General features: G+C 44.9%; 97 protein-coding genes and 2 pseudogenes (2 of these 99 running past the window's edge). 41 read left to right on the top strand and 58 right to left on the bottom strand.

Going from position 1 to position 115,343, the window contains the following annotated elements; all coding sequences use genetic code 11:
- The 4 genes from ITG12_RS22805 to ITG12_RS22790 all read right to left on the bottom strand — a co-directional run.
- Positions 1-2,926 carry the 5' portion of an efflux RND transporter permease subunit gene (locus tag ITG12_RS22805; protein WP_248874130.1) on the bottom strand. Its footprint begins 176 nt before the window's first position, so 2,926 of the gene's 3,102 nt are visible here — the first part of the coding sequence; it begins with the start codon at positions 2,924-2,926; its stop codon lies off the left edge, out of view.
- The gene (locus tag ITG12_RS22800; protein ID WP_038876625.1) at positions 2,923-4,251 is read right to left on the bottom strand and encodes an acriflavin resistance protein; all 1,329 of its coding nucleotides are present in this window, start codon (positions 4,249-4,251) and stop codon (positions 2,923-2,925) included. Before ITG12_RS22800 ends, ITG12_RS22805 begins: the two co-directional genes overlap by 4 nt.
- Positions 4,238-4,894 (bottom strand): TetR/AcrR family transcriptional regulator, encoded by a 657-nt coding sequence (locus ITG12_RS22795; protein ID WP_038876627.1) that lies wholly within the window; start codon positions 4,892-4,894, stop codon positions 4,238-4,240. The genes ITG12_RS22800 and ITG12_RS22795 overlap by 14 nt, the downstream gene beginning before the upstream one ends.
- 180 nt (positions 4,895-5,074) lie before the next feature.
- On the bottom strand, positions 5,075-5,734 hold the full coding sequence (locus tag ITG12_RS22790; RefSeq protein WP_038876630.1) for an HAD family hydrolase: 660 nt from the start codon (positions 5,732-5,734) through the stop codon (positions 5,075-5,077).
- 343 nt (positions 5,735-6,077) lie between these two features.
- Between ITG12_RS22790 and ITG12_RS22785 the strand changes: the two genes are divergently transcribed.
- A complete protein-coding gene (locus ITG12_RS22785) occupies positions 6,078-7,679 on the top strand; it encodes a long-chain fatty acid--CoA ligase (protein ID WP_248874127.1) in 1,602 nt (533 codons plus the stop codon).
- A gap of 102 nt (positions 7,680-7,781) precedes the next feature.
- On the opposite strand, the gene ITG12_RS22780 is transcribed toward ITG12_RS22785, so the two are convergent.
- Positions 7,782-9,365, bottom strand: a complete 1,584-nt coding sequence (locus tag ITG12_RS22780) for a BCCT family transporter (RefSeq protein WP_248874125.1) — start codon at positions 9,363-9,365, stop codon at positions 7,782-7,784.
- Between the two features lie 292 nt (positions 9,366-9,657).
- Here ITG12_RS22780 and ITG12_RS22775 point away from each other — a divergent pair, with 292 nt between their 5' ends.
- Positions 9,658-12,066 carry a glycoside hydrolase family 2 protein gene (locus ITG12_RS22775; protein ID WP_248874123.1) on the top strand — a complete coding sequence of 803 codons (2,409 nt, stop codon included), beginning with the start codon at positions 9,658-9,660 and terminating at the stop codon, positions 12,064-12,066.
- Positions 12,067-12,144: 78 nt separating this feature from the next.
- Here the strand turns inward: ITG12_RS22775 and ITG12_RS22770 are convergent, their stop codons facing one another.
- From ITG12_RS22770 to ITG12_RS22720, 11 genes are all read right to left on the bottom strand, one after another.
- Positions 12,145-12,798, bottom strand: coding sequence for a LuxR C-terminal-related transcriptional regulator (locus tag ITG12_RS22770; protein ID WP_038865010.1), 654 nt, complete (start codon positions 12,796-12,798; stop codon positions 12,145-12,147).
- On the bottom strand, positions 12,798-13,613 hold the full coding sequence (locus ITG12_RS22765) for a helix-turn-helix transcriptional regulator (RefSeq protein ID WP_038865011.1): 816 nt from the start codon (positions 13,611-13,613) through the stop codon (positions 12,798-12,800). The genes ITG12_RS22770 and ITG12_RS22765 overlap by 1 nt, the downstream gene beginning before the upstream one ends.
- A 65-nt stretch (positions 13,614-13,678) precedes the next feature.
- Positions 13,679-14,695, bottom strand: coding sequence for a GGDEF domain-containing protein (locus tag ITG12_RS22760; protein ID WP_038876635.1), 1,017 nt, complete (start codon positions 14,693-14,695; stop codon positions 13,679-13,681).
- A gap of 373 nt (positions 14,696-15,068) precedes the next feature.
- Positions 15,069-15,323, bottom strand: a complete 255-nt coding sequence (locus ITG12_RS22755; RefSeq protein ID WP_038865015.1) for a hypothetical protein — start codon at positions 15,321-15,323, stop codon at positions 15,069-15,071.
- A gap of 148 nt (positions 15,324-15,471) precedes the next feature.
- Complete coding sequence (gene gltS, locus ITG12_RS22750; protein WP_038876636.1) at positions 15,472-16,698, bottom strand: sodium/glutamate symporter; 1,227 nt, start codon at positions 16,696-16,698, stop codon at positions 15,472-15,474.
- Positions 16,699-16,915: 217 nt separating this feature from the next.
- Positions 16,916-17,455 (bottom strand): disulfide bond formation protein B, encoded by a 540-nt coding sequence (locus ITG12_RS22745; protein WP_038876637.1) that lies wholly within the window; start codon positions 17,453-17,455, stop codon positions 16,916-16,918.
- A 12-nt stretch (positions 17,456-17,467) separates the two neighbouring features.
- Positions 17,468-17,623 carry a DUF5993 family protein gene (locus tag ITG12_RS22740; RefSeq protein WP_005429588.1) on the bottom strand — a complete coding sequence of 52 codons (156 nt, stop codon included), beginning with the start codon at positions 17,621-17,623 and terminating at the stop codon, positions 17,468-17,470.
- Positions 17,624-17,782: 159 nt separating this feature from the next.
- On the bottom strand, positions 17,783-19,267 hold the full coding sequence (locus ITG12_RS22735; RefSeq protein ID WP_038876638.1) for an efflux transporter outer membrane subunit: 1,485 nt from the start codon (positions 19,265-19,267) through the stop codon (positions 17,783-17,785).
- 2 nt (positions 19,268-19,269) lie between these two features.
- The gene (locus tag ITG12_RS22730; protein ID WP_038876640.1) at positions 19,270-22,326 is read right to left on the bottom strand and encodes an efflux RND transporter permease subunit; all 3,057 of its coding nucleotides are present in this window, start codon (positions 22,324-22,326) and stop codon (positions 19,270-19,272) included.
- 9 nt (positions 22,327-22,335) lie between these two features.
- Positions 22,336-23,418 carry an efflux RND transporter periplasmic adaptor subunit gene (locus ITG12_RS22725; RefSeq protein WP_038876641.1) on the bottom strand — a complete coding sequence of 361 codons (1,083 nt, stop codon included), beginning with the start codon at positions 23,416-23,418 and terminating at the stop codon, positions 22,336-22,338.
- 103 nt (positions 23,419-23,521) lie between these two features.
- Entirely contained in the window at positions 23,522-24,403 is an 882-nt protein-coding gene (locus tag ITG12_RS22720; protein ID WP_020196069.1) for a LysR family transcriptional regulator, read from the bottom strand.
- 129 nt (positions 24,404-24,532) lie between these two features.
- Between ITG12_RS22720 and ITG12_RS22715 the strand changes: the two genes are divergently transcribed.
- Both ITG12_RS22715 and ITG12_RS22710 read left to right on the top strand, forming a co-directional pair.
- The gene (locus tag ITG12_RS22715; protein WP_038876642.1) at positions 24,533-24,892 is read left to right on the top strand and encodes a DUF6559 family protein; all 360 of its coding nucleotides are present in this window, start codon (positions 24,533-24,535) and stop codon (positions 24,890-24,892) included.
- Between the two features lie 28 nt (positions 24,893-24,920).
- Entirely contained in the window at positions 24,921-25,835 is a 915-nt protein-coding gene (locus ITG12_RS22710; protein WP_038876643.1) for a LysR family transcriptional regulator, read from the top strand.
- Between the two features lie 62 nt (positions 25,836-25,897).
- Here the strand turns inward: ITG12_RS22710 and ITG12_RS22705 are convergent, their stop codons facing one another.
- Together ITG12_RS22705 and ITG12_RS22700 are read right to left on the bottom strand one after the other, a co-directional pair.
- Entirely contained in the window at positions 25,898-26,902 is a 1,005-nt protein-coding gene (locus ITG12_RS22705; RefSeq protein WP_050568823.1) for a DUF1214 domain-containing protein, read from the bottom strand.
- Positions 26,903-27,027: 125 nt separating this feature from the next.
- Positions 27,028-27,984, bottom strand: coding sequence for an AraC family transcriptional regulator (locus tag ITG12_RS22700; protein ID WP_248874121.1), 957 nt, complete (start codon positions 27,982-27,984; stop codon positions 27,028-27,030).
- Positions 27,985-28,185: 201 nt separating this feature from the next.
- Between ITG12_RS22700 and ITG12_RS22695 the strand changes: the two genes are divergently transcribed.
- Positions 28,186-29,661, top strand: a complete 1,476-nt coding sequence (locus ITG12_RS22695; protein ID WP_248874119.1) for a DUF1214 domain-containing protein — start codon at positions 28,186-28,188, stop codon at positions 29,659-29,661.
- 69 nt (positions 29,662-29,730) lie between these two features.
- On the opposite strand, the gene ITG12_RS22690 is transcribed toward ITG12_RS22695, so the two are convergent.
- The 5 genes from ITG12_RS22690 to ppsA all read right to left on the bottom strand — a co-directional run bounded on the left by ITG12_RS22690 (position 29,731) and on the right by ppsA (position 35,797).
- Positions 29,731-30,027, bottom strand: coding sequence for a Dabb family protein (locus tag ITG12_RS22690; protein ID WP_248874117.1), 297 nt, complete (start codon positions 30,025-30,027; stop codon positions 29,731-29,733).
- A gap of 160 nt (positions 30,028-30,187) precedes the next feature.
- The gene (tyrS, locus tag ITG12_RS22685) at positions 30,188-31,444 is read right to left on the bottom strand and encodes a tyrosine--tRNA ligase (protein WP_248874115.1); all 1,257 of its coding nucleotides are present in this window, start codon (positions 31,442-31,444) and stop codon (positions 30,188-30,190) included.
- A gap of 81 nt (positions 31,445-31,525) precedes the next feature.
- Positions 31,526-32,347 (bottom strand): LuxR family transcriptional regulator, encoded by an 822-nt coding sequence (locus ITG12_RS22680; protein WP_248874113.1) that lies wholly within the window; start codon positions 32,345-32,347, stop codon positions 31,526-31,528.
- A 117-nt stretch (positions 32,348-32,464) separates the two neighbouring features.
- Entirely contained in the window at positions 32,465-33,244 is a 780-nt protein-coding gene (locus tag ITG12_RS22675; RefSeq protein WP_038876651.1) for a lipoprotein, read from the bottom strand.
- A 183-nt stretch (positions 33,245-33,427) separates the two neighbouring features.
- Positions 33,428-35,797: a phosphoenolpyruvate synthase gene (gene ppsA / locus ITG12_RS22670; RefSeq protein WP_038876652.1), complete on the bottom strand. Its 2,370-nt coding sequence runs from the start codon at positions 35,795-35,797 to the stop codon at positions 33,428-33,430.
- A gap of 180 nt (positions 35,798-35,977) precedes the next feature.
- On the opposite strand from ppsA, the gene ITG12_RS22665 reads away from it, so the two are divergent.
- Entirely contained in the window at positions 35,978-36,811 is an 834-nt protein-coding gene (locus ITG12_RS22665) for a pyruvate, water dikinase regulatory protein (RefSeq protein WP_038865048.1), read from the top strand.
- Between the two features lie 141 nt (positions 36,812-36,952).
- Here ITG12_RS22665 and ITG12_RS22660 read toward each other — a convergent pair whose 3' ends face one another.
- Positions 36,953-38,170 carry an MFS transporter gene (locus ITG12_RS22660; RefSeq protein WP_038876653.1) on the bottom strand — a complete coding sequence of 406 codons (1,218 nt, stop codon included), beginning with the start codon at positions 38,168-38,170 and terminating at the stop codon, positions 36,953-36,955.
- Between the two features lie 93 nt (positions 38,171-38,263).
- Here ITG12_RS22660 and ITG12_RS22655 point away from each other — a divergent pair, with 93 nt between their 5' ends.
- Complete coding sequence (locus ITG12_RS22655; RefSeq protein WP_038876654.1) at positions 38,264-39,043, top strand: helix-turn-helix transcriptional regulator; 780 nt, start codon at positions 38,264-38,266, stop codon at positions 39,041-39,043.
- A 116-nt stretch (positions 39,044-39,159) separates the two neighbouring features.
- Here ITG12_RS22655 and ansB read toward each other — a convergent pair whose 3' ends face one another.
- Positions 39,160-40,224 (bottom strand): L-asparaginase 2, encoded by a 1,065-nt coding sequence (gene ansB, locus ITG12_RS22650; RefSeq protein WP_038876655.1) that lies wholly within the window; start codon positions 40,222-40,224, stop codon positions 39,160-39,162.
- Positions 40,225-40,550: 326 nt separating this feature from the next.
- Entirely contained in the window at positions 40,551-42,038 is a 1,488-nt protein-coding gene (locus ITG12_RS22645; protein ID WP_038876657.1) for an EAL domain-containing protein, read from the bottom strand.
- Positions 42,039-42,501: 463 nt separating this feature from the next.
- On the opposite strand from ITG12_RS22645, the gene ITG12_RS22640 reads away from it, so the two are divergent.
- Complete coding sequence (locus ITG12_RS22640) at positions 42,502-42,717, top strand: hypothetical protein (RefSeq protein WP_080774341.1); 216 nt, start codon at positions 42,502-42,504, stop codon at positions 42,715-42,717.
- A 162-nt stretch (positions 42,718-42,879) separates the two neighbouring features.
- Here ITG12_RS22640 and ITG12_RS22635 read toward each other — a convergent pair whose 3' ends face one another.
- A complete protein-coding gene (locus ITG12_RS22635) occupies positions 42,880-44,136 on the bottom strand; it encodes an adenylosuccinate synthase (RefSeq protein WP_005439252.1) in 1,257 nt (418 codons plus the stop codon).
- Between the two features lie 107 nt (positions 44,137-44,243).
- Between ITG12_RS22635 and ITG12_RS22630 the strand changes: the two genes are divergently transcribed.
- From ITG12_RS22630 to ITG12_RS22620, 3 genes are all read left to right on the top strand, one after another.
- Entirely contained in the window at positions 44,244-45,113 is an 870-nt protein-coding gene (locus tag ITG12_RS22630; protein ID WP_248874111.1) for a LysR family transcriptional regulator, read from the top strand.
- Between the two features lie 4 nt (positions 45,114-45,117).
- Positions 45,118-45,510, top strand: a complete 393-nt coding sequence (locus ITG12_RS22625; RefSeq protein WP_038876661.1) for a ribosome recycling factor family protein — start codon at positions 45,118-45,120, stop codon at positions 45,508-45,510.
- Between the two features lie 84 nt (positions 45,511-45,594).
- Positions 45,595-46,044: a YHS domain-containing (seleno)protein gene (locus tag ITG12_RS22620; protein WP_038876663.1), complete on the top strand. Its 450-nt coding sequence runs from the start codon at positions 45,595-45,597 to the stop codon at positions 46,042-46,044.
- A 70-nt stretch (positions 46,045-46,114) separates the two neighbouring features.
- Here ITG12_RS22620 and ITG12_RS22615 read toward each other — a convergent pair whose 3' ends face one another.
- Positions 46,115-46,636, bottom strand: a complete 522-nt coding sequence (locus tag ITG12_RS22615; protein WP_038876665.1) for a DUF2058 domain-containing protein — start codon at positions 46,634-46,636, stop codon at positions 46,115-46,117.
- Between the two features lie 427 nt (positions 46,637-47,063).
- Here ITG12_RS22615 and ITG12_RS22610 point away from each other — a divergent pair, with 427 nt between their 5' ends.
- The 5 genes from ITG12_RS22610 to ITG12_RS22590 are packed head-to-tail and all read left to right on the top strand — an operon-like array spanning position 47,064 to position 56,472.
- Positions 47,064-47,663: a DUF1449 family protein gene (locus ITG12_RS22610; RefSeq protein ID WP_038876667.1), complete on the top strand. Its 600-nt coding sequence runs from the start codon at positions 47,064-47,066 to the stop codon at positions 47,661-47,663.
- A gap of 21 nt (positions 47,664-47,684) precedes the next feature.
- Entirely contained in the window at positions 47,685-49,772 is a 2,088-nt protein-coding gene (locus tag ITG12_RS22605) for a peptidase (RefSeq protein WP_038865062.1), read from the top strand.
- Between the two features lie 58 nt (positions 49,773-49,830).
- Positions 49,831-54,693, top strand: a complete 4,863-nt coding sequence (locus tag ITG12_RS22600) for a DNA repair ATPase (protein WP_248874109.1) — start codon at positions 49,831-49,833, stop codon at positions 54,691-54,693.
- Complete coding sequence (locus tag ITG12_RS22595; RefSeq protein ID WP_038865065.1) at positions 54,694-55,398, top strand: phospholipase D-like domain-containing protein; 705 nt, start codon at positions 54,694-54,696, stop codon at positions 55,396-55,398.
- Positions 55,399-55,413: 15 nt separating this feature from the next.
- Positions 55,414-56,472 carry a toxic anion resistance protein gene (locus tag ITG12_RS22590; protein ID WP_042604443.1) on the top strand — a complete coding sequence of 353 codons (1,059 nt, stop codon included), beginning with the start codon at positions 55,414-55,416 and terminating at the stop codon, positions 56,470-56,472.
- 141 nt (positions 56,473-56,613) lie between these two features.
- On the opposite strand, the gene ITG12_RS22585 is transcribed toward ITG12_RS22590, so the two are convergent.
- From ITG12_RS22585 to ITG12_RS22565, 5 genes are all read right to left on the bottom strand, one after another.
- Positions 56,614-56,811, bottom strand: coding sequence for a hypothetical protein (locus ITG12_RS22585; RefSeq protein WP_038876674.1), 198 nt, complete (start codon positions 56,809-56,811; stop codon positions 56,614-56,616).
- A gap of 163 nt (positions 56,812-56,974) precedes the next feature.
- Positions 56,975-58,066 carry an alkene reductase gene (locus tag ITG12_RS22580; RefSeq protein WP_248874107.1) on the bottom strand — a complete coding sequence of 364 codons (1,092 nt, stop codon included), beginning with the start codon at positions 58,064-58,066 and terminating at the stop codon, positions 56,975-56,977.
- A 10-nt stretch (positions 58,067-58,076) separates the two neighbouring features.
- A complete protein-coding gene (locus ITG12_RS22575) occupies positions 58,077-58,706 on the bottom strand; it encodes a GrxB family glutaredoxin (protein ID WP_248874105.1) in 630 nt (209 codons plus the stop codon).
- An 82-nt stretch (positions 58,707-58,788) separates the two neighbouring features.
- Complete coding sequence (locus ITG12_RS22570) at positions 58,789-59,976, bottom strand: MFS transporter (protein WP_248874103.1); 1,188 nt, start codon at positions 59,974-59,976, stop codon at positions 58,789-58,791.
- 100 nt (positions 59,977-60,076) lie between these two features.
- Positions 60,077-60,745, bottom strand: a complete 669-nt coding sequence (locus tag ITG12_RS22565; RefSeq protein ID WP_248874101.1) for an SDR family oxidoreductase — start codon at positions 60,743-60,745, stop codon at positions 60,077-60,079.
- Positions 60,746-60,866: 121 nt separating this feature from the next.
- Here ITG12_RS22565 and ITG12_RS22560 point away from each other — a divergent pair, with 121 nt between their 5' ends.
- A complete protein-coding gene (locus tag ITG12_RS22560) occupies positions 60,867-61,790 on the top strand; it encodes a LysR family transcriptional regulator (protein ID WP_248874099.1) in 924 nt (307 codons plus the stop codon).
- A 7-nt stretch (positions 61,791-61,797) separates the two neighbouring features.
- On the opposite strand, the gene ITG12_RS22555 is transcribed toward ITG12_RS22560, so the two are convergent.
- From ITG12_RS22555 to ITG12_RS22545, 3 genes are read right to left on the bottom strand one after another with little or no spacing between them, the layout of a single operon-like run.
- A complete protein-coding gene (locus ITG12_RS22555; protein ID WP_248874097.1) occupies positions 61,798-62,340 on the bottom strand; it encodes a nucleotidyltransferase family protein in 543 nt (180 codons plus the stop codon).
- 5 nt (positions 62,341-62,345) lie between these two features.
- Positions 62,346-62,720, bottom strand: coding sequence for an MmcQ/YjbR family DNA-binding protein (locus ITG12_RS22550; RefSeq protein ID WP_038876689.1), 375 nt, complete (start codon positions 62,718-62,720; stop codon positions 62,346-62,348).
- Positions 62,721-62,739: 19 nt separating this feature from the next.
- Entirely contained in the window at positions 62,740-63,651 is a 912-nt protein-coding gene (locus tag ITG12_RS22545) for a LysR family transcriptional regulator (protein WP_248874095.1), read from the bottom strand.
- 222 nt (positions 63,652-63,873) lie between these two features.
- Here ITG12_RS22545 and ITG12_RS22540 point away from each other — a divergent pair, with 222 nt between their 5' ends.
- Positions 63,874-66,747 carry an amylo-alpha-1,6-glucosidase gene (locus ITG12_RS22540; RefSeq protein ID WP_248874093.1) on the top strand — a complete coding sequence of 958 codons (2,874 nt, stop codon included), beginning with the start codon at positions 63,874-63,876 and terminating at the stop codon, positions 66,745-66,747.
- Positions 66,748-66,848: 101 nt separating this feature from the next.
- Here the strand turns inward: ITG12_RS22540 and ITG12_RS22535 are convergent, their stop codons facing one another.
- Positions 66,849-67,742: a LysR family transcriptional regulator gene (locus ITG12_RS22535; protein ID WP_038876694.1), complete on the bottom strand. Its 894-nt coding sequence runs from the start codon at positions 67,740-67,742 to the stop codon at positions 66,849-66,851.
- 160 nt (positions 67,743-67,902) lie between these two features.
- Between ITG12_RS22535 and ITG12_RS22530 the strand changes: the two genes are divergently transcribed.
- The 4 genes from ITG12_RS22530 (at position 67,903) to ITG12_RS22515 (ending at position 74,584) form a co-directional block, all read left to right on the top strand.
- Positions 67,903-68,772, top strand: a complete 870-nt coding sequence (locus ITG12_RS22530; RefSeq protein WP_248875076.1) for a Vmh family MBL fold metallo-hydrolase — start codon at positions 67,903-67,905, stop codon at positions 68,770-68,772.
- Positions 68,773-69,176: 404 nt separating this feature from the next.
- Positions 69,177-71,435 (top strand): type VI secretion system tip protein VgrG, encoded by a 2,259-nt coding sequence (gene tssI, locus ITG12_RS22525; RefSeq protein WP_248874091.1) that lies wholly within the window; start codon positions 69,177-69,179, stop codon positions 71,433-71,435.
- Entirely contained in the window at positions 71,417-72,010 is a 594-nt protein-coding gene (locus ITG12_RS22520; protein WP_052478998.1) for a DUF4123 domain-containing protein, read from the top strand. The genes tssI and ITG12_RS22520 overlap by 19 nt, the downstream gene beginning before the upstream one ends.
- Before the next feature lie 12 nt (positions 72,011-72,022).
- On the top strand, positions 72,023-74,584 hold the full coding sequence (locus ITG12_RS22515) for a LysM domain-containing protein (RefSeq protein ID WP_248874089.1): 2,562 nt from the start codon (positions 72,023-72,025) through the stop codon (positions 74,582-74,584).
- Positions 74,585-74,607: 23 nt separating this feature from the next.
- Here the strand turns inward: ITG12_RS22515 and ITG12_RS22510 are convergent, their stop codons facing one another.
- From ITG12_RS22510 to ITG12_RS22480, 7 genes and pseudogenes are all read right to left on the bottom strand, one after another.
- Positions 74,608-75,690 carry an SUMF1/EgtB/PvdO family nonheme iron enzyme gene (locus ITG12_RS22510; RefSeq protein WP_248874087.1) on the bottom strand — a complete coding sequence of 361 codons (1,083 nt, stop codon included), beginning with the start codon at positions 75,688-75,690 and terminating at the stop codon, positions 74,608-74,610.
- A gap of 187 nt (positions 75,691-75,877) precedes the next feature.
- Entirely contained in the window at positions 75,878-77,452 is a 1,575-nt protein-coding gene (locus tag ITG12_RS22505; RefSeq protein WP_248874085.1) for a DEAD/DEAH box helicase, read from the bottom strand.
- Positions 77,453-77,716: 264 nt separating this feature from the next.
- Complete coding sequence (locus ITG12_RS22500; RefSeq protein WP_248874083.1) at positions 77,717-80,146, bottom strand: carboxypeptidase-like regulatory domain-containing protein; 2,430 nt, start codon at positions 80,144-80,146, stop codon at positions 77,717-77,719.
- 43 nt (positions 80,147-80,189) lie between these two features.
- Positions 80,190-80,882, bottom strand: coding sequence for a DUF916 domain-containing protein (locus ITG12_RS22495; RefSeq protein WP_248874081.1), 693 nt, complete (start codon positions 80,880-80,882; stop codon positions 80,190-80,192).
- Positions 80,879-81,313, bottom strand: a complete 435-nt coding sequence (locus tag ITG12_RS22490) for a DUF4402 domain-containing protein (RefSeq protein ID WP_248874079.1) — start codon at positions 81,311-81,313, stop codon at positions 80,879-80,881. The genes ITG12_RS22495 and ITG12_RS22490 overlap by 4 nt, the downstream gene beginning before the upstream one ends.
- A gap of 66 nt (positions 81,314-81,379) precedes the next feature.
- A complete protein-coding gene (locus tag ITG12_RS22485; protein WP_248874077.1) occupies positions 81,380-81,814 on the bottom strand; it encodes a DUF4402 domain-containing protein in 435 nt (144 codons plus the stop codon).
- A gap of 804 nt (positions 81,815-82,618) precedes the next feature.
- Positions 82,619-83,330: pseudogene (locus ITG12_RS22480) on the bottom strand (lipoate--protein ligase).
- A gap of 242 nt (positions 83,331-83,572) precedes the next feature.
- Here ITG12_RS22480 and ITG12_RS22475 point away from each other — a divergent pair.
- Both ITG12_RS22475 and ITG12_RS22470 read left to right on the top strand, forming a co-directional pair.
- Positions 83,573-84,028, top strand: a complete 456-nt coding sequence (locus ITG12_RS22475; RefSeq protein WP_038865089.1) for a hypothetical protein — start codon at positions 83,573-83,575, stop codon at positions 84,026-84,028.
- A 79-nt stretch (positions 84,029-84,107) separates the two neighbouring features.
- Positions 84,108-84,434, top strand: coding sequence for a DUF4156 domain-containing protein (locus ITG12_RS22470; RefSeq protein ID WP_038865090.1), 327 nt, complete (start codon positions 84,108-84,110; stop codon positions 84,432-84,434).
- A gap of 110 nt (positions 84,435-84,544) precedes the next feature.
- Here the strand turns inward: ITG12_RS22470 and ITG12_RS22465 are convergent, their stop codons facing one another.
- From ITG12_RS22465 to ITG12_RS22455, 3 genes are all read right to left on the bottom strand, one after another.
- Positions 84,545-85,573 carry a hypothetical protein gene (locus ITG12_RS22465; protein ID WP_038865092.1) on the bottom strand — a complete coding sequence of 343 codons (1,029 nt, stop codon included), beginning with the start codon at positions 85,571-85,573 and terminating at the stop codon, positions 84,545-84,547.
- 33 nt (positions 85,574-85,606) lie between these two features.
- The gene (locus ITG12_RS22460; protein ID WP_039974807.1) at positions 85,607-85,825 is read right to left on the bottom strand and encodes a hypothetical protein; all 219 of its coding nucleotides are present in this window, start codon (positions 85,823-85,825) and stop codon (positions 85,607-85,609) included.
- Positions 85,826-86,006: 181 nt separating this feature from the next.
- Positions 86,007-87,155 carry a PLP-dependent aminotransferase family protein gene (locus tag ITG12_RS22455; RefSeq protein ID WP_102387888.1) on the bottom strand — a complete coding sequence of 383 codons (1,149 nt, stop codon included), beginning with the start codon at positions 87,153-87,155 and terminating at the stop codon, positions 86,007-86,009.
- 124 nt (positions 87,156-87,279) lie between these two features.
- On the opposite strand from ITG12_RS22455, the gene ITG12_RS22450 reads away from it, so the two are divergent.
- Entirely contained in the window at positions 87,280-88,149 is an 870-nt protein-coding gene (locus tag ITG12_RS22450; protein WP_038882412.1) for a helix-turn-helix domain-containing protein, read from the top strand.
- Between the two features lie 105 nt (positions 88,150-88,254).
- Positions 88,255-89,169 carry a LysR family transcriptional regulator gene (locus ITG12_RS22445; protein WP_042602152.1) on the top strand — a complete coding sequence of 305 codons (915 nt, stop codon included), beginning with the start codon at positions 88,255-88,257 and terminating at the stop codon, positions 89,167-89,169.
- A 63-nt stretch (positions 89,170-89,232) separates the two neighbouring features.
- Here the strand turns inward: ITG12_RS22445 and ITG12_RS22440 are convergent, their stop codons facing one another.
- Together ITG12_RS22440 and ITG12_RS22435 are read right to left on the bottom strand one after the other, a co-directional pair.
- A complete protein-coding gene (locus ITG12_RS22440; protein ID WP_038882409.1) occupies positions 89,233-90,105 on the bottom strand; it encodes a radical SAM protein in 873 nt (290 codons plus the stop codon).
- Between the two features lie 311 nt (positions 90,106-90,416).
- On the bottom strand, positions 90,417-91,220 hold the full coding sequence (locus ITG12_RS22435; RefSeq protein WP_248874075.1) for an SDR family NAD(P)-dependent oxidoreductase: 804 nt from the start codon (positions 91,218-91,220) through the stop codon (positions 90,417-90,419).
- A gap of 231 nt (positions 91,221-91,451) precedes the next feature.
- Between ITG12_RS22435 and ITG12_RS22430 the strand changes: the two genes are divergently transcribed.
- Positions 91,452-91,691 carry a YdcH family protein gene (locus tag ITG12_RS22430; RefSeq protein WP_038865100.1) on the top strand — a complete coding sequence of 80 codons (240 nt, stop codon included), beginning with the start codon at positions 91,452-91,454 and terminating at the stop codon, positions 91,689-91,691.
- Positions 91,692-91,767: 76 nt separating this feature from the next.
- Here the strand turns inward: ITG12_RS22430 and ITG12_RS22425 are convergent, their stop codons facing one another.
- Positions 91,768-92,421: a cupin domain-containing protein gene (locus ITG12_RS22425; protein ID WP_248874073.1), complete on the bottom strand. Its 654-nt coding sequence runs from the start codon at positions 92,419-92,421 to the stop codon at positions 91,768-91,770.
- A gap of 578 nt (positions 92,422-92,999) precedes the next feature.
- On the opposite strand from ITG12_RS22425, the gene ITG12_RS22420 reads away from it, so the two are divergent.
- From ITG12_RS22420 to ITG12_RS22410, 3 genes are read left to right on the top strand one after another with little or no spacing between them, the layout of a single operon-like run.
- The gene (locus ITG12_RS22420; RefSeq protein ID WP_248874071.1) at positions 93,000-94,142 is read left to right on the top strand and encodes a hypothetical protein; all 1,143 of its coding nucleotides are present in this window, start codon (positions 93,000-93,002) and stop codon (positions 94,140-94,142) included.
- Positions 94,132-95,058, top strand: a complete 927-nt coding sequence (locus ITG12_RS22415; RefSeq protein WP_248874069.1) for a zinc ABC transporter substrate-binding protein — start codon at positions 94,132-94,134, stop codon at positions 95,056-95,058. Before ITG12_RS22420 ends, ITG12_RS22415 begins: the two co-directional genes overlap by 11 nt.
- A gap of 3 nt (positions 95,059-95,061) precedes the next feature.
- Positions 95,062-95,856: a metal ABC transporter permease gene (locus tag ITG12_RS22410; RefSeq protein WP_248874067.1), complete on the top strand. Its 795-nt coding sequence runs from the start codon at positions 95,062-95,064 to the stop codon at positions 95,854-95,856.
- A 120-nt stretch (positions 95,857-95,976) separates the two neighbouring features.
- Here ITG12_RS22410 and ITG12_RS22405 read toward each other — a convergent pair whose 3' ends face one another.
- Positions 95,977-97,323 (bottom strand): DUF1501 domain-containing protein, encoded by a 1,347-nt coding sequence (locus ITG12_RS22405; protein WP_248874064.1) that lies wholly within the window; start codon positions 97,321-97,323, stop codon positions 95,977-95,979.
- A gap of 5 nt (positions 97,324-97,328) precedes the next feature.
- On the bottom strand, positions 97,329-98,813 hold the full coding sequence (locus ITG12_RS22400) for a DUF1800 family protein (protein WP_248874062.1): 1,485 nt from the start codon (positions 98,811-98,813) through the stop codon (positions 97,329-97,331).
- 438 nt (positions 98,814-99,251) lie between these two features.
- Here ITG12_RS22400 and ITG12_RS22395 point away from each other — a divergent pair, with 438 nt between their 5' ends.
- The 4 genes from ITG12_RS22395 (at position 99,252) to ITG12_RS22380 (ending at position 105,014) form a co-directional block, all read left to right on the top strand.
- The gene (locus ITG12_RS22395; protein WP_045399130.1) at positions 99,252-99,971 is read left to right on the top strand and encodes a beta-ketoacyl-ACP reductase; all 720 of its coding nucleotides are present in this window, start codon (positions 99,252-99,254) and stop codon (positions 99,969-99,971) included.
- A 317-nt stretch (positions 99,972-100,288) separates the two neighbouring features.
- Positions 100,289-101,941 carry an ATP-binding protein gene (locus tag ITG12_RS22390; RefSeq protein ID WP_248874060.1) on the top strand — a complete coding sequence of 551 codons (1,653 nt, stop codon included), beginning with the start codon at positions 100,289-100,291 and terminating at the stop codon, positions 101,939-101,941.
- Positions 101,938-103,773 (top strand): ATP-binding protein, encoded by a 1,836-nt coding sequence (locus tag ITG12_RS22385; RefSeq protein ID WP_248874058.1) that lies wholly within the window; start codon positions 101,938-101,940, stop codon positions 103,771-103,773. Before ITG12_RS22390 ends, ITG12_RS22385 begins: the two co-directional genes overlap by 4 nt.
- Before the next feature lie 296 nt (positions 103,774-104,069).
- Positions 104,070-105,014 carry an SEL1-like repeat protein gene (locus ITG12_RS22380; RefSeq protein ID WP_248874056.1) on the top strand — a complete coding sequence of 315 codons (945 nt, stop codon included), beginning with the start codon at positions 104,070-104,072 and terminating at the stop codon, positions 105,012-105,014.
- 281 nt (positions 105,015-105,295) lie between these two features.
- On the opposite strand, the gene ITG12_RS22375 is transcribed toward ITG12_RS22380, so the two are convergent.
- From ITG12_RS22375 to ITG12_RS22365, 3 genes and pseudogenes are all read right to left on the bottom strand, one after another.
- A complete protein-coding gene (locus tag ITG12_RS22375; RefSeq protein WP_248874054.1) occupies positions 105,296-106,501 on the bottom strand; it encodes a DUF3103 domain-containing protein in 1,206 nt (401 codons plus the stop codon).
- 256 nt (positions 106,502-106,757) lie between these two features.
- Positions 106,758-106,940 (bottom strand): annotated as a pseudogene (locus ITG12_RS22370) (haloacid dehalogenase); the annotation flags it as partial.
- An 87-nt stretch (positions 106,941-107,027) separates the two neighbouring features.
- Positions 107,028-107,426, bottom strand: a complete 399-nt coding sequence (locus ITG12_RS22365; RefSeq protein ID WP_081635057.1) for an HAD-IA family hydrolase — start codon at positions 107,424-107,426, stop codon at positions 107,028-107,030.
- Positions 107,427-107,912: 486 nt separating this feature from the next.
- Between ITG12_RS22365 and ITG12_RS22360 the strand changes: the two genes are divergently transcribed.
- From ITG12_RS22360 to ITG12_RS22350, 3 genes are all read left to right on the top strand, one after another.
- Positions 107,913-108,125, top strand: a complete 213-nt coding sequence (locus ITG12_RS22360; RefSeq protein WP_038865127.1) for a cold-shock protein — start codon at positions 107,913-107,915, stop codon at positions 108,123-108,125.
- A 119-nt stretch (positions 108,126-108,244) separates the two neighbouring features.
- A complete protein-coding gene (locus ITG12_RS22355) occupies positions 108,245-108,445 on the top strand; it encodes a hypothetical protein (protein ID WP_248874052.1) in 201 nt (66 codons plus the stop codon).
- A 251-nt stretch (positions 108,446-108,696) separates the two neighbouring features.
- Positions 108,697-108,861, top strand: a complete 165-nt coding sequence (locus ITG12_RS22350) for a hypothetical protein (protein ID WP_164492023.1) — start codon at positions 108,697-108,699, stop codon at positions 108,859-108,861.
- Between the two features lie 225 nt (positions 108,862-109,086).
- Here the strand turns inward: ITG12_RS22350 and ITG12_RS22345 are convergent, their stop codons facing one another.
- On the bottom strand, positions 109,087-109,296 hold the full coding sequence (locus ITG12_RS22345; RefSeq protein WP_248874050.1) for a hypothetical protein: 210 nt from the start codon (positions 109,294-109,296) through the stop codon (positions 109,087-109,089).
- Positions 109,297-109,800: 504 nt separating this feature from the next.
- Between ITG12_RS22345 and ITG12_RS22340 the strand changes: the two genes are divergently transcribed.
- Positions 109,801-110,058: a hypothetical protein gene (locus ITG12_RS22340; protein WP_038865133.1), complete on the top strand. Its 258-nt coding sequence runs from the start codon at positions 109,801-109,803 to the stop codon at positions 110,056-110,058.
- Between the two features lie 427 nt (positions 110,059-110,485).
- On the opposite strand, the gene ITG12_RS22335 is transcribed toward ITG12_RS22340, so the two are convergent.
- Positions 110,486-111,019, bottom strand: coding sequence for a dihydrofolate reductase family protein (locus ITG12_RS22335; RefSeq protein ID WP_237303879.1), 534 nt, complete (start codon positions 111,017-111,019; stop codon positions 110,486-110,488).
- Between the two features lie 99 nt (positions 111,020-111,118).
- On the opposite strand from ITG12_RS22335, the gene ITG12_RS22330 reads away from it, so the two are divergent.
- Together ITG12_RS22330 and yghU are read left to right on the top strand one after the other, a co-directional pair.
- Positions 111,119-111,685 carry a TetR/AcrR family transcriptional regulator gene (locus ITG12_RS22330; RefSeq protein ID WP_237303878.1) on the top strand — a complete coding sequence of 189 codons (567 nt, stop codon included), beginning with the start codon at positions 111,119-111,121 and terminating at the stop codon, positions 111,683-111,685.
- A gap of 216 nt (positions 111,686-111,901) precedes the next feature.
- The gene (yghU, locus tag ITG12_RS22325; RefSeq protein WP_063344760.1) at positions 111,902-112,762 is read left to right on the top strand and encodes a glutathione-dependent disulfide-bond oxidoreductase; all 861 of its coding nucleotides are present in this window, start codon (positions 111,902-111,904) and stop codon (positions 112,760-112,762) included.
- A 321-nt stretch (positions 112,763-113,083) separates the two neighbouring features.
- On the opposite strand, the gene ITG12_RS22320 is transcribed toward yghU, so the two are convergent.
- Positions 113,084-114,691 (bottom strand): BCCT family transporter, encoded by a 1,608-nt coding sequence (locus tag ITG12_RS22320; protein WP_038865139.1) that lies wholly within the window; start codon positions 114,689-114,691, stop codon positions 113,084-113,086.
- 501 nt (positions 114,692-115,192) lie between these two features.
- Between ITG12_RS22320 and ITG12_RS22315 the strand changes: the two genes are divergently transcribed.
- Positions 115,193-115,343 carry the 5' end (the start) of a D-alanyl-D-alanine carboxypeptidase family protein gene (locus ITG12_RS22315; protein WP_042602584.1) on the top strand. 1,019 nt of this gene lie beyond the right edge of the window, so 151 of the gene's 1,170 nt are visible here — the first part of the coding sequence; it begins with the start codon at positions 115,193-115,195; the stop codon falls past the right edge of the window.

Here is a 115,343-nt window from a genome sequence, read left to right as displayed (position 1 = left end):
CTGCAGTGGTCATTGATGTCAGGAATACTGCTCTAAAGCGTTCCCGACTGGCTTTGACTACCGAGTCGTGCACATTATCTCCTTCATCGACATGATGGCGTATGTACTGAACTAACAGAATCGAGTCATTCACCACAATCCCCGCTAGTGAGACAAAGCCCATCATACTCGGCATACTTAATGAGTGACCGAGTAGGATGTGTCCCCATACCACGCCAATAAAGGCGAGTGGAATCGCAAGCATGACCACGAATGGTTCCAAATAACTGCGGAACTGGTAACTCAAAATCGCAAACACGCCAAACAAACCAAGCAAGAAGCCTTTACCCATTGATGCGCCAGTTTCAGCGGTATCTTTGGCTTCGCCTTCAAAATCAAAGCGAAGACCAGGATACTTTTGCATAAGCTTTGGCGCTTCATCCTGTTGGAACTGACGAATAATGGCGGTTGAGTTGGCTTTCGTATTGTCGATATCGCCGAATACGCTCACAGTGCGCAAGCCATCGATGCGCTGGATTCTTACGTAATTACGTTGGAAATCCAAAGTAGCAATGGTCGCGAGCGGAATTTGACTGCCATCGGACAAGATAATTGGGAAGTTTGCCAATTGCTGTAAGTCACCGGCTTGTGCTTTATCGAGACGAACTTCGATGGAAATGTTTTCTACTCCAACTTGGATTTCGTCTGCAGTTTGGCCAAAGAATGCTGCACGCAATTGATTGGCGATGAGTTGGCCGTTAATCCCGTAAGCTTCTGCGCCCGGACGCAGTTTGACCAAGACTTCTTCTTTACCCATACGCATGTCGTCCAATACGCCATGGACACCGTCAAACTCATTCAGGTATTGCTGAATATCGATAGAGGCTGCTTTGAGCGCATCCAGATCATCATGCTTCGCTCGAATTTCAATCGCTCGTCCACCCGGCCCCATGGTCGGTTGTTTAAATACCAGTGAGATAGGATCGGCAAGTTCACCAATGTCTTCGCGCCATGCATCGATAAATTCATCGATGAGTGTGTTACGACTCTCTGCGCCCAGCAAATCCAGACGCACCGTGGCAATATGAGGGCCAGATTCATTCGCATCGGCATTGGCGTTGAATTGACTGGTGATGTGCAGAACCAATGGATTGCCGTCTTCCACTTCCTCTGTCCATTCTTTATCTAGCTTTTGAGCGGAAGCAACGATCTTATCGACGACAGCTTCAGTTTGAGACAGAGAAGAACCCGGAGGAAGAATAATGCGCGCTTCTGCAATGTCGCCATCCAACTCAGGGAAGGGTTGGAACTTGAGCAAACCACCGACTAACGTGGCTGCGGAGATAAGCAGCAAGGCGACCACGCCACCCATAAAGGCATAGCGATACTCGACCACTTTATCGACTGCGTTGACCAAGGTGGTGTTGCGGAAGTTTTCAAAAGAAGCGAGCAGCTTTTGTTTGAACTTCGGTGTTTTTCGCTCTTGCTTTTGTTTATGCAGTGAATGAGAAAGGTGGTTAGGTAGGATCAAGAAGGCTTCCACCAAACTTAAACTCAGTACGAGGATCAGAACTTGAGGAACCGCTTTAAGTACCGCACCCATTTCACCTTGCAGGAATAACAAGCTACCGAAAATACACACCGTGGTTAGGAAGGAAGAAATCACCCCCGGCAGTACCTTTTTCACCCCTTTAATTACGGCATCATCGATCTCTTCTCCTCGGTCGAGGTGAGCGGCAATCGATTCGGCAATAACGATGGCATCATCCATCATGATACCGATGGCCATGAGTAACCCAACCAAAGACATTATGTTGATGGACAGACTAAGTTGCGCCATCAAAAATAACCCACCTAAGAAGGCAACGGGTAAACCAGCTGCGACCCAAAAGGAATAGCGAAAACTAAAGAACAACCACATGGTGGCAAAGACCAGAATGATACCCTGCCAACCGTTTTTGACCATCATGGTCAGGCGATCCCAAAGTACGGATGAAAGGTCATTGGTCATTTGTAGCATCACACCGTCTGGCGCGATGGCTTGTTGTTCTTCGACAAATTGAGCAACACGTTCCTTGATACGTAGCGCATCGTCTTCTTTGTTTTTACTGACTTTTAGTAGCGCTGACGGGTGACCATCGAAGAGGACTTTCTGTTCGTCCAATTCAAATCGGTCGGTAATCGTCGCAATATCTCTTAGACGGATGATTGATCCATTTGGGCCAGAGCCCACGACGATAGTCTCAAGCTCTTCTGGCGTCACGCGTCTTTCGTCAAAGCGGATCAGAAAGTTCTTATCTGGCGTTTCGACATTACCACTTGGCAACTTGACGTTTTGACGACCAATCTGCTCAGCAATATCACCAACACTCAAGCCAAGTTGTCGAATAGCTTGAGTATCTAACTCTACTCGGTATTGGTGGTCAGAGAAGCCTGCAACTTCAACCAAAGACACATCGTAATCGAGCTTCAATGTGCGCTTAAGTTGTTCTGCATAAGCTTTTAGCTCTGGCCATGTGGTGTCTGCGGTGATCGCAACATCCACAACTGGCTCATTCCAATCCAACTCTTGGACTACGGGAGACTCAATTTCTTGTGGGAAGTCATTAATCGAGTTGATTTGAGTTTGAACGTCGACCAACATGCGGCCGATGTCGGCTTCTTCATTCAGTTTTAAGATAAGACGCGCAGAGCCTTCAATCGCTTCACATTGCGTTTCTTCAATGTTAGCAAGGCCATCAACAGCATCTTCCATGCGGACACAGATACTCTCTTCGACTTCTTGCGGGGAAGCGCCAGGGTAAACCACACCGGCGAGGATGTAGGGCGGATCAAACTCAGGAAAGGTTTCCCGCTTAATCGTGGAAAGCGAAGAAATCCCCAATATCAACAGCGTTAGCATCAACAAGTTGGCTGCTGTTGGGTGCTTGGCGAAGAATCGGATCATGAATCAGACTCCTTAATAGCCGCTTCGGACTGTTCAGGGGACTCTTTCAATAGCATACCGTTAATCGCAGGCAGCAAATCGTTGATGATCAGCTTCTGGCCTTGCTCTAGTTCACCATCGATCACCACTTGGTTATTTCGGCGATATAACACTTCAACTGTCACCACTTGCAGACGATTGTCATCACCCATTAGGTAAATCTTATCGCCATGAAGCGCACGCTCTGGAATAACCCAACTCGGGTTCTCTTGTCCCTCAATCAAGGCACGCACAAACATGCCGTTCACCAGTGGCGGAGCAGAGGTTGGGTTTAATGCACGGTAGTCTTGTTCAATTTCCAGAATCACACCGGCCGTCGCTTGGCTTGGATCAACCGTTTCGCTGATTCGTGCAACTTTCGCAGGCCAGCTTGCAGAGAGGTTACCGCTGCTGAGTTCAATGTTGGCATGAATCGCATTCATATCAGGTTGTGGAATACCAGATTCATCACGAACAAACTCACCGATGCTCGTCGCCAAAGTTTGCATGTCATGAATGGACAGTTGAGCTTCCACTTCCATGACATCAATACCATGCCCTGTCACCATGGTCTGTTGTAGATTAACCACTTGGTTTTGCTCAATCTCGACTTCTGCAATGCGCAAGTTGTAAGGAAGGGTGATAATGGTTTTATCAAGCGAACGTTTTGCTTCATCCACCTTTGATGCATTGACCTTAACTAGGGCTTCTGCGACACGCTTTTCATCCGGCATCAAACCGATTTGGTTTTCTATGTCCAAAACTAACTTACGTTGAGAGAGCGCGCTTTGCTCTTGCTGATCTACATCTGATTGAGACGTTAGGCCTTTCTTACGCAGGTTTTGTTTACGGTCTAACTCTTTGTTGGCGATAACCAGACGGTTGGCTTCTATCTTGAGTGTGCTTTTGAGGTTCGCTTCTTCTTGGTTCAGCTTAGCCAGAGAGGTTTGGGCAGATTTGAGATCGGCTTGAGCTTGAACCAGTTTCAATTCGTAATCGAGTGGGTCGATGCGCAAGATTTCCGTTCCTGCTTGCAGCACTTGTCCTTTTTCCAGTTGCGGATGACGGTAAACAACTTTACCGGTCACTTCGGCTATCGCTTTCCATTCAACTTTCGGAGCGATTTTACCAAAGCCAATTGCGACAGGTGCTATCGCCTTAAGCTCTAGTGGAATTGTCTCGACCAGCCTTGCTCTATCACCTGCGGGTTTAACGGGTAAGTCTGGTTTAAGGCTAATCGCAAGAAAGAGGATAATGACGCCGACAGCAAGAGCAGGAAAGAACAGAAGCTTTTTATTGATTTTCATATTGGTCGCCCGAGTCTAGAAATCCATGTTTCATCAGTTGTATGTTGTGTTCGAATAATCGGTTCAAGAAGGCTTCAGAAAGCTCAATGCCATGAATCGCAAGTAAGGCCGGTGGTGCCATAAATGGGAACACCATGAGACTAATATAAGAAACGCGGCACAGTTGTGGGTCGGCGTCTTTTCGCAGAACGCCACTATCGATGAGCTTATCGAACATAATGCCTTGCATCGGCTTGCTGATGTCAGCAAAGACTTTTTCTAGTAACTTACGTTGAGTCTCTGAGGGGGGCATATGCATGACTTGAGCAATCAAGCGGGGGAATTGCGGTACTTTGATCATCTCACGATAGTAGGTACGCATTAAGTCGAGGAAGTTCTTTTCATTACTGTCAGACAATAAGGCCTGCATTTGCTTTTGCATCGGTGACAGCGTTTCACGCAGCATGGTCTCAAATAACCCTTCTTTGTTGCCAAAGTAGTAGCGAATCATCGCCACATTCACCCCTGCCTTTTGTGCCACCAAACGGGTAGACACTTTGTCGTAGGCCATGATGGTGAAGAGTTCGCGTGCATGGAAAATTAGCTTTTCACGTGCGTCGACTTTATCTGTGGGTCTTCCCGCCTTTCGATGAACTTGCGTCACAATCGTCTCTCAGAATATTAAACATATGATTAATTATAAGGTGCTGATTTCTTATACGACATGTGAAAAATTAATCAGTATTTAATCAAGTGATTAATTTGTGAAGGAGAGACACAAAAAAAGAGCAGTTAGACCTGCTCTTGGATATTTGGTGAAGAGGGTAAGTGATGTTGAGCTGTTTTACCCCCAACTCAACACAGTCCAATTCGGTCTATCGGCTTGTTCTTTTAGGCGAGGGCATGGATTGACCAGATAGGCGTAACCGGCGTATTCACACAGTGGGAAGTCGTTGATCGAATCTGTATAGAAATGAATGTCTGAATAGGTCTCAGGTTGAGTCTCTAGCCACTGTTTTAAGCGTGTAACTTTGCCTTCGCGATAACTCGGGATACCTTCTATTTCAGCGGTGTAGCCGTTGTCTTGTTCGACTAAATCAATCCCGAGCGCGTTAGGGATACCGATACGTCGACCAACCGCTTCAACCAAAAAAGTGACACTGGCAGAGATGATGACCATATCAATCTCATCACGAGACAGTTGTTCAATCAGTGTTTTGGCTTGCGGGAATTGTTTAGCCAGAATATGGTTTTCAACGCACTCTTCCACCAAGGCGTTGACCTGTTGAATCGGCATGTTTTCTAGCGGCTTCATGGAGAACGTTAGGTAATCTTCCATGTCCATTTTGCCTTCTGCGTACAAGCCCATTAGACGCTTATCTTCCTCAATAAAGTTAGGCGCAATGGCGATACCTTTCTCGACCATAAATTCATTCCAAATCATTGCGCAGTCAGCGTTGATTAAGGTTTCATCCAGATCAAAAACATACAAAGGCTTGGACATAGTTGGCTTCTCACAGTTTGGATTGAGGTCGATGTAACGTGTCGGTCAGTATAGAGCGAGGTTTACGAGTGTGGGACGTATGCTAACGACAAACTGTGACGGTTTCGTTGCACTTTTTCTGACCACGACAAAACTTAATGACTAAGTCGTGGGATGAAGCATTTCTGACTTGGTGATAGAAGGCTACAATACAGAGGTACTTTAGAAACCGCGTACTTTAGATATATGGCGTCTTTCGAACCTGATCTCAATATTGTGTACTGAATACAGTCTTGTCTTTGAGTGATAATAGCGCCACTCGCGCAAAGCGAACGTTAAGAAAAATACAAAAAGAATCCCCGATATGAACCAGTATGTAAATGATCCATCCAATTATCAGTTGTTAATTAAAAACTTGCTGTTTTCCCCAGTTGCTTTCAACCCCGAGCAAGAAATCGTCTACGCGAACCACCGTCGTCACAGCTATAAAACGTTTCATGACCGTGTGAGACAGTTTGCAAACGCACTAACCAAAATGGGCGTGAAGAAAGGTGATACGGTAGCGGTAATGGATTATGACTCACACCGTTATCTTGAATGCTACTTTGCCATCCCGATGATTGGTGCAAAGCTACACATGATCAACGTACGCTTGTCTCCAGAGCAGATCCTTTACACCATCGACCATGCAGAAGATGACATTATCTTGATCAACGAAGAATTTCTGCCAATTCTGGATCAGATCAAAGGTCGTATTGATACTGTTACGCGTTACGTGGTTTTGCGCGATAACGATGAATGTGAATACGAGCGCCTTCTGGAGCAAGAAAGTACGGAATACAACTTTCCTGATTTCGATGAGAATACCGTTGCGACCACTTTCTACACGACAGGTACGACGGGCTTCCCTAAAGGTGTGTTCTTTACTCACCGCCAACTGGTTCTGCACACCATGGGCATATTGAGCACCATCGGCACCAATGCGTCACAAGGTCGACTGCATCAAGGTGATATCTACATGCCGATTACGCCAATGTTCCACGTCCACGCATGGGGGCTTCCGTACATGGCGACCATGCTTGGCGTGAAACAAGTCTACCCGGGCAAATATGTACCAGATGTTCTTCTTAACTTGATTGAACAGGAGAAGGTGACGTTCTCGCACTGTGTGCCAACCATCCTGCATCTGTTGTTGAGCTCACCAAAATCCAAGTCGATGGATTTCTCTGGTTGGAAAGTCGTGATTGGTGGTGCCGCGCTACCGAAAGCATTGTGTAAATCAGCCCTTGAGCGCGATATTGATGTGTTTGCGGGTTACGGCATGAGCGAAACAGGACCAATTCTGTCTATTGTTCAACTGACTCCTGAGCAACTCGAACTCGATATCGATCAGCAAGCGGAGTACCGCTCTAAAACGGGTAAGAAAGTCGCGCTGGTAGACGCTTACATTGTTGATGATGAAATGAACAAGCTCCCCCACGACGGCGAAAGTGCGGGTGAGATTGTGGTTCGCGCTCCTTGGTTGACTCCGAGCTATTACAAAGACAACAAGAACTCTAAAGCCTTGTGGCGTGGTGGTTACCTGCACACTGGCGATGTCGCGCATATCGATCATGAAGGCTTTATCAAGATCACCGACCGCGTAAAAGACATGATTAAGATTTCTGGTGAGTGGGTCAGTTCTTTGGAGCTGGAAGACATTCTACACCAGCATCAGGCCGTGTCGGAAGTCGCCGTGATTGGCATGCCTCATAACAAATGGGGCGAGGTGCCGTTGGCATTAGTGACGCTAAAAGATGATGCAGAAGTAACGGAGAAAGAGTTGTTAAGTTTTGCCAAAGACTTCATCAGCAAAGGCATTCTAGCCAGAGAAGCGTTACTACTGAAAGTGAAGCTGGTTGACGATATTGCGAAAACCAGCGTCGGTAAAGTGGATAAGAAAGAGCTGCGTAAACTTCATCTGTAAAGTAGCGAAGCTGTTTGCATCCAACCCATAATATTCGGCCCCGATACATAGCTTGTATCAGGGCCGATTTTTATCTAGTGACGCGAAAGTCTTGGTTGTGTATTAAATCAAACCTTGTTCTTTCGCCATGTGGTTAGCGATGCTCGGCGCTTTCCAGATGCTTGGAAGCAGTATGAAAGACACAGGAACAGCTGTAATCACGATGAAAGACTGCAATGCCGAGATACCGCCAGAGCCCATCGAGATAAGCGCGATCGCCACCACACCCATCATTAAGCCCCAGAATGAGCGGATCACTGCGTTTGGTTCTGTAGAGCCAGTCATTACCACACTGATGGTGTATGTCATTGAGTCACCGGTTGTCACGATGAACGTCGTGGTCAGGATCAAGAACAATACTGAAATCACCATCGGAAATGGTAGCTCAGAAGTAATCGCAAGCAGAACGGCAGGCAAGTTAAAGCCCTCAAATGCCGATGAAATCAAACCTGGGTTTTCTAGCTCGAACGCTAAGCCACTGCCACCAACGATGCTGAACCAGAAACACGTGATCAATGGTGCAGCAATGCTGATAGAAAGGATTAATTGGCGAATTGTACGGCCGCGTGAGATTCGCGCGATGAAAATTGCCATCATCGGACCGTAACCAATGAACCAGCCCCAGAAGAAGACTGTCCACCAACTTAGCCATTCGGTGTCACCACGGTAAAGCGCCATTGGAAAGAAGTTATCTACCATGCGGCCAATGCCTTGCACGTAACCATCGACAATAAAGCTGGTTGGGCCGAAGAACAGGATGTAACCAATTAGAGCCACAGACAATACGATGTTGTAACGGCTCACAAGCTGGATGCCTTTACTTACACCGCTTAGGGCAGACAAGGTGTACATCAAAATCGCAGCGACGATCACTAAGCTTTGAGTAACAAAGGTATCAGGTAAGCCAAATAGCGAGTTCAGGGCGTAACTGATCTGCAAACCTAAGAAGCCAATTGGACCAATAGTACCTGCGGCTACGGCGATAATGCTGCATGCGTCTGCGACGTCGCCAATCCAACCGTTGATCGCTTTGTCACCAAATACTGGGTAAAGCAGGGTACGAGGTTTGAGTGGTAAGCCCTTATCGTAGTGAAGGTGCATCAAAACGACTGAAGAAAGACAACCTAGGATAGCCCAAGCAAGGAAACCCCAGTGCATGAAAGACTGAGAAAGTGCATTGATTGCAGATGCTTTTGGCGACGCTTCGCCATACAGAGGTGGTGCAGAAACAAAGTGGGCGATAGGCTCTGCAGCAGCCCAGAATACACCGCCACCAGCGAGTAGGGTACAAAGTACGATCGACAGCCACTTGAAGGTGTCGATATCAGGTCTCGCTAAACCGCCTAAACGTACGTAACCCGTACGACCTAGTGCAATAGCCAAACCAATAAGGAAATTCAGAAGGAGTAATACTTGCCAGAAGGCACCGAAGTATTGAGTCGCAAACCCAAAGCCTGCGTTGACCATCGCGGTCAGAGATTCTGTATTTGTTAAAGCGAGCAGAACAAAGACAGTAAGGAAGATACCACTTAACCAAAATACAGGGTTAGTGAGTTCAAGGCGCTTGATAAGGGAAGGAGGATGAATCGCAGAATAGTCTGCCTCCTGAATAGGAGCATGAGAGGCGGCATTCGTCATATTTGACATAATTACTTCGCTTTTTAGGGCTCGGAAGCCGTGCATTTCCCTCACACAAATAGGTCGAAAAGTGTGAGGATGATCAAAAAGCCGCTGATACTAGCACGTTGAGCACCTCAATATAACCGTAGATTCGGAATAATTGTCTACGTAAGCGGCAAATTACTGATTTCTAGGTAGAGATTTTTTGCGTGAAGTGCGCCGCATTTCGTATGTAAATGACATTTCCTTTATTCTTGTAAGGACACCGCAGGATTACATTGAGCGAACCTGTTCTAATAAAAATTAAAGGTCTTACCCTATGGCTCATTTTGAACTCAATGGACAGTGGCAACTTACCTCGCCACAGCGTCCAGACATCAATATTCCGATGACTTTGCCTGGCGATAATGTCTCTGCACTTTTGCAAGCAGAGCTTATTCCTAACCCATATGTGGCAGATAATGAATCCAAGGTTCGTTGGATTGAGGAATGCGATTGGCATATTGAACGCGAGTTTGCTGTCGATGGTTCTGTGCTCTCTGCCAAACAAGTGTGGATGACGCTAACCCGTGTAGACACCTTAGCGACCTTTTATATCAATGGTGAGCAAGCACTAACTAGCAGCAATATGTTTGCCCAGCAACGTATTGATATCAAACCTTACTTAAAGCAAGGCACTAACGCGATTCGAGTTGAGTTTGTCCGTGTGGATTTAGAAGGGCTAGAACGTGCAAAGAAACTGCCATTCCCTATTCCTTCGGCGATGGGGAACAACCAGATCCCGCACATGAACTTGATTCGTAAAACCCAATGTCATTCAGGTTGGGACTGGGGCATTTGCTTGATGGTCTCTGGTATTTATGACCCGATTCTAATTGATGTCGTCGAGGATGTGTGGCTAAAAGGATTCGCGACAGAGCAACAATGGAAAGCTGACGGCAGTGTGCAGATCGATGTCTTAGTCGAAGTTGAAGCGGATACCCAACATCATGAAATTGTTGTTGAATTTGATGGTGAGTGCCAATCGATTCAAACCGAAGGAAGTGGTCACTATCACTGTCAGTTCCATATTTCCAATCCAATACGCTGGTGGCCTGCGGGTTATGGCAAAGCGCATCTTTATCCGATAACGGTCGCTTGTGGTGAGCAATCACTGTCACGCATGATTGGTTTGCGAGAGCTGAGTCTAAACAACCAAGCTGATGAGCATGGCTCGGCGATGGAGTTTGTCGTTAACGGCGTGCCAATCAACGCGAAGGGTGCAAACTGGATTCCTGTGGATGCCATGCCAGGGCGTGAGTGTGAAAGCCGCTATCGTGCACTATTGCAAAGCGCGGTCGATGCCAATATGAACATGATTCGTGTCTGGGGTGGAGGCCAATATGAGAGCGAAACTTTCTACAACCTGTGTGATGAATTAGGCCTGTTGGTTTGGCAGGACATGATGTTCGCTTGCTCGCTGTATCCATCCGATGACGATTTCTTGAAAGATGTGGAACAAGAGTTGCGATTCCAAATCCCACGTTTGAAAGAGCACCCTTCGATTGCACTTTGGTGTGGCGATAATGAAGTGATTGGTGCGATTGGCTGGTATGACGAATCCAAGCACAACAAAGTCAAATACACGGTGAATTATGATCGTTTGAATCGAATGGTAGAGCAGGTGATTGGTCAGCAAGATGATTCACGCCGTTTTTGGCCAAGCTCTCCTTGCAACGGCGAGCTGGATTTTGGCGATGCGTGGCACGATGACAGTAAAGGCGACATGCACTTCTGGGACGTTTGGCACTCAGGCAAATCGTTTAATGCTTATCTAAACATTAATCCGCGTTTTTGTTCCGAGTTTGGCTTCCAATCTTGGCCGTCTTTTGCAGAGGCAAAGAAGTTTGTGCCAGAGCAAGACTGGAACGTCACCTCACCAACGTTTGAGCAGCACCAAAAGAACCCTCGTGGTAACAGTATCATCATAGAGATGTTTACTCGTTACTTCCGCTTCCCATCAGGCTTCGAGGAGATGTTGTACTTAAGCCAAGTTCAGCAAGCGATGGCAATCAAAACTGCTTGTGACCATTGGCGCGCCATCTCTCCAATATGTCGTGGTATGTTGTATTGGCAGCTTAATGACAACTGGCCAGTGAGTTCTTGGTCTAGTTTGGAGTACAGTGGCCGTTGGAAGCAATTGCATTACCATGCGAAACGCTTCTTTGCGCCCCAGTATTTGGTGTTCTCAGAGCACACCGGTAAGCTGAGCCTCCATTTGCTAAACGATGCCAAAGAACCCGTTGATGTGAGTGCGCAATTACATTGGGTGAACTGGCAAGGTGAAGTGAAGCAAACTTGGTCGCTAGAGCACACCGTTTCCAGTGACAGCAACATGGTTGTCTGGCAGTTGGATGGGCAGTTTGATTCGTCTGAATTGAAGTCAGGCTTCTTCTACGTAGAGGGACAAGCAGGCGAAGAGCGAATCACGAACACATGGTTTAGCACTCATGAACTGAAAACCCTGCCGATGCAGAAGGCGAACATCAAAGTGACGATAGAAGCCAACCAAATCACTCTGGTGGCAGATAAGCCAGCATTCTTTGTGCATCTAGAAGCGGACACGGATGGTCGATTCTCCGAATCCAGTTTGACGTTACTTGCTGAACAACCTGTAACCGTGACGTTTTTTGGTAAGGATGTGGCGGCGATGGCAGAGTCACTTCGTGTTTACCATTTAATGCAATAAGAAAGCTTAAGCGAGTCGAAGCACAATACATTCAGCAAAAGGGAGCTTACGGGCTCCCTTTATTGTTTCTTGGGTTCGCTAAAACAAATGACGCTTAGCCCAAGTTATGGCCTGCATTCTATTTTTGACTTCCAGTTTTCGAAAAATGCTATATAGATGAGATTTCACCGTGTGCTCGCTCACAAACAAAGAGTCTGCGATATCCAGGTTCGAGCCTCCTTGACATAGTGCGGTCAATACCTGCATTTCTCGCCGCGTGAGCTCAATATCGAGCTTACTGTCTAACTCAGTAACGGTGTGATTTAAGTTCATCAAGTAGCCAATCAATCGATTAAGAATATCTCGAGATAACCAGTTCTCCCCATTTAAGATTCCTTTAAGACCTTTGATTACTTTGTCGAAATCGTCTTCAAAATAAAATAAACCTTTTAGGTTAGACCAGCTGAGTAAACTCTCTACACCTAAGTTTGGTTCGGCATTGACTAATATCGTAGCGTCGACGTGGTGAAGTTCACTCAATGTGACTTTAACATCACAGAGGTCGGGTAGAGAGCTGTCAACGATCGCGACATAGTGTTCGTCATAGTGAACGGGTAGTTCCACATCCGCCCCTTTGGCTAATAAAACGGGTTGCCCTAAGCGCTGCTCGATTGCAGTTTGTAATCCTCTGCCTTGAATATTGTTGAAGGTGAACAATAAAATAGTGTTGTTGGTTGGATTGTCGTACATCATTAGTTTGCCTCCTGTCGAGACTGCATAAATTCATTTCCTACTTGGTGAAAGCGGTAGAGCACCAGATCGAGTAATCCGTCAAAGCAATGTTTCACCATGGGGTTTTCAAATATCCTGGCAGCAGGCGCTTTAAAAAAGGTGACTCGCCGATGGTGGTAGAAATCCCGTATAAAAATGTCGAACAAAAGTTGTTTAATCACGGGCTCATGAACAGGAAAGTGGATGATCGCGTTGCCCATTACTTGAATAATGTCAGAGACCAAAAACTTCAAAATTGAGCGGCCTAAATGCCATAGGCTAAGAATCCTGAATTCAGATCTCAGCTCCTGATAAATCATGTGTCCGACTAACATACCTTTACAGTAATAAAGCCGAGCTTTACTTGGGGATTGGTCGAATTGGTTAAGTGTATCTTCCACGCCTCCTGGCGTTATCAGTTGCTTATGTACAGCGTTGATTTGCTCGAATTCAGACACACTGATTTGGTTGAGGGAGCAACTTTTTACATCGGTAACTTGGTATTCGTACACAATGTCTTTAAAGCTCAAATAAATACTTTTACTTTGAGAAGCTTTGACTCTTTTATACTCGCTGGAGGTGTATTGATATTGTTCTCCGATGAAGTGTGAAAAGGCCAGTCGCTTTAATAGACTCGGTGTAACTTTACCGCTTTCCCACTGGCTTAATGTTGGTTGATTTAAGCTTTCGAAAGCGCTGTAACTCCTTGCTAACTCATCGGCTAACTGGCCTTGAGTCAAACCCCTTTCCTTTCGAATTGCAGCAACAGCATGCGAAAATTCTAACTTGCTAACCATATATCTACGTCCTGAACTCATTATATTTTTTGATTGCTTGAAGCAGCCCGAGATGGGCCAAATTTCTATGTTCTAGATTTTTTAGTGAGGTACATCATTTGGTCAGCATGCTGGATAAGCGCGTCACTGTTACTCCCTTCATGAGGGAAGCGCGCCATTCCGATACTCAAACCGATGTGAACGTTTTGAAAATGGATGAAAATAGGTGCACTACATGCGTGTTGTAGTAAAGACTGAAATTGTTCTAAATCCTTTGTACTTTCTAGGTTGGGAAGACAAAGGATGAATTCATCACCACCAATTCGTGTAGCAAATTGATCGTTACCCAGCAGTTGTAAGATCCGTTGGGCGGTGACTTTCAAAACCTTGTCGCCGGCATCATGGCCGAACTTATCATTCACGGCTTTAAAGCTATCTAAGTCGATGTACAACAGAGTAAACGGTTGAGCGCGTTGTATCTGATGTTCAATTAACTGATGGCCTTTAAAGCGGGAATAACACCCTGTCAGCTCGTCTATCTCGAGCAGTCTTTCTAGTTTTTCGACCTGTTCGTACTGCATTTGCCAAGCGTTTTGCCAATAACGCTCTATAGAAAGCAATCCTTTGTAAATAAAAAGGTTGAACAGGTACAGAAACGTACTCCGAATGGAGAACTCACTTAAACCCTGTAGTTTAAACGGGTCACTACCTGCAACTATCAAATCTATGTTAAAGCAAGCAGCCATTGATAGTGCGTATGCAATTAGCGACCAAAATACGCCAAATTCAATTAAGGCTAAAAGGAGATTGACCGTCACTAACGACGAAAAGAGAAAATGCCCGCCTAAAAAATAATATAGGTAAAAAGTGAGTGTGAATGCGAGGATAAGAGCAATAACCACCGCTTTGTTTTTTTGTTCGAGAACGAAAAAGCGCCCAGCCCAAAGATAAGTTAGGCAGGCGACAGCGGCGAACAGGTAAGGAAGGTATACAACAAATTCTACCCCTCTAATTGCACAAGCGAATAGGGTAATCAGAATGCCCAAACTCGTAGAGCGCATGTAATAGCGCGTAAAAATTTTGGTGAACTGTGTTCTGTCCATAGTTATGTCTCAAAGGAACAGCAAATAATGGGCAGACTAGGAGAGGATTCTGTATGGATTGAGTGTGGATGGATGACTTGTAAAGACGAAACGACTTACCCCGCATGAGTCTGTAAATGCCAGGCGCATGTGCTTTTTTGGGCGTTTTTCTCGTCTGCAAGCGACACTGCATTTCATAAAGTTGCTCGATACCTACTGCCGTTTTTATAAACTATTCTATGAGGCAGGGTTGCATAAAACTATACGGTTTTCGGGAAAATGCCCCGATCTCAATATGTCCGCATAAAAAGTGGGTAAACGGCAAATTTAGTGAGGTAAAACTAGTACTTACATCCTACTAGTGAATTTAAATTCAGTCTAAAGTATGAGGTGTCTACTTGAGTTTTTGATGGATACGGTAACCCATCGCGTAACCAAGATAAAATAGCGCAGCGAGTGTGAAAAAAGCGGATATATAGGCAACAAGATGATTCAGCCCCAATCCGAAGGATAGAGTGAATGCGATACCATTTACGGCTTCTACTGGGATCTTGTACCACGCGGAATGCACAGTTGATCCAAATAGAATTAATGTACCAATTAAAAAAAGTGTGCCGACTGTTAAGCCAACCCATCTGCTGCTGTTCATGCGTCTTCTCAAGGGTTACGACGTTCGTAACAAAATATTACAAGACAAGCATTATACAACTGAGTGAGGGGCAAGGTGGTAGCAATATTTGCACGATTAAATCAAGAGGCCACCGAAGTGACCCCTTTTTAACCGGTTAGCATCTTAATTAGCCAATCCACCGGATGAAGTAAGGGATGATCAGCGCGTTCGCCAAATCGATAAAGAAAGCACACACCAAAGGCACAATAATAAAGGCTTGGTGAGAGTTACCGTATTTTTGTGCAACGGCCGACATGTTCGCCATTGCGGTTGGGGTAGAACCCAAAGAAATCCCCCCAAAACCAGAGCAAACAACCGCAGCGTCGTAGTTCTTTCCCATTAGAGGAAAAACGACGAATATGGCGATGCAAATAGCCACAAAGAACTGCGCGCCAAGAATGATAAAAATAGGTCCTGCTAAATCGACCAAAGCCCATAGCTGCATGCTCATCAGTGACATGGCTAAAAACGCGCCCAACGCCATATCCGCAATCAACGCAACCGCTGGTTTTCTTGCTGGCCAACGAGTACCTGTAAGGCGAGGGTAAGAGGCGGGAATAAGGTTAGAAATCAAGATACCGGCAAACAAACAGGTCACAAACAACGGCAATTCCAGTCCTAAGCTGCTTACGCCTTCGTTTAAAATCGCGCCCAAGATGATACAAACATGGATCGCTAACATCGCATCTAAGAAGTCATAAGCATTGATAGACGGTTGCGGTTCATCCTGCGCCGTACCCACGTCCATTTCTTCCACTTTAGCTGGCTTTAGGTTGTGTTTGTTGATCAGGTATTTTGCAATCGGCCCGCCCATCAAGCTTGCTAAGATCAAGCCAAACGTTGCACTTGCGATGCCGATTTCCATTGCGGTATCAAGATCGAATATTTCAGCGATGCGAGGTGACCACGCAATCGCGGTTCCATGTCCGCCGATCAGAGATACCGTGCCGCTCAACAAGCCAACCGCCTCTGGCTGATCTAACATGGTCGCGATTCCAATGCCGGTTAGGTTTTGAATCAACATATAACCGATGGTGACCGAAAGCAGGATCAATAATGGCTTACCGCCTTTGAACAGATCTTGCAGACTGGCGTTGATGCCGATAGTGGTAAAGAAATACACCAACAACAAGTCTCGGGTAGCAAGATCAAATTGGACATCGATTTGAGTGACGTAATGGATAACGGCGAACAACACTGATACTAAGATGCCGCCGGAAACGGGTTCAGGAATACTGAATTCCTTTAAGAAACTGCTGGCTTGGGTTAGGCGCCTGCCTAAAAACAACACGATGATCCCGAGGGTCACCGCGAGAAAAGATTCGACCTGTAATACACCGTCGACAAAGTTCATAACCACTCCTGCTTTGGTAAAACATGATGAGAGAATTAATCGGTACGTTTATCTCTAAACATACTGACATGTTTGTATGACATCCAATTGCATACCAACGAATTTGAACCAAGTCGGATTGTGTTAAGAATCGTATTTTCGTAACCGATAGAAAAGAGGAGTAATACAAGGTCACATGTACCTATGCATGACTCCTCTTGCTTCGATTAAGAACTCGTTAGTGAAATAGCCAGTAGCTTTCTGGATTGTCTGGACATTGATAAGGACCACATTCGGCAAAAGTCCCAATAACATTGAGTGCCACAACAGAAATCGCCAGCAAACATGTGATGCGACCTAGGTTGCTCATTTCGTATGGTTCTGGAGACTCCTCTTTACTGGTGAGCATCAGAATAACGGCGACCGCGAAAATGGTGGCAACAAACAACACAAACGCCCAAGTGTAATAGTGCATCCCGAAGATAGGGCTACCGTATCCAGGCGTACCGGGAATCACGTGTAAAGAGACTTGTCTCAGTGACGTAGCGACGCCATAGAGTGCGCCGATAAGGACCACACCATAATGTCGCGACTGCGGCCCATACACCACGTTCAACAAGAAACCGAACATGATCATGATGAAGCCAATGCGCTGCAATAAACACAAAGGGCAAGGCAACTCGTTCAGTACAAATTGCAGAACAAAGCCAATCAGTAGAACGGCTGTCATGCCCAGTAAACCAAGGGTATTGAGCAAAGCCAGATAGTTTCGATTCATGTGCAATCCCCCTTACAACAAGATGGATAGAGGGTCGGTGGCGTGATGATTGAACCAATACAATCCAATGATCACCGAGGAAGCAAAGAAGGCATAGCCCACCGCTTTCTTACCTAAAAATGCACTGAGCATCGCAATTAATAACAGCAAAAAGATTAATGTCATCATGAGGGAGTTCCTTCCTTACTCTCTGATTTCAATCCTTTTAACTATAGGAAACGCGAGCCAATGCGCGACTTTATACCCAATAAAAAAGAGGAGGGGTTAGATTCGAGGTCCCCGTTGAAGCTAACCCACTCCCCAAAATCGTTACTTAACTCATTCGGTTTAACTTTGTGGAGATTGCTCTAATGCCCAATCGCCACCCAGTGATTTGTAGAGTGCGACAGTGACCTGAGCCGTTTGCAATTTGGCTGCGATTTGTCGGTCTTGCATCATGCGTTGTTGGCGCTGAGCATCCAGTACCGACAAGTGGTCAATCAACCCAGCACGGTAGAGAGATTTGGCTTTCCCCACGGCTTTATCTGTCGCAACTAGAGCATCATCAATGCGGCGCTGATTCTCTTGGCTTCTGCCATAGGCAAATAAGGTGGAATCCACTTCAGCAAAAGCCGAATCTACGGCGTGTTGGTAAGTCAGTGTTGCTGCGTCAAAACGAGCTTGGTTGATGTCTTCTAAAGCATCGCCACGACCACCATCAAAGACATTCCAACTGATGCCTGCCGCGCCAACCCAGCCGAAAGAATCACTGCTAAACAGGTCATCAAAGCTAGAAGCAGACACGCCCGGAGCGCCGGTTAAGAAGAACTTCGGATATTGATTGGCGATACTTGCCGCAAGTTCTTCATTGATGGCTGCAATTTCTCGCTCCGCTAAGCGGATATCAGGGCGTCGCTGCAGTAAGTCAGAAGGTAATCCGATTGGCACGACATTTTGCATTGCAGGTACACCTTGAGTCTCTGCAAGTCGCACTTCGACTTTTGATAAAGGCTCACCAAGTAGTACCGCGATACGATGTTTGTGTACTTGCTGCGCGATTTCCAATTGAGGAATGATTGACTCCATCGCTGCAAGCGTCGCTTTGGCCTGCGCTAAGTCGAGATCCGAGCCATAACCGCTGCGAACCACTTTCTTGACCAAGTCCATGGTTTTTCTTTGGTCTTCAAGGTTTGATTTAGCTAAGTCGAGACGCTCGCTTGCCCCTTGATACTGCAAGTAGTTATGAATTAAATCTGCAGTAAGCAAAGTCGTCAGCCCGCTTTGATAGATTTCTGCTTGCTCAACACGTATTTGCGCCGCATTGGATTGACGATCAATGCGACCGAACAAATCCAATTCCCAAGCGATACTTGCGCCGGCAAATACACCATCATGCTGGTTGTCCAACAAGGTTGTATTGCCAATTTGTGGTGGCAGGCCTGCGGCGGAATCACCAATCGGATTCAGCGCAGGGCCAAGCAGTGAATCGTTCTTACTCAGCTGATAATTGACGTATCCGGCACCAACATTGATGGTTGGCACCTTGAATGACTCGACAACGGTCTTATAGCTCTCTGCCATTTTGATGCGTTCTGCCGCGACCTTAAGCGGGATGTTTTGACTTTGCATATCAAGCACCAAATCGTTCAACGTAGGGTCGTTAAACTCTGTCCACCAAAACGCTTCTCTCTCATCATTGTTGCTGACGCCATTCTGGTCGGCATACAAATAAGTCTCTGCCATGCTGGTGGTTGGCGTTTGATAGTCTGGCCCAACGGCACAACCGGATAAACTTATTGCCAATACCAGTGGCGCGATAACGAACTTTCTCATGATTACGCCTCCTTCAATTCAGCGTCAGTTTGCGTGGTTGGTGATGTTTCTCTGTATGCCAAGCGATACAGTGCCGGCATGATGAACAGTGACAACACGGTCGCTGCTGCCAGACCGCCGATGATGGTGGCTGCCATTTGGTCAAACAAGAGATCCGAAAGCAGCGGGATCATGCCGAGTGCGGTTGTCAGTGCACCCATCGAAATCGCCATGGTGCGGTTAACGGTGGCTTCTTTGATGGCATCCGATAATGGACGGCCGTTCGCACGTTCAAGTTCAATTTGGTCCATCAACACAATGCCGTTTTTAATGATCATGCCTGTCAGGGTAATGGCACCAATCAACGCCATAAAGCCGAATGGTTTATCAAAACCAAGCAGAGCAAAGGTGGCACCGGTAGCCGCCAAAGGCAGTGTGGCTAGAATGATGATCGGTTGCTTAAAGCCGTTAAACATTGCGACCAGAATGATCACCATGATCAGCATGGCTTTTGGTAGCTGTTTAAAGATGTCAGTAACGGCTTTGTGTTCATCGTAGTATTCGCCGCCCCATTCCAAGCTGTAGCCGGCTGGCAGAGGAATCGCTTCGATTTGATCTTTCACCGCGTTGCGTACTCTTGCTGGTGTGGTTGAACGCTCAACACCTGCTTGTGCTGTGATGGTTTTGACGCGATTGCGACGCCAGATCATGCTCTCTTCTGGAACTAGCTCAAAGCCATCAACCACTTGGCCGAGAGGTACACTGTGCATGCCAAGTAGCGAACGCACGGGCAATGTTTCTAGTGACGCCATATTTTGCGAAGTGCCACGCAGCTGAATTGGAATCAACTCATCATTAAGGTTCATCTGACCTAATGGCATGCCATCAGAAGCGCGTTTTAAAGCAAAGGCGATGTCTGCTCGGTTGATGCCAGCTTGGCGCATCTTGTCTTGATTGATGATGGGTTTGAGCACCTTGCTTTCTTGGCGCCAGTCATCACGAACGTATTTGGCATCAGGGTGAGTAGCAAAGATGGCTTTCGCTTGATCCGCCAGTTGGTGCAACACCGCTTCATCAGGGCCAGAGAAGCGCGCTTCTACTGCGTACTTGTCTGAGGTCGCCAGTTTTAATGCTCTAAAGCGAGGTTCCGCGTCTGGGAATGTGTTCTGCAACCACTTGTCACCACGTTCAACAAGTTGGCTGATGCTTTCGTAATCCTTGGTGTTTATCAATATCTGCCCGTATGCAGGATCAAGTGGTTCTGGTTCTACGGTCACCGAGAAGCGCGGTGCACTTGCGCCCATGTAGCTAGAGATGCTTTCTACTTCTGACTGCTTGAGTAGCCACTGCTCGACTTTGCGCATGTCTGCTGAGGTTTGCTCGATCTTGGCGCCATTCGGTAGCCAGTAATCAAGAAACACGATAGGGCGATCCGATTGCGGGATAAAGTTCACCGCCACGTAAGGCACAGTCACGGCAGTCACTAAAAGCAGGGGAATCAATGCTGTCAGTGCTTTCATTGGGTTATCAACCGTCCAAAACACCAACTGCTTGTAGCGGCTTGGCTTTGCGTCTTCATCGATAGATGTTGGTTTGATGAACATCCAACACATCAGCACGGTAAAGGTCATCGCGACCAACCAAGACAGAAGAAGCGAAGACGCTAAGATGTAGAACACTGAACCCGCAAACTCGGCTGAGTCGGTTTTGGAGAACAGAACCGGACTTGCACCCATGATGGCAATGACGGTCGCGCCAAGCAGAGGGACGGCGGTTTCCTTAACTGAATCAATAGCAGCACGTGTGCGTTCGATGCCTTTGCCCAGTTTTACGATCATCATGTCAGTGATCACGATGGCGTTGTCTACCAACATACCTAAAGCAAGGATGAAGGTACCTAACGAGACTCGATGCAAATCAATGCCCGCGATATTCATGTAGATCAGCGTGAGCAGGATGGTCAGCAATAAGCTCGAACCAACAATTGTCGCGCTCTTAAAGCCCATGAAGACTAACAGCACCACAAACACAATGCCGACACTTTCAAGCAGGTTACCGACGAAGTCATCAATCGCTTTTTGTACTTCTTCAGGTTGGTAAGCCACAGTAGAAATATCAACGCCAAGCGGCAGTGTTTGTTGGTAGTTTTTGATGATGTCACGAATCGTGTCGCCGAGTGAGACCACATTAATGCCTTCAACAGGGCTGACCGCTAGCGTCACCGCAGGCTCACCATTAAATCGGCTTTCTGTTAGTGCTGGTGTTTGGTAGCCCATGGATACATCGGCGATGTCACCTAAGCGAATCAAGCCTGTACCTAGCTCACTCACGCCACCTTTGATGACCAAGTTACGAATATCATCTAGTGATTGAAATTCACTGGTTTGAGTGATGCGAATGCGCTCGGTGCCAGCATCGAACTTGCCTGCTTCAAAGGTCATGTTCTGTGTGCTGAGTTGGTTCCATACCTGCGCGACAGACAAGCCATATTGAGCCAGACGTTCGTCAGGCATATCAATGTAGACCACTCGTGGTTGCACGCCGTGTAGCTCAATCTTCTTAATGCCTTTTACGGCTTTGATTTGGCGTTGTAATTCTTCTGCATAGCGGCGTAACTCTTCTGGTGCGGCGTCTTGGCTATGGATAGAGAAAAGCATGCCATACACTTCAGAGAACTCATCCTGAACAATGCTGATTTGCGCTGTAGATGGCAGTTGCAGTTTTACGTCGTTTACTTTGCGGCGCAGTAAATCCCATTGCTGCGGAAGCGCTTTGGAATTTAGGCTCTCTTTCAAGTCGACAAATACCATTGACATGCCCGGACGAGACAATGAGCGCAGGCGATTCAACTCGGCCATTTCTTGCAGCTTGGTCTCAATGGTATCGGTGACTTGTTGTTCCACTTCTTCCGCCGAGGCGCCCGGATACAAGGTGACAACGACGGCGGTTTTAACCGTGAAGCTTGGATCTTCCAACTTGCCTAAATCAAAGTAAGAATACAGCCCTGCCACCACACTTAATGCGATAAAGAACAACACGAAAGTGCGCTGTCTTATCGCGAATTCAGCTAAATTGATCATGATTCGAACCTATAGCGTTTTGATGGTTAAATTCGGCGTGTTGTCGCCAGCTTGAAGATAATGAGTGCCGCTGATGACCACATAGTCGCCTTGACTGAAAGCGCCAGAGACACAAGCTTGATGCGAGTCGATGGATTGCAATGTCACTGGCTCGGTATGCACAATAGCGTCACGAACGACATTTACGTGTAGCGTTTTCTTTTCACCTAAAATCGCAGAATAGGGGAAGCAATGACTGGATTGATCGGGCTGAAATGAGGTTGTGACCGTAACGGCTTTGCCATTGAACAGCTCGTTAGAAATTGAATCGATAGCTAGAGTGACAGGGTAAGTTTGTTTGATGAGATGCTTTTTAGGCGCGATTTCAGCGACGTTCGCACGGTATGTTTGCTCTGAACCATACCAAGACATTGCCGCTGTTTGTCCAAGGTTAAACTGACGAATCATGTTCTCAGGCACATCGATATCCACTTCCCACTGACCGTCTTGTTGAAGAGTGGCGACGCTTACGCCCGGCAATGTCTGCTCGAATGCGTCGATTCGTACTTCGCCAATGCTGCCAGAAAATGGCGCACGCAGTGTAGTGTATGCCAAGGCATCTTCCGCGCGTTGGATATTCTTCTCGACCACTTTAACCGCAGACAAACTACGCTCATAACCGCTGATGGCTCTATCCAAATTCACACTGGCAATCGCGTCATCATCGGTGGCTTGTTTCACGCGTTTTAGCTCAGCCTTTGCCAGTTTATGCGCAGACTTCGCTTCCAGCATACGCGCTTGCAACTCTTCCAATGAGACTTGGTAATCGTGTGGATCAAGCGTAGCAATGATCTGTCCTTTCTCGACATGATCGCCCTTCTTCACCAAAACGCGGTCAACGGTACCAGGAACGCGAAAAGAAAGGGATGCGGTCTCTTTTGCTTGAACAATGCCACTAAACGATTTGTTCAATGCCGCGTTTTCACCCGTGACTTCAACAACTTGAATTGGGCGAGGGGACTCTGGTTCGGTGAACGTGGTTTGGCTTTGATTACAGCCAAACAGTGCCAATGTCGCGGCACCTAATGCAGTAGTTTTGAATAGACGATTCATACGATGGCTCCATAATTTTGGTGCCATCATACAATTGTACAATGTTCAGATAATCACTCGGCAATGAGACTCACTGTCTCAAAAAACGAGACAATGTATTCAACTAAACGAGTTTTGGGACTTCTTTAATGAGGTGGTCAATAAGTAAGCGGCTCGCCTGACTCAATGTCTTAGGCTGAGGGTAAAGCAACCATCCCGATTCTTCAGTGACAGAATATTGTGACAATAGCTGCACCAAACTGCCGGATTCCAACTCACGCTTCACCAGTAGTTTGGGCATAAAGGTGATGCCACGATCTAAAATCGTCGCGTTCTTAATAAAGCCAATGTTGTTGGAAATAAGCTTCGGGTGCAGTTGTACACTTTGCTCTTGGAAGTGCCAGACATTGTCTACCTCGCCATTTGGCCAACGAAAACAGACACACTGGTGTTCCTTCAGTTGTTCTAGGTTCTCTGGCATGCCGTGTGTTTCAAGGTAATTGGGAGAAGCGACTAAACAACGGTCGAGTGTCAAAAGCTTACGTGCAACGATGTCGGAATCAAACAATGCACCACCATGGAAAGCGATGTCCAAGCCCTGTTGGAACATGTCACTAAAGCCATTGTTGATGTTGCGAATATCCAACTCAACGTGTGGGTATTTATCGTGGAAGTTAAACAGAATTGGGCGAACCAGTTCATCGGTTTCCGGCAATAACCCAAGTTTGATGCGGCCGCGAACTTCATTGGTATCGTTGCTGACTTGTTCGTTCGCCGAATCGAGCATCGTCAGCGCTTTTTGCAGGTTCTCGTAGTAGGCTTCGCCATTATTGGTGAGCGATAAACTGCGTGTGGTGCGATGGAAAAGTTGAGCGCCTAAGGATTGCTCTAATTCGCCAATTCGTCGACTCACATTCGCGCGCGGCAGATCCAATGCGTTTGCTGCGGCGGTAAAGCTTCCTAGCTCGACCACTTTAATGAAGAGTTTAAGATCGTCGATTTTCACACTGGCGCTCCATGCTTATTGAACACTGTACTAAACCGTGACACTCTAAAGCATCATAACGTTATGCACAAAATATAACGTGACTTTTGATAACCGATACTTTTTTGAAAAGAGAAATAGGGAATTAGTGTGCTGAGAGTTATTCAACGTCGTCGGATCAAGAAGGTCATTAAGTTGCTTTCTGCCAGATTGATTAAGGGCTATGGAAGTCGCGAGTATTTCTCTATCGGACAAGTGCAAAGCAGCACAAGCGAGTTGAGCAAGCGCCAACAACAGATCGCTTTGGCCTTATATGCTGATCCTCAAGAACTGAGCGCAGAAGTTAGAGCTGAGCTTACTTCCTTGCGTGCCGATGTCTCGAATGACTTTTTCGATGGTGGTGATTACACCGCACAAGATGTACTGAATCTACTTGGTTCGGGTGGTTGGAAAGGCGGTCGTATGGACGATGACATGTCGCACCGATTCGGAATGAATAGCCGATACTAAACAGGGTTGTATTAGGGAACGAATCACGATGAAGCAACTGGATCTCAACTTACTTCGCATCTTTCTGGTGTTACTCGAAACTAAGAACACGCGCATTGCAGGTGACCAATTAGCGTTGAGCCAACCCGCAGTCAGCAAAGCGTTGGGAAGGCTGCGTGATTACTTTGATGATGAGTTGTTTACTCGTGTTCACTCTGGCTTAAAGCCAACGCCTCGTGCACTTGAGCTGGGTGACAAGCTGCCGATGATCATGGAGAGTTTGGATGAGGTGATTCTAGACTCGCCAACGTTTGAGCCTGCCGATTACCAAGGTAACATTACCATTGCGATTAATGGTTTTATCTCCAACTGGCTCGGTGCACGTTTGTGTATCGCGGTGATTGAAGAGGCACCAAACGCACAAGTAAACATAGTGAATTGGGGCTCTCAAACACTCAAAAAGTTGCTCGATGGTGAGATTCAAGCGGCCATCAACTATTCGCCGATCGACACCAATAAGCAATTTACCCACCAAGTGATTGGTGAAGATGATTTTGTTGGGTTAGTGAAAATCAACCACCCTTTGGCAGGAAAGACCTTGTCTCAAGCTGAAATCAATCAAGCAGAATACGCCAGTTTGGTGGTGCCGAGTTGGAATGATACTCAGCCCTTTATTGCTAAGCACCTTTCAAGTGAAGTGTTGAAAGTAAAAGCACGAAGTTCCTATTTGCATACCTTGCTCGATGTGGTTAAGCAGAGTGAGATCATCTTGCCTTGCTCTCGGCAGCTTGCTCATTATTTGAACGGTGAGTTTGAGTATGCCTCTTTTCCTAATCACACCCCAGATGAGCTAAAAAATATTGTGCTGGTGGAATCGCACAATAAGCGCATGCATCCCATGCATCAGTGGCTCAAACGAAAAATCATCACCACTTCTCAAGTTATCATCCAAGAAAAACGATAAGCCTCTCCATTGAGAGGCTTGTTCTCATAGGACTGGTCTGAAGGGGTTCAGCCTGTTCTGCGTTACTTTGCCGTCACGTTCGGGAAGTTGTGCATTTCTTCAATCGCTTTGGCTTTGTCACTTGGACGGTAAGCACGCAACGCAAAGTTCCAGCCCGCATCGTTCACTTCAATTACGTTATTCGCGGCACCACAGGTCTCGCCTTTCGGTGCGAAGTGAATGGTGTAAGAGCCATCTTTGTTTGGTACAGCGGAGGTTGAGTCTGCGCTGTTGTTATCTGTCATCAACCAGCCTTTGCCTGAGTATGCCGTGATAGACCAGTAACCGCCTTTTTCGTAGCTCAGTGACGGTTTATCGAAGGTGATGTCAGCACACTCAACTTTGCCAGTACCTGCTCGTGAAGAGTACACCGCGTATTCTGCTGGTAAGCCAGCCCAACCTACAGCGGTACCAATCATAAATTGCTTGTTATCTGGTGTTGCAGTAATGCCAGTAGTGAAGGCTTCTTCTGTCTTAATCGTGTTGACTTGCTTCTCCCATTTCGCACGTACCGCGTCGCGAGAGGCGCTGTCCCAATCTTGCGCTGGCTTAAATGGTTTTGCGGATTTTGCATCAATCACGGCGGCATCTTGTAAGCGATGTGCCTCTTCCATGCCTGCCGTCGTAGCGGTACGCATTAAGATGTAAATGTAATCCGAGCCTGCAATTTTCGAATCAATGTAGATCTCGTCACCACCATAAATCGCCATGTGGTTGTCGTGATTGTTGTTGAAGAAATGCATGATTTGGTAAGCATCACCTTTCGCTAAACGGAAAGTGGCCCCTTTCGACACATCGACCACGGCTGTGGAGTAGAGCAAGTCGGTGTTTGAGCGAATGATCATCTGATTATCAACGGTGACGCTGTCTCGGTTTTGGTCAAACACATTGATTGGTTGGCGCTCTAGTTGTTGAGTGAAGTACAGATCAGTTTCTGCGCGGGCGAAGTTTTCGTCGGTCACTTTAACGGCTGCCATGGTCTGCATAGAGGTGATGGCAATAAGAGTCGCTAAGATGGTCTTTTTCATGTCGCTTACCTTGAGGTCGTCATTAAGAGATGACCTCACTTTATCGATATGCCAGTGATGACAGAAATGAATTGATGTAATTCAGATAATAACTAAATCGAATTGCAAGTTCGGATTGCCAGCCGTCACACGCGATGCTGTTTTCGATATTGTAAAGGCGTGATGCCATTGGTGCGTTTGAATTGGCGGATAAAAGAATCGGCAGAAGCGTAGCAAAGCATGTCAGCAATGGTGCGGATTGGACATTCGCTGTTGGTGAGTAGCTTCTTACTCTCTGTGTCGCGGACTGAATTCACGATATCTCGGTAGGTGAGGTTATTTTTGTTCAACAAGTTCTGCAATGTCCTGGGGTGGATGCCGAGCATTTTGCTGACCAAGGTTTTGCTGATATCACCGAGAGGAAGCAATAACAGAATCGAGTTGGTGGTGATTTCCAACAGCGTGTTGTGATGTTGAAGACCATGAGAGACTTTGCGTCGCATTTGATTGGTGATGGTCATCTCCAAATCGGGCTTTTCTGCGAGTAGGGCTTTGGGGAACTCAAAGCCATCGAACTGACTACCCAATATCACTTGGCATCCAAAGAAACGTTCAAGACGTTCTATCTGTATTTGCTGCTGTGCTCCTGATTCACCTTGGTAGCGCGCTTTAAAATGGACTTGATGCAACTTCAACCGTTCGCCCAATACCATCTTGAACGTTGTAATAATGCCTCCGATGGAGAGCAAAGCGTGTTGGCTTGTATCGACATTGGGTTCGAATAAGAACTGGGTAAAGTGGCGAGCAATGTCTTCACGAATATCAAGTTGATGGCGAGAAGCACGTTGCTGATAGCTGTATAGACCAAACAAAACCGGATAGATGTTTGCGAGAGATTCCTGACTGGCAATCAGCAACATAGCGATGTCCAAAGACTGGTAGTCAATCAAGGTACTGAGCTCTAGGGCGAACAGCGGGTCTTGGGTCTCTTTGGCGGCCAAGTTCAGCAGTTCTGCAAATTGCTGATGGCTAAGCTCTTGGTTTTCATCGTGTAAGGTTGAGATTTGAATATTGAGCTTTGAGGTTAAGGTTTGAGGCTCCACACCATATCTTCTGCACAATCTAGGAAAAGCAGAGAGGTATAACGCGCTCAATCGATATTCGTTTTTCACTCAAATATTCTCAAAATGTCAATTTTAGATCTCGGCTTGTTTTTATACTGCGCCACATTGAGTTGGTCAAGAAATGACTGATGTCAACTTCATCCTCCCGATACCGCCTGAAACGACGAGTAGAGAATAGACATGAAAAAAGTAACGAAAAACCTTATCTCTGGTTTGATATTTGCTGCTTTAACCAGTAGCGCATACGCAGACAACAACATCAAGATTGAGAACATGCACACCCGCTCTGGTGATTTTGCTTTTGAAACCAGCGTACTCAATGGCATTCCAACAGAGGAAAGCTCAAAGAAACTGTTTAATCTGATGGATTTTCAGCGCGCGACACAAGCTTACATTTGGTCTATTCCGCTGACGTCTAACTACGCGTGGAAGGCGGCGTATGAAAAAATGGGCTCAGAAGATGGCCAAATCACTTATGTGGCATCCCATCAATCTAAATTGGGTGGCTTAACTTACAACACCTCAACACCCTACGCGATTACATGGTTTAACGTAGAGAAAGAGCCCGTTGTGGTGAACATCCCGACCGATGAACTGCGTGGTGCGGTGCATACCATGTGGCAGATTGGCATTGCACAAATGACCAAACCAGGCACGTACGTGATAAAAGCTAAGGGCAGCGAAACACCGAAGAACCTACCAAAAGATGCGGTGGTACTTGAATCGGATACTAACTATGTCTTCTTTGGTGTGCGCTTAATGGCGAAAACCGAGAAACAACGCATGACGGACTTGGAGTCGATGTCAATCACGCATCTGGATGGCAAACCACTCAGCGATCGAGGTGTTAACTTCCCGAAAAAAGGTCTCGATGCGAAACATCCACGTGGTATGGAGTTTTGGCAAGTGCTCAACGAAGCCATTCAAACAGAACCTGTTGCAGAGCGCGATCGCATGATGCATGACATGTTGCGTCCATTGGGTATTGAGAAGGGTAAACCTTTCGAACCAAATGCCGAGCAAGTGAAGATCATGAAAGAAGCGGTAGTGCTTGGTGAGGCAATGACTAAGAATATCGACTTCAACAAAACGGGTCGCTTACATCAATCAGAATACGGGCCTGAAGGGAACCGTTGGGAAGTGGCAACAGCATCAACACCAAACCAAGATCGTGCTTATGGCATGGATCTCGATGGTCGCGCGGCATGGTTTTATGAAGCGGTGACGAACGATATTGCGATGCATGGTTTTGAAAACGGTGGTTGGGGTCAGATATACCTTGATAACTATCGTGACGGCGAAGGCTATGGCCTAAATGGTAGCAATCACTACACGCTGACTTTAGATGGCGATGTGAACTACGCCGATTTGTTCTGGACCATTACGGTGTACAACGTGGAAAACCGCGCCATCATCGATAACGACATTCAACGTGCGGATGTGGGCTCAAACGTTCCGGGCACAGTGAAAGACGAACACGGTAACTACACGTTCCACTTCTCACCAACCAAGCCAGAAGGTGTGAATGAAGCAAACTGGGTACAAACTCGACCGGAAGAAAACTGGTTTGTGTATTTCCGCGCTTACTCACCAAGCAAAGCGTTTGTTGAACAGAAACCAGAAACGATTCTGCCAAACTTTAAACACGTGAAGTAACCCTAAAAGCCACCATGATGAGAATTGTCGTGGTGGCTTTTTAATTGTCCGAATATTCATCTGAGAGGTTCAGATTTCGTAATCAAACACGATGATGTCTTCAAGTAGTGGTCTAAATACCTCTTTCAATGCATCGTGTTCTGTATGAGGTAGGTAGTTCTGACGACCTGCTTCATCGGCAAACGTCATCATCACGGCGTGTGTGTAGTCTTTGTTCTTTCCTTCTGGGCTGTTGTTTAAGCCCCATTCAACGTCGGTTACACCTTCCACTTTCATTGGCATGGCTTCGAATAGCTCTCGCAGTTGTTGGATTTTGTCGCTGGTGGCAGATGCTTTAAATTTGATGAGTAGAATGTGTCTGATCATGATTTTGTGCTGTTGTTATATTTTGTTGTGTTTGAAGAACAACACTATAACGGGCATCCACTCTAAAGTTAGCTTTTGGCTTCACAAAATAGGGAATCAAAAACGCGAGCACTTTGGCTCGCGTTTTAGTTGGTCTAGCTAGGTCGTTAGATGGGAACCGTTAACCCTCGACGCGTTTCACTAAGTAGAAATGCTTTTTACCGCGTTGAAGCAACCAGTACTGGTCGAACAGTGGGAAGTTCAAGCTTGGTTTTTCTGTATCGATTTTTTCGCCGTTCACACTGATGGCGTTGTTGCCAATTAGCTCACGAGCAACGCGTTTTGAGCTGGCTAGACCGGATTCAACCAGAAGCTCAACCAAGTCTTGCTCAGCACTTTGCATGCTCGGTAAGCCATCGAGTTCCAACTGTTTTAGCTCGCTCAAGCTCAATTGCTGCACATCACCGCTAAATAGCGCTTGAGTGATTCGTTCTGCACTTGCTAATCCTTTTTCGCCATGAACAAAGCTTGTCATTTGTTCCGCTAAGATACGCTGTGCTTGCGGTTTGCCTTTACTCTCTTTGTCTTGTGTTTCAATCGCTGCAATCTCATCGCAACTCAAAAAGGTGTAGTAGCGTAGGAAGTGGTAAACATCGGCATCTTCCGCGGATAACCAGAATTGGTAGAAGGCGTAAGGCGAGGTTTTACTTGGATCCAGCCACACTGCACCTCCTTCGGTTTTACCAAATTTAGTGCCATCGGATTTGGTGATCAAAGGTAAGGTTAAGCCAAATACTTGTTCACCATTTTGACGGCGAGTAAGGTCAATACCGCTAACAATGTTGCCCCACTGGTCGTTACCACCGATTTGTAAGCGACAGCCGTACTGACGGTTTAATTCTGCGAAGTCGTAAGATTGTAGCAGTGCGTAACTGAACTCGGTGAATGAAATCCCTTGGTCTGGGCGTTGTAAGCGTTGCTTAACTGACTCTCGGCTGATCATGGTATTTACGGAGAAGTGTTTACCCACATCGCGGAAGAAGTCGATCACGTTAATTTGCTTCACCCAATCTGCGTTGTTTACCATGAGCATTGGCTTGCTGACTTGGTTATTCATCAATTGTTGAATTTGGTTCGACAGATCTTTTACCCAGCCTGTTACGGTTTCTTCTGAGTTTAAGCTGCGCTCTGTAGCTTTAAAACTTGGATCGCCGATCATACCCGTTGCCCCACCAATCAGGGCGATGGCTTGGTGTCCTGCATCTTGAAAGCGTTTGAGCATAATAAGTGGAACAAGGTGACCGATGTGCAAGCTACCTGCGGTTGGATCGAAGCCGCAGTACAAGGTTTGTGGCTCAGAAAGCAGTTGTTGAACTTGGTCTAAATCACTCGCTTGGGCAATCAAGCCGCGAGTTTGTAAATCTTCAATCAGTGTCATCGTCTTATCTTTATCTGGTTCGGTTGTATTCAGATTAAAAGGCGATGCGGAATCGAGATATATCCCTAAAGGGACAGTTTGTTATCTTGATTGAGTGATCAGGTGGTTGAGAAACAACTGAAAGAACTCGCTTAAAGACGCCACATTCAGTTGTGCGTAGATGCGTTTACGGTGATTCTTGACTGTGCCTTCTACGACATCTAGCTGCGTTGCAATCTCTTTGCTGTCATAGCCTTGCGCGATTAATGCGGCAATTTCTTGTTCTCGATTAGTGAGGACAGTTTCGCCAAAAGATGCCAGAGCGGATTCAATTGCAGTACGCATTTGTCCCGAGTAGGTGGTAGGACTGAAAACTGGCTCGGCGAGTGTAAACTCGGTTTGTTTCCAGTGCTGTCGGCACAAAGACTGAATAATGGCAAAGTAAGATTTGAGCTTGGTGACTTGAGGTTTGGTGAAGCGTTTGTCGTCTTGCATAAAACCGAAGTAGAGCATCACCCAACGTGCCGGCTCGATTTCGATCAGCATGCTGAGCTCGTCCTTCCAGCCCGTTTGATGGTAAAACTGCTGACAGTAGGCTTGGTAATCGAGATCGTTACGCGCGACGTCTTTGCCTACCACATCTTTGAGCGTAAAGATGCCTTGCTCTTTGTTGGCGTTAAGCTTCTGGTAAAACGGGTCGTTTTGAAAAGAGGTGGTGAGGTAACGCTGAAACAAAAGCTCGCGCTCATTCTCAATCGAATCATAAAGATAGATAGGGTGTTTGCCTTCGCGGTAACCGAGGATCACCGCGCAATCAAAACTCAATAACGAAGCTATAACGCGCATCAGTTTGGGCGTAAAGCTTGGTGAATTAAGGGCAGAAATTGTCTCTGCAAGTTGAGTGTTGAATGCGTCGTTAGGCATGGGAATTCGAGTGTGCGATAAAGGTTGAGATAAGCATAACGCAACAGACAATGATCCCAAAGTGATCAAAAAGGGGAGCGTTGTGCTCCCCATCAATAAATCATTGTAACCAAGCGATTACTGCGAATCGGTCAGCTCTTTGTTGACCCAGTATTTCGAGCCAGAAACGTTCGCATCAACCAGCAAGCCAGTGGCGTTTAGCTGATACACGGCCACGCCGCTGTTGAATTGCGCTGTCATCTCTTCGCCATCCTCACCAGCGACTAAAGAAGCTTCGCTCGATGCTTCCCAGCCTTCTTCGACAAAGGTGTTGAAGTCTTTTTCATGTTCGAACAACACCACTTGTTGGTAGAACTTACCGCCAACACCAAGGGCAACACCCGCACCAAACATATTCATGTAAGTGCGTTTGTCCGTCGACTTGTTCACTGCAACACCAGAGCCGGAGTTGGTATGGAACATCAGCGACAGTTTGCGAGAATCAAACACCGCATAACCGTAAGCTTTATCGTAAAGATCTTTCGCTTCTGGTTTCTCATTGAAGAGCTTTAGCAGAGTGCTATCCGCCATTAAATCAATTGCTTGGCGCGCTTCTTCTGGCGTATCACCTTCCATCAATTCATCGATTTTCTTATCGGCATCGTCGATCCACTTTTTACTGGTCTCAATACTGGCATCAGTCCATTCACCCGCGGTGTTGATCGCATCTTCAGACCAGTTAGTGAAATCTTGCCAAGCTTGTTTAGAGAACGCCTTGGTGTCATCCCATGTGTCTTTTGCAGTATCAGAGACGGCGTCACCAAGGTCTGAGAGACTGTTAGATATGTCGTCCCAATCTGCGTAAGCCGGAGAGGCGAGTAGCGTTAAAGCGGCAACAAGTGCAAGTGGCTTTTTCATAGGTCCATTCTTTTATGAAATCAGATTCTTTCATTCTAGGTGAAAAATCTCAGAGGGAAAATTAGCACGCCGTTTAGGTTGGGATTGTCGTCACGAACTCACAGAGCTTTGACATGATAGACAAAGAAAAAGCCCTCAAACCGAGGCTTGAGGGCTTTGCATTGCGAGTTGGAAAGGAGCGTATTACTTGCTCACTTTACCTAGCTTCAACCAAGTATCGATAACCGTATCTGGGTTCAATGACACAGAGCTGATGCCTTGTTCCATCAACCATTCCGCTAGGTCATCGTGGTCTGATGGGCCTTGGCCACAGATACCGACGTATTTGCCAGCTTTGGTTGCCGCATCGATGGCCATTTGCAGCATGGCTTTCACTGCTGGGTTGCGCTCATCAAATAGGTGAGCAACGTCGCCAGAGTCACGGTCTAGACCAAGCGTAAGCTGAGTCATGTCGTTTGAACCGATAGAGAAGCCATCAAAGTACTTTAAGAACTCTTCAGCAAGTACTGCGTTTGACGGTAGCTCACACATCATGATGACTTTCAAACCTTGGTCGCCGCGGCGTAGGTCGAACTTGGCTAGTAGGTCGATAACCGATGCCGCTTCGCTTGGTGTACGTACGAATGGGATCATGATTTCAACGTTCTTCAGACCCATCTCGTTACGAACGCGTTTGATTGCTTGAGTTTCTAGCTCGAAACAGTCTTCAAACACTGGAGAAATGTAGCGAGACGCACCACGGAAGCCGAGCATTGGGTTTTCTTCGTGCGGTTCGTAACCTTTACCGCCCACCAAGTTGCTGTACTCGTTCGATTTGAAATCAGACATACGAACGATCACGCGTTTTGGCCAGAATGCAGACGCGATAGTCGCAATGCCTTCGGTCAGCTTGCTAACGTAGAAGTCGATTGGATCTTTGTAGCCACGAATACGCTCAGTGATTTCCGCTTTTAGCTCATCGCTTTGCGCATCAAAGTTCAGCAACGCTTTCGGGTGAATACCAATCATCTTATTGATGATGAATTCAAGACGCGCAAGACCGACACCTTCGTTCGGAATTTGAGCGAAGTCGAATGCACGGTCTGGGTTACCCACGTTCATCATTACTTTGGTTGGAAGCAGCGGAAGCTCATCAACCGCAGAGCGTTTGATTTCGAAATCCAGCTCGCCTTGGTAAACGTAGCCCGTTTCACCTTCAGCACAAGACACAGTCACTGTCTCAGCGTCCGTCAGTTTGCTGGTGGCATCACCACAACCAACGATAGCCGGAATACCAAGCTCACGTGCGATGATCGCTGCGTGGCAAGTACGGCCGCCACGGTTAGTGACAATCGCAGACGCCTTCTTCATCACCGGTTCCCAATCTGGGTCAGTCATGTCTGTCACCAGCACATCACCATCTTGCACCAATGACATTTGGTCTAGAGAGTTGATTAAGCGCACTGGGCCTTTGCCGATACGTTGGCCAATCGCACGACCTTCAACCAAAACGTCTGCTTTGTTGCTTAGCTCGTAACGCTCAATCACGTTTTGCTCGCTTTGAGAACATACTGTCTCTGGGCGTGCCTGTACGATGTAAAGCTTGCCGTCGATGCCATCTTTTGCCCACTCAATATCCATAGGACGTTTGTAGTGCTTTTCGATGATCATCGCTTGTTTTGCTAGCTCTTTGATCTCTTCATCATTCAGAGAGAAGGCGTTGCGCTCTTCTACTGACGTATCGATGATCTCAACTTGCTTACCGATCTCTTGACGGTCTGAGTAGATCATTTTGATCTGCTTAGAGCCAAAGGTCTTCTTAACGATAGGGTGTTGACCCGCTTCTAGCATTGGCTTGTGAACGTAGAATTCATCAGGGTTAACCGCACCCTGAACCACCATTTCACCCAAGCCCCAAGAAGAGGTGATGAATACGACTTGGTCGAAGCCAGATTCCGTATCTAGGGTGAACATAACGCCAGAAGAGGCTTTGTCCGAGCGCACCATGCGTTGAATGCCTGCCGATAGCGAAATGCCACGGTGGTTAAAGCCTTGGTGTACACGGTATGAAATTGCACGGTCATTGAACAAAGAAGCGTAAACGTGCTTGGTCGCTTCTAATACTGCATCAATGCCTTTTACGTTTAGGAACGTCTCTTGCTGACCAGCAAATGACGCGTCCGGTAGATCCTCTGCAGTTGCAGAAGAGCGAACGGCAACAGAAATCTCAGGATGATTGTCTGTCAGTTCTTTGTAGTTATCACGGATATCTTGTTCAAGATCCGCAGGGAATGGCGCTTCTAATACCCATTGACGGATTTTTGCACCTGTCTCACGCAGTGCTTCTACATCCTCAACGTCTAGTTCATCAAGTAGTTGGTGAATACGTTCATCCAAACCTTCGTGGTCTAGGAATTGATTAAACGCATAAGAGGTGGTCGCAAAACCGTTTGGTACTGATACGCCAACATTGGCTAGGTTAGAAACCATTTCGCCAAGTGAAGCATTCTTACCGCCGACTTTGTCGACATCATCCATGGATAGGCCATTGAACCAGAGGGTGTTCTTTTGCATGTCTTTCTCCAGAAACATTGCAGCAATTGTAGGGGGACTTAAAGGCAAACGATTACGTATTGGCTAAAAAAAATTCTCAAGGAATTTTCAAAGCTGTGGGGAACGTAATTGCAAGCCAAATTGATTTATTAATATTATGTAAACCATCCTACTCAAATGAATTTGAAAAAATAAACAAAAATGCAAATAAATAGCCAAAGTCGTGATGTATTCTATGTTTCTGACGGAACGGCCATAACATGTGAGACATTAGGGCATGTTGTTCTGGGTCAGTTTCCTTTCATTGCTAATGAAAAAACCTTTCCTTTTGTCGAAACGCCAGACAAAGTTGCCGATGTTATTAAAGAAATTGAAATTTCCTACCAGCGAGAAGGCGTTAAGCCATTGGTATTCTTCTCAATTGTGGTACCAGAACTTCGTGAATTGCTTCGCAAAGCCCCTGCAAATTGTTATGACGTGTTAGAGAGCATTGTGCAGAAAGTAGGAGACGACATTCAAATGAAGCCACAACCAAAGCTGCAACGTTCACGCAGTGTTGGTAAAGATTCTGATACTTATTTCGACCGAATCGCTGCGATTGAATACACGCTTGCTCATGATGATGGCATCACTTTAAAAGGCTTAGAAGAGGCCGATATTATTTTGCTGGGTGTGTCGAGAAGTGGTAAAACGCCCACCAGTCTATACATGGCGATGCAATTTGGTATGCGCGTAGTGAATTACCCGTTTATCGCCGAAGACGTCAAGATGATGCGTTTATTGCCTGAGTTTGAAATCCATCGCCATAAACTGTTTGGTTTAACCATCAACCCAGAACGGTTGAATGAAATCCGCGAGAACCGCTTATCAGGCAGCGAATACGCCAGCACTGAGCAATGTAAGTTGGAGCTTGATACGGTAGAAGCGCTGTTCAGAAGAGAAGCTATCCCTTACATCAACACGTCATCGCTGTCGGTGGAAGAAATCACCACGCGTATATTAGAAAGAGCAGGAATGAAACGTCGCCTATTTTAAGGACATTTCCGGATATTACTTGAGTACAGAACTTAACAAGGTGCCGATAGCCAATATCGGCACCTTGTTTTCTTATGGGTGTGTCTTTTTATGGAGATCTTGCCTCAATTCATAGCGTTGATACTAAGTAAGCTGGGAGCCTTAACGGGTTTTGATCATTTGTGGTTTGCCTGCAATGAAAGCGATGCCAGTCCATACCAAGGAAATCGCAAATAGGAAAATCAAAGGCTCTTGCCAAGAATGAAAGGATTCATGCAAAAAGCCGAAAATCATCGGGCCGGTGGCGGCAAATAAATACCCGACGCATTGCGCCATACCGGACAGCGCAGCCGCTTGGTGTGCGTCGTGCGTGCGTAAGCCAACAAAAGACAGGCTAAGAATAAACCCGCCACCAAGACTAAACCCGATCGCAATGACCCACACCACAGCAAGCTGAGGCAATAGCATTAACCCGATAAGCCCCAATGCAGCACAAGCTGAAATCATGCTGCTTAAACCGCGTTTGTCTTTCATTCTGGCCATAAGAGGGATAAGAACCAAAGCAGGAACAGCAGTGGCAAGTTGAAGCACCCCATGTAAGACGCCGGCTTCATTTTCTGAATAACCTTTTTCAAGCAATATGCTTGGTAACCAGCTTACGAAGATGTACATCATAAAAGAATTAAGCGCGAGGTAAGCCGTGATCTGCCATGCTGCGAGTGTGCGCCAAAGGTAATGATGACCTTCCAATGTGGTGGTATCTGCCGTTGGTCGAGTATGTTGGTGTACTTGCGGTAGCCACAGCACAATCGCAAGAACTGGGAAAATCAAGACGCTAGCCAATGACAATCCCCAGTGTGGGATTTGGTCAATATGCCATTTGGTTGCCCAATCCATGATCGGATACGCTGCGCTTGCACTGAATGTTGATGCGACGCCCATCATCAAGACATACATAGAGGTGAGTGTCGTGACCTTATGAGGAAAATCTCTTTTCAGTAGGCTGGGTAAAAGTACATTCCCAAAAGCAATGCCAATGCCAATGCCAATCAACAGAGTGCCAAGGTAAAGCATAGTAACTGCCCCAAGTGAGCGTAGGATAATCCCGAGAGAGATAACCACGAGCGCAAACATCAATGCTGGTTCTAGCCCTACTTTACGCGCAACGCCTGACGACACTGGAGAAAATACTGCAAAGGCGATCAAAGGCAAGGTTGTAATAAAGCCAGCGAAAGTGGGGGAAAGTCCTAAGTCTTTAGAGATGAAATCAAGAATGGGACCAACCCCGGTGATTGGTGCTCTTAGCGTGCTCGCGATAAGCATAATGCCAAGAATCAGGAGCAGAGGATGATTGAGCTTTACTTTATTTTTATGTGACATAATGTCGCCTCCTAGATAGTGGCGTCATAGTACGTCTTCGATTAGAATCTGAATTTATTGATATTGACATATTATTGCTAAAAACAGACAAATATGGCGAACCCCCTTCCTAGCTCTTACTTTGACTCCGATGACTATCACCAAAAAGTGGTTGCGCTACGGATGCATGAAATCGAGCAAGATGAAGTGCCTTACCATCAGCATCGCAAGGGGCAATTGATCATGCCTTTGACCGGATTTGTAAAGAGTCAGATAGAAGATGCGATTTGGATGGTGCCAAATCATTGCGCGGTGTGGATTCCGAGCCACATTCCCCACAATAATGATATTGCGGCAAATACTGATATTTGCATGCTGTTTGTCGATCTGGTTATTCAAGGTTTACCCAATAAAACGTGCACCTTATCGGTTTCTCCTTTATTGCGAGAGTTAGTCATAAAGCTTGCCAGCGAAGAGAAAGATTATGATGAAGCAGGACGAGTTGGGCGTTTAGCTCAAGTTTTAATCGATGAACTTATTAGCATGCCGACAGAGCGGTTTGATTTTCCAATTCCGAGAGAGCCGAGACTCAATAAATTAGCGTATTGGATGATTGATGATCCGAACAATCAAATACACATTGGTCAATGGGCGAAATCATTGGCGATGAGCGAGCGCACTTTAGCAAGGTTGGTTCAACAAGAATTGAGTATGACGTTTGGCCAATGGCGAGCGCAATTACATGCGATTGTCGCGATACAAAAACTGTCGAAAGGAGAAAGTGTTCAGCGAATTTCCGAAGATTTAGGCTATGAGTCGGTTAGTGCGTTCATCACTTTTTTCAAAAAATTATTAGGTAAACCTCCTGCTCAATATATGAAAGATTTCCGTTGATGTCAGAGAGCAATTCATATCAACGAGATAGTGAGTACGCCTTGAGGAGGCATAGTATTCGCCCCCTCATTGGTTGCAGATTATGTCATGCTTCTATTGACCTTTTACTTAGGTGATCAGTAAAACTCAAACATCTTTTGCACGGCTTGATAATCTTTAGTTTGTGTCAGAGACAACATCAATAAAATACGAGCTTTCTGAGGGTTCAATGTACCAGATGCAACGAAGCCATATTTATCGTCGTCAATTTCAGCATCTAGGGTAGTAGAGCCAGTAGGCGTGCGAGAGCTGCGAACAACCATGATGCCATCTTTACTCGCCTTTTCTAACTCATCAAACACGCTATGGTATAAGTTCCCATTGCCCACACCAGCACTGACAATACCATCAAACTTCGCATCAACTAACGCTTTGACTGGCAAATTAGACGCGTTGGCGTAGTTATAAACAATGCCCACTTGAGGCAGTTTATCAAGTTTAGATACGTCAAAAGTGGTTTCAGTAGTGTGTTTGCGCTCTGGACTTCTTTGATATTTCGCGTCGCTGTTATGAATGTAGCCAAGTGGACCAAAGTTCGGTGATTGGAACGTGCTGACCGAAGTGGTGTTGGTCTTAGTGACATCACGGGCATCAAATATGGTGTCGTTCATTGCGACTAAAACGCCGCGGCCTTGTGAGTCTTCATCTGTTGCGGTCACAACGGCATTGTAGAGGTTCACTGGGCCGTCTGCGCTCATCGCGGTAGAAGGTCGCATCGCGCCAACGATGACGACGGGTTTGTCGCTTTTTACGGTGAGGTCAAGAAAGTAGGCTGTCTCTTCTAATGTATCCGTACCATGAGTAATGACGATACCGTCGACATCATCTTGCGCGAGCAATTCATGGACGCGCTTCGCTAATTTCAACCATACCTCGTCATTCATATCTTGAGAACCGATACTGACAACTTGCTCACCAGAGATATCTGCAATCTTTGTCATGCTAGGCACCGCGTTGATCAGAGAATCTACTCCGACCTTACCAGCTGTGTAGCTGGATTCAGTGGCTGATTGTCCAGCGCCAGCAATCGTACCACCAGTCGCAAGAATCTTTATATTCGGAAGATCCGACTGAGCAAATGATAAAGAGCTGAAGCACAAACCAAGTGTTATCGCACTGAGGCGGAAAAGATTTTTCTTCATAGGGATCACCTGTTTTTGGGTTAGATGTTGGGGGAAGCGTTATCTATCCTAAAAACAGTACGGTAGATTTTTTGAGCACAACCTCACCAATTTACAGATAAAAATAGTGATCAACCAAGCACTTAAAGAATATCAAATCAGATGGTTAACGTAATCGACGTGCTTGATTAACAAGTGAGCCTTTCCAGTAATCTGGTCAACAATTGATTAATCGTAATTGATTCATTAGTAAATAAAGAAGCGCCGTTGTACCACTGGTCGGGAACAGGAAGTGGTAGAGCAGTTCCGCCTAACCAAAGTTCCGTGTAGTTCTAATGGTCTGTGCTTCAGTTAAATACAGGTTGAAGTTTTTGCAATTGGGATGACTGGCTTGATTGTACGTACTCAAGGAAGTCTTGTTTTGGTATAGGCTTTGAAAAGTAGAACCCCTGAATGTTATAGAACTCAAGCTCATGTAACACTCTCAGTTGAGAAGGATCTTCCACACCTTCGACTATGACCGACATATTTAAGGTTTGCGAAAGAGTATGAATGGCTTCGAGCAAAGGCTGGATGGTATGTCCGTTACTCAAGTTGTTCACAAAGACACGATCGATTTTTATGATATCAAATGGGTACTGAGTGATGAAATCTAAGCCTGAGTAACCGGTACCAAAATCATCAACAGCAATTCGGATACCGAGCCTTGATAGGCGGTTCAAGTGTGCACGCAAGGTCAAGAATTCGTCATCATTGAATATAGCCTCTTCGGTAATTTCAAACACCAAACGTTCACTAGCTAGATAGTGATACTTCAATCGAGACTCGACTTCATTAATAAAATCTCCTCGAAGTATCAAAGAGCGACTCACGTTTACACTGATATAGCGCTCACTGAACATGATTTTGTTTTCGCTGATCATGGTGATTGCATTGTCTAAAACCAAGTAAGTGATTTGGTCTATCAAACCGACTTTCTCTGCCAAAGGAATAAAAATACCCGGAGAGATAAACCCTTGTACTGGATCGTTCCAACGGACTAATGATTCTCCACCAATTACAGTTCTATCTCGCTGATCGACAATTGGTTGGTAGTGCACGCTCAAATTACGGCCTTTTATAGCTTGTGTTAGTGAGAATTCTAAACTGTTTTTGGCAAACTTCTTTGATGAGAAAAATAGGTGTATGACCAGAGCACAAGCCATGCCTAATAGTCCGATCCAGAGTTTGCTTGCCAAGTATTGCCAATAAAATGGAAAGCCTATTGTTGAGTAGACGGTAAATGGTAATAGTTTGGATGTGGCTTGCTCTTGCCTAAGTTCATTTTGAGTGATGGTGTTTATCGCCGTTCTATCAATGATGTCGATACGATAATGCATGTCACCAAAGCGGAAGATATCGGCAACCAATATTTGCAAGACTTGTTTTGGAAAGACGACGCTGATACCTCGATCTTTTTGTTCAGTGAAGAAAAGGATCAAGGCTTGATTGTTGGTAAGTGCCCTTTGAGTAAATGATAACGTAGCATGTATGTCGCTATCTCCCAAACGATTCAATATGCTGGAATAGATACGAAAAGAAGGATGTCGTTCACTACTGGTACATAGAGCATTGCCATTCTGATCGAACGTAGAGATATCTTTCGCCATTCCTAAGCTAAAGATGCTTGTTCGTAAGTCATGAATTAGTTCATCGCATGATTTAAGGAAGTACTTGTCATCTAACAAAGGGAGCAATTGCTGCACATTATCGCGCAACTCAGTTTCGATCGCCGAAACTGCTTGTTCTGTGAGCTTTTTATGATGTTGATTTGCGAGGGGGATAAAAGCCAACATTGAAATCGTAAATGATAGTAGGCCAACACCGACCAACTGAAAATTATTATTCCACTTCTTAGACATTGTTTTAAAGAATTGATTGGTCACAGAATTAAATCGTGCAAGCAGGTAATGACATAAAACTATCTTAACCGTCTCAGTTTTAGGATTTGGTCAGCGTAAACTGTGATCGCTATCTTATAAAATATAGCTAAGTTACTATTTTAAAATAAAAAATGTCGATTTCATTCACCTTTTTTAAAGCTTAATGCATGTGCATGCATGAACGCTTTAGAGCGGTTTTTACCATTTCATTCAGTAGATAATCATCAAAAAATGACTTACACAAAATGCGATGGAAACGCACATTTTTTCACGAGTGCTCTGACAATGTCCTAACGAAAACACAAATAACTTCGATTAATTTAGTCTCGGCAAACGTTTTCGTTGTGTGATATTCCACTATCAAGAGGTTAGAGAAATGATCGCGAAAATTTACTCTGTTAAAGTGACTTGTCCGTGCTGTGGTGAGCTGCATACTCAACAATCGAAAGATTGGTTTATTGACCGAACTACACCGTTCTTAGTTGGGGAGGGATATGACTTCCACTGCGGCTGTGGGCAGGAAGTTGAATTTTCTTTTTTGGCTCAACAACACGGTTCGATTGTCAGGCCGATGAGTGATTTAGGTATTTGATACGAGAAACCTACAAGCATTCTTTTCTGCAACACTGGTTCGATGTATCTAACGATAAATAAGTTAAAAAAAAGCGGCTTTACCCCGGAAAAGATAAAAAGCCGCTTGCTAATATAACCAAGTACTTAATGTGACTTGGATATAGACGTGTTAATCCACGTCTTAACGCATAATCATTTGCTCGCGACCAGGACCAACAGAAACCATTTTCACTGGCACGCCCATTAGTTCTTCAATACGTAGAACGTATTTTTGTGCCGCAACTGGTAGCTCTTCGAATTTACGGCAACCAGTAATGTCTTCGCTCCAGCTTTCCATCTTCTCGTAGATTGGTGCTAGAGCAGCCGTTTGAGGCCAAATTGGGTTTTCGCTGTGCTCGCCTTCGTAACCAACACAGATTTTTAGATCTTTAAGACCCGTTAGACAGTCTACTTTGGTCAGAGCGATTTCAGTCGCTGCTTGAAGCTCAACGCCGTTCTTAGTCGCTACTGCATCAAAGTAACCCATGTCACGTGGACGACCTGTTGTCGCGCCGAATTCACCCGCTAGTTCACGGAATGCATCTTGCTCTTCCATTGCAGTGATTAGCGTACCAGTACCTACTGATGAGCTGAACGCTTTTGCTACTGCAATAACACGCTCTGGACGCAGAGCAGGAAGACCACTACCGATACCTGCGTACATAGACACAACGTTTGAAGATGTTGTCCATGGGTACTCACCGTAAACAAGGTCACGGCCCGCACCTAACTGTGCTTCGAACAGTAGAGTTTGGTCTTTTGCTTGCAGCTCTTTTAGTGGAAGCGTTACGTTGCAGATAGCATCACGCCAAGGAGCTGATACTTCTAGCAACCAGTTCGCCATCTCTTCTGCGGTTTGCTCGAATTCGAACGTTGGGTAAAGTGCACGTAGTTGTGGAAGTTTCCAGTCCATCCAGAACTTGATGCGTTCTACTAGAACTTCTGGTTGTTTCAACCAACCAACTAGGATGCCTTTTTTCATCACACGGTCACCGTATGCAGGTGCAATACCTTGACGAGTTGAACCGTATGCTTTGTCGCCTAAGCGTTGTTCTTCTAGCGTATCTTCTAGTGCGTGCAGAGGTAGGCACAGTGTTGCGCGATCAGAGATGCACATGTTCACTTTAACGCCCGCTTCCGCGACTTCCGCAATCTCCTCAGACAGCGACGCAGGGCTGATAACCATACCCGGACCTAAAACTGCCAAACAGTCAGGGTTGAAAACGCCACTTGGTAGCTGGTGCAGCTTGAACGTACCTAGGTCGTTAACTACGGTGTGACCCGCGTTGTTACCACCTTGGAAACGAATGCTTGCAGAAGCTTGCTCTGCCAAAAAGTCAACGATGCGGCCTTTGCCTTCATCACCCCAGTTTGCACCCACAACAACGATAGACGACATAATTCATTCTCCAAAAACAGACCGGAAAATCTTAGGATGCTCGCATGAATAAGAGAAATTAATTATACTCATTAACTTGATAAGAAAGTCATATCGGGTAATTTTCTATGTTGGATTTGAACTGGTTACGTACGTTTGTCACCTTGGCAGAAGTAAAACATTTCGGAAAAACAGCGATTGAACTGCACATGACGCAGCCAAATGTCAGTCTTCACATCAAGCAACTAGAACAAGCCACTCGTACCAAGTTGATAGAGCGCAACCCTGTACAACTGACTCAGGCGGGTAAGCGGTTATTAGACACTGCCGAACACATGTTGAATGAGCTGCAAATCTGCCAATCCGATCTCAATGCCATTAATGACTTAACGCAAGGAACGCTCTCGATTGCGGCGAGTGACATTGTCTCGCGTCTGTTACTTATCAAGCCATTCCAGCAGTTCAAAAACGAGTATCCTGGTATCGACTTAGCACTGTTCAACACCATTTCATCGCAAGCGGTGGATTTGGTAAAAAGTGCTCGTGCTGACATCGGTTTTGTTATTGCGCAGAAAGAGAGTCAACCACTGCACTTTACGTCGCTGACCCAGATTCATTGGTGTGCCTTCGGTGACAATATTTTTGATTGGCGAGACAATAGCGAAGAAAACCAAACGCTGATTTTGCTCGGTCACGATACCCGAACGCGTGAGTTGATTGACGCGTCTCTGCCAGAGCTAAACCTGCCAAAACATAGAGTCATGGAAGTGGGCAGTGTAGAGGCTCAAATTGATTGGGCAGAAGCCGGATTCGGAACCGCAATTGTGCCGGACTTCTCCCTCGATCCAAGATTGAAACTATCAAGAAAAGTGACGCCGTTACCCAGCTTCCCCAACACCGATTTTGGCTACATTGTTCGCCAAAACCAAGTGCTGTCCAAAGCCGCAAAACAGCTCCTAAAATGGGTAGCTGAGAATGTGTCTGTGGTAGAGGTTTAACGGTATGCAAGACACAACGATTACTATCCCTCTACCATCTTTGATTCATCGAATTGGTGGTGACCATGCTAAGCGAGCCAAAGCTATAGCCGCAGAGAACAAGTGCGAACTGAAGCGCATTCGACGCTCGCGTAATTGGCAAATCGCTGGAGAGGCTTTGGATTTAAAAGCGTTCCTCGACCATATCAAAGCAGAAGAATCTGAGCCGATGCGATTTGTGATCAACAAAATGGAAGTTGGCCTGGCTAAGCACCGCGATAAGCTTGAACCTTTGGAAGCCAAGCTGATTCGATTCGTCTTGGAGAATCCAAACATTACTTTGGCGGAGCTAATGTCGGAAACCAACTGTACCATCGCCCAAGCTCGAACGGCACGTTTCGACGCAGAGATGCTATAAACCTGAAAGTTTCTTCTCCTATTCCCTGTCTATATAGGTAAGCGATTGATTATCAAACATCGGATAACGTAGAGAGGGAAGGTTATGAAGCTGATATTGAAACTGTTGAGCGTATTCTTCATTTGGGGGAGTTTGACGCTTCCTGCTTTCGCTCTTGATCCTGTTTATAGCGACTTTCTCGGTAAAGCGATTCGTGGCTATGACCCTGTCGCCTACTTCACTCAATCAAAACCAGTCAAAGGTGACAGCGACTTTACTTACCGTTGGAATGATGCCAAATGGTACTTTTCATCGGCTGAAAATCGAGATGCATTCGTGAAAAATCCTGAGAAATTTGCACCGCAATATGGCGGCTATTGTGCTTGGGCAGTGAGCAAAGGCTATACCGCCAAGATAGACCCCAATGCGTGGAACATTCACGATGGAAAGCTCTACCTAAACTACAGCAAATCCGTTCAAGCCTCTTGGCAACAGGACATTCCGGGCAATATTGCGAGCGGGGATAAAAACTGGCTGAAGTTACTTGCAGAATAACGAAGTCTAACAAGATAAAAGGTCGCTATTACAGCGACCTTTTTCAATTTTGGTTCCATGAAATGGAGCATTACCACATCAGATCGTCTGGTACTACGAAATCTGCGTACGGGTCATCTTCTGCAGGGATATCCGCTTCTGGTTCTTTCTGTTCGATGATCACAGACTCGTCACGTTGAGCAATCTTGTTCGCAACAGGACGAGGAATGACCACATAGCTTTCACCAACGATGACGATTGCCAAGATGCCTTTGATCAACTGATCACGGACAAGTGAATCGACATAGAGAGATTTCACTAGCGTGCCGTGAGTGAAATTGTATTTGATGTCACCATCTTTCAAATCAAGCTTGTTCATTTCGATCAGCTGAATGATTTGCGCTTTAACTTCTTTGCTCAAACGCTCGTTGTTTTGCTGCTCGCTAAGTTGCTTGTCACGTTCTAACTGCTGACGTTTGTTCTCTTCAACCGCCGCTTTTACTTCGCGGGCTTGAACGCGTGATTTTTTAGAGCCTTTCTTAGCTTTCTTCAGTTTTTTCTCGTTAACCAAGCCTGCTTTTAGCATCTGCTCTTGAAGGGTAAGTTTTGCCATGTTCTATCCGGTTAGTGCGCAATTTTGTGCATTTTAACCAGTCAGAAGACGCAAAGGAAGAGGGAGAAGTCCTTCTCATTGATATTGAGTTCGCTAAGGTAAGGAGAACAATCGAAATGAGCAATGGTTAAAATATAGAACTTGATTCGATAAAAAATAGTAAAAATAAAGAGACTATCATTCTGTAATATAATTGAGTAATTATTAGATAATTCAAACGGCCTTTACTTTAGTGTGCTTATTGTTATTTATTCTTTGATTTATTGTGAGGTTGATAATATTAGTAATCATTGATGTAGTTGATTTGTATTTTGTTGGTTTTAATTTTGTCGATGTCAGTCACAAAAAAAAGGCAGAGGAAAAAAACTCAATTTATGATCCTTTACCATAACTCGATAACCCTCATCGTTGAAATCTATTATTTGTAATGATCGATATATTGCTGTCCTTTCCGACCAATGTGTTCTTTGTGCCGTTTGTTTTTCTTCTTTTGATTATGTGCATTGATCTCATCTTTAATGTTGTAGATGTGGCGGTCGCAGATATCGATTTATTTGAATCGGGAAATCTATTTAGTGGTGGGCTCTTATTGCCCCCTATATTATCTAAAGTCCCACTAGCGGTGGGCCTGTGCGTGAGTTTCTTCTTTGCCACTATTCTGTCTTTCTATTTTTCTTCTTTTATAGATCAATACATTAGCACTACTACAGCGATGATTGCGAAAGTCGTTTCTATCCCTGTTAACTTCTATTTGTCTTTGTATATTAGTGCCAAGCTATTAAGCCCATTAGCGCCACTCTTTGATAAGAGTAAGGCGTTTGCAAAGGTCGATTTTGTAGGGATGAAAGCAAAAGTGCACAGTGGTGAAGTGAATGCTCAACGCGGTGAAATTATTGTCCATCATAATGGCAGTGAATTCTTACTGGATGCCCGAATATTAGAGTCGGATGCACCCATTGAATATGGTAACGATGTCGTAATCGTTTCTCTAAATAAACAAAAAAAATATTACATTATTAATCAGTAGCTAGAAAATTAAGGAGCAGCTATGCAGATTTCTCCAAGTCTGATATTCCTTGGAATTGGTATCGGGATTTTTTTGATTATTCTTGTGTTTCTTACCACCCGATATAAAAAAGTTCGAGGTGAAGGCGACGCGCTTATTGTAAACGGACTGCATGCTACTCGCGCTTCTTTAACTGGTACTTTTGTTTGGCCAGTGATCAATAAATTTGAGTTCATGGATATTACTCGTAAAAAAATCTCTGTCGTTAGAAGTGGTCGTAAAGACCAAGAAGGCGAAGAATATGAGGGCCTGCATTGCCGAGATAATATTCGTGCGGACCTTAAAGTCGATTTCTATATCGGTGTGAATCATGAAGAAGAAGACATTGTTCGTGTTGCTAAACTCTTTACTGCTCATGATGCTTCTAACCTAGACCGCTTAAAAGAGCACTTCCAACCTAAGTTTTCTGAAGCTCTTAAAACGGCGGTAAAACAGTTTGAATTCGAAGAGCTGTTAACTAATCGTCGTGCGTTTCGTGATGCCGTTGTTGATGTAATCGGTAGCGAAATGGATGGCTTTAAAATCTATGATGTTGTGATCGATAAAGTCGACCAAACGGCTTTAGATGCGCACAGCCCAGGCAATATTCTCGACGTAGAAGGCATTCGTAAAATCTCTGCTATTACCGCGCAAAAGAACACGGAAACTAACGCGATTCGTCAGGATGAGCAAACGACCATCAAGAAGAAAAACGTTGAGGCCGAAGCGAATCGTCTCCAGCTTGATAAACAAGAGAAAGAGAGCATAGCTCGTACTCAGCGTGAAATCGATATTATCAAAGCGCAAGAAGAGGCGTTGGCCGCTGAAAAACGTGAAGAATATGAGCGAATTACTAAGCTAGCTGAACTTGAAACCGAGGAAGAAGTTGCTAAAAAACGCGAAAGTGTCGAGATGGAAGTCGAAATGACACGTATTGCAAACCAGCGCCAAGTGGCAATTCAACAAGAAGAGCTCAATCGTTCCGTCGAGACTGAACGAGTTCGCACTTCAGCGGAAGTCGCTGAAAAAGAAATGCAGAAAGAGACGACGGTCGAAGAAGCGATGAAGTCTGTCGCAGAGACTCGTTCTCAGCGCGTTGAAATCGAACGTAAGATTGCGCGCGAAGAGGAAGAAACGGAAAACTTGCGCGTGAATGAGCGTGTAAACCGTGAAAAACGCATCAAGCTGACGGAAGCAGAAGCGGTTGCGGAATCTGCTCAGATCGAACTATTGGTTGCAGCTCGTGCAGAGAAAGACGCAGCTCGTGAACGTTCTGAACGTATCTTGATCGAAAACGAAGCTGAGATGAAAGTGAAGACTCGTGACGCGGAAAATGAGTTGGCAGTGAAGACTCGCCAAGCTGAAGCGGAACAGGTGGTCACAACCAAACGTGCGGAAGCAGAATTTGTGGCGAAAGATCGTGAAGCCGCAGCGAAAGAGCGCATGGCACAAGCAGAGAAAGAGTTGATTAGTGCAACAGGTCTTGCTGAAGTGGAAGTAGAGCGTGAGCGTGCGCTTGCGATAAAAGAGACGGGTGAAGCAGAAGCTTACACCTTGCAAAGTGCCGGTGAAGCCGAAGCTCAAGCCCTACGTGCTAAAGGCCTGGCAGAAGCTGAAGCTCAGACAGCTCGCTTCGAGGCGGCTCAGCAATATGATGATCACACACGTGAACACGACAAGTGGGTGATGCAGTTACAGCAAGAGAAAGACCTTGAATTGGCGCGTATTGATGCTCAGAAGACTGTGGTCGGAGCGAATGCTCAAGCCTTGGGCGAGGCGCTATCGAAGGCAGATATCCGTTTGTTTGGTGGTGAAGGGATGGAGCAAATCCGCCGCACTATCATGGATGCTGCTGTCGTTGATGCGAAGTTTAACGAATCAGAGGTTCTTAACCCACTGGTCTCAGATTACGTAAATGGCAACCGTAGCTTGCCGCAAGACATCAAAGACGTGTTAGAGAGTACGGAACTGAAAAGTAGTGATTTGAGTAACGTTGCTTTAGCGGGTTTGCTGAATTCACAAGGTGGCGCCGCGGAGCTGATGAAGAAAATTCAAAGCTCATTAGACACAACAACCAGCGATAAATCTTAACCTTTCATTCTCTCTAAAAAATCCCGCTTCATCGTAAGCGGGATTTATAGGTATTAGCATGTCAGATATGACTCAAAAAGCGGTGAGTGATGCTGGTGCATACGATGTTTTAAAGACGCGTTTGTTGCAGCAAGGCAGCCAGCTAAAGTCTCTCTCCCAATCCTTCAATCAGCAACGTCAAGAAACGTTTGGCGGTCAAGATTTCAAGTTGATCGGCAAGGTCAATGTTCAAACCGATGCCAAGTGTATTCCGATCGACATGGCTCAGGTAAACCAGCATTTACTGTTCGGTTATCATGTCCAAGTCGGGATGAAAGCGACCCCTTCGTTAGATGATGTCTTCGGGCTTTATCAGCTTCACGAAAATGAAGGTACGTTCCGTGTAGAACGCCTTCCACTTGAATCCAGTTTTTTATCGGATTCTCGTTTTACCCATGAATTGACGGAACTGTTTACTTACTACCGAGACGCGAGGCTTTCTCAAATCTCTCGTCAAGAAAGCACGCTTTACCTCGCCTTCCAAATCGGAATGCGCCCGGAAGACAGGAAAGTATTTCGTTTTCAGATCAACGCCCACTCTATCGAGTACATTGATTCTTTGGGGCAAAACGCGCTAACCAGTGTTCCTCAACATGATTTTGATTGGATCCCAACAACGCGAGATGATCATGTGCTTGGCGATCACCCGCATGTATCTATTCAAGATAAGCTGTTTGTTGAATGTGTGGGTGGGGACTTAACCATCAAGGTGGAAGACAACACCAAAGATGGCAAAGGTATTTACAGAGAGGACGTTGAAGATCCTCACCAAAGCGTTGCTGATGCACAGATCGACTACGCGTTTGTCGGAGACTTAATCGCGCTTCGAGTAAAGCCAAACCGAGAAAAACATGCTCGATACTTCCTCTACAATTCAGTGAATCAGTCCGTCGTAAGGGCTGATGCATTAAGGGCAAGTGCAAAAACGTTACCTGAAGATCATGGTGTGCTTTACGCTAATGGTTATGTTTTATCAAATGGCGAAGACAAACAGTTCGCCTTTGAAGCTGACCAGCTCAAGTTTTTCCAACAGATCACGTCACCGAATGGTGAAGACATTCTTTATATCTTTTTCAACGCCGTTGAAGGTTATTACATCGCCTACACCTACAACTTGATTGAAAAGAAATTTGAAGCGCCAATGGAAAGCCACGGTTACAGCTTATACCCAGATGGCCGCTGGTTAGTCTTTCAACTGTCAGAAAATGAAGAAGCGTCTACCATCCACCCAATGAGAATTTGGGATACGCCATTTTCTACACCAGAGCACTATGCGAAGGTCAATGCGCAAACTCAAGGCAGCAGTCCACTGTTCAATCTTGGTAATACGGAGCTAGTGCGAGCACTGTCTTCTGTACTTTCGATTTGCCAATTAGCACAGAGTGAAGAGGTGACTCAAGCGGCCTATGAGGTACTGATAAAGCAGTGTCGTTCAACGGTCGATCACTACACCTGGCTCAATCATGATTACGCTTGTGGAATAGGCAGTGCGATCAATGAACTCATGGGGACTACCGATAAGATCATCGATGAGTTTGCCAAAGTTCAACAGCTACAAAAACATGCAGCAAGCAGTCTTGATGAGCAAAAATCTGCGGTTTCCGAGCTTATCGGAAAAATCAAACTGGCACCCAAAGAGCAAGCGAACACGCTACTGAGTTTACTTAGTGAGGTAAAAGGGCAAGTTGGCGTGACTATGTCGCTCCGTCAGCAGCATTATATTGATGAGGTTCAAGTTGACCGTTTGCTTGAAGAATTACAGGCACAGCGTGAGTCACTTAACCTACACTTGCTCACTCTTCTTCAAGACGAAAAAGCGTACGTCCCTTTCAAGAAGCAAATTCAAAAAATTGAATTACAGCTCGAAGAAGTAACCAAAACGGCGGAGGTTCAGAAGCTGAATGAAGAAGTGGAAACGCTTCGTCATGAGCTCCAGATAGTGACGGAAGAAGTCACGGACATCGAAACAGAAGATCCGACACAAGCAACTCGAATCTTAGACCTCACCACAGAAGTAACGTCGCTGCTTAACACTGTTTCAGCCAAGCTAAGAGCAAAGTCTCAAGGCTTACAAAGTGAAGAAGCTCAAGCGGAATTCAGTGCTCAATTTAAGCTACTCAGCCTGTCTGTGAGCAGTGCAATGGAGCAAGCGTTAACGCCAGACGATTGTGATACCCAGCTTGCTAAGCTTGTTGGGCAATTGGATAAGTTAGAGTCGCGCTTCGCGGATTTCGACCAGTTTTTAAGCGAGATTTATTCAAAGCGTGATGAGATCCAATCAACGTTGGATAACCACAAGCAACAGCTTATTGCAGGTCAACAACGTCGAGTACAAAACTTACTTCAAGCCGCCAACGTCACCATGAGCAGCATAGAAAAACGCGTTGAGCGATTCGATGATGTTGCAGGGCTAAACAGCTACTTTGCCACCGACGCAATGGTTCTCAAGCTACAACAGTTGTCTCAGACTATTCGTGAGCTTGGCGACAGTGTCAAAGCAGACAGCGTTGACTCAAAATTGAAGTCGCTTCAAGACCAATCGTTACGCGCATTACGAGATAACCAAGACATCTTCGAGAAAGGTGGTACGGTTCTACGCTTGGGCAAGCATAGATTTAGCGTCAACCAGCAACCACTTGACCTCAGTTTGGTCGATCAAAATGGTGAGTTGGCGCTACACATCTCCGGTACGGATTTTTACCAAGCAGTAGAAGACAAAGCATTTCTCGATCTGCAAACCGTTTCTCGTTTAGACGTTGCCTCAGAGAGTGAGGACGTCTATCGAGCGGAGTATCTGGCGTACTTAATCTTGCATCAAGCGTCTATCAATCAAGATGGTCAGAGCCTAGATAAGCTTTATGATGCTTTGAGAGAAGAGAAGTTAAACGAACTTGTTCAACGCTTTGCAGCACCACGTTATAAAGAAGGGTATGTCAAAGGTATCCACGATCATGATGCAGTCAACATTTTACGTAAAGTGCTGCCTGTTTATCAGCAAGCGGGTTTACTACGTTACAGCCAAACTGCTCGCTCAAAAGCCATCTTGTGGTTACTGGAGCAAGATGCTGACCAAATAGTTCACTATCAACAACAGGCGCAAAACGCGAAGTTATTGCGAGAGCATTTAAATGCATCGCAAGCGTATCAAGAGCTGCAAAAACAACTGGTTGATTCCCTAAATGATGATCAACATGAAGCTGCTGACTACCTTGCGCAGCTATTGAGTGAGCAAGATTGGCAAATCGAAGTGAGCCAGGATTCTCTTTCTCTCTGTGAAGATTATTTGCAATTTAGACGCAGTTTGGGCTGGCAACCTCAACCGCTCAGCTTTACCGAATCATTTAACGATCATCATCAGTGGTTAAGCGCGTACACTGCGAAAAAGCAATACGGTCAGGCATTCGCATGCGAAGCGGCGACGGTTGCTGTGGTGAATACCTTGTCAGAGAAAAGGCTAGCCAGTGTCGACTTTTCACTGGTGTGTCATGTCGAAGGATTACTGGGAGAGCACACTCGAATTAGCAAAGGCAGTTTAGAGCTCGTATTGGATGATTTAATTCAAAGAAACGAACATCATCGAAGCTCGGTAGTTCCGAACTTCGAAGCCTATCTATCCCAGCGTACCCAGTTGCTGAGCTCTGCCAAAGAAGATTTCCGTCTTAGTGAGTTTAAACCTCGCCCATTAACGTCATTTGTGCGCAACAAGCTGATCAGTGAGAGTTACTTACCTCTTATTGGCGACAACTTTGCTAAGCAAATGGGCACGTTAGGCGACAAAAAGCGTACTGACTTGATGGGTATGCTACTTCTTATCTCTCCGCCTGGTTACGGTAAAACGACGTTAATTGAGTATGTTGCGCACAAATTAGGTTTGGTGTTTATGAAGATCAATGGCCCATCCATCGGTCATCAAGCGACATCCCTCGATCCAGCCGACGCCCCTGATCAAAATGCGGCGCGTGAAATTGAAAAAATTAACCTCGCGTTCGAGATGGGCAACAATGTATTGCTGTACTTGGATGATATTCAACATACCCATCCTGAATTTTTACAGAAATTCATCTCACTCTGTGACGGTACTCGCCGCATAGAAGGTACATGGAAAGGGAAAACGAAAACTTACGACATGCGTGGCAAAAAGTTTGCTGTCGTCATGGCGGGTAACCCGTACACCGAGAGTGGTGAAGCGTTCCGAATCCCAGATATGTTGGCTAACCGTGCGGACATCTACAACCTCGGTGACATGCTGTCTGACCAAAAATCGATCTTCGACTTAAGCTTTATCGAAAACTCACTCACCTCCAACAATGTTCTTGCTCCTTTAGCAACGCGAGACCTGAATGATTTGTACCGCTTTGTCAGAATGGCAGAGGGAGAAAATATCGCCCTGAGTGAGATGAGCCATTCGTACTCAGCAATCGAATCTGGCGAGATCGTGACAACCCTACAAAAACTGCTCATGGCTCAGCAAATTGTGTTGAAGGTGAATCAGCAGTACATCAAGTCAGCCGCAACAGCGGATCAGTATCGTGTCGAACCGCCATTCAAGCTGCAAGGCTCGTATCGAAACATGAATAAACTGGCGGAGAAAATCTCGTCAGTGATGACCGACCAAGAGATGAACACGCTGCTTCAAGATCACTATCAGGGTGAAGCGCAAACGCTGGCTGCGGGCACTGAAGAGAACCTACTTAAGCTTGCAGAGCTACGTGGTGACATGACGGATGAACAGCGAGCTCGTTGGTCTGAAATCAAAGAAGGGTATCAGCGTCAGCAAATGATGGGTGATTCCGAAGACAGAGCCGGACAGGTGGTGCAGCAACTTGCCATGCTGAATCAGCACGTTGCTCGCTTTGGTAACCATGAACAGGAGGGCAACTAAATGAATCGACAGAAATGGTCTGCATGGTTGGAGGCCTCGATACAAGATTACCGCCTAGATGATAGTGAGCGAAGAGAGCTCCAATCGGAGCTGCAGGATTCGGTATTAAGTCATGAAGACCGTTCGTACCTGCGGAATTTGAGCTTTAAGCTTGTACAACAAGAAATACAAAACCAAGGTGATGCAGCCGCTTTGGTTCGCTGGTTAGAGCGAGTAGTCAAAGTCTTAGACAATGTAATGAGTGCGAATTCGGCAGATACCGCGTCGAGTTGGTTTTCACCGGGTAGAGCGTGCGCATCCGGCATTATTGAACAGCTGAAACTGGCTCGTCATTCAGTGGATATCTGCGTTTTCACGATTGCAGATAATGACTTAACCGATCAGATCCTTGCGGCGCATAAAAGAGGCGTGGCGGTCCGAATCGTGACCGACAATGACAAAATGTACGATAAAGGCAGTGATGTTGAGTATCTTGCAGCACAAGGTGTGGCGGTTAAAATTGATACCACTCGATATCATATGCACCACAAGTTCGCGATATTCGACCAACAGCGGTTGATCAATGGCAGCTTTAACTGGACACGCAGTGCTTCTAAATACAATCAGGAAGATATTACGCTTACCGACGATCGCAGGTTTGTTTCTGCGTTCTCAAGACAATTTGAAACGTTATGGCAAAAGTTCCCTTGTCATAAGCCGTCATAAATATAGGGAGATCCCATGACCGAATTGATGAATTCTGAACATCAGGTACTTGAGGTGGACGCTACTCCTCAAATCGTCGCGCTAGCAGAGCAATTTGATGCGTTTGACAGTGTAGCGACGATCACTTTTGGTAAAGAAGCACTAGAAAAAATCACCGCTTTCTCTGACGAAGTGTTAGAGCAAGTCCGTGTTCGCGACAGTGGTGAAGCGGGCGATATTTTGCATGCAATGGTATCGTCCATGGACAGCGCTGAATTCTCAAATCTAGGCAAAACCAGCTTGTTATCGAGACTTCCTCTAGTCGGTGAGCTTTTTGATTCATTCAAAAAATTCTCGGCAAGTTTTGATTCAGTGAAAAGCCAATTGGAACAGCTTTCAGGGCGTTTAGAAGCACAAGAGATGAAGTTGGCTCATGATATTACCCAGCTCGATACGCTCTATGATCATAACTTAGATCTGCTTGGCGGATTAGAGCAGTACATCGCCGCTGGTAGGTATAAGTTAAATCAACTTACTCAGAATGTGTTACCAAACTTGCTGGCACAATCTGAGCAAAGTGGCGACGCGTTGGATGCCCAGAAATATCGGGATGCGACCCAAGCTGTTGCGCGTTTAGAAAAGCGCGTGCATAACCTTGAGCTTACTCGCCTTGCTGCCATCCAAACTGCGCCCCAGATTCGATTGTCTCAAGAAGGCAATAAAATGCTGATGGAAGACATTCAAGATATCGTTCACAACACCTTCCCATTGTGGAAGCGCCAATTCTTGATTGCGATCTCTAATTACGAAAAAGAGAAAGCGTTGAAGGTAACGCGCGCGGTGAAGGATTACACCAATAAGCAATATGTGCAAAACGCGGAGAAACTGAAGGCGTTAGAAGAACAAATTGCAGAAAACTACCAGCGTGGCATTCTCGATCTCGATTCTCTAGAGACCGTGAATCAACTGACGATTGAAACGTTGAACAATACACTATCTCGAGTGAAGGAAGGCAGAGCGCAACGCGAGCAGGCTCAGCAAGTGATTGAGCGAGCAGAGGCGGAACTTAAACAAGCGCTTCAGCAAACCTTGTAAGGTGAATCATCTAAAAATCACTCCCTTACTCATTTTTTATCTACTTTTAACGAGTCATAGAAAATAGGGAGTGATTTTTTGGTAAAAGAGACAGCGTGGTTTCATGCCGAGTTTACAGAACTACATCAGCGGTGATTGCGCTTACATGTGACCAGAACCGTGGAACATGCCACCGAACATTCCGCCAAATATCATCCCTAAAATGCTGAAGATGATCCCTAGAATGATCATCGCCGGGATTGAAGCGATAGCGAACTTGACCATAAAGATCACCATCGACATAAATGGCATCTTAATATCAACAACGGTGACTTCTTGTTTTGTAGTTTCATCAGACACGAGCGTTCTCCTAAATTTGCATTCTGAATATGCAGCCAGTTTATTACACTCAAACTGAAGAAAACGTTGAGCTGCGTTGCGCTTTTCCCTTTATGGGATAACAACTGATTAATTTGAGAAGTACGGCACGCTATGAATCGCTATCAGAGGCGGGTAAAGCCGTTCAACCAAGCGCCGGATAATCCGTATAACCGTGTTCATTGCCACCAAAAAGCGTAGAGCTATCCAGTTCTGCCAGAGGTTGTTGGTGCTGTAAGCGCGCCACCAAATCTGGGTTAGACACAAATGGGCGTCCAAACGCGACTAAATCCGCATAACCTTTCTCAAGCACCTCGTCGGCACGCTCTTGGGTGTAACTGCCAGCCACGATAATCGTATTGGTGAAGTATTCGCGCAGCTCGATGCGGAAGCTTTCTGGAATCACTGGTGCGTCGTCCCAATCCGCTTCAGACAGGTGTAAGTACGCAATATCACGAGCTTGAAGTTGTTTCGATGCATCAAGGATGGTTGGCACAATATCTGGGCAGTTCATGTCCTTGAAAGTGATGAAAGGTGCGAGTCGTACTCCCACTTTGTTGGCACCAATGGCTTCGCTCACCGCATCGACCACTTCTAACAAAAAGCGAAGTCGGTTTTCGCGAGTTCCGCCGTAGTTATCAGTTCTGTGGTTTGAATTGGTACGTAGGAACTGGTCAATCAGGTAACCATTACCGCCATGGATTTCAACGCCATCGAAGCCTGCTTCAATCGCCCGTTGCGCGGCAAGGGCAAAATCACTTACCACACGGTCAATATCCGCTTGAGTCATCGCTCGTGGTTCTACACAATCGACCATGTTGCCATTGCCTTGTTCGTCGGCAATCCAAACTTGGGTTTCTGCTGGTTTTAGTGCTGATGGGGCAATAGGCTGTTCGCCTTTTTGAAATGTCGGGTGTGATACACGGCCAACATGCCATAACTGACAAAACATTGCTGCGCCTTGCTCTTTTGCTGCTTGAGTGACGGTTTTCCAGCCAGCCACTTGTTCATCGGTGTAAACGCCTGGTGTGAACGAGTAACCTTGCGAATCATCTGAAATCTGGGTCGCTTCAGAGATGATTAAGCCTGCGGTTGCACGCTGCTTGTAGTAAGTCGCCATCATTTGGTTTGGAATGTTTCCCGGTTGGCTGGTGCGCGCTCGGGTCATTGGTGCCATGACGACGCGGTTTTGTAGAGTTAGTTGTTTCAGCTGTGCTGTTTCAAATAGCTTGCTCATGATTGGTTCCTTACTTAAGTAGTGGCACTTGGGTTTTGTTGCTTACCGATTCCATCCAATCTTTCACGGTGTTGTCCCATTGGATTTCTGTGGCACTGAAGAACCCACGCAAAATAGAAAATAGGATCGCTTCGTCTACCAACGTCACATGCTGGTAGGAATCGAGATTCAACACACTTTTCGCGCGTTCGATGAGCGCTTCTACCTCTTTGGCAATGTTTGGTGTGTCTTGCAAAAGTGCATCAAAATTGAGTGCATCCGTTTCCTTTTTTGCGCGCCAAGCGAGCTGTGCAGACTGAGTGGCAAACTCTGGTAAATCCATGTTTGACCAGCGTGGGTAACCCACTTTCTGTAGTGGAAGAAACGCAATTTTTTGCCAATCCAGCGCTTGTTGAGATGGTTGGCTTGTTTCACTTGATGTAGCCAGTTCAAGGAAGTAAGCAATGATATCTAGGCTTTCTGCCATCGCTTCACCGTTGTCTTTGATAAGAAGTGGTACTTGCTTGGTTCCAATCAGGTCTGTTGTGATTTTGTCATCGTCATAAGCAATATTGATGACGTCGAGTTGGATATTCAACATGCCAGCAACGTAGCGGACGCGAGCACTGAATGGGCAATGTTCGTAAATGTAAAGTTTCATAGTGTTTTCCTGATGATTTGTATTGGGTAGCCCCGCTTGATCGAGAAGCGTTAAGTCAGGGCTACTACCTGTAGGGATGACATTAGTTATTGAAGCTCGGAGCTAACTCCACCTGTTTGCTTTCTTTGCGGTTTGCCTTGGCGATGAATAGCAAACCAATCAGTGGAACAATGATGGCTGCGTAAGGGATCATGCCTGCGCCCATTTGGCTATCGAGCACCATGCCGCCTAAGAAACCACCAAAGGTATTGGCTAAGTTGAAGGCTGAGATGTTTGCCGTCGCTGCTAATTCCTGACCTTCACCACCGTGTTTCATTACTCGAAGCTGCATTGCTGGCACGTTAGCGAATGATGCAATACCAAATACAAAGGCGGTGGCAATGAACAGCACTTTGCTGTCAACAGTTAGGCCGACCAGTACCAGTGACACAATCATCGCGATAGCCCAGAACATGGACGCTTTTTGTAGGTTTTTATCTGATGAGCGACCACCCATGGTGTTGCCGATAATCAGACCGACGCCAACGATAACCAAAATCCAAGTCACGGCACTTTCACCAAAGCCAGTGATGTGCATGGCGATAGGGGCGATGTAGCCATACAAAGTCATAAACCCCGACCAAGCAAATACGGTGATCGCAAGGCTAATAAGTAGCATTGGGTTTTTGAACGCAGCCAATTGCGCTTTGACATCTTTTGCTTCGCCATGACCAGTCGATTTGATCACTGAAGTGATGAAGAACAGAGCCACTAAACCAAAAGCGGCAACGGTTAAGAAAGCGGTGTGCCAGCCGAATTGCAAGCCAATCCAAGTACCGCCAGGCACACCTAAAACGTTAGCCAGTGTTAGGCCTGCGAACATCTGTCCGACCGCACGACCTGCCATTTTTTCTGAAACCAAATTGGTCGCGACCACGGCTCCGATGCCGTAGAAAGGACCTTGAACCAAGCCTGTGATCACTCGGCTGACCATCAACACCAAGTAGTTCGGTGCGAAAGCGGACAATACGTTGCCGAGAATAAACAGCACCATTAGCCCAGCCAGTACGGCTTTCTTGTTAAAGCGCGCTAAGTAAATCGTAAGTAATGGGCCGCCAAACACAATGGCAAGCGCGTAGGCACTGATTAGGTAACCCGCTTGCCCTTCCGTGATGGACAAAGAGTTGGCGACTTGAGGAAGGATTCCTGCAATAACAAATTCCGCGGTGCCGATAGCAAAAGCTGCAAGCGTTAGGATCCATACCTGCAGTGGCATTTTTTCTTTATTCATGGGGAAGTCTCTTTTTTTATTTCGTTTGAACCCATTGGTGCCATGCTTTTGTATTGCTCTGGCACCTTGTTTTTATTTGCGGTTAGCTAAGCGTGCGTTGTTAGCCAAGCAGTCCGCCACCATCAACATCAATCACAGCGCCTGTCATGTAGCTGTTTTCAATCAGAAGTAAGTAAGCTTTTGCAACGTCACTGGCTTCGCCTACTTTGCCTACAGGTAAGCTATTTTGTGTGCGTTGGTACATGGCATTTCTATCGTCTTCGTTCATGCCTTGATACGCCTCAGTTCTAGTCAAACCTGGACTGACCGCATTTACTCGGATAGGAGCCAACTCTTTCGCCAGTACTTTCGTGGTCGCTTCAATGGCCGCGTTGATGGCAGTTTTGACGTAGGTGTTAACAACAACTTTGCGCGATAACATGCCAGACGTTAGCGTGATTGAGCCGCCTTTCTTGATGTAGCGTGCTCCATGTTTCGCCGCGTTGATTGCGCCCCAAAACTTGGTATCGAACGCGTATTTTGCTTGGGAAACTTCTACATCCACCACTTTGCCTGCCGGAGCATAAGAACCTGCGGTGACGATCAGGTGGTCAAAAGCACCAATGGTTTCGAAGTAGTGGTAAACCGACTGTTCATCGCTGATGTCTAACCCTGTTTTGCGGCTCGCTACGTGGACAACCGCATTGTCGCTTGCAAGTTGTTGGCTAAGTTCAGCACCAATACCTGATGTGCCACCGAGTACTACATAAACGGTTTTTTCTGTTTTCATGATTTGTTTCTCCAATCTCGTTTTGTTGGAGCCAGTATATTGATTGGAAGAAATTTGATAATTGGGTAATATTTGAATTGATTATTCAGTTCAGTCGAATAATTAGGTTTTAGGAGGGAATGTGGACAAGTTTTCGGATATGACGCTGTTTGTCAGCATAGTGAAGAACCAAGGGCTGGCGGCAGCTGGCAGAGAGCTCGGCTTATCGCCGGCAACAGTAACGGCAAGATTGCAGTCGCTGGAAGATCGCTATGGGGTGAAATTACTTAATCGAAGTACAAGGCATATTTCACTGACGGACTCTGGTGCTATGTACCATCAGGCATGCTTGGAAATCATCGACAGCGTCAAAGAGACGGAGAACTTACTCCAAAATGGCACCAAAGAAGTGCGCGGCACACTTAAAATCTCGGCTCCTCGTGATATTGGTAAGCAATATATTTCGCCAATACTGTCGGAATTTAGTCAGCTCTATCCAGACGTGATCCCTTATCTGTATTTGAACGATAACTTATCCAACTTAGCTGAGTCCGGTTTGGACATCGTTATCCGATATGGGGAGCTAGCCGACAGTAACCTTATCTCTCGCAAACTGGCATCCAGTCGCCGAGTGCTTTGCGCTTCTCCTCAGTATTTGGCAAAGAAAGGCACGCCGATCACGCCACAAGATTTAGCACAGCACGATTGTTTAGCCATGGTTCGCAGCAATGAAGAGTTGAAAACATGGCACTTTCAAGATGAAGAGCAGCACAATGTTGTTACTGTCGTACCGAAGCGTTTTTCTGATGATGGCGAAGTGATTCGTCAATGGGCGTTAGATGGGGCCGGTATTGCGTTGAAATCGATTCTCGATGTACAAGAGGACATCAAACAGCAGCGTTTAGTGACGGTGTTAAATGGCTATATGAAGAACTTCAACGCATCGACCTCTTCTGCAGGCGCGGATTTGAACGTGATTTACCTGAGCCGCCAGTATCAACCCAAGCGACTTCGTTTGTTTTTGGACTTCTTAATTGAGCGTTTTCATAGCCAGTTTCCGAAATAAGCAAGACTTAGACGGCAACCCGTAATCTAGGCCATGTGATTAACCAGTTTTTGGATTCTACCCGAGATTGAAACAGCGCCCATGTTCGCTTGGGGTTGTAAGTAATCTGGCCTTCAAACAAAGACTCAAATCCGAACGCAGAAATGCACTCTATCTGGTTATTCTCGTTCAACCTGGCCGCAACCGCCGTCTCTTTTTCTGGCCAGTAACTCATCGCATCTAAGGTACTTTGGTAAGGTGTATCACCATTTCTTAGGTGCATGTTTGCTTGATTGCGCACTTGCCAGTTGAACTCTGGCATCAAGGCGTTTAGCTGTGTTTCGTATTTGAGGTAGGCTTGTTCGTCCAACTCATTCGACTCGAAATAAACAACATCAAGATCGTTTAATGGTGTTGGATTATGCTTTTGATGAAGGTTGTCCCAAACTAGGTTTCGTACAAAGCCTGCAGCAATGTAGCAATCTGGTAAAGCCAGTGAGCGAACACACTCCAATGCTTGAATGCGAAGTGGATCTTCTGCTAAAAACTGAGCAAGTTTATCTTCAAGCATCGGCATTACTTCGCTGGTGGCAGTTCAATGCCGAGTTCATCGCGTTTTCGTTTACTCAAGCCAAGTGCAACCAAACGATAAGATTCTGATAAATAGTACTTTAGATCTTCGTCTAGGCGTCCGGAGGTTTCCGTTTGCTGAATCCATTTCATGCCTCGGTTAGCGAAATAAGGGGCAGGAATATAACCCTCATAATCGCTTAAAAAATCGAAGTTTAAAGGGGAAGTCTTAAACGTAAATGCAGGCTGCTTGTCTTTACTCCAGCCACCAATAGCAAACACCTTTCCGCCTACTTTCCAAACGTGCGCATCACCCCATTGAACAACATGAGAAGTGGCAGTGAATGAGCCGCAGAATTGATTAAATTCATCGTATGTCATTGGGTTACCTCAATAGTGATTAGCTTAAATTTTGGGCTAGCTTAGTGATGTGTGCAATCAAAGCCAAGTGAGATTCTGAGGTTTCCCTTCTATGGCGATAGATGCCGACAGTACCCGGCTTGCGCTGTGATTCCACGGTTAAGATTTTCAACCCTAACGATTGTAAGTAATCGCTCAGGTGACTGGTATAAGACATCACGGCTATGCCACTTTTTAGTACATCAATACTCGCAAGTAACGAATCGACTTCGTAAGTTGGACGGTTATCAAGTTGCTGACGTTCCCTTTCGTTTTGCTTGGGAATTGGGTTGTCTAAAACATGGTTAAACTTTTTTGCATCATAGGTGACGGATAGGGCGGGGTATTCATGGAGCATTTGTTTCGTCACCATTTTACCCAAAAGTGGATGATTGGGAGAGACAAAGTAGGCGTCAACAGTTTGAAATAAAGGAATAAAAGTAACATCACACTTTGACGACAACCCTACAATTTCATGACCAATGAAGAATTCAATTTGTTCATTAATCAAAGAATCCATTAAACCCAAATGATTGCCAAATTCGACGTGTGTAGATGCGGATGGTTGCTGAGACAAATGTTCATCTAAGGCTTGCTTTACGAACAAAGGCCACCAAGCGTCCCCGGTTCCTATTTTTATTTTGCCGACTTGATACTGCTTCCTCTCTTCAATGCCTTGCATCATTTGATTATATTCGTGCTGCATTGCATCGCTATGACGATAGAGAATGCGCCCATACTCGGTTAGTTCCATACCATTTGCGTGTCGTTCAAATAACATGACACCAAGGTTGTCTTCTAGCTTTTTCAAGTTGTGGGTGACCGTAGGTTGGCTTAACCCTGCTAACCTTGCAGCTGCACTGATGCTTTTGCAGCGAGCTACAAGTAAAAACTGCTGAAGTGATTTATCCATACGTGTTACCCATAGTTTAAGTGGGAGTATTTTGCACAATAATATTTATAAATCACAAATTTAAAACCTCATTTATTCGAAGATAAATGCCTTTCGTAGATCTCAGTCACGTTCGGTTTAGTGGATATAGATGTTATCTATATCTGTTTACGGTTCGCCTATTTTTCGTTGAACCAATGGTTTCTTAGACTATCGCCCAAAATAACAATCTAAGGGATAACTATGAAACCAAGTATTATTGCGCTTGCTGTCGCGTCATGTATCGGTTTATCGGGCTGCGGTTCCGATTCAGATAGTCCGGAAGTAGTGGACAAACCAATTATTTCTGCCGACCTGTACTTACGTGGCTTAAATGGCGATTGGGGAACCGCCGAACACGCTAAGCTTAACTATTTAGGCAACAATGAATATGAGACGGTTCTGCGCGTCGCACGTGGTAGTAACCAATTCAAGATTGCCGATCCGGGTTGGCAAATTGAGTACACACACTTTTCAGATCCTGCTGTATTTGACCAGCCTCAAGACTATCTGCCTAAGCCAGAGACGAATGAAGCGTGCATGAACAATGACTGTAACTCGGAAATTACGTTTGCTGATAAAGGGTACTACAAGTTCTCAGTGAACTTTGCCAGTGAAAGTAGCGCAACGATGACGGTAACCAAAGCGACGCAGGCCGAAGCCGAGAAGTACTATTCTGATGCCATTATTGATCCAGCCATGGTGCATGAGGGGCATCAAAATAAAGAACTAAAACTGTTCCGAAACTACGATGACAGTAATGAAACGGTGACATTTTCAGTCAAGGATCCTAAAGCAGATCTACGTGAATTTGGCATCTCAACCACGACGGAACTGCGAGACGCTCTGGATCAAGGTATGGTGATTACGGAGAAAGAAGGGCCTCGCGTTGTATCTGGCGATCTCGCGTTTGATGCACTGTTCGCTTTGACGATGAAAGAGCTCGATCAACTTGCGGTTTCTGAAATCAAAGACGGCAATTACAACTACAACAAACCAATAAAGGCAGAAGTGTTTGAGACAGGTGCTAAGTGGCATTACGTTTGGACTCGTGATTTGGCATATGCGGCCGACCTTTCCCTTGCATTGATGAATCCTACGCGTGTTGAAAACGGTTTGGAATTCAAGTTATCAGCCTTCCGAGACTCAACAGATCAACAATACGATGGTGAGCAAATCGTCCAAGATACAGGCACTGGTGGCAGTTGGCCGATCAGTACCGATCGAACAACATGGGCGTTAGGGGCAGAACGTTTACTGTCGGCACTGGATGGCGAAGCTTACAACCAATTTGCAGAGCGCGCTTACAACGCAGTTAGCAACACGCTAGAAGCCGACCGTTTAGCGGCGTTTGATCAAGACTCAGGCCTTTACACGGGAGAACAGTCGTTCTTGGACTGGCGTGAGCAGACATACTCTACGTGGACGCCTGATGATGTTAATGCGATTGGTAGTAGCAAAGCGTTGTCTACTAACGTGGTTCACTATCGAGCAATGCGCTTAGCAGCGAAGTTGGCAGAGCAGTTTGACTCTAAAAACGCCGTCAAATATACCGATTGGGCGAATCAGTTGAAGCAATCAATCAATACGCACTTTTGGAATGAGAACCGCGGTATGTACGTCAGCTACCTGTTTGACAACGGGCAGGATATTGCGGTCGATAAATATGACATGCTAGGTGAAGCGCTTGCAATTATAAGTGGCATTGCCAGTGATGCTCAGGCGAAACAAATTATGGAAAACTATCCTCATAGTGAGTTTGGTGTGCCAGTTTACTTCCCTCAGCAGCCAGGTGTTCCTGTTTATCACAACCGCGCGATTTGGCCATTTGTCACCGCATATAGCTTGCGCGCTGCACATCAAACTCAAAACGTAGAAGCGGCGAACAATGCGATTCAATCTTTAGTTCGCGGTACCGCAACGAACTTATCAAATATGGAAAACTTGGAGTGGTTGTCTGGCAAATCGTTCATTATTCATAGCGATCATGGTGCAGATGCTTCTCTTGATGGCCCAGTAATTAACTCCCAGCGCCAGCTATGGTCGGTAGGTGGTTACCTCAATATGGTGGTCGAAACTATCTTTGGTATACACACTGAAACAGGACAATTGGAAGTTAAACCGTTCATTACAGGGTGGGTTCGCAATCAACTTTTTGCTCAATCAGATCAGATTACATTGGAGAACTTTAGCTTCAAGGGGAAAAACTACTCTGTGACGGTTCACCTGCCAGAAGTACAAGGTGAGTCAAACGGTTACTATCCAGTGGAAGAGGTGACGGTTGATGATGGCCACTACCAAGTCACCTTGGGTAGTCTTGTTGCTGACGACAGCAGTATAAAAGTGGTTGATGGAGTCAAACCTTACGCAACGGAAAGTGAAAAAGTCTTTTCTCCAAAAGAGCCTGAGCTCGATGTCGCTCGCACCAACAATAATGTGACGATTGGTGTAACTAGTGACTACAACATTAACTTGTACCGCAATGGTCAACTGATCCAAAGTAATGTTAACGGAAAAGAGTACAGCGATACCTTAAGCGGTTTTGCGTGTTATTTGGCTGAGAGTATTAATGAACAAGGCTTCCGTTCTAACCCAAGTGAACCGGTTTGTGTTGGCGAAGATATTCGCGTCAAACTCGAGGGTGATTACCAACCGCTAAAAGACGATGTATCGGTAGTCACTGTCAGCAAAGATAGTGGTGATGTAAATGGTCTGAGTGCTTTCACCGTCCCTACCAACGGGCAATACCAATTGGCGGCGTGGTATAACAATAACCTAGGTCAACTAAACACCGGTATTACTAACGCAGTGAAAGAGCTCGAAGTTCTCGACGAATCTGGTCAGTCAGTTGGTAAAGGTTACATTCAAATGGGCCATATTGGTGAGAACAAAGGTATGCGTTACTCAACACCGATTGAAGTTTCCTTGGAACAAGGCAAATCATACCGACTGGTTCTCAAAGACCATTTCAATATGAGTTACTTGAAATCTAATGAAACCTACATTTACTCAGGTGGCGTAGATGGCGAGATGAATGAAGCGCAGATTGCTGATATCCGCATCACACCGCTTCAATAACGTGAATTGAAGTTCTAAGAAAAAGCCGCTGAGATGATCAGCGGCTTTCTATTTAAGTAACCACTGGATGTTCGTTTTAACGTGAATGTTCAGAAAAGTGCTCACCAGCGCTTGGATTCTGACATGCTAATGGAGAGGTGGTCGATAAAGGCTCTTAATAACGGTGTGACTTGTTTACGTGTGCCATAGATGGCATGAACGCCTAATGTTTTTGGGTGCCATTCCGGTAACAGTTGAATCAGTTTACCCTCAGTGATCAAATCTTTCACGGTTGGGAAGGGCTGTAAGCTGATTCCGTTACCATTTAAAGCGGCAGCAAGCAGTACTTCCGGGGTATTCGCGCTGATATTGCCTTTGATGGAGACTGATTCATCACCGTTTGGTCCAGAGAATATCCACTCAGAACGACCAAAATAGCTAAAGGACAGACAGTTGTGGTGTCCTAGGTCTTGGGCGTTTAACGGTGCGCCTTTTTGTTCGATATATTTGGGGGACGCACATATCACCGAGCGGCATTCACCTAATCGCTTTGCTACCACATTAGCAGGCAACTCATTGGTGATGCGTATCGCAAGATCAATGCGTGATTCCACGAGGTTTACGGTTTCATCTGTCGACACAATATCAATCGCCACATCAGGCCATTGTTCAACAAAGCTTGTGATTGCATCAATGAGGAAGCTACTCACAATGGAATAGCTAGCGGTAATACGCAATTGACCTTTTAGGTTCACTCGATTTTGGTTTCGGATTCCGCTTAGGGATTCTTCAAGTGCAAGTAACTCTCGTGCAATCTCAAGCGTCTCTTTCCCTGCACTGGTTAAACTGAGGCTTCGAGTTGTGCGGTGGAGCAGACGAGTATCCATCCACTTTTCGAGCTCACCTAAATAACGTGTCACTTTAGTTCGCGAAAGATCGAGATGCTCAGCGGCAGCACTTAAGCTTCCTCGCTCTACGATCGTGACAAAGACATTCATTGCCTCAAGTCTGTCCATTCTGTTGCTTCACCTTAAGAAAATCACCGTCACAGTATATGTCCGGATTTCGCAACAGTGAAAGTTAATTTGCTGTCTATTTCATCTAAAACCAATCAAATAAGATGACCTCAACATGAAACGAGCCGCATGAGTTGGTTCTCTAACACGGAATAAGATGATGAATAAGCGTTCAATTACTCTACTGATCACCGCACTAGCGGCATCGAACTATGTGTCGGCTGCGGACTTAACGATTACCCACTACAACCCCGGTGAAAATGCGATCTTTCCTGCAAGCTCTGTGCTTGTTTCTGGTGAAAAAGAGCTGATGTTGTTTGACGCACAATTTAGCGTCAAAGACGGAAAAAAGTTGGTGGAACAGATTAAAAAGAGTGGCAAAGAGCTGTCGATGATTTACATCAGCAGCGGTGACCCCGACTATTATTTTGGCTTAGAGCCTATTGTTGCTGCATTCCCTGATGTCAAAGTGGTAGCGAGTGAAGCGGTTGTTAAACATATCGAACGAACAAAAGACGCGAAACTGGCGTACTGGGGACCTATTTTGGAAGAGGGGGCACCATCAAAAATTGTTGTGCCTACTGTACTCAATGACAGCACTCTGACGCTTGAAGGTAAGCGCATTGAAGTAAAAGAAATCAATACTCATGATGCTTACCTTTGGGTACCTTCGGAGAAGACGGTATTTGGTGGAGTATCGGTTTACAGTGGCGTTCATGTTTGGATGGCGGACACTCAGTCGAAACAAGAGCGTGCTCAATGGTCCCAATCGCTGGAGCGCATGAAAGCACTGAAACCAAAAAACGTCATTCCGGGACACTACCTAGGTGATATGCCGAAAGGTGTGGAAGGTGTTCAATTCACCATAAACTACATCGAAGATATTGAGCAGACGTTAGAAAAATTAAGCAAGCCATCTTCAAGCGAGATTTCGGCAGCGATGAAGGCTAAGTACCCTCAGTTTGCTGCCACAGAAGGCGATCTAGAATTGGGTGCGAAAGTGCTAAGTGGTGAAATGGAGTGGCATTAATCTAAGCCTACTATTCGCCATACTACCCAAAAACAGCCCCTCATTGTGAGGGGCTGTTGTCGTAATGGCGTTGCCACTCGTCGACGTGGTTTACGATGTGATTGCTGATGAGTGGTAAGTAATTAAAGGCGTGTTCAAAGCTTCAGAACAATTCTTGCCGAGTTACGTCACATACTGACACATTCAAAATCGGTACATGACCGATTAAATAACCATACAAAAAGTCATATTTTTGGTGTCACAGATGATTGGTGTATTTGTCCCCAATAAATACCTAGTCTAACGCGCAAATTATCTGTTAATTCATCACGGTGATGGACGTCATATAACTTGATACAGTTTGGCCAATTTAGTGTCTGTAGGGGTGTTAACACACTTCTTCATTGTCATAAGAGTCGAACAGTATGGTAAATGATGTGGATTTCACCTTTGATGTTTCTGGGTTCTCCGGTCCATTTAAAGTCGAAAGCTTCCGGATTACGGAAACAGTCTCTTCTCCCTTTGAAATGAACCTGACGGTGTTGTCCGACAACGATGCCATCACGTTTGAAGCCTTAAGCCGAAAAATGGGCGTCCTGAGCCTGTTTGGTCAAGGTGTAGGAACGGCTCGCCAGTTTAACGGCAGTATCTCTGAACTTCGTTACTTAGGCTCTGGTCGCCGCTTCTCGCGCTATCATATTACCTTGGTTCCACACCTCTGGTTTCTCACTCAGCGTCAGGACTGTCGCATCTTCCAGATGCAGGCGGTTCCCGACATCATTCGTCAGGTCTTTGATGACGCAGGAATGAGCGATTACCGCTTTGAGTTGTCAGCGCAATACGAAGCGAAAGAGTACGTTCTCCAATACCGTGAAAACGACCAGCATTTTGTGCAACGATTAATGGCGGAGCATGGCCTTTGGTATTACTTCGAGCATAGCGAGGCTGGACATACCATGGTCATTGTCGATAGCAACGATGCGATACCTGAGCTCATCAGTTCACCCACTAATGCTTCTTACCTAGGACCTGTGATTTATCATGCCCAAGGTGGTGGTACGCCAGATCGAGAACATATCTTCGACCTCGAACAAACGCATCGTACTCGCACTGGCATCGTTAGTTATGGCGATTACAACTATCTCACTCCGAAAATCCCACAAGGAAAAAGTGCGGATGAAGGCCCGAACTTTGATTTGCAGCGCTACGACTATCTTGGCCGTTATACTTCACCAGACTTAGGGCAGCAGCGTGTAACGGAGTGGATGTCCGAATACACAGTGGACAGCCATCAGATTGAAGCTGCGAGCGATATCATGCGTCTCACCGCAGGCTACAGCTTCGATATCAGCCAGCATCCTCGTTTAGGCATCAACCGTGATTACCTCATGTTGACGGTGATGCACACTGGCTTTAACCCTCGTGTGCATGAGGAAGAGTCGAGCGATGAGCCTACAACTTATCACAATCAGTTTGTCTGCTTACCACGAGATGTGACATTCCGTGCACCTAAAATGGCGTCACCTGTCGTTGATGGTCCTCAAACTGCCGTTGTAGTTGGTCCTGCGGGTGAAGAAATCTACACCGATGAATATGGACGCATCAAAGTTCAGTTCCATTGGGACCGTTACGCACAAAGCGATGAGCATAGTTCATGTTGGCTACGTGTCAGTCAATCAATGGCAGCACCCAACTGGGGAGCAGTCTATCTACCTCGTATTGGTCATGAAGTGATTGTGACCTTCCTAGAAGGTGACCCAGACCGCCCACTAGTGACGGGCGCGGTTTACAACGGCTTACACACGCCGCCATACCCATTACCAGAAAACAAAACGCGCACAGTGTTTAGAACCCAAAGCCATAAGGCTGAAGGTTACAACGAAATGTACTTTGAGGATGAGAGTGACCAAGAAGAGGTTCACTTCCGCGCTCAAAAAGACATGAAGACCAAAGTGCTCAATAACCGTTATCGAGACATCGGAAATGATGAAGAGTTAAAAGTCGGTAACAACCAAGAAAACAACATCTTAGGCGACCGTAAAGAAGTCATTGATGGGCATAAAACCTCCATTACTAAGCAAACCTTTATGGAGCAAGTTGAGGAAGATGTTCACGTCACTTACAACGCGAATGAATCCGAGAAAATAGCCAACAACCGAGACTTGTACATCGACGAAAATCGTCAAACTTTGATTGGTAAAGACGATTCACTGGATGTAGGGCAAGACCAAAACACGGTAATCATGGCATCGCGCTCTATTGATGTGGGGGCTGACGACACACATAGCATCGGCAATAACCTCAGTGTCGAAGTGAACGGTAACACCTCTATCCGCTCTGATGGCGAAACGGCGGTGGTCTCAGCGGATGAAATCAAGTTCCTCGTTGGTGCATCCAGCTTAGTGCTAAAGAGCAGCGGCAACATCCATTTAAACGGCACCTCCATTACCATTGATGGTGCGAGTAGTGTCACCGCAACGGGTGGAAAAGTAGACATCAACCCGGGCGGCGCGGCAAACGGCAACAGCAGCGTTTCTACAAGGCGTCCTAAAGGATTATCTATAGCGAAGAAAACACCACCTGTTATGTCTCCGGCCGCTTATAAAGGGTTTGTTGAAGATGGTGGCTTAATGCAAGAACTGTGTGATTGTGGGAGCGGTAAAACATGTCAAATACACAGCTAAATCCAAACTGGCGAATTCAAGGTAATGCCCAACCGAACCTAATTACGAATCAACAAGCGTACGCGATTATCGAACCTCTTCTTTGGCCTGAATGGAAAAAGAAATTGGAGGCGCATCTTGAGTCATTCGAGGCTATCCCGTTGATGGCTGGTACTCGTCTATCACACCTCAATGAGGGGCCTGTCTTAGTTTTTATCGGGTCATCAGAAGAGGCACTTCAGGCATGCGTAGCTAAAATGAGCCAGACACCTTGTGGTTGTTTGGTTTGGAGTTCGCCATCTCACTCTTCTTCGGAGGTCGCAGCTTCATTGCGTCAGCGTCTCTTTGTGTCGCGCAATCAAGGAGAAGCATTGTTTCGATTTTATGAGCCCAGAACTCTAGTACCTTTAATGGCAGCATTAAGTGATGAGGAGCGACGACAAATGTTTCCTTTACTCTCATCTCTACATTGGCATAGCAAACAATGGTTAAGTATTAACTTATCCCACGCTAGTGAGGCTACTACGTCAATTCAACCTTGGACACTCTCGCAAGAACAACTGAGCACAATGCAAAACATTGCGCAGCAATGGTAATGGACGCGTTTCATGAGTAACAAAACCTACGTAATTAAACCCGGTGACACCCTTATTGGCATCGGTATCGAACAAAGTGTTAACTTCAACATCTTGTTAGAACTAAACCCCAAGTACCAACCAAATCCTGATTTAATCCAAGTTGGCGATACCTTAATCCTTCCTGGTCAGGAAGAGGAAGATCCTATCCCTGTCGAGTTTCCGGTAGAGCCAATCGCCAAAATATGTCCAAAAGAGAAAGGGACAATTGTGGCGCCGCCTTTGTGTGAACCAAAGGAAATTGAAGATATCATTTTTGCCACGGGTGAATCAGCGAACCGATTCTATTGCCTAACGAAAGAATCGGTGGAAAAGCTTGATAAGGAAATCGAAGAAACGACGAAGTTATTTCAATGCTACAGTGACCTAGTCAATCAAGCTCCAACGGGTAAAGAAACATGGGCTGAGTTGGAAAAGCATACTCAAAAGCGAGAAGCCTTATGCGCCGACCTGATATACGCAGGCATATTGCCAGATCCCAGCCGTAAAAATCCAGCAAGTGTCAAAGCAGAACAGTCTCAAAAAGAGAAGGTTGAGCGAGAAAAAGCTTTAGAAAACCAGCGAATGGCTAACGCTAAAGTAACCGAGCTAAAAAGGCGAATCCGCTACATTGAGGAATACTCAAACTGGTTTGGCACTGAAGGCTCTGCCATTGAACTAAAAGAGCGTTTGACTGCGACAGTCGTACCAAACCTTAAGAAAGAGCTTGCGAAGTGGGAAAAAATGGCCAAAGTTCCACCAACCAAAGAGAGCTCTTCTGGCAAGCCTGTTGATGCTAAAAAAATGGCGGTAAAAGAGAGAGCATTGGATGGCATTGTAACAAATACTGGGGTTAGAGAGTTGTACTCGATTAATCGCGGCGTTTACACCTATGTTCGAGAAGCATTCTTTCAAGAGGAAACAACCGTTCGTAACAGTTGGCGAAATACCTCGAATACTAACAACGCAAACCGAGCATTACGTACGGGAAAAATCAAAGAATTTGGTAAAGCTATCGCTGACGATATCACCAGCGACCTTGAGCAGAAAAAGCTTGCTCCTGATATTAAAGCCAATCTTGCGAAGTGGCAGGCGCCCGGCGGAAAAATTGCTGAATGGAAATCGACGGATACACTTTTACGCGACGATGAAGGCAATACAATGTTTGCGGTGAGTTCTGAGGCGCAACTTGGTCGCTGGGGAATGCAAGCGGCCGTTGATGCTGAGTTAAACCCATTTGAGAAAGATGAGCACGGTAATGCGAAAGGAAACGTAGATTTAGGTGTAGGTGCTTCTGCGGGCTTTTCTGCCTTTGAAGCGGCCATTACGGCAGAAGTCTTCTTACCTAGCGATGCGGGTTATACGCCATGCTTAAACTACACTGATGCGAATGGTCAATTAGCCGTGCACTCCTTTGGCAGTTTTCGCTTTAATGCCAAAATGAAAGTGGGTTGCTTTGTGGGCGTAGTTGCGCAAGTAAAAGGCGATGCCAGTAACAGAAAACCGGAAACAGGTGATGATGTTGGGATATTGTTTGATCCCCATGTCAGTATGGGCAATGCAGGAGGTGGTCGGATTGGCATCAAGGCCAGTGTTTTTGGTGGTGGCCAGTTAAGTGGTGAGTTTGCAGGTGGCGTTCAATGGAAAGCGCCAGAAATAGATCAAATCACAAACTTTAACTCTTTGGCTGAAATTCAGACCGAAGGTAATGTTTCCGTTGGTGGTGGTTATAACGCAGATTTTGAGATCTATCTAGATGGAGCACAGTTTTTCCTTAAGATCTCAGCCAAACTGGTTTGGGGAGCTGGTGGAGGTGGCGGTTTTTCGGTCGCTATCAACGCACAAGAAATCTGGGACCTCACAAAAGTAATCTGGCAAGGACTTCAGTATGTAGATTACCGGATGCTGAAGAACATCAATAGCCAAGCATATGAATACTTGGCTGATGCTGCTTATTTTGCATTTACTGCCGCTGATTTTATCAAATCTCCAGATGATGCCCTTAAAATGGCAGTTACTGCTGGGAAAGCTAGTATTGATTTTATAAAGACTGAGAGGAAAAAGTCCCTAGCTCTTGAAAAAGAAGCCGCCACTCTTTCCGATAGGATTTTAAACACATCGACACGCAGCGGTGTACCGTTTGATCAGCTTCCGCCGGAAGCAATAGGCCGAATGCTAGATACTCTTACTCGAACGTTTCTTTTAAATTGGGAAGAAAAGCAAGAAGACGCTATTTGCACTCTGCTGTCACAAAGTACTTACAGCTGGCACAAGTTTGAAGAGATCTTAGCGAGAATGAATGAAAAGGGAGAAAAAGAACGTGGGGAGGATACTCTTTTTAATAACATCCAACGTCTAAATGCCATTCTTGATGGCTCTCAGCAAAATGAGTTTAATAGGTGGGTGGCATCATTAGCTGAAAAGAACTTAATTAAAGAGGTAGCAAATATCCCATTTGATCCTTACAAAGGTAAAGCCTTTGCACGCAAGCTAGCTCATGTAAATCAGCAATATGCATCAATCTACGGTGGCTCTACTCCTAACCAATACGTTTAAATATTGGCCCTTTCGGGCCAATATTATTTGGAAATCGGTTTTGAATCGTGAATCGTACAACGGAAGCTGTGGGTTGGGGAGTAAGCTTCAAGAAGAGTATTCTCTCCGTAGCGACCAAAGGTCATCTTGTTACTCCTATTATCACGTAGGACTTTTTGCGTTCCTGTACTTGGTCCTACGGGATTCCTTTCCGCGGAGCGTAGATAGTAGTCTTTTTCGTACCAATCATTAACCCACTCAGAAATACCATTACTCATTCCATAAATGCCTAGTGGATTAGCTGGCCATTGACCAATATATTCTTCACTACTCGTACTACTATTTACTTCTGAAGGGAGTATATCTATATATTTACCCATATCTGGATCAAAATATTGTCCTTCAGTTAGAGAACGATAACCATCATTGGTTGCATAATAGTAATGCTGTCCGCGACTCCTTGCTGCATACTCCCACTGCGCTTCAGTCGGAATATCAAATTCTAAAGTGGAAACTTTGCCTAACCACTGACAGTAATCCTTTGCCTCTTGCCAAGATTTTGTATATGCAGGCTCGTTGTGTTTTAAGTTGTATTCAATAGCTTTTTTATATTTTTCATCAGTGCGCTTCATAGGTTTAGATTTTAAAGGAATAACACTAACGAAGTTGGTTAACGCGACGGGTAAGTTACTAATCTGGCGCATCCACTCCATATCCATAAAGCTTGTTTCATATTTTGAGATCAAATAGGAGTCGAGTGTCACTTTGTGCAAGTACTGAGCACCAAACATACTACTCGCAAAATGACTTAAACACTGCGCATCTGGAGACCAATCTAAACGGTTTTCAGTTTTCGTTGGGAAATCACAATCCATCTTGAAATCTCCCATATCAAAGCTGCCACCTTCGACGAACACCATGTTCTCGATCGCTCGTACCACCACTTCTGCCGCTTTCTGCTTCTGCTCCGGAGTTGCTTCTGGGTAAAGCTCATTGATATTCGACGTTATCGTATCGATTTGCTTTTGTGAAACGGTCTCGCTAGACAGCGCAATTGCAGAACTCTCGCTATTGCACGCAACTAATAAAGGAAGCGCACAAGCCATACCTAACCATCTGTTTTTCATTTGGTATTCCTTTTACTTTATGGGCATATTTTACGCAAAAATAAAAGGAGAGAACAGTTTCAAAGCGACTGTATAACTAGTTATAACGACTGCGTTCCTGCTTTTGGGCGAGTAGATTCCAAACGCGCTGGATAAAACAAAGCCGCTGGTATTATCAGCGGCTTTGTCGTTTTAACTCGTTATCTAATTACTTAGCAGTTTGCGGACGTGGCTTACGACGTTGTCCTGATGGCTTATTGCCTGACGGTTTACCGTTTGAAGGCTTTGCGCCAGCTGGCTTGCCGCTGTTAGGCTTGCGGTTACCTGATGGTTTGCCACCGTTACCGTTTTTATTTGCGCCCGGTTTGTTCGCTCCAGACTGGTTGCTATTCGGCTTGTTACCGCTTGGCTTGCCGTTTGAACGAGCTTGACCGTCACGATTGCCTTTTGGTTTACCAGCGCCGCCTTTACCTGCTTCACCTTTGCCGTTTTTGTTGTCGCTGTTGAAGCGACGCTTTGGTTTGTTGTTACCGCCGCTGTTTTTCTTCTCAGCGGTTTGACTGTTTTCACCTTCTGCTTTTGGCTTCTTAGGCTTTTTCGGTTTCTTAGGCTTGATTGGGCGAGTATCCAATTTAGATTCTGGAACCACATTGGTTGGTGCAAAGCCCGCTAGCTCTTTACGTGGAAGCTGTTGTTGAATCAAACGTTCGATGGCAAAAAGTTCTGATGCTTCAAGTGCGCACACTAGAGAAATCGCTTTACCAACTTCTCCAGCACGGCCTGTACGACCGATACGGTGAACGTAATCTTCTGCCACTTTTGGTAGCTCGAAGTTAACCACTTGAGGAAGCTGAGGAATATCGATACCGCGTGCAGCGATGTCTGTTGCTACCAGCACACGAATCTCGCCAGATTTAAAATCAGCCAACGCTTTAGTACGAGCACCTTGGCTCTTGTTACCGTGGATCGCTGCCGCTGGTAGCTTTTCGTCCACTAAGAATTTCGCCAGGCGGTTTGCACCGTGTTTAGTGCGAGTGAAGACCAGTACTTGTTTCCAATCACCATCTTTGATCAGTTTTACCAGCATCGGCGCTTTCTTCTTCACGTCTGATGGGTAAATGCTTTGCTCTACAGTGCGTGCTGTCGAGTTTGCAGGGTTCACTGAAATCTCAATCGGGTTGTTCACAAGGCCTTTCGCAAGGTCACGAATCTCATTAGAGAATGTCGCAGAGAACAGTAGGTTTTGACGTTGCTTAGGCAGCAAATCAAGAATCTTACGAATGTCGCGGATAAAGCCCATATCCAGCATGCGGTCCGCTTCGTCCAATACGAGTACTTCTAGTTGGTCGAACTTCACCGCGTTTTGGCTGTAAAGATCCATCAAGCGGCCTGGGGTTGCAACCAATACGTCAGCACCTTTACGTAGACGCTGCATTTGTGGGTTGATCTTAACACCACCGAACACAACAGCACTGTTTAGCGATAGGTGACGGCTGTACATGAACACGTTTTCTTGTACTTGAGCTGCAAGTTCACGCGTGGGTGTAAGAATAAGTGCACGAACATGATTACTACGAACGCGAGGGCCGTTTGACAAGCGTTCTAGGATTGGCAGCGTAAAGCCCGCTGTTTTACCCGTACCAGTCTGCGCTGCTGCCATGACGTCTTTCCCTTCCAGAATTGCAGGAATTGCTTGAGCCTGAATTGGCGAAGGGGTGTCGTAGCCTTTTTCCTGAATAGCTTTAAGGATTGGAGCAGATAGACCTAACGAGGTAAAACCCATATGTATGATTCTCAATTGTTGAGTTAGATAACAAGGCGTCGAATTTATGTGCGACGCGAAAAGTGCGCCATTCTGAGGCTTTTAGGCGTCGGCTTCAACTATTTCTGTTACCGATGAATACTTGATCCAGATCTCACTTCCGAATCGGTGACAGCGGCTGGGGATGACCTCTTTGTGTTTTTAAAATAGGTGGAGGTGGGACTTTATTGGGGCTGTTACTATATTTTTCTTTTGAATCATAAGCTTTGGTTGTTTTTCAATGTCTCAGTGAAAGTCAGAGACTTGGTAGTTCAGCTCACTTATCCAAAATTCATTGTCTAGGTGGGCTTGCATCATTCTTTTTTGTTGTCCGTTTTCTAGAGTAATAAGATAGAGTCCGGACGTGAGTCCTTCGACCATATAAAAGCCATCCTTCTCTATTTTACTTGAGAATTCCATATCGTTGGCAATGTGTTTGAAATGGAGATAGCTGTGGTCTTCAAGTGGGCCTTCGATTGCTCCATCAATACCAAAAGAGGCGATCAAGACCACGGATATTTGTGTAACCCCCGCTTGGCGAGTATTGACTAGAATGGGATTGTGTTGCGTTGTTAAGTTGAGGTCGAGGGCGCTCTCATCAACATGGATAGAAAGGCTATCGTGGGCAGGAACTTGATGGAAAACAAACTCGCCGTTTTCATCACTCATCGCGAATTGGTCAAGCACACGCAAATTGACATTTGGGATCACATTGCCTTGTTGATCGACGACGGTGCCGACGAGCTTGGCATAACTGTATTTGCTCCAATCTAATATTTCGGCAATGTTGTCGTCGAAATGGCTGCGAATCCCGGCCTCCGTAGTAAGCTCAATACCATAATGTTCGTGGTTGCCGAACAGTTTTATTTTGAAGTTTGAGTTTACGCGTGCTTCTAACGTTGCGGATAATTCAACATCGTTATTGGTATAACTGGCAGACAGGTTCGACATCACTTCTTCAAAATACTGCCCATAGTTAATCCAGCAATCGGTACAAATATTTCGCAACGAAGCTTCAGTTTGTTCAAGAGAACCGGATTTATCCCATGCTCCTTTTACACGCCATGAGGTATCAGAAAAGCCATTCTTGGCGAGCTCAATAGTATGTAAAAAGTCGTCGATATTTTCTATCTGGTCGCGTGTGTAATTGGATTCAACGCGGAGAAAAAGGTTACGTGCAATTTTTGCACTGAGTTGAGGTGAGATTTGGTACTTATCATCTTCACGTCTTAAATCAAGGTAGGCGTTATAGTAAGGGCCTGAAAAGCTGTATTTTAAAGCGTCATACAACTCGAAATCCCGCGTGAAATTCACCGTCTTGTTGAGCTCTAAGCTTAACGATTGTGTGCGACCAAACTGCATATCCAACTCAATAGGAAAACGTTGTAATTCAGGAATCCAGCCCACATGCATTGCAAGCCAGTGGCGTGGGAGATAGCGTGTTTGGAAAGCCAAGAGCGTGTCGTGGTCTGCAATTAACGCGGTGCTGCCAAAAGTGAGGTAATCATCAATGCCATATTCCAAAATACCTGCGCCAACTTTTGCCTTTTCAAAGTCGGCGATGAGATCTATCCCCCATTGCCCTTTTGGAAGGAAGCCACCATCCAAACCTGCGATAATTACTTCCTCTTGCTGCCAAACACCTTTGGCCAAGTAATAACGGAAAGTGAGAGTATCGCCCGGTGCAATGTTACTTTCTTCTATCACAAAGCGACCAAAATCATCAGAGCGGTATGAGCTTTGATAAACCCCGTTGACTAAAAGATCGATGTTGATGTTTGGCTGGGTTGTCCTTTCCAATTGAAGGTTGCCAAATTTTGGCACCGTTTTGTGGTTGGAGTAGTGAAAGCCATTTTCTAGAATCACAGGATTCGAGTAGAGACCACCATCCAATAACACATGTCCAAGTTCAACTCGGTTGTGGTTGTCTGGTTGAGCGATTGTGATGTTGTAGTATGCCACTGGATGATCTTCTCGTGAATCTACAGACATTTGGCCAATCCAATTTTCTGTACTCAATAGAGAATCGGAGAGCAGGTGTCCTCCCTCCTTGTTATCGCTCTCATATGACGTGGTTGCGGAAAGGCGAGTGGAAAAGCCCAACGTTGATAGCGGTCTGACTGAGGGTTGTCGCGTCAACTGTTCGAGTCGTTTGGCTCTATCTCGAGAATCACGTTTGAGTTTTTGAATTTCCTCCTCTAATTCAGAGGGGGATTTATAGCCCTTGTCGATGATGAGTTGGTAGTCTTCGATATACCAACGAGCTTTAACGGGTAAGCAGTCATTAAGGCTACGCCAATGGATAAGCCATTCCTCTTCATAAAAAAGGATCTGGATAGGCTGTAGCGTTGAATTTGATCGGTAACATACGTGACGGCTTAGGTCGATAATGAAAGCGGGGGTTTCTCGTGCCACGTCTTGCGGTAGGTGTATTTCACAACGCTTATGAACGCAGTTTCCGTGCATTTCCAATAAGTAAGCAATACTGCTCTCGATAGGCAGGTAGGGCTGTTCCTCGTCATCCATCATAACACGATAAAAACTGTCCCCCACATTACCCAAACGAACCTCGATGTGAGCAGGATACAAGGCTAACTGCGATGGCTCGTTGGCGAATAACGGAAAAGATAGGGCGAAGATCATCGACAAACACAGCCCAATGTAACGTAGTCTCATTCTCGTTAGATTGGGCTTAGTACGTGAATTGATGTAAGGCTGGTTACAGGGTGCATTCGTGTAGTGATTGTTCGTCTTGTGTGATAAGAATCTTACTCTTGGCCGGAAGTCGTTTCACGAGCTCAGATTGTCGAAGCAATACCAGCCTCTCTTGATGATTATCGGTGTTGAGCATCGCATTAAATTGATATTTGCCTTTGTTTTGGATGCGTAATTCACCTTGTTTACATTGGATGGATACGTCTTGTTGAACCTCGCCGCGTTGTGCGTAAACTGGGATGTAGCTGTTTACTCGGAAGTCGAGAGCAAAAGAGGGCCCAGAGCTTTGAGCGTCTGCGGTTTGGCTTTGAACCAAAGTGATAGGAGAGAACCACAAGTAAGCTCTATATTCGCCGTTGTCTTTATCTGCTGGTAAAGCGCTAAACCTCAAGCGAATCGTACGTCTTTGGTTTGGCTTTAACTCTCGAATGCTCGGCGGAGATACTTTGATCCACTTTGCAATATCTTCCGTTTGCGCGATGTCTTTGTCGGTGCGGGTGACACCTCTCGAAGTGATAGAGCGATAAACTGGCTTAATTTCAAGCCTAATGGGTTTGTCTGAGTTGTTTTCTACGATGATCTTCTCTGTCACTGATTGATCCGCATTCAGCACCAAACGGGTGGGAGCAATCAGCAATTGCGCATAGCTGGGGAATGAGACAAATATTGTCGTGAGTAATAGAACTAGGTGCTTCATCGATAATTAACCTCAAAAGGAATGGTGCCAGAGTAGCTGCCTGCTGGAAATTTTGCGCCTATCCGAATTTTTGCGCCGATACACAACAATTTGCTTCTTCCGTTGCTGTTTATTTTTGCGCGCCCGCGTTTAGATAAACCACACCCATAAAAAATTCGACGAACCTTAATTTTTCGAGATGATTTGTCATGATTAAGGTATTGGTTTTTAGGTACGGTGACGGTAATTTTTCGCCCCGGGTCACCGTCTACATAAAAACGGACAACGTAAAGTTGACTGTGGGTTGGGTTGGAAACTGCATTTTGACCTCGTCCAGATAAATATATTCCTGGGAAAGTGATATCCATATTTTCTGGGACGATCGTCAATGCCAAGCAACTTTGATGAGTTAATAAAAATAACCCTAAATAAAAAGCGACTTTTAATGGCATGATATTCTTATTTTGATAATGGCGGCATTAAAATATTGCCACCATTTCAATAAACAATACTATTGATTACTGGTAAGTAACATCAACTGGAACGCTAGCAGAGTATGTACCAGCGACAAGCGTTGCTGTTGATACTTGTGCTGTGCCACCAATTTTAAGCTCAGCAGTTCCACCTGTTAGTGTCAACGCAGGAGAGAAGTCAAAGGTTGCTGCAACGTTGTTTGCGCCATTTACAAGGTTAGTACCAGAGATAACAACATCAACCACTTCGCCAGCGCCGCCGTCGATAGTGAATGTTGCAGCGCCCGCATCACCTTGGGCAATGACAACATCTGTTGTACGGTCTGATGTGATAATACCGAAATCAAGATTAGACGTTCTGGTCATAGTGATCGCTTGTTTTACTTCTAACGTTGCGTCGAAAGTATCGCTAACGGCAAAAGCATTCATTGATGAAAAGGTGATAGCAGATAGCGCAGTAACTTTTACAAATGTATTCATTTCTTTACCTGTTGTGTTTTGGTTTGAGTAAAATATTCTTATATATGAGACAAATAACTAGGGGTTGGTATATTTGTCAGTTAAATAAAATACACAGAAAGCATAGCTTGTAAAAATATTTCTATAATTAGATAGTTTATATATAAATAAGTTGAACAACGGTCACATAAGCTATTAGCGGTTACTAATTAAGCTGGTATTATATTGTGGCTAAAAAATTTAAATAAATTAACCATATAAATAATGTGTAGTTATTAGTTGCATAAAAATAAGGTGAATATTATTCAATATAAGTATTATCAAGCTTTAATGAAGAGGATGTTAATGTAGGCTTTAATAATTAAGGTGTAGTGATTGAGACATAATTAAATTTAATCTCTGTTATAACATTAAATACTTATACCCAAGTAACCTCAAGATGCTAGGTTCAGCGAGAGTGGCTTGGTTTGTAGACGCGGCGGCGATTTAAAGGTCTAGTGGACCTAAATCAAGAATCGGCAACAAAGTATACAAACCAAGACAACTCGCCCTTCGGGAGCGTGTCATTGACCCGACTTCTGTGTCAAACAACTTGGAAAGAGCTGGCTATTACGCTGCGTTGTTTTCCTTGATCTCGAATCAATGACAGCGCTCTGAATCCTGCATCTTGAAGTCACTTGGGTATATAATATAGTGCTGGTGGTAAATAAGGCTCAACCCTTATGGTCGACATAAGCAAAAGCACTATTTGAGATGCAGTGTCGGAGAGACTTTCCCACGCTCTGTGATTAGCTCTCAAAAGAGATGAGAGCTTATTATGAGAGTCTAGTCTTGCTTGGCGCGATCTAAAAAAGTTTGAGTGATGAGCTGAAACAAGGCATCCACACTCGGTCTTTGTTCAATATGGTTAAATAGGGGGGGTGTGAACATCACCGCGAATATGATCGGCATGGCCACACAATTGATTGCACAGTTTTACCGGTTCAACGATCTTTTCTACGTCCGCATCAATAAGAATGCAGGCCTGAGAGAGCACCACTTGCCCGCCTCCCTTCTTCAGTAAGACTCGTTGTGCGGTTCCGACCACTTTTTGTCCATTGATGTTTAGGTTGTAGTCCCCATCACAATATGAGTTTGGTGTTGCGTGCACATCAACCTTCACACCGAGTTGTTCAAAGAAAACCTCTAGGACAGAACATAAGTCGAGATACGCTTTTTTGATGTCGTATGGCTGACCTTCTGGCCAATGATAAATATGTGAGAGATTAATGATTCCTGGGACTTGCGGGACTGGTGCACCCCCCGTTTTTCTTGAGAATAGCTTCCAGCTTGTGTCTTCAAGGCCTTGTTTAAGCTCATCCGAAATTAGCCACTTTTTTCCTGCCGGAAGAACCAGTGTTGGGCTCTTCACTTGCCATAACAGTAGGACTTGAGAGAGTTGATCCGTCTGCACGAGTTTGATCAGCTCATCTTCTTTACTGAAAACATCTGCGACTTCAGTGCATTGATAGCGGATCAGTTTATTTTTGGAAGCCAAATTCAGTCCCTCTTTTCATCTACCCTTCAGTTTTACTCCAATTCCTTCACAAAATCCAATCACAACTCTGTTTTTGTTTGAAAGTAAATGTTCATTAAAAACATTAAGTTAAAAACTTCATGTGCAAATATCGAGTCAGGTTTATAATTTGCCTTTAATGCAAATGTTGCGTATGCAATTATTGTTGTGTAATCTTTGTTTTGTACCGCTACTCACATCAAATCAAAAAAGAGAATACTGCTATGAAAAAGAAACTCGCTTTAGTTCATCGACTTGCTTCTATCAGTGCCTATCTATTGATCATGAGCTTTTTCACTAGCACCGTACTGGTGGAGTTGTTTGGTAACCACCAAACCATTTTGGCAGTAAAAACCTATATTTCTTATGCGATTTGGGCAGTCGTACCATTAATGGCCATCACTGGAATTACTGGTGCTAAGATGGCACCGAATGTGAAAAAAGGGCCTTTAGCTGCGAAGAAAAAACGCATGCCTTTTGTCGCCTTGAATGGTCTGCTGATTTTGGTTCCTGCTGCAATTTACTTAAAGTACTTAGCGGGAATGGGTCAGTTTGATACCATGTTCTACATTATTCAGGGGATTGAGTTGCTTGCTGGCTTCATCAATCTTACCTTGATGACGCTGAATATTCGTGATGCTCGCGCATTAAAGGCATCAAGAAAATCAATGCTTGTGTAAAGCATAAAAAATTTTTGTTGTTCATTGCTTAAACGATAAATAGAATCCGCAGTCTATTTAATTCTAAGGCGATGAAATTATGAAAAAGTTAATGACTGGTGCAGCATTAGCAACGTTATTAACTGGTTGTGTGACGTTCCCAACACAAGAATCAGAGCAAGTAAAAGTGATTTGGGATGATGTAAATGCAATCGAAAACTGCCAACACCTTGGTACAGTAATGGGCTCAGAAGGTCACTTCTACGATTACTGGCTCCATGCAGACAAAGACATGGTTTGGGGCACATTAAACCAAATGCGCATAAAAGCAGTGGAATTGGGTGCAGACACGCTTTACTTGTATCAACCTCTGGGTTTCTCAAGCTCGGTCACTATGTTCGCTAACGCGTATCAATGCCAAAACTAAGCTTGGAACAAACGAATAAAAAGCAGACTGTCGACAGTCTGCTTTTTTGCTTTATGCCCCTCAATTTCAAAGGGGCTGCAAGGAACGACAGGACAGGCCGTTCTTGAATTTTAGTTCAAGCTTGCGGTCGCCATAGCAACGGAATCGGTAAACGATACACTGAATGCGTCATCGGTATTGAGCACTTTGGCAGGAAATTCCAAGCTTAGCTGAGTTTGAGGCGCAACTTCAGATTCTACACTGGTAATGAATTTCCGAGTTTCTCCAGGAGAAATCGTCAGGTCGCTGTTTCCCTCTGGACCAAGTTCAGCAATACCAATGGTTGCTAGGCCATTACCTTCACCATCCACCAAACTCAACAGTGATTCGGATTTGTAAATCAACTCGCCTTTATCGGTTTGGTACGCTCTGAAGGTGTTAAAGCTTGGCTGTAAATCGCCTTGTGTTGCTAAGTTGGTCACAGAGAAAGTGACATTCGAGCCGTCAAATTTTTCGACTTTGACTAAGACATTCGCATCTTGGTAACGAGCGGCTGCCGCAGCGGTTGCCAGCTCTTTCTGTCTTTGTTTCTCGCGTTCAACTTCAGCGATACGCGCTTCTTCCTCTGCAATACGTGTTTCTGCCATCGCGTAAGACTTATCTACCATCGCCAGTAGGGCAGGGATAGAGTAAGCAGACAAGCCCTCTAAGTGATCGAAGTCGATCTTCGCGTGAGTGGTCATGTTATTGGTCGAGAACTGACAGTGACCATCAATTAAGCTCACGAATGCGACTTCATATGTACCTTGTAACTTGCTTACTTCAACGCCGGCCTTCTCTATGTTGGCACGCACTTGTTTGATTTCTGCCAGCGACTGCTTAGGTAATGGGCCGTTTGGTGATACGTCGTTAGCCACAGAGACTAATGCTTCGGTCACGAATGGATTGTTTTTCTCTGGAACGACGGTAGTTACAAGGTTAGCTTGAGTAATATCTTCCCCAAGTAACACCGTCATTTTTTGCGATGCAGCGGTCTTATTACCGGCGAGAACGTCGCTACAGTTCGGTGAGTTGCTTGCATTTGCAGATGTTGCAGCAACGAGTGATAGCATGGCGGACAAGCCAGTGATGACGAGTCCTTTCGATGGTCGATTGTTCATCCTGATAACCCCTCTGGAATATGATGCGCTCAGCTAACGTTTGTTGCCCAACTTAGTTGGGATAGCGACATTCAGAATGGTTGTAGTTGCGTCCTCGCCACGTTCATCTTCACAAGACTGTTTAGTTGGCTTTTTCTGCCCAACTCTAAATCGCGATAAGCCGTCACGATCAAAAGTGTTTGAATTCGTCGATGATGCTACAAGGTCGATGTCTTTTTTCTGAAAGATAGACGTAACTTTTCCAAGCTTCAAATCCGTGATCGAGATCTATTTTTTGCGATGGTGCGAGGATCAAGAGAAAACAGACACTTAACGTAGAGAGTTGATTTTGAGAGAAAAAAATAAATTTTTTTGGGAACTTTTTGAAACGCTGCCTTTGAGACTTAATTCGCATCTCAAAGGCAGGTGTTTGGACATCAAGGCGTAATTTTGACTACAGTGCGTTTAATACGTCCGCCAAACGGGTCACGGCAACTGTCAATTCTTCTGGTGTAGCGTTTGTAAAGTTTAAGCGCAGCGCTGCTTTGACTGCTGAGCCCTCTGGGTAGAATACAGGACTTGGTACAACGGCAACGCCGTTAGCCAACAATGATTTGGCCAGTTCAAACGTATCGCATTCTGGGATCTCTACCCATACGAACATACCACCATCAACAGGCTTAAGGACGCAACTTGCTGGAAGCTGTTTTTCTAGCTCTGCATACATCACATCGTAGCGAGACTTGTACAATTCACAGATGGTGGTGATGTGGGTGGCAAAGTTGTCATGTTGAAGCAAGCCGTGCAGTAGGGCTTGCATCGGTACGCTTGAGTGCAGATCGGCACCTTGTTTGATTTTAATCAGCGGTTCTAGGTAGCTAGTTTTACCCGTAACCACGCCGATACGAAGACCTGGCGATGCAATCTTAGAGAATGAGCGCAGTACGATAGAATTTTGTGGACAGAAATCAGAAACCAAAGGCAAAGCTTCACCAGAGAAACGCAGCTCGCGGTATGGTGCATCTTCGATAAATGCCACATTGTATTGAATACAAAGCTCTGCAACTTTTTGACGTGTTTCTAGTGCCCAGCATACGCCTGTTGGGTTATGGAAATCTGGCACCGCATAGAACATCTTCGGCTTTTGCTCAGCGAAGCACTGTTCTAGCTCTTCAAGGTTTGGACCGAACTCTGTTTGAGAAACAGTCACGATGTTCGCTTGAACCAAACCAAACACCTGCATCGCACCAAGGTAGCTTGGGGCTTCCATTACGACTTTGTCACCCGGGTTCACATAAGCACGCGCAATCAAATCCAAACCTTGCTGAGAGCCAGTCGTTACCATTGCGCTGTGCGTGTCTGGCAACTGGAAGTAATCCGTCAAGAAATTAAGCAGAGGTGTGTAACCGGCCGTCGAACCGTATTGGAAAACCTCAGGCATGTTTGCGAGATTTTCCAGTGTTGGTTTCATTAAATCGATTGGGAAGGTCTTCTCGTCTGGCAAACCGCCAGCAAGCGAGATGACGTTTTTATCGCTAGCGGCAGCGAGGATCTCTCGAATGTACGATGACTTTACTTGTTGTAGTGACTGTGCGATTTCCATGTGTTGTGTTTCTCGTATTTCTCATTGTTATGCGAGAAATAGTACATGGGAATTGCTTACTTTAGTGTGTCCATTTATGCTGTTAAACATGTCCATTTATGCTATTTAAGCCAAAAGACAGAATATGAGCCAACAACAAGTTTCCAGAATCAATGACGTACTGTTCTACATTCACCAAGACATTAGCAGAGAGTTATCCGCTAAAGAGCTGGCTGACGTAGCGGCGTATTCTGAGCAGCACTTCCATCGGATTTTTAAAGAGGTGGTTGGCGAATCGATTCATCAATACATTCGACGAACACGAATGGAATACGCTGCAAACCAGTTGATGTTCGATACCAAATCGTCGGTATTAGAGATTGCCAATAAGTGCGGTTTCAGTTCGGTATCGTCATTCAGCCGTGCCTTTAAATCCACGTTTGATATGTCGCCCGGTGCTTGGCGCAAGCATGATTTGCATGTCGCGGAAAAGCCGTATCTCAAAGATCCAGAAGTCGCTGCGGGTTATCATCGCGTCGCCAAGCGTGCTTTACCAGATCCTAAAGTTGTCGAAGTGCCACAGCGGTTTGCGGCTTATGTTCGTCACGAGGGTTATAACCGTTCGATTCGCAATGCTTGGCTGGTGCTTAAAGCTTGGGCTAATTCAGAGAACCGAGACTTCTCTACGCAATATGGTTTGCATCATTCCAACCCGGCTTGGGTTGAGTTGGACAAATGTCGTTACGTGGCGTGCATGGCCATTGATAAACCGCTTAAGTATCGCGGAGTGGTGAACCAGATGACCATTCCGGGTGGCTTACATGCGGTGTTCAGGTTGACTGGTGTATATGGTGAGCTGCTGCCTCAAATCAGCATGGTGTTGGAGAAATGGTTACCAAACTCGGGGTTCAAGCAACGCTCGACTCCTGCGTATGTGCATTATCATCAAAACCACTTTTTAAATCATGAAGAAGCGTTTGAATTAGATTTCTACTTGCCTATCAGTTTCTTCTAACAATTTCTTTTAAAAAGCTTTGCTTCACGTTCAATGCTTTACTATTGTGTCAGATGAAAATGCCCGGCATTGATGTCGGACTTTATAGAATAAGTTGAAAATGAAATGAATATAGAACATCTCAAGCTTTTCGTTCGTTTGGCATCAACGCACAACATCAGCATGGCAGGACAAGAGCTTGGATTATCGCCAGCCGTTGCCAGCGCCCACATCAATAAGTTGGAAGAAGGGCTAGGCGTTCGCCTTGTGCACCGAACCACACGTAAGGTCTCATTAACGGAAGAAGGTCAGGCATTTTTGCCACACGCAGAAGAAGTGCTTGCAACGGTAGAAGCGGCGCGAGGTGCGGTCGGAGTAGGTCATAGCGCACCAACTGGCACGCTTCGAGTTACAGCGCCAGCGTCGTTTGGGCGTTTGCATCTTGTGCCGGCGCTCAAAGGCTTTATGGCGGCTTATCCCGAGCTTACGGTGGATTTTCGTTTTTCTGATTCCATTATTGATATGGTTGAAGGCGGGTTCGATGTCGCGATTCGTCTTGCAGAATTGAAAGACTCAACGCTGGTGGCACGTAAACTAGCACCGGATCGCCGTATCATTGTTGCTTCACCAGAGTATTTAGAAAAGCACGGTACGCCGAAAACACCGCAAGAACTTGCTGAGCACGAATGCGTGACGCTAATGGGGCTAGACAATTGGGTGTTTGAAACCCCAGATGGTCATTATGCGATGCGCGCTTCGGGCAGCTTTAGAACCGATAACGGCGATGCGATGCGTGATGCTTGTATCGATGGACTTGGTGTGTCGATCAACTCGATTTGGAGTGTCTACAAACAGCTTCAAGCCGGTGAGTTGGTTGAAATTTTGGAAGACTACCCATTGGTGATGAACGCCAGCATTTGGGCGGTTTACCCTAGCTCACGTTTGATCGCACCTAAGGTTCGTGCCTTTATTGATTACTTTGCCGAGCATTACGGGCAGCCACCTTACTGGGAAACCGAACTGGCTACCCATCAGAAATAAACAAAAACGCTTTCCAATCGGAAAGCGTTTTTTATTGTGTTCATTTAGCGAGAAAGAGAACGACTACCAAGAGAAAGTCTGGATGACGTTGTCTTTTGCCATTGGGTTAGATGCTATCGCGTGATTGATGTTTCTCAGAAAATCCTCGCGTGAATCCAACAACCAACCTTTCTGTGGAACGATGTTGTTACCATGGTCGCCCCAGTAGAAGGTATCAATGTTCAAGTTTTCGAGTAGGTATTTCTCTTCCTCAAGCACTTGAAGTTGAGTTGGCATAATGAACTCACCATTCTTCACTTCTTGTTCCATCACCGTTCCTGGTTGAATCGCAAGTGCCATAGGCGCAATTTGCTCAGGATTGATTTGGTTCAAGATGTCTGTTGTCGCAATAATGTGTTCTTTTGAACGTTCGCGTCCACCTAGGCCAAAGATGAAAGACAGCAACACTTCAATGCCAGCTTCTTTTGCCATTGCCATGCCTTCGATCGCTTGCTCTGGTGACATGCGTTTTTTAATGCGCTCAAGAACAACGCGATCGCCAGACTCAAGGCCAGAATAGGCCATATCTAAACCCGCATCTTTCAGCTCTTTCAATTCAGCAATGGTTTTACGGCGGAAATCGTTCAATCCACTATAAAGAGAAATCTTTTTGCATTCAGGAAAGGTTGAACGCAGTTTGTCGAAGATCTTAAGCAAGTAATCCGTACGTGCCGCCATAACGTTACCATCAATCAAAAAGATCGACTCTACATGTGGGTAGATAAGACGCGCTTCTTCAATGTCTTTAAACACGTCTTCAATAGGGCGTACCTTAAAGCGTTTGTCATCAAACATGCTGCAAAACGTGCAGGTGTTGATGCTACAACCCAATGTGGTTTGGATTAAGATGCTGCGGTATTCCGGCCATGGTCGGTAAACTTTGCCCTCATAGTTCATAGTTGGATCTCCAGTTAAAAGCGGGATGATTCGATGTCATCACTCGCGAAAGATAATGGGAACGAACGCGTTTGAGTCTGGCGTTTTTCCCGATGGCTGAAGATTAACAAGAGAAGGCTTTGTTGATAATTGGCCTTTATATCAAATGAGTTTTTAGATTTTATTGAAAATGAACAATGATGGCAGTTTTATAAGCGCGAGATCAAAACGTGAGAAACAGAAACGCCAGAAATCAGTAAACAGAAACCAGTACGTAAAGATGACAACACCCAGCCGAAGCTAGGTGTTTAACAGGAAACAACTGTGTTGAATTAAGCGAGTTTAGCAATCATTGCTTCAATCGCGTCTACTACTTGTTGTGATTTGATGTCATTCAACGCATCACGATGAGGAGCGGCAAAAGCTTCGATATCGTTGTCGAAGTACGAACCGTGCGCTTGAGCAAATTCATCCGATAGTGCGGCACGAATTAGAATGTCTGCGCCCAAACTGATGTCATTACCCGTGATACCGTAAGCGTCTTTCACCATTTTGCTGCCAAGGAATGATTTTGGATTGACGGAAACCACCATCGGGCCGACATTTTTCAACTGCAATCCCATAACGCGTGACCACATTGTCAGTGCCAATTTACTTTGAGCATAAGCTTCACCGTCTGACAGTGGTTTTTCGCCCATCAAGGCTTTGATGCTCACTGGTGCTTGTGCCGCAGAAGATAGGTTTACGACACGACCTGTGTTGCCAAGTAGTGGGAGCAACTCTTTTGTCAGCATGTATGGTGCAATGGTGTTAACGGCAAAGCGCACATCAAGACCTTCTTGAGTTCTTGAGTTAGGTGTCGCGAATACGCCTGCGTTATTGATGATCACATCCAGTTTGCCAAAGCGCTCTGCCACTTCTGCAACCATCTGTTTAACGGCTTTGACTGAAGACAGATCAGCAACGATGCTTTCCACTTTGCCAGCATTCATCTCAATTAAGCCTTGCTCTACGTTTTGTAGTTTAGCCTCGTTGCGGCCATGAACAATCACGTGGTGACCATCTGCCACTAACATCTTTGCTGTTTCTAAACCAATGCCGTCTGTAGCGCCAGTAATCAGGATGATTTTTTGCATAATTGAGATTCCTCATGAAGTCGTTATGCAACAATCATAAAGTGAACAGAGTGATTAAACTATCGAGGTAAAGAGGGAAACACTTTATACGCAAAATTGAAAATCAATTTGTTATCTTTTTGTGGGCGATACGACGAATTAACCGCCCACGAAATGCTATGGTTATTTCAAGCGTTGCTTAAGATTTGAGCAGCTTGATTAACTAAAATACACTCAGCCCAAGAGGTCTTTATGTTAGGCGAAAATCACTCATTAACTCATGAATTCCCAGAACATTTGGATACCATCAATCAGCTGACAGCAAGTGACGCCTCGTTTGCTGAAAACGCTAAAAGCTACAACTCTCTCGATAAAGAAATCCGCGAACTAGAATTGCGAGGAAACCCACTCGACGACCATGAAATGAACACACTTAAACATAATCGTGCGGAGCTAAAAGACTGGCTTTACACAAAAATTATGAGCGCATAATTAAGACTGTGACTCCATGGATGGCGGCTCGAATTTCGAGCCGTTTTTTATGCCGTTTTTATACTGGTTCTACACGCTACTTGACAGGTAAGTGCCCTGTCTTTACCCAGATGATCGTCTCTTGATCAACAAAAGGAAAATGCTCGCTCATGTGTGGGTTGCGTAACCACGTATGCTGGGGGTAGTGACCTAATTCATCATTAAACTCACCAGACAGAACAAAGATCTCTTCCCCTCCAAAATGGCGATGAGGTTGAAACTTTTCACCTTTAGGCCATTTGACCAATGCAACGTGCTCGTGTTCGAAGTTGTGCAATGGCATCACCTCCAATCCACCAATACCCGGTAACCACTCGGTTTGGTTGGTATTGATGCGTACCGTTTCTAGATCGTTAGGATCAAATTGATTAAGTTTCACTAAGATCACGCAACCATCTTTGCTGAATGGGGCATGTTGGCTTCCCGGAGGGTTTCGTAGGTAAGTTCCCGCTGGGTAATCGCCATGTTCGTCAGAAAACACCCCTTCGAGCACCAGTATCTCTTCTCCATATGGGTGAGGGTGGGTCGAAAACTGTGAATTTGGCTCATAACGCACCACGCTGGTGGTGTGCCCTGATTCTTTGGCTTCTCGTTCTAGTGGCTTTCGCCAAACGCCTAATGCTGGGCTGGCAATCCAATCTTGTTGTGCGGTGTTAATCACCAACCGTTGTGAAAAATCCATGTTTAACATTGCTTGTTACCGGTGTCAGTCATATTTGGAATAAATATATACCCAAGTGACTTCAAGATGCAGGATTCAGAGCGTTGTCACTGATTCAAGTTCAAGGAAAACAACGCAGCGTAATAGCAAGCTCTTTCCAAGTTGTTTGACGATGAAATTGCGTCAGTGACACGCTCCCAAAGGGCGAGTTGCCTTGGCTTGTATGCTTCGTTAACAATTTTTTATTTAGAGCCACTAGATCTTCAAATTGTTGCCTCGCCTTCAAACCAAGTCATTCTCGCTGAACCTAGCACTTTGAGGTTACTTGGGTATACACAGTTTCAAACTACACGTGTCTTGTCTGTTTGGCGGCTCTGATTTTTATCGTTTTAGCTCGCTGAACAAACATGAGGTAAGGCGGAGAGATGTGATGAGCAAACTGGATGTGTGATGGTCAATAATCATTAACCTTATGATTATTATTGATAATGTTCACACAAAATGATTTTACAAATTGTTACATGCTTCGCTTTTTTAATTCTTGTTATGTTATAACATCCGCGAAATATTTGATGGTGTTATAACATAACAAAATAAGGAAAAACGTTGTGAATAAAAAATTGGTCTCTTTAGCGGTTGGTAGTTTGTTTGTTTCCCCAGTTTTTGCCGATACGCTTTCGAACCCTCAGATTGGCGTGGTACTAGACGGTTACTATCAAGATGGCCAGCGTCATAACTCAGAGCGTGAAGAAGGTTTTGGCCTGGGTCATACTGAGCTGAACATGTCTGCAAACATTGATGATAAATTCCACGGTGCACTAACGGCGGTTCTAGAAAGCCACGGTGATGAAACCGAGCTGATGCTTGAAGAGGCGTTTATTGAGACACTAGCACTACCATACGGCTTAAATGTACGTGCAGGTCGCTTCCTATCTGACTTTGGTTACCTGAACAACCAACACATGCACACAGACAGCTTTGTTGAGCGTCCAATTGCTTACCGTACTTTCCTTGGCTCGCATTACTACGATGACGGTGTGCGTGCAAACATTGTTCTTCCAACTGACCTATATGTGAAGTTAGGTGTAGAAGCATTAAGCGGCAGCAAGATGTCTTCTGTTGAAGATGGTTCTGAAGTTGGCGTTTACACCACAACACTTAAGCTTGGCAGCGATTTCTCAGAGTCTTCAAGCTGGCAGTTTGGCCTGAGCTACCTACGTAACGAAAACGGTAAGGTAACAGAGTTCGAAGATCATGATCACGGCCATGTAGACGAGCACGATCATGACCACAGCCACGCAGCTGCGGTAACGGGTGAAAACTTATACGGTGCAGACTTTGTATGGAAGTGGGCGCCAGATGGTAACTACAAGTACAGCAACTTCACGCTATCTGCGGAATACATGCTGCTAGACGGTGTGGTGGACAGCAAATACAAGAACGATGCTGAATCACCAGACAACCTAAGCGCATACTACGTATCGGGTGTTTACCGTTTCAACCCAAGTTGGTCAGCGGGACTTCGTTACGGTGAAGCTGAAAGCTACGATGGCCATGCGCACGGCGACCACATGCACTTCACAGCACTGAATGATAAAGAAATGGATGCGATGATCGCATGGGATTCTTCTCACTTCGGTACTATCCGTGCGCAATACACTCGCATTGATAACCAAGACAGCGAGACAGACAACGTATTCACTCTGCAATACGTGATGACATTTGGAGCGCACGGTGCACATGCGTTCTAAGCTGACATTAAATAAATGCAGTTTAGCGATGATGGCGGCGGGGGCTACCATCATCTCTTCACCTGCTTTGGCTCTTAACATCTTTGTTTGTGAGCCAGAATGGAAAGCTCTTCTCGAAAGTCACGCCCCAGACGCGACCATCTATTCTGCGACCACCGCCAAGCAAGATCCTCATTACGTACAAGCTCGCCCTTCTTTGATTGCAAAGATGCGCCAAGCCGACATGGCCATGTGTTCTGGCGCGGAGTTAGAAGTAGGGTGGTTACCTATGCTGCAAGTTCGCAGTAGCAATGGTGCGGTACAAAACGGTTCACAAAGCATGATCTACGCGACCGATTTCGTGCGCATGTTAGACACTCATGATCATGTCGACCGCAGCATGGGGGACATTCATGCGTACGGAAACCCCCATGTGCAGTTTGCGGCTAATGACATTATTCCCTTGTCACATGCGGTGACAAAACGGTTACAAGTGCTTGACCCAGACAACGCGCAAACCTATCAATTTAACGGCATGAAGTTCCGTGCCCATTGGCGTAAAAAGCTCAATGAGTGGAATGAGAAAGCTGCACCATTGAAAGGCAAGCAAGTTGTGGGGTATCACGCAACCTATCGCTACTTGTACGATTGGTTAGGCATGGAGCAAATTGCTGACTTAGAGCCTAAACCGGGCATCTCACCAACCACATCACATCTGCAGTCTTTGACTAAGTTGGACTCGGATTCTTTTGAAGCGATTGTCTACTCGTCGCATCAAGACCAGCGTCCAGCAAATTGGCTACAGAAACAAACCAATAAGCCACTGATTCAGCTGCCTTTAACGGTTTCTGATGGCGAAAGCTTGGATGAAATGTACGACCAAGTCATCGACGAATTGCTAGGTGTGCTGGTGCAGCCCGATCCGGTGAAGAGCTAAACCATGACAGAGTACGCATGGTTATTGCCCGCGGTGCTGTGTGGCCTGATCGCGTTAGTCGGTAACGTGGTGCTTGGTCAACAAGTGCTAAAACGCCAAATCATCTTCATTGATTTGGCGGTGGCACAAGTTGCCGCATTGGGGGCTGCACTCAGTCATTATTGGCTGAACCAATACGCGCTCTTCTCGGGTTCTTTCTTCGGCGAGATGGTCGGCCCTTGGGTGATGTCGTTATTGCTGTGTGGTTTGATTGCCATAATGGAAAAGCGCTACCAACAGCATTTAGAGCCAATGATTGGCAGCTTGTTTGTGGTATCCGCCTCTCTAGCGATATTACTGGTGAGCAAAGACCCGCACGGTGCCGATTTTATCCAAGGGATTCTCAACGGGCAGTTACTTTGGTCAACATGGGATGATGTTTGGCCTTTGGCATTAATCACCGCAGCGATGTTGTTATTGGTGTGGCTCAAGCCAGAATTCATGCAGGGCAGTGGCTTCTATCTCATCTTCGCGATATTAATGCCGATTACGGTCAAGTTAACGGGCATCTATTTAGAATTTGCCTTGTTGGTGATTCCGGCCTTGTGTGCGGCAGCACTGAAAGGTACAAGATTCTTCGTTGCGAGCATCAGCATTGGCATCGTGGGGATATTGTCGGGCATTGCGGCGTCAGCTCGGTACGACTTACCAAGTGGAGCGAGCATTGTGATTACTCTATTTATCGCGGGTATGCTGTTTAATCTCTTGGTTCAGCCTTGGCTGCATAAATTGCCCTCCATTAATGAAGAGACGGCGTGACCATTCTCCAAATGATAAAAAGGCTCCGCGTGAACGGAGCCTTTTGTTTAGCACTGCTTTTTCTTATTAGTAACCTTGCTAGTTATTAACTGATTACTTAGTTACTTATCTCCTACTATATTAGCAAGATTTGAACAGAGGGAGAGTCTGAGGTTGGATTGAATCTGTCAAAGTGTTATCCAGCGCAGGGAATAATTGATTAATTCCCGTTTCAGACAGTCCTAACCACGCCATTAAGCTCGCATGAAGCTGATCGGAAGAGATGGTTGGAATCACACGCCCACGCGAGAGCAAGTAAGGGCTTGTCTCAGATAAGTCTGGATATTCACCCACGATCGCTTTTCCGGCTACACCGCCGCCCATCACCAATGCGTGGCTTGCCCAACCGTGGTCCGTACCATCCGTACCGTTTGGAATCAAAGTACGGCCAAATTCTGAATGAGTGAACGTCGTTACCTGATCAAACAAGCCATTGTTTTCCAAAGCTAATTGGAACGCGGCCATCGCTTCTGCCAACTCTTGCAGCAAACCCGTTTGGCGGCTAATTTGAGCAGAGTGAGTATCGAACCCGCCTAACTTACAACTAAAGTACTGCGCAGGATGTTGGAACTGATCTTTATGCAGCAGCAGTTTAAAGACCGCTTTTAGCTGATTACCGATGCGTGTTTCTGGGAATACCTCAGTAATCTCGGCGTTCAAAATGGCACTGAACTCCTGATACATTCTGGTCGAGTCCACCGCAACACCAGCATAGTGAGACTGAAAAACGTTGCCGTAACTGCCTGTATTTTGCAGTTGATCAAACAGATCTCGCGAACGTTGGTCATTAAAAATATCGCTCGGTGGTTGAGAGCCGACCGAGTTAGATTGCGCCTCGATACAGTTGGTCCACACTTGCGTGCCGCCAATATCAAACATTGGTGACAGCTCATTTAGACTGCGCAGCATAGTGCCGAGCTCGGTGGAAGTCTTAGCACCAAAGCCCTCTTTCGACAGAGACTTGGTCGCATGAGACTGAACCATAGTGGATTGATGAGAGTGGCTGAACAAATGAGCAGGGCGAGTACTCTCACCATAAATCACATTGTTTACGCGCTGTGTCAGTGGACCTAGGTTCACAACGGGTACAAGGTTAGCATTATCCCAATAGGTCTTGAGCGCAGCCATGGCAGGGTTTAATGCTAGCTTGGCGTTATCATTGAGCGCGTCTAAATGAATACAGCTCGTCTCATCCAAAGCCAAGTTGCCACGCAGTGCTCGATATTGGCTGTTCGCCGGTGCGGCAGTTGGGATCAGCATATTGTAGCCATCGTTACCGCCCGCAAGGTCGATACCCACTACGGCGCGATAACCGTTTTTGCACTGATTGAAAGAGTCTGCAAAGGCAGGAAAAGCTGCAAGGTTAAGTGCAGAAACCCCAATACCAGCGGAACCTGCTTGTAAAAAACGACGTCGTGTTAAGTTCATGATGATTACCCCTGTGTGATGAATTCTGGTGAAAGCAGTGCGTTCATAACGAGATTCTTAATCTCTTTCCGCCATTTAGATTGGCGACTTGGGCACTGGGCGAGGTAATCGAGATAGCATTGACGAGCTTGCTCACTCATTTGATAAGCAAACAAATGCTCGTTTAGGTAATCCACTACGCCTTCGTCATCAAAAGCAAGGTATCGGGTGAACAGCACTTCATCCATGTACCAATCTTTGGCCTCTTCCTCGAAACGAGCGACAAGCTCACGGAACTGAATCCCATATTGGTAGATGTCATGCCATTGGTACACATTGAATTCTGGTGCCACCAGACCATTAAAATCAGGGTGGTTTGGCGCATCATCAGGTTGGTAATAATAAAACACAGAAGGCGCCGACAGCGGCAGCGTTCGGTTGTACCAATTGAACTGTTTTGGCCACATCAATACGCCGTCACGTCGCTTCACTTGTAGCGCGCGCATCGCATGGGTAAATACAGAAAGCGGGTCACGCAATTTACCCACCGTGCTGCCAGAGCGAAGCGCGTCTTTATCCGTTAGAATCGCGATTATTAAGGCTTGCATGTCTCCATCAGAACGTTTGAACGCACGGCGCACACGGCGAATATAACCTGCTCTTGGATTGCTGGTTACAAGCTTGTTGATGAAGAACTTAGTCACAAAGGTGTAGAGCGTATTTTGGTTCATCAAATGTTCGATCACCGCTTCCAGCTCTTCTTCTGCACCGACACCGCCAGGGAAGGTTTTACCAAGAATGGGCTTCTCACCTATATCGTGCTCGCCACGCGGTTCCATTGGCTGGCTGTACTTATCGTCACCGCGAATATCGATGAACTTCCAACCGGTAAAGACACGCGCCAGTTCTTCGATGTCCTCTTGCGTATAAGATGGCACTTCGTTACCTTCGGCATCCAAACGCACTTCACCGTTGTTACGCAGTTTAACTGGGCCAAGCGTGAACAGTTGCAACAGTTCACGTGCGTAGTTTTCATCTGGGGCGGTGAGCTCGTTAGAAACGTTATTCACAAAAGTCAGGTACTCACCCATGATTGGCGATTTCGACACAAAGCGAATCACATCGCGGAAGTTTCCGAAGGCATTATCGAGCAATCCGTCGAAGTAATTACACATGTAGCGACGCTTAGAAGCCGCTTTAAATGCCGGATCTTTCACACTGACTACGAACAGTTGAGACAGGGTATAAGCAATACGCTGACGCAAGATATCATCGCCTTCGACTGTCATGCGTGTCCAGCTGCTGGCGTAATACAAGCCTTGCCCTAAGTCCGGTACGTTGAGCTCATCTTGCTCAAAATGCTTTAGCCAAGAAGACGGTGTAATAAGTGTTTGTTGAGCGACCCAGTTTTCAATGCTTCCCGATTGAACAAGATCATTAATGTCACGTTGGGATGGCCCGAACGTGCACTGTTGCAGCGTTCTTGCTGCATCTATGTAAGCCTGATTCATTTTATCTCCCGTAGGTTTTGTTATCTTTCTCAGGTAATGCGTCCTTTGCTACGTCCATATTTAAAAGCACGCCGTATCTTTAAATCGTAATCGAGAATTTTGATAACAAGAATGTAATACCCACAGGTATATTGTGACTTTGCTGCATAATCTAAGAATTAGTTTGATGAGCTCTAAATGAAAGGCGAGTTATTCAACAAACAGCGCACTTGTTACACCGCCATATCGACAGAACGGTGACGGAAACCCGTTATTTTGCAAACCATCATCAAGTTGTCTTGATTAGTTCACATCCGGCTCCCAGACTGTTCCTATAGTTTGAAGTAAATATGAAAGACCCTGCGTATGAGAAGCGCAGCTGTAACGCGGCTAGGCATAAAAACAAAAAACGCTAGGGAAAAAGCGAATTTGTAATCTCAACATTTAAGGAAGACCAAGATGAAAGCGGAAAAAGTAGCAGTTGTTACTGGTGCGGCTCGTGGTATTGGCCAAGCGATTTGTGAGCAATTACTGGAAGATGGATTCCATGTTGTCGGGCTAGACATATCGCCTGTGGAATGGAGCCAGTCGGCGCAGCTAAGCAATTATCAAGTCAACTTGTGCGATGCAGCAGCTGTTAGCGAAGTGGTAGACAGTATCGTAAAGCAGCATGGAAGAATCGATGCGCTGGTTAACAATGCCGGTATCACGCGAGATGCCTTGTTGCCAGACATGCTAGAGCAAGATTGGGACAGCGTTATCGACGTAAACCTAAAAGCGGTGTTCTTGCTTACTCAACGCGTCGCGCCAGTGATGCTAGAGCAGGGCACAGGCAGCATTGTCAGCATCTCTTCTATTGTGGGTACGGATGGCAATATCGGCCAGAGCAACTACGGCGCAAGTAAAGGCGGCGTTATTTCTATGAGCAAAGGCTGGGCGAAAGAGCTATCAAGAAAAGGCGCGCAGATCCGCGTCAATTGTGTTGCACCAGGCTTTATCGCCACCGATATGACCAAGAACCTGCCAGAAAAAGTGATTCAAATGATGGAGGGCAAAACCCCATTAGGTCGAATGGGCTCAGTACAAGACATCGCCAATGGCGTCTCCTTCTTAACCTCCGACAAGAGCGCCTACATCACAGGCCAAGTACTCAAGATTGACGGCGGGTTAGTGCTTTAACCTTCAACACTCGCCTCAAATAACAAACGCCCTTTACTTATGTGAAGGGCGTTTTTGTTGGGGGGAGTCAATTGAGTTACTGGCTAACAGTTGCCCCAAAGCTGTTTATCTCAAGATTCCTGACCACTTTCTCATGTCAGTTCTTGACCTACATATACTAATAGCAGATTATGAGCCTAGTTGAGCACTTATGGTTATACAGACATGTTCTGCAATTTATGAGTGGAAGGAAGAATAAGACCTCTAGAACAGTATGTTGCTGTTATGGTGTCTGTATTTTCTGAAAATATTATGAAGACAATGAAGGAAGTTATAAATTGACAACATCATTAAGAGAACAAGCTTTAAAATTTGGTAAAATTAAAGAAGTTGACGGTGCGGCAATTATACTTCATGCAGATGTTCTAGAGTGCGAGTTTCAAAGTATAAAGCACTGCGCTGAGGTTGGTGCTTATGTTAACTGTGGCGGAGCGCACGGTAATACAATTTGTACCATAAGCAAAGTTCAGATCACTGAAATTGAGAGAACAAAAAGATCAAATGATGGGTTTGAAATTGTTAGGGAAGAGAGGAAAGTAGTAACGCTTTCAATATTGGGTTGTGCTATCAATGGTAAGTTTAATCGAGGCACCAAACGTCTTCCCACAATAAATTGTGATACATACTTTCTTAGCAGTGACCAAGTAAACCAATTAATAGGCATAGACCTAAATGAAGACAAAGAGCACTTTTGTGTTACTGATTCAAACGATGACGATCAAACGTATTTAAACTTAGATAAGCTAATGGGGCGGCATACCGCCATATTGGGTACTACAGGCAGTGGTAAAAGTTGCACCGTTGCATCGATAGTTCAATCGATATTATCAAGCTATGAGTGCCCCAGAATATTATTTTTTGATATTCATAATGAATACCCTTCAGCATTTGGCTATAACGATAAAGATCCAAACGAAGACTTTAAAAATAGAACAAATGCAATTCCTTGGAATGATTTTACACTTCCATACTGGTTTTTAGATTTAGAAGAGTTCTTCGGTGTTTATAATCTTGAGCCTGGTTCTAATCAGAAAGCTATAATAAAAAGGCTTATAACGAAACAAAAAGAAATAGAAGCTAAAAAGCAAAATATTGATAGTGTGGTAGTTTCTGCAGACACACCAATTTTCTTCAGTATTGATACTCTTTTGGATGAAATAATAGCTGAAAAGGACTCTCAAAGTAATGCTACTAATAAGAAACCTTATGAGAGTATTATTCTTAAACTCCAAGCGGTGCGTCATGATACTCGTTACTCATTTCTTCATCGAAAAATTGATAATGAAACATCAATAGTCGAATATTTTGAATTTATTTTAGGCTTATCTGAATCTGAAGCATATTTAAACATATTAGATTTAAGTGGCTTGCCAGCAGAAGTAAGAGCTGTTTGTGTTGGCGTTATTTCAAGACTATGTTTCGACTTTAAATATTGGGATTTAGACCCTGAAAGCATCCCTCTTAACTTAATACTAGAAGAGGCTCATACCTATATTCCAGAAGATAGCGATTCAAAGTTCAATATAGCAAAAGAACGAGTTGAGAGAATTGCAAAAGAAGGGAGGAAGTATGGTGTTGGTTTGACCGTTGTTACTCAACGCCCATCAAATGTTTCAACAACTGTCTTATCTCAATGTGGAACATATATAACCCTTCGACTTACCAATGATCTAGACCAAAACAAGATTAAAAGGCTGTTGCCAGATACATTAGCTGGTCAAGTTGACTTCTTACCTAGTCTTAGAGACGGTGAGGCATTTGTTTCTGGAGACTCAATTAATTTACCAAGAAAAGTTCAATTTAGGGTACCTAACCCAATGCCTAGAAGTAATGACGTTAGATATCATAAATCTTGGAAACTAGGGAAGCCTGAGACCTATTCATTAAAAGCCTTAGTTGACTCTTGGCATAAGCAGGACAAATCTAAATGAAGATTGACTCGATAAAACTTTGTGGTTGGCGCTCATATGATTTAAATGGCGTTTATATAAGCGGATTAAAGTCAATCAACCTAATTATTGGACCAAATAACTCAGGGAAATCTAATTTAGCCAAGTATTTTAATTACTTAAAAAGTATAGCTAGTGAGAATCTGACTACTGGAACTGCGATTTCAGTTGCCACTGAACTTGATGAAAGCCAAACATGGGGTTGGGGAAAGGAGAAAATTAACTGTGAAATTTCGCTTTCAAATGATAATGTCTTCACGGAAGATGATAAAATTTCTTATACAGTAAGTGACCATAAAGTTACGTTAGATTGCTACCATGACGTTAGTTCTAATACATCTGTTTTGAACATGAAGGTTAATGGTAAGCCAATCTTCAATGATAGTAATTTAATCTGTTCTGATTTGGAAGAAAATACATGGATAGACCCGACTGACGATGTGGCAGGGTTTAGTGATAATGAGTTTTATTGGAGATGCTTCTTAAATTCATTAGTATTTGTTGATCCTATTCGACATTATTCGCGAAATTCGAATAATGAGCAAAGATACTATTTTGATGGCGCAAAAATTATTGAAGAGCTTGATAAGTTAAGACTAGACAGAGCAACTCCATCAAACTGGGCTGGATATAAAAAACAAATTAAGCAGTGGCTAACTGATATTTTATCTGAGGAAGTAACTAATATTGAAGTTGTAGATAAGGATTTAAATCTTGAATTTGAATCAGGGCTATCCTTTTCTTTAGATCAGTTAGGTACTGGGGTCTCTCAAATAGTAATGTTGCTATCACATCTTTGGATTAACAAGGAAGTCAATTTAAACGTCTTTCTCGAAGAACCAGAAGCCAATTTACACCCAGAAGCAGTAGTTAAACTTATAAGTATTTTTGAGAAAGAGCTAATTAATCATAGATTTTTTATTACGACTCATTCTCCATCCCTTATTGACTGCCTAAATGAAAACTGGGCTGTATACAGAACTTTAAAATCGCCCAATGGGGCAAGCTCAATTACCCCAAATGACAATGTAATCAAGTATTATGAAACATTAGATTCATTGGGCGTAAAAGCTTCTCAAATACTTCAAGCTAATACTGTTTTATGGGTTGAAGGGCCTAGTGATAGGATTTACTTGAAAAAATGGATTGATATATATTCTGGCGGAGAACTGAAAGAAGGGAAGGATTACTCCTTCCTGTACTTTGGTGGTACAAACTTAGCCTCTTTCACAGTACTAGATGATATTGGTGAAAATCTAATTAATATTTTAAGCACCAGTAGGAAGGCATGCTTGATTGCCGATTCTGATTGTTCTTCGCAAGAAGACCGAGATGATGAGGGTTTTAAAGCATATCTAAGTTCTATGTTGAATAGACTTCGAACAGTCAATGCTGATAATGCTGGTTTAGATTCAACATTAGATGATTATGTCAAAGTGTGGATTACGGAAGGTCGTGAGATTGAGAATTATATTTGCAAAGATTTACTCTTTGATATTTTAACTAGCCAAGGTTTCAAGCGTGAATCAATTGGTCAGAGAAATAACCTTAAGAAACTGTCGTTAAAATCAACTCAAGCTTCAGACTTTATATTCGAAAAATTTGATTCATTCGATAAAGCTATTTCCGATTGTTATCAATTTGATGATAATACTCAGCTAGATGCCCCTTCATTGAGTAATATTGCTTTAAGTTATGCAAGCAAAAAAGTACCTATTGCTAAAGCAGTAGTCGATAAGCTCGATAAAACACATTGTTCGATGCTTGGCCTAGAAAATAAACTGAAAGATTTAGTTGATTTTATTCGGAAATAGTTCGGTTGGAATCGGCCATTAAGTTGGGTTCGTAACAGCTTGCTCGGCTCCACTTTGTTTCACTTTTTAGCAAGCTATTACTCACCTTTCCTGATGGCGTTAATCCATAGAAATTGTTATACGAAACTGACGAGTTAATGCTTTAACTCGGATATGTCCACTCACTTAGTCAACAAGGCTCGGCCGAATGTGTGCTAGGCTGAATCACCTTTGCCTCAAGATAACGCAGAATTTACAGAGCTACTCAGCGCCGATATTTGACTTACGACAATGCAATCACGAAATTAGGAGTGAACATGGATACTATTGAATTCCATCTAACTAAAGCTGCAATTCATTATCTATCAGAGGAATACAGTGATGCAGAAAGCATTTTCGATAAACTCTCTTCTGATGGTAACCTGGAAGGGACCTACCATTTAGCTAGCATGCATATTCTATCGCTAGCCTCTAAATCGAGTGTTCGCAAAGGTATCGAGCTCTATCAAAGAGCAGCGGAAGCTGGGCATGTTAATTCTCAAGTCGAGTTAGGTAAAATCTATTATGAAGATATTTACCGCAAACCCAACCTAAAGAAAGCCAAGCACTGGTTTGAACTCGCAGCAAGCGTTGGTAATCCAGAGGCTCAATTAAATCTGGCCCTTATCTTGTTAGACAAACCAGACTGTTACGAGCGAATTTTCGACTTACTCTCGAAATCTTCTGAACAAGGTAACGCAAAAGCCAAATCATGGTTAGCCATTATGTACCACGATGGGCTAGGAGTAGAGTCGAATAAAGAGCAATACTTCAAATTACTCAAAGAGTCGGCCAAACAAGGTGATATTGGTGCGCAAATAGACCTCGCTGAGCATTACAAAAAGGGCGATGGTATAAGGAAGAACCTTAAAAGTTCATTCAAGTGGTATCTAGTAGCCGCAAAACAAGGGGATGCTGAGGCGCAATACGAAGTCTCTAATTGTTATGAATTTGGCTATGGTGTTGACGCTGACGAAAGCGAAAAAATCAAATGGCTATATAGTGCCGCAGAATTAGGTCACATTGATGCAATGTTTGATGCTGGTCTTACCATGCTTAATACAGATAAAGACAAAGGCATCGAGTACATACGTTGCTCGGCAGAGAATCACAATGCCGAAGCACAATACACGCTTTCAGAGTTTTACCGAGATGGTGAGTATGTTCAGAAGAACATCAAGAAAGCCAATTATTGGTTCAACAAATCCCAACATGCACGCTAATAGCATGATATGTCCCACCCAAACTGGACAGAATGTTAAGCCAGTTTGTTATACCTGAGCTAATTCATTAGTTGCTAAATTAGTAAAGTTACTGACAAGGTTCTGTCCAAAACCTTCACAGACTGAATTTATACCTGTTGTGATCACCAAACACGTAAATCGATGATAAAAAGCCCTTCCTACTTCTAGGAAGGGCTTTTTTCTTTTGTTTTAACTATCTAGGTCGGCCGCCATTCAATACAGAACAGCGAGTCCTACTGGCCAAAGTAATGAACCTAAAGTTACTCAGTAGGCAGTATGGTGACTGGGGTGAAAGATGCCACCGCGTTGCCACCTGCGCCAGGGCGGTCAACATAAGGGGTTTTCTGCAGTAGGGTGTAGTACACGTCTACAAAGTCATCATCGTTAACCAAGATATTGTTTGGAATCAACTCAATGATTTTGCTGGTGATCTGAGGGATGATCACATAACCCTGTACCTCTGGATCAGGGATCATCTTCAGTACTTCTTCTGCGGCTTTGACCAGCAGTTTTGCAAGCTCTTTATAGTTAGTGCCGTCATCGTGCTCCATCAGAATAATGTCTGCTGCGCCCCAGCGGTAACGAGGCCAAAAAATGATGGTTTGATTTGGGTAATAGGTTTGCTTGTCGTAATCCAGATAAGGCATTTCAACTAGGTCAATCTGCGGTTCTAAACGGCTGGCATCAACGCCCGTTACGATCGCGTAGATTTCGGCTTTACCTGAGATCCAAGGTTCTCTATCCACCGCTAAACGAATCTTCGTAAGCTGAGTCGTGTTCAGTTCTTCCGGTTCTGATTCGGATATAGAGTGACGAGCCTTGCCGATTAGAGGCTGTTTTTGAGGGTTTCCGGCATTGTCTTTACCGTCGGCATTAATTTGGGTAGTCATGCCAAACTGGTTCAGCTCTGCTTGCATTGCCATCAGGCCAGCTTTGAGCTCTTTTGCGCCATCACTGTCAATCACGAAGACAGGGACGTCCGGCATTTGGTAGACGTCTAACTCATGAACTTGCCCGTACACGTCATACGCTTCAATGTATTGCCAATCGGCATCGTCACCGGATGGTTCGAATGCGAACAGCGGGCTTTTGCCATCCTTCCAAGCGTCAATCATGGTTTCATCAGCCATGCGGATTTCAAGAACGGAATCACTGAAGTTATTGATACCTTTCACCTTGCGATAGCTAAGATCGGCTTTTTGCATCTCTCTAGAGAAGGTCGAGTAGGGCTGAGCTGAATTCAACTTGTCTATCGGCAAAGATAAACTTTTTTCGGTGATCTGAGCTTTCAAAGAAGACTCAAGATCGGCGTAGCTGGCACTGATCTGCAATGCTAACGATTGTTTTTGCTCAGCAACGTTGGTTGAGGTTAATGACGAGGTAGTTGTGTTGATGCTGTCTGCATAGGAATGGAAGCCAACCACCGTGGTAGCAAGCGCCATACTGATCGAGAATGATGGTCTCATAAAAAGTCCTTATTTTAATTTTTATCACTAATAGAGTATTTACCCTACGAGGATTAACCTATCAATTTCGTGAATGTGTGCAAAATTTAGTCTGGACTTTTTGTTTAAGTGTGTAGCACAAGATCTCAATTTGATTAAATTCTATAAAATTTATTGAGTGCCAGCTTGATATTTAATGGTTTATAAATTGGTAAATAAGGAATTTGTGGCGTTATTAACTGCTGAATCTGTCTGTGTATCAGCTATCGGAATCGTTTTATGGAGCCGCTAGACAATAAGAACCATTGTGGTTTTTGATCACCGTTAGGTGCTTAAAGCCTTGCACGATAAGGTCCGCATCTTTCAATTCATCTTCTCTATGGCTAGTGGGTAGTGCGACCGTAAAGCATCCAGCTCTTTTCGTTGATAATACGCCTGAGGGGGAATGTTTGAACGCTAATTCAAGATGGGAGAACGGGCAGGGGATGGTACACACAGCTTAAAAGCCAACAGTCATAGCTGTTGGCTTTTTTGAAGGGCTAGTGAATCAATTGATATAAGTTGGATACTCGCCGTTTTTCATTCTCGCCTCTATTTGATTTATCACTTGTGGCAATTCTGCAATGGTCTCAATAACGTAGTGCGCACCAGCGGCGTAAAGCACTTTTTCTGCGGCTTGTTTTCGTTGTTCGATTTCTGTTGCTGTCATTGCTTGGAACTCTTCTGGCGTCGCTCCGAACTCGTTACCTGATACAGATAGACCAACCGTCCACATGCCTGCGTTTAGTCCTTCGTGAATACCAGCGACGGCATCATCAATCTTCACGCAATTGCTGACGCGTGTTACGCCCAAATCAATAACGTTCTTTAGGGCCATCCATGGGCCTGGGCGAGAGCCTGCTGCAATTTCATCGCTCGCAACCACACAATCTGGCGCAGATATCATCGTGGAGCTGGGAAGCTAGTACTCCCAACAAGGACTCCGAATACATTAGCGCAAACCAACTCCGTTATGACTTAATTGTAGTTGTAATAAAGGGGCGGACCATACATTTTTGTGGGACAACAATATTGGGTTGTGGGTATGCGATTTCTCCATCAGAAGCTAGAAACATTCACTTTTCCGATATCGAATATTAGCGTTGTTACGATTGTGCGAATGATTCTCGCACATTTAGAGCAAGAGATTAAATTTTACCTTTCAAGTTATTGAATTTATAGAGAATAAAATTTAATGAAGAAATGCATATCTATTATTTTTACTTGGTGTATAGTGTCGGCAGCTCAAACGGTGAGTTATTGATAATATATTTAGTTCAAGATCTTCTCAGTTTTTTCGATTAAGTTCGTCATATCTATCCTGCGATACCTTATTCTTTATTCCTTATTTAGTAGCTTTCTTTTTAACTTAATCAATGTATCGAGATATATTATGTCAAATAAAACAACTGGCTCAGTAAAATGGTTTAACGAATCTAAAGGTTTTGGATTTATCACTCCTGATAACGGCGGTTCTGACCTGTTTGTTCACTTCAAATCAATTGTTAGTGAAGGCTTCAAAACATTATCTGAAGGCCAAAAGGTTTCTTTTGTTGTTGAGCAAGGTAACAAAGGCCCTCAAGCGGGTAACGTTACGTTAGTGTAAGACATTTCTAAAAAGTCTCTTCTGTCGAGGAGACTTTTTTACTTTACGTTTAATAAAGATCCCGAAGGTTCGAAATACGAATAAAAATAAACGTTGGGATCGATAAGGTAAGAAGTAACATGAGAAAACCAGTAAGAAAATCAAGCAAGAAAACACAGAAAAACAACTTCGAAGAACGATTCGCTGCGATGGTAAAAGAATACCAAGAAGCGAAAGAAATTCTCGATTCTATGACTGAAGGTTCATCAGAATATTTAGCACAGAAAAAATCATGCGATAAACTTTTTGCAAACGCTGAACGATACATCAATAAAAAATAATGAATTGAAATGGCTTTATTCTAACTTGAATAAAATTAACTAAAATTATTTTGCTTAGAATCACTACATTTTTAAAAGCCTGAGCCTCAGTTTTCTGCAATCGTTGGTTCAATCTGTGTTGATCTCATTTAGAAAAATCATTGAATTACTGTTGCCCACTTATGTTCTGACTTGTGTAGTATCATTGTTGTTTTCATAGCCAATATGAACGCGGTGCGAAATTCAGTAAACCACCAAAAATAGGATGATATATGAGCAAGCTACCTAAACCGACACAAAAGCAGAAGCAATTTAGTATTAATCCGAAAGGGAAAGGGGTTAAGCGGATACCGGAAGAGTTGAAAACAATGGGTGTTCGCAAACGCATAGAAGAGATTGAGGAACAAAAAGAATGGGATAAGGAGTGGGGACTATGAGCTCAAGAAACCTCTCTGAACTTATCAATACGACACTCCTCTTACACTCCGAAAAGCTGAGTAACTTGGACCGAGACATGCTTACAGGTTTACGAGATCAACTTAATCGTGAGCAAGCGTTGTCAGACAAACAAGTTAAACTGTGTCAAAGGCTACTACGAAAAACGAATCAAACCTGTGTATTTATTCATGACGTTCCAAACGAATCATGATTGCTAGCAAACGTCAGTCTTCACTGCTATCTACCCAGCCATCATCAAGCGTCATTCGACTTAGCATCTGATCCATTAAATCTTTAATCTCAATTTGCATTGCGCCCTCTGGCGCATGATGCTCAGCTGAGCGCTTGGCGTTTGTTAAACTTTTCATGAAGATAGCTTCGCTATCCATCACGGCGTGTTTCGCGTTGAAGTAAGTGACCTGATAGGTCGGCATGGTACTATTCCTTTTGTGGGGACGTGGTGATGTGACGCTTTCAATATAGCATTGTTTCACACTTAAACGTTCGAACTGACTTGGTTTCTTGCCAAAAGCTGACTAGGCAAACAACTGATTATCAAGGAGTATGGACGGAAAATACCCATCACACAATGGTTATTACCTCGCCCCATAAGCCTGCGCACGACGAGTATGTTTCATCGCTTCCCACTGTTTAAGCAACTTAACGTTCCATTTGCCATAATATTACGTGTGTCCCAGAGATGTCGTGGTTGTTATCCCCAAAGCTTGTCTGTTGAAAAGCATCGTCTTTCTATGAGCTATCTTGTGCTTGTGGCGTTTCTAAGCTCAGAGGTGATCCATTCGGTGTTTTACACATCTTATTCGTACACAACTATCTTATTCAGCTCTGACTCCAATTCAGTCATCGGTAATACTAACTTTTCTTGCTAAAAAGGTAGAAAAGTTTATAGTATTATTAAGTTGAAATTGAGTATCATCATGCAATTACAGAAAAAAAAATCCAAAGTATCGCTAAACATTAAAATTTCATCAGACTTAGATTATCGTCTTAAACGAGCTAGAAAAGCAGCACGTGAACAGGGGTTGATGTTCAACGTATCTCAAGAAGTTGAAAAGTTTCTTGAGAAGGAAATAAAGAAAGTTGAGCGCCATCTATCAATAGATGAAGAGATTAAGGATAACTTAGAGGAGCTTGGTGGTCTAAATATGGATAAGCTTATGAAATCAATGGATTAATGAAAAGCACTTAAACTAGTACTAATTAGAATAGATAAGCTTGGAGATGATTATGGGAACGATAATTGGGTTACTGATTTTGGCTGTGATCGATGTGCAGCTAAAGCGTAATAGCGGGTTGCATTTGCATCAATGGATCGCAAAAAAATACAGTGATTATCAAAAAAACAAAAAAACACCTTTATGACTTACCAATGCCACTGAATTGATTTGAGCCGTATTTCTATTAGAAAAATGCTCAAAAATAAAATCCAGACTGGTAGGTTTACAGAGGACATTTTTGTGGTCGAGTACTTACTATACTTGCTCTAATTTGTAGCAGTTCTAACTCAAAAATGTCCTAAAATGAGTTCCATCGAACATCGCTATTGAAGACAAAAATCGCCCTTAACGTTATCGTCAAGAGCTTGATTCACTCACCCCCAAACTACCTTTGACGCACGTAAGTCGTTTTCACTAACGTATCTAAAATAACCTCGCTTTTCGTCACTTTGAAGTTGAGTGGTCGTTCCAAATCACCAAACAAAGGTGCGCCGCCGCCAAGTAGGATAGGGAAGCGCGTGATCACCATTTCATCAATAAGATCTTCTTTTAGGAAGTTCTGAATCGTCACACCGCCGTCGATGTAAAGCTCGTTAAAACCTTTTGCATTTAGGTCAGCAAGCACATCTTTTAGCTCGCCTTTTACTAAAAAGACTTTGTCTTCGTAGCCTTGTGGCACTTCTGTCATGGTGTTGCTGAGTACGAACACCGGTTTGCTGTATGGCCAATCGCAATCAAAGCTCAGCACTGCATCCAAGGTATTGCGTCCCATCACCAAGCCATCAATGCGTTCCATCAGTGAGAAGAAGCCAGTATCAATATTGTCTGGGTTTGGTACTGAATGTAGCCAGTCTAGTTTGCCCTGTTTATCTGCGATGTAACCGTCCAGACTGGTTGCAATAAATACGATATTTGCCATGAGTACCTCATTAAAATGTTGGTGCTTGAGCCAAGTTAAAGGTTAGGTTAAAATTAATTCTACAATGTAGAATAATGCTGAGTTTATCGGGAAGATCAAATGTCTGTCAACGAAAAGAAACGCGGAAGACCCGCCGCCAAGCAGTCGCAGCTAAGCGCAGAAGGCATCTTAGAATCGGCCAAGCTATTGATGAAAAAGGATGGAAAGGTACCAAGCATTCGCTCGTTAGCGACGCAATTAAATGTCGATCCTATGGCGATCTATCACTACTTCAAAAATAAGAATGCTTTGCTTGAAGCGTTAACCACATCGCTGGTGGAGGAAATTTATCAACCTCAAATGAATGAAGATTGGCAAGGTGAACTCAAAAGCTTGTCTGTTAGCTACATTGCACTGCTGCGTGAGTACAACGGGTTGTTGCAAACCATGTTGAGCATGACATCCCATGGCCCAGCTCAAGTGTTTACCGAGCGTTATCGAATCATTGTTCAGCCTTTGGGTTTATCCCCGCAAGTGGAGAAAGACAGTTTGGACTTGCTGGCGGATTACCTACATGGGTTCGCGTTCTCAATCAGTTGTTGTCACGATGCAAGCTTGATTAAGACTGAGATGATGGATGGACCGCTGAAGCTGATTTGTTCCTCGTTGTTGGTATCTCGAACCTAGCTCACATTAACGTGTACTTTTTTACTTATAGCGTGAAAGAAATTCCCATAACCAAAGGTTCTAACTAAAAGAGATTGAAGGACTTTTATTTGGCGAATTCGACCTAATATCTTGAATAGGCTTTATCGTATTTGGCGATTGGGACATTTGATTATGCTTGCTGGCGTGATTAGGACGTCAGTTCGAAGATGCATTCAAACACAATAAGGGATAACAATGACTAACGAATATACTCCACCAAAAGTTTGGACAAACGACAACGAAAACGGCGGCCAATGGGCAAGTATTAACCGTCCAGATTCTGGTGCACGACATGAGCAGGCGCTTCCAGTTGGCGAGCACCCATTCCAGCTTTACTCAATGGGTACGCCAAATGGTCAAAAAGTCACGATCATGTTTGAAGAACTGTTAGCAGCAGGTGTAACGGAAGCAGAATACGACGCGTATTTGATCAAGATTGGTGATGGTGATCAGTTTGGCTCTGGCTTTGTGTCGGTGAACCCAAACTCGAAGATCCCTGCACTAGCGGATCATTCCGGTGATGAGCCAGTGAACGTATTCGAATCTGGTAACATCTTGTTCTATCTCGCGGAGAAGTTTGGTCACTTCCTACCACAAGAAGGTGCAAAGCGCGCTGAAGTCATGAACTGGTTGTTCTGGCTACAAGGTTCTGCGCCATACCTGGGCGGTGGTTTTGGTCACTTTTACGCATACGCACCAGAGAAGTTCGAGTACCCAATTAACCGTTTCACGATGGAAACAAAACGTCAGCTAGATGTACTGGATAAGCGTCTTGCGAACAATGAATTCCTTGGTGGCGATGAGTACAGCATCGCTGATATCGCAACTTGGCCTTGGTACGGCAACCTAGTCTTGGGTCGTGCTTACGATGCGGCTGAATTCCTAGATGTAGCAAGCTACAAAAACGTCGTGCGTTGGGCAAAAGCGATTGATGAGCGTGAAGGTGTTAAACGTGGTCGCATTGTTAACCGCGCATGGGGTGAAGAGTGGGAGCAAGTGGCAGAGCGTCACAGCGCATCAGACATTGATGCGGCGCTGGCGAAGAAGCCTGAATAATTGCCCTTTCTGAATGAGTAAAAAGGAATGCTTCGGCATTCCTTTTTTTGTTTCGTCGAGAGGCGTACGCAAAGTAATAAGTGATCGCCTTGAAATAAAGCTGCGTAACAAAGGATGTCATAGGACTAAGTCCGTTCCAGTGGTGAGTTAGAATCCCTTGACCAATAACTCATTGCTTTATTCGCCCCAACACCTTTGCGTTTGGGGCTTTTTTATGTGTAAGAACGGAACTTATTGATTCGCAATACAATACGGTGACGAGCATAAAAAACGAGCGCCAAATGGACGCTCGTTTCTCATATTGATGATATAAAGCTTTTGCTAAGCAACGGAAGGTTTCTGCATTGCGTTTTGATACGCCGGTAATTCTGATCTTAAGCCTTTAATCAAGCTCACACACATGACCAATAAGACTAAGGTGAATGGTAAACCCGTTGCGACAACGCCAGATTGCAGTGCTTGCAGTGCCTCTTTACCACCAATCCAAAGCATGACGGCAGCGATAGAGCCTTCAATACATGCCCAGAAAATACGCTGTGGTACTGGTGCATCAATTTTGCCGCCAGCGGTGATGCTATCGATAACCAGCGAGCCAGAGTCTGATGACGTAATAAAGAACACCAAAATCAGAACGATAGACAGGATTGAAATGACTGAACTAAATGGCATGGCGTCGTACACATGGAACAACGTCAGTGAGATATCGGTTAAGCCATTTGCGCCTAATTCACCGACTTTATTGACGACTTGGTCGAGTGCGATACCACCGAATACGGCCATCCAAACTAAGGTTACTGTGGTTGGAATCACGATAACCGCGAAGATAAACTCTCGAACGGTACGTCCTTTCGATACACGTGCGATAAACATGCCCACGAATGGTGACCAAGATACCCACCACGCCCAATAGAAAACAGTCCAACCGTGCATCCATTCAGTGTCTTCACGACCAACAGGGTTGCTGAGTGCAAAGATATTCTGTGCGTAAGCGACAGTGGTATCCCAAATGGATGTTGTCGCGATATCGAAGCTAATGAACATCACGAACGCCAGCAGTGCAAAAGCCACCGCCATGTTGATGTTACTCAGTAGTTTGACACCTCCATCGATACCTCGGATCACAGAAAGTACTGCGATAAAAGTAACGAATGCGATAACAATCATTTGCGTACCAATGCCACCTTCTAAACCAAATACATGGTTAATGCCACTGGTTGCTTGTTGTGCACCTAAACCGAGAGACGTCGCTAGACCAAATAGAGTGGAGAGTACCGCTAGAATATCGATAACGTGACCTAACCAACCCCAAGCGCGGTCCCCAAAGATTGGATAAAACGCTGAGCGCAAAGAAAGTGGTAAACCTTTATTAAAAGCGAAGAAGGCCAGTGAGAGTGCAACAATGGCGTAGATCGCCCAACCGTGGATGCCCCAGTGGAACATGGTTGCGGCCATCGCAAGTGATTTTGCTTCTTCGGTATAAGGCTCTACGTTGAGAGGAGTACCGAACCAATTGGTAAAGTAAGCGGTTGGTTCTGAAACACTCCAGAACAACAGTCCAATACCCATACCGGCAGCAAAAAGCATAGATAACCAAGAAATGGTTGAGTGTTCTGCAATGGCGTCTTTACCGCCGATTCTAATTTTTCCGAGGGGAGAAAAAAGAATCGCGATAGCGAATAAGATGAAGAAGTTTGCTGACCACATAAAGAACGAGTCGAAATCTGAAATGATGCCGTTCTTTAGGCCGTTTAGGGCATCACGAGCAGTCGCAGGGTCAACAATGAGAAGAGAAGCAAGACAAAGAAGAACAAGACCAGCACTAATTCCGAATACTGGGTTGTGGATATCGAATCCCCACTTTTGAACGTTGTCTTGGCCAACCTGATAGTCGGTGGTGTCGATACTATATTTTTTTAGTGCATTATCCATAAATACAACATGTACGCTTTTTAAAAGTGCTGTCCTTTCTCAAGAAAAACACCAAAACCGCCCTCCATTTATTTTGAGTTCAAATTAAAAAATGCGACGAGATAATAATGTTTTATGTAAAAATATGCAAATTTACGCTTTTTTTGTCCTTTTATGCGAGTTTTGACCGTGCATTTAGGCTTGGAAAGTTATGAGGTGTAATGTTTTGATGTGTAATCTTTTTGGGTCTTGAGCACAGAGAGTAAGGGCTAAAAGGACGGGGCTAAGATGGAAAGTTCAGCTCTTTGCTATTAGCGCTTTGGTATTTTGAATGGTGATAAATGTTAGTTGTCTCATATGCTTGACTAGCGTATTCATATGCCGGTTTTGTGTGCAATATTCTACGGACATCGCATTCTTTTCGACAAACATCGAGTAAACGTAACGAATCGTAACAGAGCTGCTGTAACTGAACAGCGTTTCAATATACTCCACTTAGTTTGTAAGCCACAGAAAGCTGCTATGAGAAAAAACACTTTAATCAATGCTACGTTAGCGACTGCTCTGACTGCAGTATCTACTTTTAGTTTTGCTGCACCTACCGTTGTTCCTAATGCTCCGGAGCTTAGCTCACGCGGTTACGTTTTAATGGATTACCACACCGGAACTGTAT

It is taken from the genome of Vibrio sp. ED002, assembly GCF_023277445.1.
GTDB classification, from domain to species: domain Bacteria; phylum Pseudomonadota; class Gammaproteobacteria; order Enterobacterales; family Vibrionaceae; genus Vibrio; species Vibrio jasicida.
This window is presented reverse-complemented; position numbering and strand designations above follow the sequence as displayed.

What these genes read in the sequence shown, in the direction of transcription:
- ITG12_RS22620 (WP_038876663.1), top strand. Translation starts at nt 45,595, where the DNA reads ATGAAGCTGATATTGAAACTGTTGAGCGTATTCTTCATTTGGGGGAGT.
- ITG12_RS22630 (WP_248874111.1), top strand. Translation starts at nt 44,244, where the DNA reads ATGTTGGATTTGAACTGGTTACGTACGTTTGTCACCTTGGCAGAAGTA.
- ITG12_RS22330 (WP_237303878.1), top strand. Translation starts at nt 111,119, where the DNA reads ATGTCTGTCAACGAAAAGAAACGCGGAAGACCCGCCGCCAAGCAGTCG.
- ITG12_RS22510 (WP_248874087.1), bottom strand. Translation starts at nt 75,690, where the DNA reads ATGAAAAACAGATGGTTAGGTATGGCTTGTGCGCTTCCTTTATTAGTT.
- ITG12_RS22495 (WP_248874081.1), bottom strand. Translation starts at nt 80,882, where the DNA reads ATGAAGCACCTAGTTCTATTACTCACGACAATATTTGTCTCATTCCCC.
- ITG12_RS22545 (WP_248874095.1), bottom strand. Translation starts at nt 63,651, where the DNA reads ATGGATAAATCACTTCAGCAGTTTTTACTTGTAGCTCGCTGCAAAAGC.
- ITG12_RS22550 (WP_038876689.1), bottom strand. Translation starts at nt 62,720, where the DNA reads ATGACATACGATGAATTTAATCAATTCTGCGGCTCATTCACTGCCACT.
- ITG12_RS22405 (WP_248874064.1), bottom strand. Translation starts at nt 97,323, where the DNA reads ATGAACTTAACACGACGTCGTTTTTTACAAGCAGGTTCCGCTGGTATT.
- ITG12_RS22520 (WP_052478998.1), top strand. Translation starts at nt 71,417, where the DNA reads ATGTCAAATACACAGCTAAATCCAAACTGGCGAATTCAAGGTAATGCC.
- ITG12_RS22740 (WP_005429588.1), bottom strand. Translation starts at nt 17,623, where the DNA reads ATGATGACATTAATCTTTTTGCTGTTATTAATTGCGATGCTCAGTGCA.
- ITG12_RS22440 (WP_038882409.1), bottom strand. Translation starts at nt 90,105, where the DNA reads ATGAACTATGAGGGCAAAGTTTACCGACCATGGCCGGAATACCGCAGC.
- ITG12_RS22320 (WP_038865139.1), bottom strand. Translation starts at nt 114,691, where the DNA reads ATGGATAATGCACTAAAAAAATATAGTATCGACACCACCGACTATCAG.
- ITG12_RS22500 (WP_248874083.1), bottom strand. Translation starts at nt 80,146, where the DNA reads ATGAGACTACGTTACATTGGGCTGTGTTTGTCGATGATCTTCGCCCTA.
- ITG12_RS22600 (WP_248874109.1), top strand. Translation starts at nt 49,831, where the DNA reads ATGTCAGATATGACTCAAAAAGCGGTGAGTGATGCTGGTGCATACGAT.
- ITG12_RS22345 (WP_248874050.1), bottom strand. Translation starts at nt 109,296, where the DNA reads ATGCCGACCTATCAGGTCACTTACTTCAACGCGAAACACGCCGTGATG.
- ITG12_RS22395 (WP_045399130.1), top strand. Translation starts at nt 99,252, where the DNA reads ATGAAAGCGGAAAAAGTAGCAGTTGTTACTGGTGCGGCTCGTGGTATT.
- ITG12_RS22470 (WP_038865090.1), top strand. Translation starts at nt 84,108, where the DNA reads ATGAAAAAGTTAATGACTGGTGCAGCATTAGCAACGTTATTAACTGGT.
- ITG12_RS22375 (WP_248874054.1), bottom strand. Translation starts at nt 106,501, where the DNA reads ATGAGACCATCATTCTCGATCAGTATGGCGCTTGCTACCACGGTGGTT.
- ITG12_RS22745 (WP_038876637.1), bottom strand. Translation starts at nt 17,455, where the DNA reads ATGAATCGAAACTATCTGGCTTTGCTCAATACCCTTGGTTTACTGGGC.
- ITG12_RS22785 (WP_248874127.1), top strand. Translation starts at nt 6,078, where the DNA reads ATGAACCAGTATGTAAATGATCCATCCAATTATCAGTTGTTAATTAAA.
- ITG12_RS22465 (WP_038865092.1), bottom strand. Translation starts at nt 85,573, where the DNA reads ATGAACAATCGACCATCGAAAGGACTCGTCATCACTGGCTTGTCCGCC.
- ITG12_RS22660 (WP_038876653.1), bottom strand. Translation starts at nt 38,170, where the DNA reads ATGTCACATAAAAATAAAGTAAAGCTCAATCATCCTCTGCTCCTGATT.
- ITG12_RS22780 (WP_248874125.1), bottom strand. Translation starts at nt 9,365, where the DNA reads ATGTCAAATATGACGAATGCCGCCTCTCATGCTCCTATTCAGGAGGCA.
- ITG12_RS22540 (WP_248874093.1), top strand. Translation starts at nt 63,874, where the DNA reads ATGAAACCAAGTATTATTGCGCTTGCTGTCGCGTCATGTATCGGTTTA.
- ITG12_RS22675 (WP_038876651.1), bottom strand. Translation starts at nt 33,244, where the DNA reads ATGAAAAAGCCACTTGCACTTGTTGCCGCTTTAACGCTACTCGCCTCT.
- ITG12_RS22485 (WP_248874077.1), bottom strand. Translation starts at nt 81,814, where the DNA reads ATGAATACATTTGTAAAAGTTACTGCGCTATCTGCTATCACCTTTTCA.
- ITG12_RS22515 (WP_248874089.1), top strand. Translation starts at nt 72,023, where the DNA reads ATGAGTAACAAAACCTACGTAATTAAACCCGGTGACACCCTTATTGGC.
- yghU (WP_063344760.1), top strand. Translation starts at nt 111,902, where the DNA reads ATGACTAACGAATATACTCCACCAAAAGTTTGGACAAACGACAACGAA.
- ITG12_RS22570 (WP_248874103.1), bottom strand. Translation starts at nt 59,976, where the DNA reads ATGAATAAAGAAAAAATGCCACTGCAGGTATGGATCCTAACGCTTGCA.
- tyrS (WP_248874115.1), bottom strand. Translation starts at nt 31,444, where the DNA reads ATGACACTGATTGAAGATTTACAAACTCGCGGCTTGATTGCCCAAGCG.
- ITG12_RS22605 (WP_038865062.1), top strand. Translation starts at nt 47,685, where the DNA reads ATGCAGATTTCTCCAAGTCTGATATTCCTTGGAATTGGTATCGGGATT.
- ITG12_RS22755 (WP_038865015.1), bottom strand. Translation starts at nt 15,323, where the DNA reads ATGAACAGCAGCAGATGGGTTGGCTTAACAGTCGGCACACTTTTTTTA.
- ITG12_RS22580 (WP_248874107.1), bottom strand. Translation starts at nt 58,066, where the DNA reads ATGAGCAAGCTATTTGAAACAGCACAGCTGAAACAACTAACTCTACAA.
- ITG12_RS22490 (WP_248874079.1), bottom strand. Translation starts at nt 81,313, where the DNA reads ATGCCATTAAAAGTCGCTTTTTATTTAGGGTTATTTTTATTAACTCAT.
- ITG12_RS22590 (WP_042604443.1), top strand. Translation starts at nt 55,414, where the DNA reads ATGACCGAATTGATGAATTCTGAACATCAGGTACTTGAGGTGGACGCT.
- ITG12_RS22710 (WP_038876643.1), top strand. Translation starts at nt 24,921, where the DNA reads ATGAAGCAACTGGATCTCAACTTACTTCGCATCTTTCTGGTGTTACTC.
- ITG12_RS22565 (WP_248874101.1), bottom strand. Translation starts at nt 60,745, where the DNA reads ATGAAAACAGAAAAAACCGTTTATGTAGTACTCGGTGGCACATCAGGT.
- ITG12_RS22615 (WP_038876665.1), bottom strand. Translation starts at nt 46,636, where the DNA reads ATGGCAAAACTTACCCTTCAAGAGCAGATGCTAAAAGCAGGCTTGGTT.
- ITG12_RS22800 (WP_038876625.1), bottom strand. Translation starts at nt 4,251, where the DNA reads ATGAAAATCAATAAAAAGCTTCTGTTCTTTCCTGCTCTTGCTGTCGGC.
- ITG12_RS22725 (WP_038876641.1), bottom strand. Translation starts at nt 23,418, where the DNA reads ATGAATCGTCTATTCAAAACTACTGCATTAGGTGCCGCGACATTGGCA.
- tssI (WP_248874091.1), top strand. Translation starts at nt 69,177, where the DNA reads ATGGTAAATGATGTGGATTTCACCTTTGATGTTTCTGGGTTCTCCGGT.
- ITG12_RS22530 (WP_248875076.1), top strand. Translation starts at nt 67,903, where the DNA reads ATGAATAAGCGTTCAATTACTCTACTGATCACCGCACTAGCGGCATCG.
- ITG12_RS22435 (WP_248874075.1), bottom strand. Translation starts at nt 91,220, where the DNA reads ATGCAAAAAATCATCCTGATTACTGGCGCTACAGACGGCATTGGTTTA.
- ITG12_RS22425 (WP_248874073.1), bottom strand. Translation starts at nt 92,421, where the DNA reads ATGTTAAACATGGATTTTTCACAACGGTTGGTGATTAACACCGCACAA.
- ITG12_RS22450 (WP_038882412.1), top strand. Translation starts at nt 87,280, where the DNA reads ATGAGCCAACAACAAGTTTCCAGAATCAATGACGTACTGTTCTACATT.
- ITG12_RS22665 (WP_038865048.1), top strand. Translation starts at nt 35,978, where the DNA reads ATGCAAATAAATAGCCAAAGTCGTGATGTATTCTATGTTTCTGACGGA.
- ITG12_RS22695 (WP_248874119.1), top strand. Translation starts at nt 28,186, where the DNA reads ATGAAAAAAGTAACGAAAAACCTTATCTCTGGTTTGATATTTGCTGCT.
- ppsA (WP_038876652.1), bottom strand. Translation starts at nt 35,797, where the DNA reads ATGCAAAAGAACACCCTCTGGTTCAATGGCCTATCCATGGATGATGTC.
- ITG12_RS22690 (WP_248874117.1), bottom strand. Translation starts at nt 30,027, where the DNA reads ATGATCAGACACATTCTACTCATCAAATTTAAAGCATCTGCCACCAGC.
- ITG12_RS22360 (WP_038865127.1), top strand. Translation starts at nt 107,913, where the DNA reads ATGTCAAATAAAACAACTGGCTCAGTAAAATGGTTTAACGAATCTAAA.
- ITG12_RS22735 (WP_038876638.1), bottom strand. Translation starts at nt 19,267, where the DNA reads ATGAGAAAGTTCGTTATCGCGCCACTGGTATTGGCAATAAGTTTATCC.
- ITG12_RS22410 (WP_248874067.1), top strand. Translation starts at nt 95,062, where the DNA reads ATGACAGAGTACGCATGGTTATTGCCCGCGGTGCTGTGTGGCCTGATC.
- ITG12_RS22645 (WP_038876657.1), bottom strand. Translation starts at nt 42,038, where the DNA reads ATGTTGGCTTTTATCCCCCTCGCAAATCAACATCATAAAAAGCTCACA.
- ITG12_RS22335 (WP_237303879.1), bottom strand. Translation starts at nt 111,019, where the DNA reads ATGGCAAATATCGTATTTATTGCAACCAGTCTGGACGGTTACATCGCA.
- ITG12_RS22385 (WP_248874058.1), top strand. Translation starts at nt 101,938, where the DNA reads ATGAAGATTGACTCGATAAAACTTTGTGGTTGGCGCTCATATGATTTA.
- ITG12_RS22350 (WP_164492023.1), top strand. Translation starts at nt 108,697, where the DNA reads ATGAGCAAGCTACCTAAACCGACACAAAAGCAGAAGCAATTTAGTATT.
- ITG12_RS22625 (WP_038876661.1), top strand. Translation starts at nt 45,118, where the DNA reads ATGCAAGACACAACGATTACTATCCCTCTACCATCTTTGATTCATCGA.
- ITG12_RS22365 (WP_081635057.1), bottom strand. Translation starts at nt 107,426, where the DNA reads ATGATATCTGCGCCAGATTGTGTGGTTGCGAGCGATGAAATTGCAGCA.
- ITG12_RS22430 (WP_038865100.1), top strand. Translation starts at nt 91,452, where the DNA reads ATGTTAGGCGAAAATCACTCATTAACTCATGAATTCCCAGAACATTTG.
- ITG12_RS22680 (WP_248874113.1), bottom strand. Translation starts at nt 32,347, where the DNA reads ATGCCTAACGACGCATTCAACACTCAACTTGCAGAGACAATTTCTGCC.
- gltS (WP_038876636.1), bottom strand. Translation starts at nt 16,698, where the DNA reads ATGAACTTTGTCGACGGTGTATTACAGGTCGAATCTTTTCTCGCGGTG.
- ITG12_RS22355 (WP_248874052.1), top strand. Translation starts at nt 108,245, where the DNA reads ATGAGAAAACCAGTAAGAAAATCAAGCAAGAAAACACAGAAAAACAAC.
- ITG12_RS22730 (WP_038876640.1), bottom strand. Translation starts at nt 22,326, where the DNA reads ATGATCAATTTAGCTGAATTCGCGATAAGACAGCGCACTTTCGTGTTG.
- ITG12_RS22340 (WP_038865133.1), top strand. Translation starts at nt 109,801, where the DNA reads ATGCAATTACAGAAAAAAAAATCCAAAGTATCGCTAAACATTAAAATT.
- ITG12_RS22635 (WP_005439252.1), bottom strand. Translation starts at nt 44,136, where the DNA reads ATGTCGTCTATCGTTGTTGTGGGTGCAAACTGGGGTGATGAAGGCAAA.
- ansB (WP_038876655.1), bottom strand. Translation starts at nt 40,224, where the DNA reads ATGAAGAAAAATCTTTTCCGCCTCAGTGCGATAACACTTGGTTTGTGC.
- ITG12_RS22535 (WP_038876694.1), bottom strand. Translation starts at nt 67,742, where the DNA reads ATGGACAGACTTGAGGCAATGAATGTCTTTGTCACGATCGTAGAGCGA.
- ITG12_RS22575 (WP_248874105.1), bottom strand. Translation starts at nt 58,706, where the DNA reads ATGAAACTTTACATTTACGAACATTGCCCATTCAGTGCTCGCGTCCGC.
- ITG12_RS22790 (WP_038876630.1), bottom strand. Translation starts at nt 5,734, where the DNA reads ATGTCCAAGCCTTTGTATGTTTTTGATCTGGATGAAACCTTAATCAAC.
- ITG12_RS22640 (WP_080774341.1), top strand. Translation starts at nt 42,502, where the DNA reads ATGATCGCGAAAATTTACTCTGTTAAAGTGACTTGTCCGTGCTGTGGT.
- ITG12_RS22775 (WP_248874123.1), top strand. Translation starts at nt 9,658, where the DNA reads ATGGCTCATTTTGAACTCAATGGACAGTGGCAACTTACCTCGCCACAG.
- ITG12_RS22555 (WP_248874097.1), bottom strand. Translation starts at nt 62,340, where the DNA reads ATGCTTGAAGATAAACTTGCTCAGTTTTTAGCAGAAGATCCACTTCGC.
- ITG12_RS22505 (WP_248874085.1), bottom strand. Translation starts at nt 77,452, where the DNA reads ATGGGTTTTACCTCGTTAGGTCTATCTGCTCCAATCCTTAAAGCTATT.
- ITG12_RS22380 (WP_248874056.1), top strand. Translation starts at nt 104,070, where the DNA reads ATGGATACTATTGAATTCCATCTAACTAAAGCTGCAATTCATTATCTA.
- ITG12_RS22765 (WP_038865011.1), bottom strand. Translation starts at nt 13,613, where the DNA reads ATGGTTAGCAAGTTAGAATTTTCGCATGCTGTTGCTGCAATTCGAAAG.
- ITG12_RS22400 (WP_248874062.1), bottom strand. Translation starts at nt 98,813, where the DNA reads ATGAATCAGGCTTACATAGATGCAGCAAGAACGCTGCAACAGTGCACG.
- ITG12_RS22415 (WP_248874069.1), top strand. Translation starts at nt 94,132, where the DNA reads ATGCGTTCTAAGCTGACATTAAATAAATGCAGTTTAGCGATGATGGCG.
- ITG12_RS22475 (WP_038865089.1), top strand. Translation starts at nt 83,573, where the DNA reads ATGAAAAAGAAACTCGCTTTAGTTCATCGACTTGCTTCTATCAGTGCC.
- ITG12_RS22705 (WP_050568823.1), bottom strand. Translation starts at nt 26,902, where the DNA reads ATGAAAAAGACCATCTTAGCGACTCTTATTGCCATCACCTCTATGCAG.
- ITG12_RS22770 (WP_038865010.1), bottom strand. Translation starts at nt 12,798, where the DNA reads ATGATGTACGACAATCCAACCAACAACACTATTTTATTGTTCACCTTC.
- ITG12_RS22455 (WP_102387888.1), bottom strand. Translation starts at nt 87,155, where the DNA reads ATGGAAATCGCACAGTCACTACAACAAGTAAAGTCATCGTACATTCGA.
- ITG12_RS22595 (WP_038865065.1), top strand. Translation starts at nt 54,694, where the DNA reads ATGAATCGACAGAAATGGTCTGCATGGTTGGAGGCCTCGATACAAGAT.
- ITG12_RS22760 (WP_038876635.1), bottom strand. Translation starts at nt 14,695, where the DNA reads ATGGACAGAACACAGTTCACCAAAATTTTTACGCGCTATTACATGCGC.
- ITG12_RS22445 (WP_042602152.1), top strand. Translation starts at nt 88,255, where the DNA reads ATGAATATAGAACATCTCAAGCTTTTCGTTCGTTTGGCATCAACGCAC.
- ITG12_RS22610 (WP_038876667.1), top strand. Translation starts at nt 47,064, where the DNA reads ATGATCGATATATTGCTGTCCTTTCCGACCAATGTGTTCTTTGTGCCG.
- ITG12_RS22655 (WP_038876654.1), top strand. Translation starts at nt 38,264, where the DNA reads ATGGCGAACCCCCTTCCTAGCTCTTACTTTGACTCCGATGACTATCAC.